Origin of the sequence: Klebsiella sp. w6 (assembly GCF_033100215.1) — a bacterium.
In the GTDB taxonomy this organism is placed as follows: Bacteria; Pseudomonadota; Gammaproteobacteria; order Enterobacterales; family Enterobacteriaceae; genus Klebsiella; species Klebsiella variicola.
This window is the reverse complement of record NZ_CP136907.1, coordinates 3,130,038-3,245,380: the sequence shown is the minus strand read 5'-3', so window position 1 is coordinate 3,245,380 and position 115,343 is coordinate 3,130,038. Positions and strand designations below refer to the sequence as shown.

Below are 115,343 nucleotides of genomic sequence, written 5' to 3'. Positions count from 1 at the left end.
TCCATCATCCTTCAGCGGTATTCTGTCATCAGGGAGGAGAACACCATCCAGTGTCACGCAATATTCTGCATCGCCGCGTGAAACACTAATCTGATAATGGCTTTCACCATATTGATATGCCATAGAAAAAGACGACCACTCATCCGGTAACCGGGCATGAACACTAAACTCAGTGCCGGAACGTTTTATCCCCAGTAATTCCTCGGTAAGTAAACGCCAGGCCCAGCCTGCGGAACCGGTATACCAGCTCCACCCTGCACGTCCGGTATGGGGAGCGACGCTGTAGACATCAGCACTCATGACATAAGGCTCAGCTTTATAAATCCCGACAGAGTCCGCATTCAGGGTATGATTTATAGGGTTGAGCATTGACCAGAGTTGCCAGGCTCGTCCGGCATTCCCCATTCTGGCAAAGGCCATCACTGCCCAGATGGCGCCATGCGTATACTGCCCTCCGTTTTCCCGCACGCCTGGCAGGTACCCCTGTATGTAGCCCGGATTTGGACCGTGTCCGTCGAAAGGAGGCGTTAACAGTTTGATCAGCCCTCCTTCGTTATCCACAAGGTGCTTATCCAGCGCCTGCATGGCCTTTGCGCACCGTCCCGGGCTCGCGGCGCCGGACAATACAGACCAGCTCTGCGCAATCGCATCAATCCGGCAGTCCTGTGAGGTTTTCGATCCCAGGGGAGTACCATCGTCAAAATACCCGCGCCGGTACCATTCCCCATCCCAGGCGTGGGCTTCGAGATTACTTTGCAGGCGCAGAGCCTGTGAACGGCACATCGCGGCGACGCTTTCATCCAGCCTGCGCTCCGCCAGCGCTGCAAACCGCTGCAAAATGTCGTACAGGAAGAAGCCCAGCCAGACGCTTTCACCTTTGCCTTCGATACCCACCCGGTTCATCCCGTCATTCCAGTCACCAGCACCCATCAGCGGCAGGCCATGCTCCCCGAAGCGAAGTCCATAGTGAATAGCTTTGACGCAGTGTAACCAGAGTGTCTCTTCGGTGCCGCTGATGACCGGCGTGTCATAGACAGACTCTTCACCAGGCTGAAGCGAGCGTCCCTCCAGATAAGGAATGCGTATTTCCAGTGCATCCATATCCCCCGTCGTTTCAACATAGTGGCAAACAGCAAGCGGCAGCCAAAGATAGTCATCGGAACAGCGGGTACGCACACCGTTGCCGTGTGGCGGGTGCCACCAGTGCTGCACATCCCCCTCGATAAACTGCCGTGATGCACAGAGTATTATCTGTTCACGCATCCGGTCCGGAGCAGCGTGGCTCAGAGCCAGCGTATCCTGCAGCTGATCGCGAAAACCAAATGCACCGCCAGACTGATAGTAGCCACTCCGGGCCATAAGACGGCAGGCGACCGTCTGATACAACAGCCAGCCATTAACCAGTAAATTTACGGACGTGTCGGGGGTGTTAACTACGATTTTATCGAGAACATTGTGCCAGTGATTATGAATCCGGTTCAGCTCCTGGCGGACCGTATCCTCGTTCATGTAGCGGGCCAGCATCTCCTGAGCACAAACATCATTCTCCTCTGCGCCGAGGATAAAAATAAACGTCCTCTGGTCCCCGTCAATTAATGTAACCGCCGATTGCACCGCTCCGCAGGGATCCAGACCGGCCCCCGTCTTACCAGAAAGCTTTTGCAGTTTCATGGCCGAAGGGGCGTGAAGGGAACCATTACGGCCAATAAACTCCCGGCGGTCCCCTGTCAGAGAACAGTCATTACCGCTGACGGCAAAAAATGCAGTTCGGCCGCCACCATTATCACCATAAAAGTTATTCGCAAGCACCCCGCAGCCGCCGGGCGTTCTGGCCACATGTGTCACAATGTGAGGGGCTGAGCGCGTTCGTGTTTCTCCGAGCGTCCACTCTACATAGCCTGTGACGGAAAGTTGACGTGTCCGTCCCGAAGAGTTGCTGAGCGTCAGGAGCACCAGTTTAACCGGATCTTCTTCAGCAACCAGGACCGTCAACTCGCTGTCTATACCACTCTCACGATGGGCAAAAACGCTGTAGCCAAAACCATGGCGGGTCAGGTAATCACCGTGTCCGCGAACAGGTAAAGCCGTCGGCGACCAGCACTCCCCGCTCTCTTCATCGCGCAGGTAAAATGCCTCGCCGCTGCGATCGCTCACCGGATCGTTCTCCCACGGCGTCAACCGGTATTCATGGGCATTCTCATACCAGGTATAGGCCTGCCCTGCCTCTGAGATCACACTGCCAAAACGAGAATTTGCCAGTATGTTCGACCAGGGAGCCGGTGTAATCGCATTTTCCCGAAGGACGATCTGATATTCCCGCCCATCCAGAGAAAATCCACCGTACCCATTGAAATGGCATAACTGACTGGTATCAGGGCTCCAGTCCGTATGTTGATTACGCTCGCGCACAGCACGCGGAATGAATGCCCTTGCCGGCGATTTCAGGGTATGAATACGCTGGTTAAGCTGCTCATTAATACCCCCTGCGCGGTCATCAAGATAAAGACAGGCCACGCTCATCAAAAGCAACTTATCCTCAGCGGAGAGATGCTCACCGTTCCGGACAAAAAGCCCGCCCTTTTTATCCAGCAGACTGGCTTCAGACCCGGCATAAATTAACTCCATAATCTGATTTTGTAATCCCTGCTGGTAGCCGCCGGGGCTGTTATTCAGGATAACCAAATCAACATCCAGCCCTTTCTGTCTCCAGTAACGGTGTGCCTGAATCAGTGTGGTCACTGAGGTGATACTTTCCTCGCTGGTTATACTCAGCAGCACTATCGGCAGATCCCCTGAAATTGCCCAGCCCCACAGTCCGGACTGGCCACGCCGGTTGCGGCCGATCGCCTGGCCTTCGGCGCGCAGCTCCTGGACAGGGTAAAGCACAGCGCTGGCGAGACTATTGAACAACGTGGCATCATCTTCACTGGCGTTCATCTGGCGCAATACCACCAGACTGTGAGACCAGGCCAGTTCAAAGACGCGATCGGCGATAGGGTAATCGCGATATTTCTCCAGCAACGCCAGGCTCTGCTGACGGGTCTCGCTGATGCCATAAATGATATCAATCGTAACCGGCTGCCCCGGCTGCAGAATAATGGCGTTGCGAATTGCCAGTATCGGATCCAGCACCGAGCCCGACGTGTTGCCTAGCATCCCTCCCGTCTCTATTGCCTGTGCATTCGCAGGGTTTCTGCCACGTCCAATAAACCTTGCCCTGTCCGTTTCAAACGACACGTTATGTCGGTTATCGCCGTGCACCACCATCATGTGAAACAGGCAAGGGCCCGGTTCATCCGGTGAGCGCGGGCGCCGGTGGCAAAGAATAGCGTCACGCTCAGGAGCCAGCTCAGTCTGAATAAACAAATTGCTGAATGCCGGGTGTGCCAGATCGCTGGCATCAGGTGCCAGTACCACTTCAGCATAGGTTGTCAGCTCCAGAGAGCGAGGCTTGCGACCACGATGAATCAGTGTGAGCCGTCGCAATTCAACATCATCCTCCGGAGAGATCACCACCTGAGTTTTGACGCTGAGTCCCCCTAAGCTGCGTCTGAATTCTGCCCCCGCATCGGTGAACAACACTTCCTCGTCTTGTCCGCTGGTGTAGCCTGTTGGTTGCCAGGTATTGCTCCACACATCTCCCGTCTGGGTATCGCGGATGTAGCAGAATGCTCCCCAGTTATCACGGGTGGTATCACTGCGCCAGCGCGTTAGTGCAATATCATTCCAGCGACTGTAACCGCCGCCGCCCGCGGTCAACATCAGATGATAATGGCCGTTGGACAGGAGTTGAATATCCGGGGCGGGGGTATCCACGCTATAGAAAATACGGGGTTCATAGCGAACGGGTTTGACCATGCCCTCATGAGATTCAAAATGACGGCGCGGACTGTACAGATCGACCGCATCCGGCACGCGCTCCTGTAACAGCAGACTCGCTGACCGGAATACCGTGCTGGACATAAAGCGTTCAGTCATGGGGGCGTCAAGCAGCACATGAGCCAGCGCCTGAAATGCCATACCCTGGTGATGCGCCATCCAGGACTGTACCACCGCATAGAGCTGACCGGTTGCAAGACGTGAGGGGGTATAGTCCAGCGCTTCATAAAAACCGTATTCTCCGCGTGCACCATTTTTTTGCAGCCTGAACAGGTTCTCACAGGCTCTCTGTGGGGAAACCATCAGCGCCAGCAGCGTGGCGTAAGGAGCAACAACCATGTCATCGGCAAGTCCCCTGCGCAGACCGAGCCCCGGTACGCCAAATGCCTGATACTGATAATTATGCTGAACATCAAAAGCATGATAGCCAGACTCTGAAACACCCCATGGTACCCCGCGTTCTTTCCCCCAGTGAATCTGGCGCATAACCGCCGACTGACTCATTTCATCGAGCAGGCTGCCGGGCCAGGTGGGCATCACCAGATTCGGCATCAGATATTCAAACATGGATCCGCTCCATGACATCAGGGCCGTTTCATTATCAATCGTGGTAAACAATCGACCCAGCGCGTACCAGCTTTTAAGAGGCAGCTGATTAGTCGCAATGGCAAGAAAACTGGTCAGGCGGATTTCAGACGGCAGGAGATCGTAGTGGCTCTTGTCAGGCATATTGGTGTCACAGTTATAACCGACGCTGAGCAGACTGGTTGCTTCACTGTACAGAAAGGCGAAATCCATCCGGGCATGCTCATCCAGCCGCTGTTCCAGCTCGGTGATAATATTGAGTCGCATTCGGGCCTGCTCCGCCACTGACGCCGGAGGCGTTCCTGTACCGGTTAATGTCGGACGGGCAAGCTCGCTCAGCGTCGGCAGCGTCTGTTCATTCCAGGATGCAGGCAACCAGCCAAGCAACAGAGACCACTCATGGCAAAGCTGAACCAGTTGATGCTCCAGATGTCCAGCCCAGCGTATCTGAAGAGGAGATCCCTGATGGCATGCGCTGGTCAGATGGTTGCACTGGGTGCGCATGCTTTTCAGTTCGCTGAAAAGCGCCTGCGGAGAGAGCGACATCGCATTCAGGCAATGCTTGCGCAGCAGTCTCAGGCTGTCAGGTGGGTTCTTACCCCACTGTTTTTCCAGAATATCCAGCGTATCGTTCAGTCCTGTCAGTATCTGTTGGCTGCTTAAAACAGGCTGATGACGCATGGCGGACAGGCCTGCACGCAGGGTCAATAAATGCCCAGCCATATTGCCGCTGTCGACGCTGGAGATATAACGTGGACTGAGGGGGACCAGCGTACGGGTGTCATACCAGTTGAAGAGATGGCCCCGGTAGTGCTCCATTTTATCCATCGTGTCGAGCGTGAGCGACACGCGCCGGAGCACCTCTCCGCCAGGCAGGTAGCCAAAGTCCCATGCCGTCAGGTTAGCCATAAGTGAAAGACCAATATTGGTAGGAGAAGTTCGGTGTGCCACCGTCGGTTGTGGTATTTCCTGATAATTATCAGGCGGAAGCCAGTTCTCTTTTGCTGTGGCAAATGTTTCAAAAAAAGCCCAGATTTCACGGCTTGTCTGGCGTAACAGCTGTTTTTGTTCCTGATTAGGCGAAAAAACCTTACGCACGGGCTGGCGACTCAGCCAGCTCATCAGCAGCGGTGCCACACACCATACCAAACCGATCGGTAACGCAATCCCCAGCAGCTGTGGGGCAAATTGTCCGGTCAGTATTGTCAGCGCCACGCCACCGGCAACGTTCAGCCACATCGCCTGATAAAAACGTGCAACAGTGGGTCTGGCCTGACTGCTGTCCTGGCTGTGGCTGACCCACTCGCTGAGGTGACGCCTGCTTATCCCCAGTCGCCATAGCGTCACGGCGATCGCTTTCAGCGAATATCCGGCTTCGTGCGGCAGTATCGCAAAATTAAGGCTGATACCTGACAGACGCTTTAGCGCGCCCGCCCCCACCAGTAACAGATGCGACTTCACGCGGCGACGCAGAGGTTTATGCAGAAGGTCGTGGCTAATGCAGAGGAGGGCTGGCAACAGCCATATCAGCAACAGTATGCCCAGCCAGTAAACCGGATTGGGTACCCAAAGCAGAGTGAAGAACAGCAATACCAGTAAGGAGGGGGCTACCAGGCTGCGACGCAGATTGTCGAGTAATTTCCAGTAAGAAAGCGCGGTCAGTGGATTCCGGGTACGGGTTCCATCGGTTTTTCTGACGTGTGGTTTCAGCCAGTTAAGCAGTTGCCAGTCACCCCGGATCCAGCGTGAACGGCGTGCAACGTCGGACAGATAATTATTAGGGTACTGTTCGTAGAGTAACACCTCACTCAGCAGACCCGAGCGCGCATAGCACCCTTCGAGAAGATCATGGCTGAGAACCAGATTTTCCGGGCAGGTATTGGCAGTGGCCTGCATAAAAATGTCAACATCGTAAATCCCTTTGCCCACAAACGATCCTTCCCCAAAGAGATCCTGATAGATATCCGAAGACATCATAGAATAGGGGTTATTACCCGGTATGCTGCTGCGCAGGGCGGCGTAACGCCCCTGACCGTTACGTGGTATCTCCTCCGCAAGACCGGGTTGTAAAATACCAAATCCTTTGACCACCCTCTGGCGTACCGGATCATACTCTGGCGTATTCAACGGATGGGCCATCGCCGCGACCAGTTTGTGAGCCGTATCGCGCGGCAACACCGTATCACTGTCCAGGGTAATGACGTATTTAATGTGATCCGGTAAAAGGTGGGCCGGCATGTCTGCAACGCTGACGAATTGCGTTCCCGGATGGCGCAACCAGCTGTTCAGCAACGCCAGTTTTCCCCGCTTGCGTTCGTAGCCCATCCACATTCCTTCCGAGGGGTTCCATTCAGGCTGACGATGTAACAGATAAAAACGTGGTCGACCGGAGGGGTAGCGCCGATTCAGCGCCTGCGTATCAGCGATAGCCTGTCTGAGCAGCGCGTGACTTTCCGGCGAGGGTTCATTTTCAGAATCTGCAAAATCAGTGAGCAGCGCGAACCTGAGATTTTCGTTTTCATTCCCCAACCAGCAAACTTCAAGACTGGTGAGGAGCTGGCTGAAACTTTCGTGGCTGGTCAACATGCAGGGAATGACTAACATAGTGGCACTGTCAGCGGGAATACCGGCTGAAAAATCCATCCCCGGCAAGGGGCGAGGAACGCGAAAACGGGTGGTTGCGTCACTGAGTAAATCACTCATTAACTGAGTTAAAGCGATAACCAGAGGTAATATCACCGCGATTAACAACCAACCTGCGCCCTGCATGGCAGTTTCGTGCAATATTGCCGCGGTCGCTGCGGTTGTCAACAACGCCAGGCTGCCAAGCCATGACAGCAGGGTTATTCTGTTGAAACTGTGCCGCAAGCGTATGAGTCTTGAGGTGTCTGCCAGAAGATGTATATCCAGTGCCTGTCGACCTTCGCCGGCGAGATAATAACCAATATGATGTTCCGGTGTATTGGGGGCTTTTTCCTCTGAAAGCGCCAGCACCCTGTCAGCAACCTCAGGCTCGCTGAGCCCACTGTCTCTGGCCAGGACCTCAACTACGTGCCGGTAATGATCCCGGGTATTGAAGTGCATCCGGGGATAGATACCGGCAGGATCATTGCTTAATGCCTGTTCGACGACGCTTATCGTTTCGGCGAAATCAGCCCAGTCCGTTTCACCCAGTAATCGCAGACCTGCGATGCTGTTACTGACAGACAGCTGGCTGGCGGCAAGCTGTTGATTGAAGTTATTTATGAGAATGTCAGTGGTGACGCCCTGTTCCCGAAGGCACTGATCAACCCAGGTAAGAGGTAACGACAGCGCGTTGCCGTGCCCCTGCAGACGCCGCACCAGTTCTGCGACAAACGCGCTGGATAACGGAGGACGGGAGCGCGCCAAATCGGCAACCACCATAATTAAATCACCAGGCGCACTCTCTGCACATTCGAAAATCCTGGTTATCCACGTATCTGCCAGGTTTCTGTCCTGTTGCGCTTTTATCACTTCCATACTGATACGACGAAGATTTTCAATCAGCGCCAGGCGCAGCATTCCCGGTAATGCCCAGATTTCACCTAGTGTCAGCGGCGTCACCTGTTGATAGGCAGCGAGATAGCTGGTCAGACTGGTGGCATCCCAGCGGCCATCACCGTGAGCAATGGCCTCTGATGCGATATGATAAATTCTTGGGCAATTCAGCGGCGACATCAGCGACGGGAGACCTTTACCAAAACTTTTCGGCAAGTGCTGGCGGACGGTACGGATTTGTTCCTCAATCAGATAATAATTGTCCAGCAACCACTCCCCGGCGGGCATGATACTGGTCTTTTTACCTGCATTAAGCTCATAGCAGTTTTGGGTGATAACGGCCTCATTGTCGCCAAGCCGTTTCAGAAGATAATAGGGATGTTTATCCGGTGATACTTTATGGGTCCGCGCCAGCTTCTGACCATAGCGTTCCATCTGGGCAGTCGAAAAGAGTTCTGACCGCGGAGTGCTTTCGCTTGCAGGATCGTTCGCCGAAAACGTTACGTTTTCGGCAGCATTCACCGGAATACGGGAGCGGTTAAACCACGCTCTGGGGTTCATTTTCATAGCATTGCTCTGATGCGACATTAGCGCGCAGGAGCAGTTGCGAAATCAGTTCAGAAACGTTCTCTCAGGATGGGCGTAAGGCATCAGGGATTTAACAGCTGCTGGGATTTAACTTAAGTATAGACGATGGTTCTGTCCACGGTGGATCAGTTGATACTAGCGCCGTGAGATAAACAGGGCTTTACACCGAGGGCAAAGCATGGCCTGATTGCGCCGGATTTTTGCCATCGGTTGAACTGATTTGAAACCACAAACAGTGCAGACAACAGTGGCAGTAGATGCACCGCTGAAGAATTTCATTGCGTAATTGATAATAGACATAACCATTAACCTTTCAATGAATGAACTTCACCGTATCACATATGGTTAAGTTTTAATCTGTTTATTTTGAGGCCCTGAAATTCAGGAGAGGTAAATGTTCGCAGCCACAGGCCCTCTGGGACCATTGATCCGACAGAATTCTATGCGGCTTCCTGGGATGAGTAATTCTGATTCGCGGGAGTTAACGGCTGAAATGTGAAGCAGAACGTCTTTTCGTCCATCAGATGGGATGATGAGGCCTTTACCACTGAGAATGTCAAAGCTTTTGACAATGCCTGTCATTTTATGGGACAAGTCAATTCCTTATTGAAAACACGTAAAGACTATACATTCAAAATAGTATATTGCCACATTTAATTTTCCTGCAGGACTTCTGGATGGCTAAAAAATAATTTGCTTATATCGATTCCCTGTGCCTTAATGAATCCTGTTAGTTCAATGTACAAACGAACGTTAAACATTTTCTGGTCAGTCCTCATTACCAGGCGCTATCGCTGATATCCCCTCTTTTTGAGTCATACCTTTAATACTATACGTTTACTATTAATACTATCATGTATAACGGGAGTCAGTATGTCTACAAGAATTAAAGGTTTGGTAAAATGGTTTAACGAAGATAAAGGTTTTGGTTTCATTTCACCTCTTGACGGAAGCAAGGATGTCTTCGTCCATTTCTCCGCGCTCCATGGTGAGAATTTCAATACCTTATTTGAAGGGCAGAAAGTTGAGTTCGCCATGCAGAGTGGTGAAAAAGGGCCTGCTGCTACAAACGTAATACTTTGCGATAAATGAAGATTTGTGGGCCTGCGACAACGATGAAGGATTATTCCTGAGTAGACAGGTCCATAAATTAAATCAGAGAAAGTCGGTTATTTTTAATATCAGGTCAACATGTTTTTCGCAATTATGAGTGTGCTGACCGATGTGATGAAGTGCAGGACTGCTGCATGAAAGCATGAAAGCATGAAAGCATGAAAGCATGAAAGCATGAAAGCATGAAAGCATGAAAGCATGAAAGCATGAAAGCAGAAGTCAACTGATTGTTAAATAATAAAATATGTAAGAGTCGAGGCTGCCTTCGAAATCATCACGTCCCTGATTGTATTTTAATGGCATCGTCATTTAACATCACTGATAGAAGAGAGTGACGGGAAAGACTAACAGAATTATGGTGGCATATGATAAAAGTACTCGTTTTCTTTAATACCGAATCCTGTAAAGTCATGACCGTTCCGGAGGGGACATCCTCAATCAGACAGGAATACCCAAACGGTGAAGAAACACATCTACAGATTATGTCTGCAGGCTTTCCTTCATTAACCGGTGATCATGATGTTATTTACGTAGCCTCTGACAGACAGTTAATGTCACAGGAAATTCTCGATGCGTCCCGGAAATATTTATAGCATTTTCGTTATGTTCTCTGCTTCAAATTTAATTGCGTATTTACCCTATTTATCAGAAGCGAACAAAAAATGAGTTAAAATCTTTGTGGCTTGCTAATAGCAGGCCTTTTTTTACATTTTCATTTTTAATAATCGTTCTCATATAAGGAAGTCACTCTTTGTGCACTGACAAAATGCAGATATCTTTCTAACCTGATGACTTTGCTGCTGGAATGTTCATCATGCACGACTGAAGCCGCGAGTCATGGGGGGATACCTAAATATTTACCGGGAGGAACCCGGCATCATATTGATACATCCAGACAATGCAGCAAGGGCTTTTTCACCGGATATTCCATTTTCTGACCCAGTAAGTTATTATCGAAAAATTATTATTTATTTCCGCTTTTGGCATTAGGCGCACGTCTGGCTATGTGCATTTGATTGCCTCAATCAATTATTCCCCTGATTTTTCACATTTTTTTACGGCGCGCGTCACTGCATGCCAGATAAATTTGTCTGCGGGCACGGTGCCATCCGCATCTAACTCCTCTGACTCTTTCCCTCCAATGTCCTGCCTCATCCATTATCTTGCTGCTTCTGGCGACAGTACCAGAGGCTGGTGGTCGTGGATATCTATTAGACCTTTTTCTGTTGCTGCGGTGACGATCAGAAAGCCTTCTGTTTCGTCTCCACGTTCAAATGGTGTGCTTCCGATTGCCGCCATGAATATCGGCTGGCCATCGGCGCGATGGATAAAGTAGAGTGGGTTGCTTCTTGTCACCTTCTTTCTTCCATTCGAAGCCCCCATCAGCAAAGCAGATCGCCCGGCCATGTTGCCATAGCGGCTTAAACATCCTGCCGGTGACCACAGTTTCAACACGCGCGTTAATCAGTGGAGCCTTATCCCACCACCCGGGCGCATAACCCCAGAAGACAGGATCGATATGCAATTGTTCGCCGCGTTCGCTCAGAAGCAAAACTTTGGTACCGGGCGCGACGTTATATCGACTAATCGGCGCCGGGTCATATGCAATGTCACGATCGGCATCATCTGCAAGGTAGGACAGATAATCTTCACAGGTCATTGACTGAGAAAAGCGTCAGCACATATCAACCTCCAGTGGTCAGACTGGAAGTATAGAAGGTGTGGAGGAAACGTAGGAAGGGAACTCCGACAGCCATCTAACTGATGACTGTCGGAGATGACGTCAAAAACAATGTGTACAAAATTGTGTATTAAAATCAGGGAAATCGCACAATTGAAAAAATTTAACTCATTGTTTTTAATTGATAAAATTATTTAGTTTGTAGCTGCTATCGTAGGGCATACCATTCCTTATGTTTCAGCGGGTTAGCCATGGCACCGAGGATATCGGAAATCACGTTGACGATAATGACCAGTGCGCCAATCACCATGACGCCGGCGGAAATCGCCGCATAGTCCTGCTGGCGGATCGCGTTGATCAGCCAGCGTCCCAGTCCGGGCCAGCTGAACACCATCTCGGTGATCATCGCCAGGGTGAGCATGGTGGAAAACTGCAGGCCGAGGCGCGGGATCACCGGCGGCAGGGCGTTGTGCAGTACATGGCGCAGTAAAATTTTGCGTCGCGACACGCCGCGGGTGGCAGCCGCTTTGACATAGTTGGTGTCATACACCTCGCTGGTGCTGATGCGCATCAGGCGGATCACCTCGGTGGTGGGCGCCACCGCCAGGGTCAGCACCGGCAGCACCATATGCCGTGCGGCGCTGACGATCATCTCATGGCGCCATGGCGAGTCCGAGATCCAGGCGTCAATCAGCGCAAAACCGGTGACGGTTTTCACCTCATACAGCAGATCGAAGCGGCCAGAGACCGGAAACCAGCCAAGAGTCAGCGAGAAGAAGAGGGTCAGGAGCAGCGCCAGCCAGAACACCGGGATCGAGAAACCAACCAGCGCGACGGCGCTGATCAGGGTATCAGGCCATTTGTTGCGCATTACGCCGGCGATCATGCCCACCGGAATGCCAATCAGCAGGGCAAAGCCGAAGGCGAGGATGCACAGCTCCATGGTCGCCGGGAACACCTCGCGCAGCTGCTCAGAAATCAACTGGCCGTTAATGCTGGAGACGCCAAAATCCCAGTGCAGCACCCCTTGAAACCAGAACAGCCACGCATTCCACAGGGAGGCGCCCTGTAGCGGCGCATGAGGGGTGAAATAACTCAGGCTGAAGCCGATAAAGGTCAGAAAAAAGAGGGTGACCAGCAGCAACAGCAGACGACGCAGGGTAAAAATAATCATGGTTTTTTCACCTCTTCGGTTTTCTCCCGCGATACGCCAGCGAACGAAGCGTTACCGAAGGGGCTCAGCACGAGGCCTTTCATATCATAGCGATAGGCCTGCAAACGCAGCGAGGAGGCCAGCGGCAGGACCGGCAGTTCGCGGGCGAGGATCCGCTGTGCCTCTTTGTAAGCGTCCATCCGCGAGGAGAGCTGTTGCGAAAGCAGCGCTTTTTGCAGCACGTCATCAAATTCCCGGTTACACCAGTGGGCAAAGTTGGTTTGTGAGGCGATCGCCGCGCAGCTCAGCAGCGGCCGGAAAAAACTGTCCGGATCGTTACTGTCCGTCGCCCAGCCGGAGAGCGTCAGGTCATGGTTCATGTCCATCAGCCGCGCCTCCTGGAAGCGCCCCTCCACCGGCATGATGATCACCTTGACGCCAATCTGCGCCATATCCGCCTGGATCAGCTCCGCCGTTTTCAGCGGGCTGGGGTTCCATGCCTGAGAGCTGGTGGGCACCCACAGCTTGAGGGTCAGATTTTCCAGCCCCAGGGCCTTCAGGCGGGCGCGGGCTTCCTGGGGATTGTACTCAGTAATTTTAGCGTCGTTATCGTAGGCCCACGAGGCGCGCGGTAGCATGGATGCCGCCGTCTCTGCGGTGCCGTAGTAGATGGACTGCATCAGGCGCTGGTTGTTAATAGCCAGCGCCAGCGCATGCCGCACCTCAGGGTTGTCCAGCGGCGGCTTGGCGGTGTTGAAGGCCAGCCAGGCAATGTTCATTCCCGGGCGCAGCGTCAGGCGCAGGCGCGGATCGTCGCGCAGGATCGTCAGCTGGCTGGCGGCGGGCCAGGCCAGCACGTCGCATTCCCCGGTGAGCAGTTTCGACAGTCGGCCGGTACCACCGGAGCCGAGGTCCACCACCACCTGCGGCATCAACGGTTTGCCGCGCCAGTAGTCGGGGTGACGCTGCAGACGGATATATTGCCCGGAGCGGTACTCGGACAACTGGAACGGACCGGTACCGACCGGCTGGCGATCCAGCTGCTCCTGGCGGTCGTCTTGCGTTAAGCGGGCGGCATATTCGGCAGAGGTAATTGACGCATAGTGAGTGGCCAGATGCCAGAGGAACGAGGCGTCCGGCCGCTTGAGGCGAAACTCCACGGTCTGATTATCCAGCTTACGCACACTCTCCACGCTGTCAGCAAACTGCAGACTGTCGAAGTAAGGGAAGCTGCTGCCGTTGACGTTGTGCCACGGATGGTCGCGGTTAAAAATACGACCAAAGGTAAAAATCACATCATCCGCGTTGAAGTCCCGCGTCGGGGTAAACCATGCCGTGCGTTGAAACGGGACATGGCGGCGCAGGTGGAAGCGGTAGGTGGCGCCGTTATCAAGGACTTCCCAGCTCTCCGCCAGCTCGGGGACCAGCCGGTAGGTATAGGGATCGACGTCAAGCAGACGATCGTAGATCTGAGCGGCCAGCGTATCGACAATCAGGCCGCTGCTGACTTTCTGCGGATTAAAGGTATTCACCTGGCCGCTGACGCAATAGACGAAACCGCTGTCGCGGATATCGGCGCGGTCAGGGAGCACAGGGGCGGCAAAGGCCTGCCCACACAGCAGGGAAACGGCTGCCAGGAGAGATGACAATTTCAGGCGCATATTTTCTGTTTGATTATAGAGTTGAACTCTATCTTATTAAGATTTATAGACATTCACCACCGCCTTCAACAAGCCTGAGGGATAATGCGGTTACCGGGAGCGTATAGTATTCAGTCAATTGATTAAAATAGTAGCGGAACCGAGTCTGTATATTGAAACATGGTAACTTTTTATCGCCGATATCGCCAGTCAGGTCTGTTTGGCCGCGGTTTGCCAGACGATGAAACAGACGCTGACGCCGGGGAGATATATTCAGTATAGAGGGGAGAAAGCAGAGGGACTGACGGGCAGAGGGCGAGCCCGTCAGAAAATTAAACAGAGGGTTTCGCTCGCTTATCGTGACAACGTCACTTTTTGGTAATCCATATTCCGCAGGTCCTCCAGCAGCCCGGGGCCAACCGGCTGCCACTGCAATCGCTCACGGGTCCATGCTGAGCTGGCGCGCAGGTCAAGGGCGGTAAACGGCGCAAACCAGCCGAACCAGGCGTCGACCTGCGACTCATCCAGGTGGGTCAGCGGCAGGTTTAATCCCTGAGCAATTACCGTAGCAATATCGCGTAACGCGATCCCCTCTTCGTCCACCGCATGGTAGCGCTCGCCGGCCGCGCCCTGCAGCAGGGCGCTAACGTACAGTCGCGCGACGTCATTGACATGGGCGGCGGACCAGCGGTTGCTTCCCTCGCCGCGCAGGGCCACCGCCCCGTTGGCGACCGCGCGTTCGATATAGCTGGTCAGTAGCCCCTGGCGCACGGTGTCATGTACCTGCGGCAGGCGAACCACCCGAACATCCACTCCCGCCTCCAGCAGTTGCTGACCGGCGAGCTCAGAGGCGGTGCGCGGGCTGGGGTGCCCTGAGTTGAAGAACGACTCCCGGGCCGGGACGCCGCTCCCGTCGTCGCCCATCAATGTGCCGGAGGTGATGACCAGCGGCCGCGCGCTGCCTTGCAACGCCCGACCCATGGTCAGGATCGCCTGGCGGTCTTTCTCGCAGTTGGCGGCAAAGCGGCTGAAGTCGTGGTCGAAGGCGGTATGGATCACCGCGTCAGCGCCCTCGACGCCAGCCAGTAGCGAGTCCGGGGCGTCCAGCGTGCCGCGGTGCACCTCGACGCCTGCCGCTTTCAGGGTCTGCGCTGCGGTGTCGCTGCGCGCGAGGCCGATAACCTGATGGCCCGACGCCTGCAGGGCCGGAAGAATACGTGAGCCGATAAATCCGCTCGCGCCGGTAAGAAATATACGCATCATGGATCTCCTGAACGGGTTTCAGGCGTATCCTACCTGCGATGTCATACTATAAAAGTAGAGACATTATCGGGGTATAAATTCTAACAGGCAGAACCCACAGGCAGATGATGAACACTTCTGACAACCATGCTTTAGGCGATTTTCTCCGCGCCCGGCGCCAGCGCCTCGATCCGGCGACGTTTGGCTTCCCGGCGGGACGCCGGCGCACGCCGGGTCTGCGCCGCGAAGAGGTCGCGCAGCTCGCCAGTATCAGCCCGACCTGGTATACCTGGCTTGAACAGGGGCGCGGCGGGGCGCCCTCCCGCGAGGTGCTGGAGCGGATCGCCTGCGGTCTGCGGCTGACCACCCCGGAGCGCGAGCATCTGTTTATTCTCGCCTTTGGCCATCCGCCGCAGACGCGTCTGACGGTGACAGATGATATGACGCCGCGGCTGCAGCGGGTGCTTGACGCTTTTACTATTCCGGCGATTATCCGCACCGCCAGCTGGGACGTCATCGCCTGGAACGCGGCGGCGGCCAGGGTGCTGACCGACTACAGCCAGCTACCGCTGGCGGAGCGCAACGTACTGCGTCGCCTGTTTACCCGACCTGAAGCCCGCTGCACGCTGGAGGACTGGCAGACGGTGGGGCAGCTTATCGTCAACGCTTTTCGCGCCGACGTCACCCGGATGGGGGCGACGACGGAAACTGACCAGTTGATCGCTGAACTCACGCAGCAGAGCGTTGAGTTCGCCCGTTTCTGGCAAAGCCATGACGTCGCCGGCCACGGAGAAGGCTATAAGCGCATTCACCATCCGCAGATGGGCCCGCTCGATCTGGAGTTCACCTCTTTTGCCGTGGAAGGCCGCCCCGATCTGTCGCTGCTGGTTTTCAACCCGGCGACGACGGAGAGCCAGCGCAAAATTCACGGATTGCTTGCGGGGGCGGGATCCTCGCCGGGAGCGCGCTGAGGCGTAAATTCGTACAGCGCCAAAGCGTTGCTTTCCAGCGAGTCGACCCGCAGCCAGTGTCCGTCAAGCCGGGTATCTTCCACACTGAGCGCCGGACGAGCCCGATGCATCAACCACTGGTAATCCTCAGCGTCGGGGCCGCTGCGGCTGCGAAAGGCGTCGACCAGCGGGAATAACGCGCCATGATGCTGATCGAACAGGTGCTGTTTGACGCGCCAGCCGCCCTCCAGGCCCTGCAGCCGCACGCTGTAGGGCTGGCTGAAACGCTGGATAAAGGCCGCTTCGCTGGAGAGCCAGGGATTGTAGACCACCGTATTGCGCAGCAGCAGCTGGTAGTGCCCCTGGTGGTGAAGCAACAGCAGGTTTTTATCCTGAAACAGGATCTCGCCGCGTAGCCGTCGCCAGAGCCACAGTACCCAGTAAACCGGGCGAGGCAGCCCGTGCAGATAGTGCAGCGCCAGGCTGGAGGTATCGAGCTTCCCGTTAGCGCGGGCTTCGCCCTGGAGGCCTGAATTTAACCAGAAGCCCGCCAGCCAGACCTGGTCCGCCACCCCCAGCAGATTATCCATCAACAGCGCGCCGCGAAAAAAGCGGCCGTTGGTATCCCGCGTATCGCCGGTCAGGGTATTCCAGGAGAGCAGCCACAGCGGCAGGTTAAGCTGTCGCTGGCGCAGGGCGCTGTGGATCTGCCGCAGCTTGTGCAGCGGATAATGTTCGCTGGAGGCCAGGCGGCTGCTGTCTGCCTGCGCCAGATCCAGTTGTTCGTTGGCATCTGCCTGGCAGGCGAGAAAATCCGCCTCCGCCAGCAGCGGTGAGTGAAACAACGGATCGTTACCGGGATCGCTGGGAGCAAAGCGGTGCCAGATCCCCAGCTGCGGCTGCGGCAGCAGGCGGTGAAGAACCTCGCGCTGCTGGCGCCAGGCCGCCTGGCGGGTCGCTTCGCTGGCCTGCGGCGACCAGTGCCAGACAAAGCGCCAGCTGTTGAGCGTGGCCGGCGGAAAATGGTTGGCGGCGAGCAGCAGAAACCGCTGCAGCAGGTCGCTGCGGGTGGTGACGCCGGTGTGGAGGATCACGTTCCAGCCCATCGCCGCCAGCCAGCTAAAAATCTGCTGCAGGTTATACCAGCAGGCGTAGCCGGCCATCTGCGGATCGTCCCAGCCGGTGCCGAACAGCCGGCTGCTGAGAAAGGGATCGTTGATATCGATGGCATACACCGGCAGGGCGCGGTGCAGCTGCTCCAGTTCCCGGCGCACATCCTCCCGTAGCAGGTCGTCCAGCTCGCGCACGGTCACCACCATCCGGGTATGGCGCAGCACAGCGGCGCGCGCCGGGCGATCGTGCAGGTTGATCTCCTGGGTCTGCGGCGGATTGATCGGCAGCGGGGGACTTTCCCGGTCGCGTGGTTCCGGTTCATTGAGGCGAGCATAGAGCCGGTCGACAGCGACCGGCTGCCAGCGGTCGGCCTGCGGCGGACGCGGTCGGGCAAGCTCCCGGGGATGCTGTTCACGATACTGGCGCGGCGTCACGCCGTGCTGGCGCTTAAACAGATCGCTCATCATACGGGTACTGGCGAACCCCTGTTCGCGGGCGATTTGCTGGGCGGGTTTGCGGGTGGTCAACAACTGATCGGCGGCGTGGCGCAGGCGCAGCGCGGTAAGGTACTGAACAAAACTCACCCCGACTTCTTTGTGAAATAAGCGTGACAGCCAGGCCTCGGAGACAAATTCCGCTGCCGCCACCTCCTGCAACGAGAGGCGGCGCTGATAGTTGGCGTCGATCCGCGCCACCACGCTGGCTATTCGCCGGCTCCAGTTCTCCGCCCCGCGGCGCGGCGTGGAGGCGATGGGCTGGCTGAAGCGCGTGGCCAGCAGGAGCGCTATCTCACTCAGCCAGCGGTTGGCCTCCAGTCGGTAATGGCCGGGATGCTTGACCAGGCCGCTCACCAGCAGCTGGCGCATCAGGCGGCGCAGGCCGTCCTCCGCATCCCGGGGGCGCGGCGTTATCTGATAGTCGACAGCAAAAAAAGCGCTGTCAAGGCGGGTCAGCCAGCTGGCGGAAAGGGTCAGGATCATCACTGCGTTGGTACCGGCGCTGCGCAGACTCCAGCGACGGTTGCGGTTAACGATCGCCAGCTCGTCGGCGGCGAGCGGCTGCGGCACACCTTCCGCCTCCGTCAGATTTACGCTCCCCTCCAGCACCCATAGCAGCGTCAGCAGATCGCCTTCTGTCTGGTTCAACTGACGTACATCGCGCACGGTGACGCTAAAGTCGCCTGAATGCTGCTCCACGTGACACTCCTCCGCAGACAAAAAACAACCCGTCATTTTTTGTCATAACTGATATGTATGAAAAACAGTCATTGATTTCTCGTCAATATAAAACAAAAAAGCGCACCTGAAAGCTGTTTCACCCGCATAAACTCGAAAGTGTCGTGCAAACACAACACAGGAATAACAAAAATGACACATCCGTTGCTTGAAGCCTTGCAGGTCAACGAGGCGCAATTTATTGCCCTGCGTCGCCAGTTCCACCAGCAGCCGGAGATCGGCTTTGAAGAACATCAAACCAGCAATGAGGTCGCTCGACTGCTTGGCGAGTGGGGATACGAGGTTCACCGCGGCCTGGCGGGCACCGGAGTGGTGGGCACGCTGCGCGTCGGCCACGGAAAAAAACGCCTCGGCCTGCGGGCGGATATGGATGCCCTGCCGATGCAGGAGCGGAGCGGGAAGCCGTGGGCAAGCCAGGTTGACGGGCGTTTCCACGGCTGCGGCCATGACGGGCACACCACCACGCTGCTCTACGCGGCTGAATATCTGGCGCGCACCCGCCAGTTTACCGGGACGCTGCAGCTGATTTTCCAGCCCGCGGAAGAGCTGTTGTTCGGCGGGCGAGTGATGGTCGAGGACGGTCTGTTTGACCAGTTCCCCTGCGATGCAATCTTCGGCTTGCACAATATGCCGGGTCAGCCGCTGGGCAAGATCGGCCTGCGCGACGGGGCGATGATGGCCTCCTCCGATACGCTGCATATTGAGGTGAAAGGCGTTGGCGGCCACGGCGCGGTGCCGGAGCATACCGTGGATGCCACGCTGGTCGCCTGCCATATCACCCTCGCGCTGCAGTCGATCGTCTCGCGCAATATCACCCCGTTCGAACCGGCGGTGGTGACCGTCGGCAGCATCCAGGCCGGACATGCGCCCAATATCATTAACGATCACGTGCTGATGAAGCTCACGGTGCGCACCCTCAATGAGCAGGTGCGCGAGACCGTGCTGCAGCGGATCCATGATATCGCCGTGGCTCAGGCGGAAAGCTTCAACGCCACGGCCACGCTGACGCACGTCAACGGCAGCCCGGTATTGCGTAACGATCCGGCGGCCAACGCGATGGTGCGGGAGGTGGCGACATCGCTGTTTGGCGCAGAGCAGGTGGGCGAGGTGAAGCCGTTTATGGGCAGTGAAGATTTTGCCTTCATGCTGGAACAGCACCCGCATGGCAGCTATTTCACCATCGGCGCTGGCGATGAGCCGGATCGCTGCATGGTCCATAACCCGGGCTATGACTTCAACGACGCACTGTTGCTGACCGGGGCGGCGCTGTGGTGCGGTCTGGCGGAACACTATTTGCGTTAATCACCGGAAACAGGAGGGCCATGCGATGAGCACTGTCACCGTGAGCGACACCCCCTTTGTCGGCAGCGATCGCCTGCTGGTGGGGATTGTGCTAAGCGTTTTAACCTTCTGGCTGTTTGCCCAGTCGGTGATTAACGTGGTGCCGGCGATGAAAAGCAGTCTTGATATCTCCCTTGAAACCTTAACCCTGGCCGTCAGTCTCAGCGCGCTGTTCAGCGGCTGTTTCGTGGTCGCCAGCGGCGGCCTGGCGGACAAGTTTGGCCGGATGCGGATGACCACCCTCGGACTGGGGCTGAGTATCGTCGGCAGCGCCATGCTGGTGGTCGCTCAGGGGCCGGGGCTGTTCCTGGCCGGCCGGGTGCTGCAGGGGCTGTCGGCGGCGTGCATTATGCCGGCGACGCTGGCGCTGATTAAGACCTGGTATGAGGGGCGTGCGCGGCAGCGGGCGGTCAGCTTCTGGGTCATCGGCTCGTGGGGCGGCAGCGGTCTCTGTTCCTTCGTTGGCGGAGCCATTGCCACCGGGCTCGGCTGGCGCTGGATCTTCGTCTTCTCCATTGCCGTCGCCCTGCTGGCGCTGTTTTTGCTGCGCGGCACGCCGGAGAGCCGCAGCGCCAGCGCCAGCCAGCATAAGCTGGACGTCGGCGGTCTGCTGAGCCTGATTGCCGCGCTGGTGCTGGTGAATTTGTTTATCAGCAAGGGCCATGGCTGGGGATGGAGCAGTCCGCTGTCGTTGACCATGCTGGTCGGGGCGCTGGCGGCGGGGGCGGTATTTATCCGCAACGGCATGCGCAAAGGCGAGGCGGCGCTGATTGATTTTGCGCTGTTTCGTAACCGGGCCTACGGCGCGGCAGTGCTGTCGAACTTTCTGCTCAATGGGGCGATTGGCACCATGATGATCGCCAGCATCTGGCTGCAGCAGGGGCACCACCTGACGCCGCTGGAGAGCGGGATGATGACCCTCGGCTATCTGGTGACCGTCCTGGCGATGATCCGGGTGGGCGAGAAGCTGCTGCAGCGCTATGGCGCCCGGATGCCGATGATGGCCGGGCCGGTGCTGACCGCCATTGCCATCGGCCTGATATCCTGCACTTTTCTCGATAAGGCGCTGTATATCGGGGTGGTGTTCGCCAGCAACGTGCTGTTTGGCCTCGGGCTGGGCTGCTACGCCACACCCTCAACGGATACGGCGGTGGCCAACGCGCCGGAGAACAAAATCGGCGTCGCCTCGGGGATCTACAAGATGGGCAGCTCGCTGGGCGGGGCGATGGGTATTGCCGTGACGGCGTCACTTTTCGCGCTGTTTTTGCCGCTGGGCATGGCCCATGCCGCCCAGTATGCCCTGTGGTTTAACGCCGTCTTATGCCTGGGGGCGATGGCGGTGAGCGCGCTGCTGCTGCCGCGCGCCTCTCACAGCTGATGTTTTTTCAGTAGCGCGCGGAGCTGGTGATAGGTTAACCCCAGCAGCTCCGCCGCCTGCTTCTGATGATACTTCGCCTGCTGCAGACTCCGCTGCAGCAGGCGTTTTTCCTGCTGGAGCTGAAAATCGCGCAGATCCAGCGGCAGAGCGGGCAGCTCGTCCCCGGACGCGGCCTCCGGCACGGAGGCCGCGGTCTGACGGAAAGGGTTGAGGATAATGGCGTCCAGCTCGTGCTCGCTGTCGCCGTGGCGATAGACCGAGCGCTCGACGACATTCTTCAGTTCACGAATATTCCCCGGCCAGCGGTAGCCGAGCAGCGTTGCGGTGGCACGTTCGCTGAAGCCGGGAAACAGCGGCAAACCGAGCTCGCGGCACATCTGAATGGCAAACTGGTTGGCGAGCAGCATGATGTCGCTCTGCCGTTCACGTAGCGGCGGAAGCTGCACCACGTCGAAGGCCAGACGGTCGAGCAGGTCGGCGCGAAAATGGCCTTCCTCCACCATCCGCGGCAGGTCAGCGTTGGTGGCGCACACCAGCCGGACGTTGACCTGCAGCGGCTGGCTGCCGCCCACGCGCTCCAGCTCGCCATATTCAATCACTCTTAACAGCTTCTCCTGCACCAGCATCGGCGCCGTCGCCAGCTCATCAAGAAATAACGTCCCGCCGTCGGCGCGCTCGAAGCGCCCGGGATGGCGCTTGCTGGCCCCGGTGAAGGCCCCGGCTTCGTGGCCGAATAGTTCCGAATCGAGCAAATTGTCGTTCAGCGCCGCGCAGTTCAGCGAGATAAACGGCCCCTGCCAGCGGCTGGAGAGGTAGTGGAGACGGTTAGCGATAAGCTCTTTCCCGGTGCCGCGCTCGCCGATGACCAGCACCGGCTTATCCAGCGGAGCCAGCCGGGAAACCTGTTCCAGCACCTCGAGAAAGCTGTTGGCCTCGCCCAGCAGATTATCCTTGTACTGCGCCATGATGAATTTCGCCATTAAGTAGTGTGATTAACCAGGTGACTGTAGCAATGCCCTGCACAATTCGCAACCACCCTGTTTAAAATCAATAAGATAAAAAGTTGGCACGCCATTTGTATTAGCTAAGCCACAGGTGAATGCCTGAAACCAGAACTATGAGGATTGAAATTATGGGTATTTTTTCTCGTTTTGCCGACATCGTGAACGCCAACATCAACTCCCTGCTGGAGAAAGCGGAGGACCCGCAAAAGCTGGTGCGTCTGATGATCCAGGAGATGGAAGACACGCTGGTGGAAGTGCGTTCCACGTCGGCCCGCGCGCTGGCGGAAAAGAAACAGCTGACCCGTCGTATTGAGCAGGCGGTCGCCCAGCAGGCGGAATGGCAGGAAAAAGCCGAGCTGGCGCTGCGTAAAGAGAAAGAGGATCTGGCCCGGGCGGCGCTGATCGAAAAGCAGAAGCTGACCGACCTTATCGCTCAACTTGATCATGAAGTGCAGCTGGTGGATGAAACGCTGGCGCGCATGAAGAAAGAGATTGGCGAGCTGGAGAACAAACTCAGCGAAACCCGCGCTCGTCAGCAGGCGCTGGCGCTGCGCCATCAGGCGGCGAGTTCGTCCCGCGATGTGCGTCGCCAGCTGGACAGCGGTAAACTGGATGAGGCGATGGCCCGCTTTGAATCCTTTGAGCGTCGCATCGATCAGATGGAAGCGGAAGCGGAGAGCCACCGCTTTGGCAAGCAGCAGACGCTGGATCAGCAGTTTGCCGAACTGAAAGCGGACGATGAAATCAGCGAGCAGCTGGCGGCGTTGAAAGCCAAAATGAATCAGTCCAACCAGTAAGTATGATTGCGCGGCGCGGCGTTGCGCCGCGGCTCACCCCCTGTAAGGAGTACACATGAGCATGCTTTTTCTCGCCATTCCGCTGACGCTGTTTGTGCTGTTTGTTCTGCCGGTCTGGCTGTGGCTGCACTACAACAATCGCGGCGCCAACGGCAGTCTGACGCAAAATGAGCAGCAACGGCTGCTGCAGTTGACCGATGACGCGAAGCGGATGCGCGAACGTATTCAGGCGCTGGAAGCGATCCTGGATGCTGAACATCCGAACTGGAGAGACAAATAATGGCCGGACTGGATCTGAATAAAAAACTGTGGCGTATCCCGCAGCGCGGGATGGTGAAGGGCGTTTGCGCGGGCATTGCTCAGCATCTTGATGTCCCGGTGAAGCTGGTGCGTCTGATTACCGTGCTGGCGATGATATTCGGCCTCTTTTTCTTTGTCCTGGTGGCCTACATCATTTTGACTTTTGCTCTGGATCCGATGCCGGACAGTGAACTGTACGGTCACAAGGCGCCGAGCAATGGCGATCTGCTGGCCGCCGTGGATGCCGAACTGGCCTCCGGTGAACAGCGCCTGCGTGAAATGGAGCGGTATGTGACCTCCGACACCTTTACGCTGCGCAGCCGCTTTCGCCAGCTGTAAATCCTGTTTTTAACGAGTGAGGCAACGCATGAATAGCAAATGGCAACGCGCCGGGCAGCAGGTGAAGCCCGGTCTGAAAATCGTCGGTAAGCTGGCGCTGCTGACCGCGCTGCGTTACGGCCCGGCGGGCGTTGCCGGCTGGGCGGTTAAATCGGTCGCGCGTCGGCCGCTGAAAATGCTGCTGGCGGTGGCGCTGGAGCCGCTGCTCAGCCGGCTGGCCAACCGCGTCACGCGCGGGATGAAATAATGCCGCCGTGGGGAAGGCGCAAAAGGATTAACGTTGTCCTGCTTATCCCCGGCAGATAGCTTATGATGACGAGACATACCTTCAGGGCATAACGGACTGGCGATGAAGCGACTGAAAACTGAATTGAATGCGCTGGTCAACCGCGGGGTTGACCGGCATTTACGTCTGGCGGTGACCGGCCTGAGCCGGAGCGGTAAAACGGCGTTTATCACCGCGCTGGTCAATCAACTATTGAATATCCACACGGGCGCCCGCCTGCCCCTGCTGAGCGCCGCACGCGAAGAGCGGCTGCTCGGCGTCAAGCGCGTGCCGCAGCGGGACTTTGGCATTCCCCGATTCACCTACGACGAAGGGCTGGCCCAGCTGTACGGCCAGCCCCCCATGTGGCCAACCCCGACGCGCGGGGTGAGCGAGATCCGTCTCGCGCTGCGCTACCGTTCGAATGACTCCCTGCTGCGCCATTTTAAAGATACCTCCACGCTGTATCTGGAGATCGTCGACTATCCGGGCGAGTGGCTGCTCGACCTGCCGATGCTGGCACAGGATTATCTGAGCTGGTCACGACAGATGACCGGGCTCCTGCAGGGACAGCGTGCGGAGTGGTCGGCCCGCTGGCGGCAGCTGTGCGCCGGGCTGGATCCGCTGGCCCCTGCCGACGAGGCCCGTCTGGCAGACATCGCCGCCGCCTGGACGGACTATCTGCACGCCTGTAAGCGCGAAGGGTTGCACTTTATCCAGCCCGGGCGCTTTGTCCTGCCCGGTGAAATGGCGGGTGCGCCGGCGCTGCAGTTTTTCCCGTGGCCCGACGTCGACGCCATCGGCGAAGCCAAGCTGGCGCAGGCCGATAAACACAGCAACGCCGGCATGCTGCGCGAACGCTACAAATACTATTGCGAAAGGGTGGTGAAGGGGTTCTACAAAGAGCACTTCCTGCGCTTCGACCGGCAGATTGTGCTGGTGGACTGTCTGCAGCCGCTCAACAGCGGGCCGCAGGCTTTTAACGATATGCGTCTGGCATTGACCCAGCTGATGCAAAGTTTCCATTACGGGCAGCGCACCTTGTTCCGCCGGTTGTTTTCGCCGGTTATCGACAAGCTGCTGTTTGCCGCCACCAAAGCTGACCACGTCACGGTCGATCAGCACAGCAATATGGTGTCGCTCCTGCAGCAACTGATTCAGGACGCGTGGCAGAACGCCGCCTTTGAGGGGATCAGTATGGATTGCCTGGGGCTGGCGTCCATTCAGGCGACCCAGAGCGGGCTGATTGAGGTGAATGGCGAGAAAATTCCCGCCCTGCGCGGCGATCGGCTGAGCGACGGCCAGCCGTTGACCATCTATCCCGGCGAGGTGCCGGCGCGTCTGCCGGGCCAGGCCTTCTGGCAGCAGCAGGGATTTCAGTTTGAAAACTTTCGTCCGCAGGTCATGGATGTCGATCGGCCTTTACCGCACATTCGCCTCGACGCGGCGCTGGAATTTTTGATTGGAGATAAACTGCGATGAGCGAACCGTTAAAACCGCGGATTGATTTTGATGGTCCGCTGCAAGCGGAAAAAATTCCGCCGCTGAAAAGCGCCCGCGCCTTCGACACCCTGGAGGCCGACAACTTCGCGCCAGCGCGGCTGGTGACCGGCGAAGAGGAAGAGGGGGCGGCGGAAGCGGTGGTGGAGTCGGTCCTGCGACCCAAACGCAGCCTGTGGCGGCGGATGGTCAGCGCCGGACTGGCGATCTTCGGCGTCAGCGTCGTGGCGCAAGGCGTGCAGTGGACGGCTAACGCCTGGCAGACCCAGGACTGGATTGCGCTGGGCGGCTGCGTCGCCGGGGCGCTGATCGTCGGGGCCGGCGTCGGATCGGTGGCCACCGAGTGGCGCCGTCTGTGGCGACTGCGCCAGCGCGCCCACGAACGCGATGAAGCGCGCGATATGCTGCACAGTCACGCGGTCGGCAAAGCGAAAGCCTTTTGTGAGAAGCTGGCGCAGCAGGCCGGGCTGGATCAATCGCATCCGGCGCTGCAGCGCTGGTATGCCGCGATCCACGAAACGCAAAGCGATCGCGAAGTGGTGAGCCTTTATGCGCAGCTGGTGCAGCCGGTGCTCGATGCCCAGGCGCGGCGGGAAATCAGCCGTTCGGCGGCGGAGTCGACGCTGATGATTGCCGTCAGCCCGCTGGCGCTGGTGGATATGGCGTTTATCGCCTGGCGTAACCTGCGGCTGATCAACCGAATTGCCACGTTGTACGGCATTGAGCTCGGGTATTACAGTCGTCTGCGACTGTTTCGCCTGGTGTTGCTGAATATCGCTTTCGCTGGCGCCAGCGAACTGGTGCGCGAGGTGGGGATGGACTGGATGTCGCAGGATCTGGCGGCCCGGCTGTCGGCGCGCGCCGCACAGGGCATCGGTGCCGGACTGCTGACCGCCCGCCTCGGGATCAAGGCGATGGAGCTGTGCCGCCCGCTACCGTGGATTGCCGATGATAAACCGCGGCTCGGCGATTTTCGTCGCGAGCTGATTGGGCAGCTGAAAGAGACCCTGCAGAAAAGCAAAACCAGTCCGGAGAAGTAACCTCCGCTCAGAGACATTGCCGGGCGGCGGCTTCGCCTTGCCCGGCCTACCGGGCAGGTTGGATCCCGGCTCGCCCAGGCGTTCATTTAACCACTGACCGCCTGACTTTACGGCACAACGCCCATTTTTCCGCCATGCTGTCAATAATTGTTGACAGTTAGCTTCCCGAAAACTCATTCCTGTCCTATTATTCTCCCGTCATTGGCACTTTTAGGGTGAACACTCCCATGCGTCTTGAAGTCTTTTGTGAAGACCGTCTCGGTCTGACTCGTGAATTGCTCGATTTGCTGGTGCTGCGCGGCATTGATCTACGTGGTATCGATATTGACCCTATAGGCCGAATTTACCTCAATTTTGCCGAACTGGAGTTCGCCACGTTCAGCAGCCTGATGGCAGAGATCCGCCGTATCGCCGGCGTGACAGACGTGCGCACCGTGCCGTGGATGCCGTCTGAGCGTGAACACCTGGCGCTCAGCGCGCTGCTGGTGGCGATGCCGGAGCCGGTGCTGTCGCTGGACACCAAAGGCAGGGTGGAACTGGCCAACCCCGCCAGCTGCCTGCTGTTTGGCCAAAGCCAGGCGAAGCTGCGCAACCATCCGGTGGCCCAGTTGATCGCCGATTTTAACGTTCAGCGCTGGCTGGAGAGCAGCCCGCAGGAGACGCATGCGGAGCATGTGGTGGTGAATGGACAGAACTATCTGCTGGAAGTGACCCCGGTCTATCTGGAAGGGGAGCATAACGAACGGGTGCTGACCGGCGCCGTAGCGATGCTGCGCTCAACCGTGCGCATGGGACGCCAGCTGCAGACCATGACCAGCCAGGACACCAGCGCCTTCAGCCAGATCCTCGCGGTGGGGCCGAAAATGCGCCACGTGGTGGAGCAAGCGCGCAAGCTGGCGATGCTCAGCGCGCCGCTGCTGATTGTCGGCGACACAGGTACCGGCAAAGATCTGCTGGCCCATGCCTGCCATCTGGCCAGCCCGCGGGCGGGCAAACCTTATCTGGCGCTCAACTGCGGCTCCATTCCCGAGGACGCGGTCGAGAGCGAGCTGTTTGGCGACGCGCTGCAGGGTAAGAAGGGCTTCTTCGAGCAGGCCAACGGCGGCTCGGTGCTGCTGGATGAAATTGGCGAGATGTCGCCGCGAATGCAGACTAAGCTGCTGCGCTTCCTCAACGACGGCACCTTCCGCCGCGTTGGCGAGGATCATGAAGTGCACGTCGATGTGCGGGTGATCTGCGCGACGCAGAAAAACCTGGTCGAACTGGTGCAGAAAGGGCTGTTCCGCGAAGATCTCTACTATCGCCTCAACGTCCTGACGCTCTATCTGCCGCCGCTGCGCGACTGCCCGCAGGACATTATGCCGCTGACGGAGCTGTTCGTGGCCCGCTTTGCTGATGAGCAGGGCGTCCCGCGGCCGAAGCTCTCCGCCGATCTCAGTACGGTGCTCACCCGCTACAGCTGGCCCGGCAACGTTCGCCAGTTGAAGAATGCCGTCTATCGCGCACTGACCCAGCTGGAGGGATTTGAGCTGCGCCCACAGGACATTCTGCTGCCGGACCATGACGTCGCGTCGCTGCCGGTGGGCGAGGAGGCGATGGAAGGGTCGCTGGACGACATCACCCGACGCTTTGAGCGCTCGGTGCTGACCCAGCTCTATCGCAGCTATCCCAGCACCCGTAAGCTGGCGAAGCGGCTGGGGGTGTCGCATACCGCCATCGCCAATAAGCTGCGTGAATATGGTCTGAGTCAGAAAAAGGGCGACGAATAATCCCGCCAGGCCGGCGACCCTCGTTGCCGGCATCCTGGCCTGCAAAGCGGGCCAAACCTGTATATACTGGTTTTTTAATCCTTTTTCCGGGGTGGTGCATCTTGGCGTCGCGTCGCGCGATCGGGCAATGGCTGACATTGCTGCTGCTCTCTGTTCTCTTTTCCTCGCTGCTGTTACGCCTTCATTTGCCGGCAGCGCTACTGCTGGGGCCGCTGATCGCCGGTCTCATTTTGAGCCTGCGCGGAGTGAAGCTGAGCATTCCTCGTCCCTGTTATCTGGCGGCGCAGGCCATTGTCGGCTGCATGATTGCCCGGGCGATCAACCCCTCTGTTTTTGGTGTGCTGTTCAACAACTGGGCGCTGGTACTGGCGATCCTGTTGACCACCCTGGCGATTAGCGGGCTCACCGGCTGGCTACTGGTTCGCTATAGCGCGCTGCCGGGCGCCACCGGCGCCTGGGGAAGCTCTCCCGGCGGCGCGTCGGCAATGGTGGTGATGGCCCAGGAGTACGGCGCCGATGTGCGGCTGGTGGCGCTGATGCAGTATCTGCGGGTGCTGTTTGTCGTCGGCGCGGCGGCGCTGGTGGTGCGTTATGCGTTGGGCAATGAAGCGCAGGAAATGACTCAGGATATTGTCTGGTTTCCATCGTTGACCCTGAATTTCCCTTTCACGCTGCTGCTGACGGCGCTAGCCTGTTGGCTGGGCATGCGGCTGCGCATCCCCTCCGGGGCCATGCTGTTGCCGATGCTGCTCGGCGCGCTGGTCCAGGGCAGCGGCTGGGTGATGCTGGAGCTGCCGGAGTGGCTGCTGGCGATAGCCTATGCGGTGCTGGGCTGGACGGTGGGGCTGCAGTTTAATAAAGCCATTTTTCTGCTGGCGCTGAAGACGCTGCCGCAGATTATCGCCTCTATTCTTGGGCTGATCCTGATGTGCGCCCTGATGGCCCTTGCCCTGACCCACATTCTGCAGATGGACTTTATGACCGCCTATCTGGCCACCAGCCCTGGCGGCCTGGACACGGTGGCGATTATCGCCGCCGGCACCCGGGCGGATATGTCGTTCATTATGGCGCTACAGACGTTGCGGCTGTTTACCATTTTACTGACCGGCCCGGCGATGGCGCGGGCTATCTCCCGCTATGCGCCACGGCAATAAAAAAGCCCCCGCAGAGCGGGGGCTGAGTACATAGATTGTCCGCGGGCGTGATGCGCCCGGGCACTCTGTTATCAGGCTTTCAGGGCGGCCAGCGCGGCGTCGTAGTCCGGCTCTTCGGTGATTTCATTCACCAGCTGGCTGTAGACGACCTGATCATTTTCATCGATAACGACCACGGCGCGAGCGGCCAGGCCAGCCAGCGGACCGGCGGCGATGGCGACACCGTAGTCAGCGAGGAACGACGCGCCGCGCAGCGTGGAAAGGGTCACCACGTTGCTCAGGCCTTCCGCGCCGCAGAAGCGGGACTGGGCGAACGGCAGGTCAGCGGAAATGCACAGCACCACAGTGTTGTCCAGTTCAGCGGCCAGCTGGTTGAATTTACGCACTGATGCGGCACACACGCCGGTATCAATGCTCGGGAAAATATTCAGTACTTTACGTTTGCCGGCGTACTGGCTCAGCGCGACGTCAGAGAGATCTTTGGCGACCAGCGTAAACGGCTGCGCTTTAGCGCCTGCCTGCGGAATGGTGCCCTGAACAGAAACGGGGTTGCCCTGGAAATGCACGGTTTGTGACATGGTTATCTTCCTGTTTACATATAGTTAACGTCACGAGTAGTGTATGACATCCGCCAGCTACACGGCAAACCCTATTTAACATTGACCAGAGAGGACAAGGGAATGCGCAACGTGCGAGTGTATGAGGAAGCCTGGCCGCTACATACCCCTTTTGTGATCGCCCGCGGCAGCCGCAGCGAGGCAAAAGTGGTGGTGGTGGAACTGGAGGAGGACGGTGTGAAAGGGGTGGGCGAATGCACGCCTTATCCCCGCTATGGCGAGAGCATCGCTTCGGTCATGGCCCAGGTGATGGCGATCGGCGAGCAGCTGGAAGCGGGCCTCACCCGCGAACAGCTGCAGCGGCTGCTGCCGGCAGGCGCCGCGCGCAATGCCGTTGACTGCGCGCTGTGGGATCTGCAGGCGCGGCGCGAAGGCAAAACCTTGTCCCAGTTGCTGGGCGTGGCGTTGCCCAACCGGGTGATCACCGCCCAAACGGTGGTCATTGGTACGGCGGATCAGATGGCGGCCAGCGCCGCGGCGCTGTGGCAGAAAGGTGCCCAGCTGTTGAAAGTGAAGCTTGACGACCGGCTGATCAGCGAGCGGTTAATCGCTATCCGTCAGGCGGCGCCGGAGGCTACGCTGATTGTCGACGCCAATGAATCCTGGCACAGCGAGGGGCTGGCGGCGCGCTGTCAGCTGCTGGCGGACCTCGGCGTGGCGATGCTCGAGCAGCCGCTCCCGGCTGACGCCGATGCGGCGCTGGAAAACTTCGTTCATCCGTTACCGATTTGCGCCGACGAGAGCTGCCATACCCGGGAGAGCCTGCCGCGGCTGCGCGGGCGCTATGAGATGGTCAATATCAAACTGGATAAAACGGGCGGTCTGACCGAAGCGCTGGCTCTGGCCGGGGAGGCGGAACGGCAGGGGTATGCGCGGATGCTGGGCTGTATGCTCTGCACCTCGCGCGGGATCGCCGCCGCACTCCCGCTGGCGCCGCTGGCGCGCTTCGCTGACCTCGACGGTCCGACATGGCTGGCGGTGGACGTTGAGCCGGCGCTGCGGTTCAGCACCGGCGTGCTTCATCTTTAAGCCTGCCAGCGCAGCAGATCGGTCATCGCCGGCAGGTAACGCTCCGTTGCCTCGTCGGCGGAGACCGGTGGGAACTCGGCGGTGATGCAGGGGAGCCCGATATCCGCGCACCAGCTGCCAAAGGAGCCCGGCGTGTCGTAGCCCACGCTGCCCACCAGCGGCAGGGAGAAGGCGTTGGCCAGCCAGTGCCCCAGCGGGCTGTGGCCCGGGTCTTCGATACAGGCCAGCGGATCGTGAAAGGAGACCACCCACGCCGGATGGATCTGGTGGATCAACTGACACAGGGCCTGGGTCTCCCGCTCCGAACCCGGCTGCTCGCCGGTCAACAGCACCACGTCGCGTTCCTCTGCCGCGCTGTTCCAGCGATAAACCGTTTCCCCTTGTTTCCAGTTAGCGGCCGGAAAGTTACGGTTGAGGTCAACGCCGCGGGCGTTGGCACGCAGCCCGAGCTGACAGCCGTCAGGGTTGACCGTTAGCACCACGTGGTGACGGCGCAGCTCGGGTTTCAGGGTGCGCAGGGCGCAGGAGAGGGTCACAATCGACGAATTTTCATCACCGTGGGTGCCGGCAATAATCAGGCCGCTACGGCTGTCGGCCTGCGGCGCAGGAAACCACAGCAGCGGCGCGCCTAGTTCCGAGCTGCCGTACTGCCGGGTTCCCGGCGGAAAGTCGCCGCGCTGCGGACGAGGACGTGAAATAGACATAGGGCTTCCTGTGTGTCGTTATTATTCAGTGTTGGCGAAAAGCGTGTCGGGATCAAACCCATTCCCTGAGGCGTGAAATCCGACGACACATCAATTTTCTATCATATGTCGTTTGCAATTTCAGGTGATGAAACAAATAATTATCGCTCTGTTGGCGGTATTTTTTTCATTTTAAAGGGGATCTTATGAAGTATCCTGTCGCTTTGACATGCGGCGCGCTGTGGTTAGCCAGCGTATCTTCTTTAGCCTGGGCGGCGGACGTACCGCCGGGCACGGTACTGGCGGAAAAACAGCTGTTAGTACGCCATATCAAAGATGAACCCGCCTCGTTAGATCCCGCCAAAGCGGTGGGCCTGCCGGAAATCCAGGTGATCCGCGATCTGTTTGAAGGTTTAGTCAATCAGGATGCGAAAGGCAACCTGGTTCCAGGCGTGGCGACCCGCTGGCAGAGCAACGATAACCGCGTCTGGACCTTTACCCTGCGCGATGACGCGCGCTGGTCCGACGGCACGCCGGTTACCGCCGAGGATTTCGTCTATAGCTGGCAGCGTCTGGTGGATCCGAAAACCACTTCGCCGTTCGCCTGGTTCGCGGCGCTGGCGGGGATCGCCAACGCGCAGAACATTATCGACGGCAAAGCCGCGCCGGAGACCCTGGGGGTTACCGCCGTCGACGCCCACACTCTGCGGGTGCAGCTGGATAAACCACTGCCGTGGTTCAGCAACCTGACCGCCAGCTTTGCCTTCTACCCGGTACAGAAGGCGAATGTCGACAGCGGCGCGAACTGGACGCGGCCCGGCAGCCTGGTGGGCAACGGCGCCTATGTTCTGAAAGATCGCGTGGTCAATGAAAAGCTGGTGGTGGTGCCGAACACGCACTACTGGGATAACGCCAAAACGGTGATCCAGCAGGTCACCTTTGTGCCGATCAACCAGGAGTCCGCCGCCACCAAGCGCTATCTCGCTGGCGATATCGATATCACCGAATCTTTCCCGAAAAATATGTATCAGAAACTGCTGAAGGATATTCCGGGGCAGGTATATACCCCGCCGCAGCTGGGTACCTACTATTACGCTTTCAATACCCAAAAGGGGCCGACGGCGGACGAGCGGGTGCGACTGGCGCTGAGCATGACCATCGATCGCCGGGTGATGGCGGAGAAAGTACTGGGAACCGGGGAAAAACCGGCCTGGCGTTTCACGCCGGACGTGACGGCGGGCTTCACCCCCCAGCCGTCGCAGTTTGAGAGTATGAGTCAGGCCGAACTTAATGCCCAGGCGAAAGCCCTGCTGGCTGCCGCCGGCTATGGCCCGAATCGTCCGCTGAAGCTGACGCTGCTGTATAACACCTCTGAGAATCACCAGAAGATTGCCATCGCGGTGGCGTCGATGTGGAAGAAAAACCTCGGCGTGGAGGTGAAGCTGCAGAACCAGGAGTGGAAAACCTATATCGACAGCCGTAACACCGGCAATTTCGACGTGATCCGCGCTTCGTGGGTAGGGGACTACAACGAGCCGTCCACCTTCCTGTCGCTGCTGACCTCCACCCACAGCGGCAATATCTCGCGCTTTAACGATCCGGCGTACGACAAAATCCTCGCCCAGGCGGCGGTGGAGAATTCGGCCAAAGCGCGTAACGACGATTACAACGCGGCGGAGAAGATCATTATGGTCAAAGCGCCGATTGCGCCGATCTACCAGTACACTAACGGCCGGCTGATTAAGCCGTGGCTGAAAGGCTACCCGATCACCAACCCGGAAGATGTGGCCTACAGCCGTACCATGTATATCGTGAAGCACTAACCGGTCGTGGTTGCCTGATAATGTCAGGCAACCCTTGCTACGCCGGTAGCGAAAAGCCCATCAGATCTGCCGAAGAGGAGTAATACCGAGCCGTTTCCTCCTCCATCACGCTCGTAAGCAGTTCGTTAACCTTTATCTTATGTCCGGGCAAATTTCGCCGCGCTTTGGCAATAATTTCCCCATCGCTAAGCGGCCGCTCGGCGCTGCCCAGGGGTTTGTAGCGTTCCTGCACTGCATATTCGCCACGTGAGTTTGTGACCACAACGCGCGCGCCAGGCTGGCGTGCCGGACCGTTCATCCGTTGTGTAAATTCAGGTGTGACAGTGGCCGTGACTTTATCCGCCAGCGCCAGCAAGGCTGGGTTTTGCATATTGTCTTCAGTATACCAGTCGGCACCCGGCGCCAGGCCAGCGGCGATCGCTGCCAGCGTCCACGGCAGGCTGAACTGCGCGTCGGTCACCGTTTGCGGCCGATAATCCATCATATCATTGACCAGGCGGGGGAAGCTTTGTACCTCAATGGTGCGGAGATCCGCAACGGACCAGCCGGTCTGCTGCATGATGCCCTCCATGCATTCCAGCGCGCAGGCCAGCCAGCGGCAGGCGGGATATCGCTTAAAGCTACCGTAGCCAGCGTACCAGTGCCTGCCGAGCTCATCGGTCAACCTGTCTGGCGCGAACTGGTCGGAGCCAATCATCCGCCAGAAACCCTGTTCGCCATCGAGTACATCAAGGCTGCCGCTGAGGCCTTGCTGCGCCATTATCACCGCCTGCACGGCGGCTTGCGCGGCGGGCGCCACGGCATCTTTGAGCGACAGCAGCGGCCGTTGTCGCCAGTTATACTGGTGCAGACTGGGGAGCGGTGTTAACGCGGCGGCCAGGCCCACCGCGTGATGTAATTGCTCAGGGTTTAACCCCAACAACCGACCGGCCACCACGGCTGCGCCGATGGATTGATGCTGCGCCACGCCGTAGACCTGGCTGAAGCGTTCTGCCGAAGGCTGGATGGCGTGGATGAGCCGGTTATTCACCTCGAAACCGGCCGCCAGGGTGGTAATCAGCACGTCCTGAGCTACCGGCTCAGGATTGAGGTCAAGCGCAACCATCGCGGCGGCAACCAGTGTGGCCCCCGGATGGCCGAGCCCTTTGCCGTCGATCTCCACACCGTCATCGTGATCCAGGCCGTTTATCATGGCGGCGTTCGCGAACGCGGCCGCCAATGGGCTGAAACCGGACTCACCGAAGACGCTACAGTGACCGTTTCCGCCAAATAGCCGGGAGGCGCGTATCATCGGTTCGCTGACCCGGTGGCCACTGGCCGCCCAACCGCAGGCGAGGGCATCCAGTAAATGCAGTCGAATTTTGCGCCGAACGGGAGCCGGGATAGCTGGCGCAGATAAGGTACTGGCAAAATTGACCAGCTGGCGTGTTGCGGAAATAGTCATGGTTACTCAACGTTTGAAGTAGCGGCTGCGGATCCGGCGCTCGGCATAGCTTGCCAGCAGTGACAGCGGAAGAATGGTGGCGACGAAAAACAGCGCCACAAAAGTCAGTGTCTCCAGAGGGCGGAAGGTGGCGGTACTCAGCCGTTGCCCTTGATAGAGGATCTCACCCGTTGCGATATAACTTGCCAGCACGGAATTCTTAACCGACATCACGCACTGGCTGACAAACGCCGGTAAAATTCGCAAAAAGGCTACCGGCGCGGTAATGCGAACTAATACTTTCAGCGGTGACATCCCCACCGACAGGCCCGCTTCGACCAGACCATGATCGACCGATTGCATACCAGAACGAAATATTTCAGCGAAAAATACGCTGCCATATAACGAGATGGCGAGGACACAGGTCAGATACGAGGAGAGGGTCAGGCCGAACAAAATGGGCAGACAGTAGTAGGCCCAGACAATCAGCACCAGAGGGGGGATTGAACGCACAATCTCAATCAACCCCTGGGTGGGTAAGCGGATGACCGCCCTGGACGCGCCGCGCAACGGGGCCAGCAGCGCTCCGCCAAGAATGCTTAACGTGACTGAGGCCAGCACAATTTTAAAGGTGGTCAATATCCCTTCCAGCAAAACCGCGTGATATTGCCACAGTATTGAGAAATCCCAGTGATAAGACATTAGCGCAGCTCCTCTGCCGTTACGCCGGACAGCGTCATAAAGCGTCGGATAGGGGCATCGGGCGGCCGTGACCAGATCTCCTGAGGGGATGCTTCTTCCACCAGTTTGCCATTATCCATCAACAGCAGCCGACTACATACCTGCAGGGCAAAACGCATTTCATGGGTAACCACCAGCATGGTGGTGCCGCTGGCCGCCAGTTCGGAAATAACGGACAACACCTCCCCGACAGATTCCGGATCGAGTGCGGAAGTCGGTTCGTCAAACAGGATCACTTGCGGCGCCATGGCCAGGGCGCGGGCGATAGATACCCGCTGCTGCTGACCGCCTGAAAGTTGAACCGGGAAGTCTCCGGCTTTTTCTTGCAGGCCCATACGCGTGAGCAGCGCCATGGCTTTTTCGATGGCTTTTTTACGCGGCAAGCCCAGGACCTGTACCGGACCTTCAATAATATTCTGCAATACACTGCGGTGTGGCCACAGATTAAAGTGCTGGAATACCATTGTCATTGAGGCACGCTGGCGCGCTAATGTGCGCTGTGTGACCTGTTTTCTCTGCGCGCCGTGAAAGCCTATTTCTTCCTCACCCAGCCAAATATGCCCACTATCCGGGACTTCAAGCATGTTCAGGCAACGCAGCAGGGTGGATTTACCCGCGCCGCTGCGGCCAATGATGCCAATCACCTCCGAGGGACGAACCGCGAAGGAAACATCATCTATAATTTTATTACCTGAAAATGATTTGCTAAGCGCTTCAATTTTCAGTAACGGTAATAATGATTGTGGGTTCATCAGAGTTATTTCGCTGGGTGAGTATATTTCTGCCATATTTTTTTCAGCGTGCCGTCTTTATCCAGCTGTTCGAGCCGTCCATTCAGCCACGCCTGTAATTCCGGTCGTTCTTTACGCAGGCCCATATTGGTTGCCTGTTCTTTGACCGGCTGTGGAATAATCATCGTGCCCTGATGACGCTTTTGAATATATTGCGCCATCTGGATATCGTTAGTGACGATGGCATCCGCGCGGCCGCTCTCCATCTGGAGCTGCATGTTGTCGCTATCGGGAACGATAATCCACTGGGCTTTGTCCAGTTGAGGCTGCAGCAGCGTGACGGCTGCCGAGCCATCAATCGCGCTGAGCCTGGTCTGCGAAGTGTTGATGGTGTCCCAGCGCTGATATTTCTGCGTCTCTTTTTCCAGAGTCAGGACGCCCATCTGGTGCGAGCCCATAGGGCGGGTAAAGTCGACGGCTTTGGCCCTTTCTGGCGTATTATTAAAACCACCTAAAATATCGAAGCGGTTGGACTGTAAACCCGCGACGGCGGTGCCCCATTGCGTATCAACGTATTCAATCTTGATATCGGTGTTTTTAAATATCGCCTGCACAACATCCGGAACCAGCCCGGTCCACTGGTTGGTCAGCAGATCTTTCTGATACCACGGCGGTGCGTTGACCGCACCGACGCGGATCACATGGTCTGGCAGAATCGTATTGATTTCTTCCCCGGCCTGAGCAGGAGACTGGGCTAAGAACATCCCCGGTATAAGCAACAATATCGACATGAAGCGTGACGTGAAAAATTTCATTTTATGCCCTCTGGTGAATATAATTATGGATTCTATAACCCTGAGTGCATATTTTTTAAATGCATAATCAGCATATCGTTATCAGGAAAATGGCAATGACACCCAAGCAACTCGAGGTCTTTATCAGTATCGTTCAGCTAGGTTCAGTGACAGCGGCAGCGGCGCAGCTGGCCATGTCGCAGCCTTCGGTGAGTAAAAGCCTGGCGCTTATCGAGCAGCAGATGGGGTTCAGCCTGTTTGAGCGCTATCAAGGGAAGATGCAGCCAACCGCGGAAGCCAGAGCGCTGTATAAAGAGGCGCTGCGCGTGCATCAGGACCGGCTTCGTTTTGAGCGTTTTGTTGATCACATCCGCCAGTATCGCGTTGGTCAGTTGCGGGTCTGTGCCACGCCTGCGCTGGCGCTGAATATATTGCCGCTGGCGGTGGCGCGTTTTCGGCAGAGCTTTCCGGATTATGGTGTGGTGGCGGATATGTGTCTCAACAATGAAATTGAGACGGCGGTTGAAGAAGGGCGTTACGATCTCGGTTTTCTGGTGAAACCCGGCTACGAACCAGAGGAGAACCCGTTGGCCATCTGCCGGGGTGAAATGGTGTGTGTGCTGCCCGGGCAGCATCCGCTGGCGCAGCAGACGGAAATCCATTGGCAGGATATCCCGACACGCGACCTGGTGTATATCACGACCGACGCGCGGCTGGTTGCCATGATTGCCGAAGAGGTGCCGGCGTTCCGCCAGCGCCAGGTGGCGGCGGTAGAAACCAACCGCTACAGCATGGCGATTAATCTTGTCAGACACGGCAACAACAGTATGACTATTGTTGACAGTTTTTCTCTACAGGGCGTCGACACCAGCGGTCTGGCGGTGCGGCCGTTCCGTCATGCGTTGCCGGTGTCTGTCGTCGCGGTGACGGATGGACACAGCACCCTGTCGCAGCCGGGCGAAGTGTTTGCGAAAGTGATGACGGAATTAATGGCTGAAACGTGAGATCAGCGTGAGGCTCTGTGGCTGGCCGCTCATGCAGGTTCATCACTATTCTGCAACGCGAACTTTCACCCCAGTCACGGTGCGCTAACCCACCGGGAGTGGTGTCTGTGGTTTACCGCCAGGCCGCCTTCCAGTACTTTTGTTGAATAGTAGAGGGAAGGGAGCGGATCGATGCATCTGGATTTTCGCCAGTTACGCAATTTTGTAGCGCTAGTGGAGTACGGCAGTTTTAATCGTGCGGCGGAGGCGGTTTGCCTGTCGCAATCGGCGTTTAGCCGCAGCATTCAGGCGCTGGAGCAGAGTGTCGGTCATCCTTTATTCGACCGCCAGAGCAAGCTACCGACGCTCACGCTGCACGGGCAAAAGCTGCTGCCTTATGCGCGCCGTTTTCAGGAACTCAATATTGAGCTTAGTAGCCAGCTGCGTGAGGCGGACGATGCGCAAAATGGCGAGGTCGCTTTTGGCTGCGGCCCGGCTCCCGGCGCGAGGCTGATTCCGACGGCCATCGGAGAGTTTCATCGTCTTTTGCCGCAGGCGAGGGTGCGTTTTCACATTGATAACTGGCTTGCTCTGCATCAGGCGCTTACCTCCCAGCACTATCCTTTTGTGGTCGCCGATAGCTGGCAGGCCGAGCTTGACCCGCAGTTACGCGTGCAGCCGCTTAGCCCACAACGCTGTTTCTTTGTCTGCCATGCCGAACATCCGCTGGCAAAACAGGGGACGATCTCGATTCAGGAGATGTTGCGCTACCCTTTTGCCGCCCCCTATTTGCCGCCGGGGGTACGCAAGGTACTGGCGACCCTCAGCCAGCAACAGGACTTTACGCCCGCGATCCAGTGCGACCATATTTACGCGCTGCTTTCCACTCTGGCGCAAACCCACGCGATAAGCTTCGCCAGCGAGGACGGCTTCGCGTTGTGCCAGCACAGCCATCGGCTGGTGAAACTGGAACTTAGCGATCTGCCAGATGAGTGGCGGCTAATGCAGACCCGGTTTGCCATTATCTCCCCGGTTCACGCGATTCAGCCGCCGCTGGTTGAGAGGCTGATTGAGATTATCCTCCATACCGACCGTCAGCATCAGCTTCAGCTGCTGGCGCAGGAGGAGGGGGATTAACCGGCGTTTTTCGCCTCACCTTTGGCATCGTACGGTGGCCAGCGGTTTTCCAGTTGCTGCGTTTTCAGCGCCTGCTCGACAAACTGGCCGTCCACCCACTGCTTAACGTCAAAAGCGCTGCGGATCAGACGACCCGATTTAGCCTGCTCGACGCTACTGCTGAAGCTGTCGGTCAGGAACGGGTCAATACGCGGTGAGGTGGTAAAGTTCAGATCCTGTGGCTGCAGCGCTTCCAGAAATAACGCCTTGGGGATCTGGCTTTGCTGCGCCATCTCGGCAGACCAGGCGTCTCGATTAGCCGGATCGCTGATTTCAGCGGCATTCTTCACCAGCACATTAACGATCTGCTGAGTCGCCTGCGGCCAGGTCTCGATAAACGTCTGCGTGCCGAGGAACCCCGCCTGAGTGGTGTTCTGGCGGCCTGAATCGCCGCTTTTAACCACCACATCAATTTTGTCGCCGCGTAGCGCCAGCAGGGAGACGCCTCCCCATACCGCATCGACGCGACCGGCCGCCAGCGCCGCTTTACCCGCGTTCCAGTCAAGGTTGATGACCTGCAAACTGCGCTCATTGAGGCCGGCGGTTTGCAGCGCCCGGTCAAAGGCCAGCTGGTCCGCCGTACCGCGATAGACCGCCACCCGTTTGCCTTTCAGGTCGGCCAGCGTTTTAATACCCGAGGCTTTGGTTACCGCGAGCCAGGATTCCGAGCCGCGGCTGCCCAGAAGCAGGCGTGTCGGCAGACCATTGGCCTTACCGATAATCGCCGCCAGATCGCCGAGGTAAACAAAATCAAGCTGTCGGTTGGCTAACGCTTCATTCACCGCCGGGCCTGCCCCCTTGAAAAACTGCCACTGCACTTCCACACCCTGCGGTTTAAATACCTCTTCCAGCTGATGGCGGATAAACGCCATGCCGACCGGCCCCTCAATAAAAGGTTGACTGCCGGCGCTCTGATCCGGCACGCCGATGCGAATGGTTCGTAGCGTCTCGGCCTGGGCGTTTGCCGCCAGACCGATGACCGCGACCAATGCCAGCAAGGTGCGGCTAAAAAATGCTTTCATCATAACGTATTGCTCCCTTGAGTTTTTTTCTCACCCTAAAGAGCCGGCGGGCCGTGTGTTAAATGCTTTTATTCGCCAAGCATGGGTGAAAAAAAGCTAAATCAGACGCCGCGTACCCGCCAGGCTGAAATGCATTCGATGCATCGGGATTATTCACCTTACGCAATAGCGGGGCAGCGTGAGTCACGTTTTCATAGCGGCATCACTTTCCGATGAGTGGACCGATATGTCGCAGATGATCTTTAGAACCGATGCCCCTGGCAGGCCGGGTTTCCGGCTTAACGGCTGGCCGTGGCTGCTGCCAGCGCTACTGTTGTTGCTGTGGTACATCGCCGCCCGCGAGGGATGGATGCCCGCGCAAATTTTGCCCGCCCCGTCGGTGGTTGCCGATACCGCATTGTCGCTGCTGAGCGGCGATCTGCTGGCGCAGTGGGGATTTAGTCTCCAGCATCTGGCGCTTGGCCTGCTGCTGGGCGCCATCGCCGGCACGCTGCTCGGGGCGCTGTTTGGCCTGGTGCCAGCGGCCGCGCAGCGGGTGGAACCGCTGTTCTACGCGCTGGCGCAAATTCCGACGCTCGGTTGGATCCCGCTATTGATGGTGCTGTTCGGGATTGATAACGGCCTCAAGCTGGCGGTTATCGTGAAAACCACTGTGGTGCCGATGACCATCAACACTCAGCAGGCGGTAGCCAGCGTGCCGCAGACCCTGAGCGAAGCCAGCAGGGTGATGAACTTCTCCCGCTGGCAGCGGCTGCGCTGGCTGGTGATCCCGGCAAGCCTGCCGGGCTGGTTTACCGGTCTGCGTCTGGCGCTTTCGCAGGCCTGGGTATCGCTTATCGTTGTCGAGCTGTTGGCTTCTTCCGAAGGTATTGGCTACCTGATGGTCTGGGGCCGCCAGCTTTTTCAGCTGGATATCGTCTTTGTCACCATCGCGGTGGTTGGCCTGAGCGGCATGCTGATGGAGTGGGCGGCGAATCGGGCCTGTTCCCGACTGGTGTTCTGGCCGCAGCCAGCCGCCGGACGCCTGGCGTGGAAACCGCAGGCCAGCTGGCGGGCGTTACCGCTGCCGATAGTCCTGCTGGCGCTGTGGCAGCTGGCCAGCCAGTGGGGCTGGATTGATAGCGGATTATTTTCTTCGCCGCTGGCGGTGGCGGCACGTTTTGTTCAGGGGATCCTGAGCGGAGAGCTGAGCGCCGCGATGCTGGCCAGTCTGGGGAGAGCGGTTGTCGGCGGCGCGCTGGGGATTGCCGGCGGTTTGCTCTGCGGGCTGCTGCTGGCGCTGCGTCCACGCGCCGGACAAATTTTTACCCCCACGCTTAACGTGCTGCGCCATATTGCTCTGTTTGCCTGGCTGCCGCTGCTGACGGCATGGGTGGGTAACGATAACGGCGGCAAAATCGTCTTTATCGCGCTGGCGTCGTTCTTTCCTATGTTCTTCAGCACTCTGCAGGCGGTGCTTCAGCGAAACCCGCAACTCGATGAAGTCGCCAGGGTGCTGCGGCTGGGCGAATTCGCGCGCCTGCGCCGGGTCATTCTTCCCGGTGCCGCGCCGGGGATCTTCGCCGGTCTGCGGCTGGCGCTGATTTATGCCTGGCTTGGCAATATCGGCGCGGAATATTTCATGTCCTCCGGCGTCGGGATCGGCAGCCTGATGATCAATGCCCAGCAGCTGCTGGATATGCCCACTATTCTCTGCGGCATGGTGCTGGTCGGTATCACCGGCGCGGCGCTGGATAAAGCCGGACGTTTACTGGAAATGCGCGCCACCCGCTGGCGTCAACAGGAGCAGTTATGACCTCTTCAACTCTGGTCTCTTTTCGCCATGTGCGTAAATCCTGGCAACAGGTGACGGCGCTACAGAATTTCAACCTGGATATCGCCGCCGGTGAACTGGTCGCGCTGGTGGGCAGCAGCGGCTGCGGTAAATCGACGCTGCTACGGATGCTGGTGGGCCTTGAGTCTGCCACCCAGGGGGATATTTGTATTAACGGCGAGCCGGTCACCGGCGTGGGCAAAGAGCGCGGCATTGTGTTTCAGGAGCCGCGCCTGTTCCCGTGGCTTAACGTGCTCGACAACGTGATGCTCGGCCTGGCAGATGAAAAGCTCACCCGGGCGGCGAAGCGCCAGCGGGCACTGGAGATGCTGGCGCGCGTGCAGCTCAGCGAGTTCGCCAGCGCGCTGCCCGCGCAGCTTTCCGGCGGCATGGCCCAGCGGGTGGCTATTGCCCGCGGTCTGGTGGCCCGCCCGCAGATCCTGATGCTCGATGAGCCTTTCGGCGCGCTGGATGCCCTGACGCGTCACACCCTGCAGCAGGAACTTTTACAGATCCACCAAAGCGCGGGAACCACCACGTTACTGGTGACGCACGATGTGGAAGAGGCCGTCGCCCTGGCCGATCGCGTCGTCGTGCTCTCCCCGCGTCCGGGGCGGATACGAGAAATCGTGAACCTGGCGCTGCCTCATCCGCGCCAGCGTGATGATGACTCATTTACCGCCGCCTGCCGCCACATTCGCAACCTGATTACTTCTGTCTGATTTTATTATTTAAGGAGCAACATATGGGACATCCTTCCGTTTACCCGACCAGCGCCACACTTTATGATCCGCAGCGCGCCTGGAGCGGCTATACCCTTTTCCAGGCCACCGAACACGGCGCGGTACTGGTGGATATGAATGGTCACGTGGTGCGGGAATGGCCTGAACTGCATGGGTTTCCCAACAAAATTCTGCCCGGCGGCGCCATCCTTGGCCACAGCGGCGAGCGCGACCCGCGCTATGGCATGCAGGATATGCTCGATCTGATCCAGGTGGACTGGGAGGGCAACGTGACCTGGAAATTCGACCACTACGAACAGGTCAGCGACCCTGGCAATGAAACGCGTTGGATGGCGCGCGCTCATCACGACTATCAGCGAGCGGGTAACCCCGTCGGCTACTACGCGCCGGGGCTGGAGCCGCAGGTCGATGGCGGCAATACCCTGATCCTCGCCCACACCAATCTGGTGAATGAAGCGATCTCCGACAAGCTGCTGCTGGACGACACCATTATTGAAGTCGACTGGCAGGGCAATGTGGTCTGGGAGTGGCGCTGCAGCGACCATTTTCATGAGCTGGGCTTCGACGATGCGGCGCGCACCGCGCTGTACAATAACCCGAATATGCGCGCCAGCGGCGGCGGAATGGGCGACTGGATGCATATCAACTCGATGTCGGCGCTGGGGCCGAATAAATGGTATGACGCCGGCGATGCGCGCTTCCATCCCGACAACATTATCTGGGACGCCCGCGAATCCAATATTATCGCCATTATCGATAAGCAGAGCGGCAAAATTGTCTGGCAGCTCGGCCCGGACTACAGCAAACCGGAGCTGAAGCACATCGGCTGGATCATCGGCCAGCATCATGCGCATATGATCCCGCAGGGGCTGCCGGGGGCGGGCAATATCCTGATTTTCGACAACGGCGGTTGGGCCGGATACGGTGCGCCTAACCCGGCATCGGCGGATGGGGTGAAAAACGCCTGGCGCGATTATTCTCGGATCCTTGAGATCAACCCGCTGACCCTCGATATTGAGTGGCGCTACTCGCCTTATGAAGCGGACCTGCCGCAACCGACTGATTCATACCGCTTCTACAGTCCGTATATCAGCAATATGCAGCGCCTGGAAAATGGCAATACGTTGATTAACGAAGGTTCGAACGGCCGCATTTTTGAAGTGACCCGCGATCACGACATTGTCTGGGAATACATTTCGCCGTTCTGGGGTAAGACGCTGAATAATAATATGGTTTACCGCGCCTACCGCATTCCTTACGCGTGGATCCCGCAGCTTGCGCAACCGCAGGAGACGCCGATTGCGGCAGTTGATGTCCGCACTCTGCGTCAGCCGGGCGCGGCGGCGGCGGGCCCGGCGCAGAGCGTGGTGCGCGTGGCGGGCGTACAGCCGTACAGTAAAAGCGCCGATGCGCTGTGCGTCGCAACCGATAACGATACTCTGCGCCGCAGTCCGAAGCTGTTCCGCGTTGCGGAAAGCGCATTCCGGCCGATAAGCGCGGCGAGTGAACTGGAGGGTGAACGACCCGTGCTGCTGTTCGTTGGCGCGGAGCGCTGTGTGCACTGCCGTAAACTCTGGCAGCTACTGGCCCATGAAAAACTCAGCCAGCGGATTGCTCAGTTTGAAACGCGCTATCTGGATGCCGACCTGCATCAGGAACTGGCCAGCGACCTCGGCGTACGCGGCCTGCCGACGCTGCTGTTGATAACATCGGGGCAGCCGATATCGCGCGCACCGACGCAATACTCAGTGGCAAGTCTGCTCAACTGGTTGAACAGTGTCAGTTTGTGATGCTGCCCGGGTAAGAGGATAACTGTGGCGCTGCGGCTTGCAGCGCCAGTTTCTCCCTCTCTCCCTCTCTGGCTACAGCAGAAAGCGCACTTTTCTGGCAGTATGGCCGACTGATACCAGGTCCAACCCTCTGAAAGCGAAGCATCAGAAGATCTCATCTGCTGGGTTTTTGTCATGATGCTCAACGTATTCGGCAATCATGCCATCCGGATGCCGAACCAGCATGTTCCAGCCGGTGGGCACGGCCTTCACCGGATTGATAATCGTTGCTCCGGTGGAAGGCAGATGTTTCTCCCAGGCGGTAATGTCGTTGACCAGGAAAGTGGCCTCGGTGGCGCGAAAAGGCGCCAGGCTTTGCTCGGTTCCGCCGATTAAAAGCACTGAACCCACCTGCGCCAGTTTGAGATCGTATTCGGGATAGTCGAAACGCAACCTTGCCTTCTGCGCGATAAGGTTTTCATAAAACGAAACGGTCTCTTCAAAGCGGGTAATCAGCACGCATCGACGGACCAGGATATTGAGGACTTTCATTACGCCTCCTTCGCCATTGACTGAGAGTTAGCGTAGCAGCCCTGAGGTGGAAAGGAATGCTTAAGCGTTTTGGAGGTATTTCAACAACAGGCGTGGGTAGGCGAAGAAAAAGGGTTTGCGTAGCAGGGAAATATGCGTTTTTTAACTCGTTACGAAGCGGTGCTGTATTATAACTTTATGATCACATAGGTAAGTCGCAAAATTGATACTGATATCAGATCATTTCCGCCTCGCCTAACAATTTGCATGGTTCGGAATTAAGCGAAAGCTCTGAGTTCAGACCCCTCCACCAACCGCTACCGGTGGTCTGCTGCCTGCAGGCAACCTCAGCTACATTCGCAATGTATCAATGACCGCTCTCAGCGCGGGCGACACATTGCGGTGCGGGTAATAGAGAAATGAACCTTCCAGACGCTGGCTATAACGCTGGAGCACCCGGATAAGTGTGCCCTGGGCTAGATCGTCGGTAATCAGCTCTTCCGGGACATAGGCCAGCCCCAGACCGAGCCTCGCCGCTTTGGCCTCCATATAGCTATCGGCGAAAGCCCACTGTCCCTGAGGCGGGTGGGTGATTTTTTTGCCATCCACATTAAGTTCCCAGGCGTAAAGGCTGCCGTCGCCGAACTGATAAGCGATGCAGGGGTGGGCGACTAAATCGGCGGGCGTTTGTGGAAAGCCGTAGCGGCGAAAATGTTCCGGGGTACCGACAACAGCCATCTCCATATCGGGCGAAATGCGTACCGCAATCATACCACTCCCGACTTCCGGGCCCAGACGCACGCCCGCATCGAATCGCTCCGCAATAATATCGACAAACCGGCTTTCGCTGATCAGTTCCAGTCTGATATCGGGATAGCGGTGTTTAAATACTGCCAGCTTCGGCAGCAGGACTTTATCAATGGCATGCTGGCTGGCATTGATGCGTACCGTACCGGAGGGCGTTTGACGATAGTGGGCCAGCGTGGCGAGTCCCATATCTAAGGCGTCGAAACCGGATTCGACATTGTGATAGAGCTGCTCACCCGCCTGAGTGAGCGACAACCGGCGGGTGGTGCGCACCAGAAGCTGAACGCCCAGCCGCTCTTCGAGTTCGCGAACCGCACGGCTTACCCCGGACTGCGCCAGGCCAAGTCGTTGCGCTGCGGCGGTAAAACTGCCTTCCCGCACCACCTGCATAAACAGATAAAGGTCATTATAGTTTTCCCGTTTCGCCATTCTCCTGCCTCGTCATCCACATGCCATTTAGAACAATATGGTATTAATTTTAGCATTTTTTACCTACTAATCAGAACCATTACTGCTGGCTACACTAAGCGCACGACAATAAAGCAAAGCTGCATTGTCTACTGGAGACTTGCATTGATCACGTTTATTTAGGGGAATTTTGATGACGGTTTTCACCAAAAAACTGACAGCCGCGATACCCGCCATGCTGCTTTGCGCCTCATTAACTGGAGTGACAACGATGAGCTATGCTGAGACAATTAACCCGAATGCGCCTGTTTCACTGATTGAAAAATGGGATAAAACGTTTGCTGAGAGTGTGAAAGTGGATCACCGTAAGGTGACCTTCCAGAACCGCTACGGGATAACCTTAGTTGGCGATCTCTACCTGCCGAAGGATCGCGGTGAACGCAAACTGGCAGCTATTGCCGTGAGCGGTCCCTTCGGCGCGGTAAAAGAGCAGTCCAGCGGCCTGTATGCCCAGACGCTGGCCGAACAGGGGTTTGTCACCCTGGCGTTTGACCCATCCTATACGGGCGAAAGCGGTGGCTACCCACGCAACGTGGCCTCACCGGATATCAATACCGAGGATTTCAGTGCCGCGGTGGACTTTCTGGGCCTGCAAAAAGAGGTGGATCGCAACCGTATCGGTTTGCTCGGCATTTGCGGCTGGGGCGGTATGGCCCTAAACGACGCGGCGATGGACACCCGCGTCAAAGCGGTGGCGACCAGCGTCATGTATGACATGAGCCGCGCGATGGGGCATGGGGTAGGCGATGGCAAAGACCGCTACACGACAGCCGACCGCCGAGCGGTACTGCAGTACTTGAACGCGCAGCGCTGGAAGGATGCGGCAAACGGCACTTCCGCCCCCGGTGGGCATGACATATATGTTGATGATAAAGGCAACGTCAGCGCTGCCGATCGTATTTTGCCGGAAACCTTGCCCGCCAACCCCAATCCGGTCCTGAAAGAGTTCTTCGATTATTACCGTATGCCGCGAGGTTTCCATGCGCGTTCGGTTAATTCAACCGGGGCTTGGAATGCGACGATGCCGCTGTCGTTTATGAATATGCCGCTGCTGAGTTACGCCAGCGAAGTGACTATTCCGACGCTTATTGTGACCGGCGAACAAGCCCATTCACGCTATTTTGCCGAAGATGCCTTTAAGGCGATCGGCAGTAAAGAGAAAGCGCTGGTGATTGTCCCTGGCGCAAACCACGTCGATCTCTATGACAACGTCGCGGGCAAAATTCCCTTTGCTACATTCACTCAATTTTTCAAAACCAACCTGCAATAGCTCTCCTGTGCCGGAGACATCCCCAAAGCCGCCTGCAGGCGGCTTTGTTTTGTCGGAGATAAATAATGTCTGGATTACATAACACCCGCGCATACTGGAGCGGCGTCCTGGCGATGACGCTCTGCGTATTTGTGCTCATTGCCTCAGAGTTTATGCCGGTCAGTCTGTTGACACCCATCGCGGGTGATTTACACATTACCGAGGGATTAGCAGGCCAGGGGATCGCGCTTTCTGGCGCACTGGCGGTATTGACCAGCCTGACGATTTCCCGTCTTACCGGGTCGCTGGACCGTAAATGGCTGTTGCTGGGGCTCACGGCGTTGATGGCGGCCTCAGGATTGATGATTGCCCTGGCGTCCAGTTTCCCGGTTTATATGCTGGGCAGAGCGCTCATCGGGATCGTCATCGGCGGCTTCTGGTCGATGTCGGCGGCAACGGCCATTCGGCTGGTGCCGCAACGCCAGGTCCCCCGCGCACTGGCCATCTTTAACGGCGGTAACGCGCTGGCCACCGTTGTGGCAGCGCCGCTGGGCAGCTACCTGGGGGCCACCGTCGGCTGGCGCGGTGCCTTTTTATGTCTTGTTCCGCTGGCGATGGTAGCCTTCATCTGGCAATGCGTTAGCCTGCCGTCGATGAAAAGCCAGCGCGCACCACAGCGGCAGGGAACCGTGCTGCGTCTGCTCCGCCGCTCGACGGTATCCCTTGGATTGCTGGCCTGCGGGCTGTTCTTTATGGGGCAGTTTACCTTATTTACCTATGTGCGACCGTTTCTGGAGACGGTGACCCGGGTCAGTTCTTCTGGTCTGCCCCTGATATTACTGGCGATTGGCGTCGCTGGTTTTGTCGGCACGCTGCTCATTTCGACCGTTCTGCACGCCCGGTTTTATCTGACGCTGGTGGCTATCCCTTTGATTATGGCTGCGATTGTCGGAGCGCTTTTGCTGGCCGGGCACCATACCGGTGCTGTCACCGTACTGTTAAGCCTGTGGGGCCTGCTGGCGACGGCGGCGCCCACCGGCTGGTGGACATGGATTGCGCGGACGCTGCCCGAAGATGCGGAGGCGGGCGGTGGTCTTATGGTTGCTGTGATCCAGCTATCGATTGCCCTCGGGTCAACGGCAGGCGGCCTGGTGTTTGATAGTCTGGGATGGCACAGCACGTTTGCACTGAGCGGTCTGTTATTGCTGGGCGCGGCAGGGGGGACTTTTCTGCTCTCTGTCAAAATCAGATCATCTCAGCGCACTGCGATTAATGAATTGAATGCATAAGTCAAATCAGGAATGACAGGCTAATCGTGACCGCGTTCTTGTCTTACCATGATGTTTTAACAAGAGGGGAGCTTTACCGTGGAATATTCTGTATTAAGTAACAACCTTAAAATGCCGATGCTGGGTTTTGGCGTTTTTAAGGTGACCGATAAAGCAGAGTGTAAGCAGTCAGTGCTGAACGCCATTCGTACCGGCTACCGCCTTATCGATACCGCTGCCGTCTACGATAATGAAGATGCGGTGGGTGAAGCCGTTCGCGAAGCCATCGCCGAAGGTCTGTGTACCCGTGAGGCGCTGTTTATAACCTCCAAACTGTGGGTCCAGGACATGGCCAACACCGGGATGGCGAAAGCCGGGATTGCCGCGTCCTTAAAAAAATCCGGGCTGGAATATTTCGATCTCTATCTGTTGCATCAGGCGATGGGCGATTATTTCAGCTCCTGGCGTGCGCTGGAAGACGCGTATGAAGCCGGGAAGCTGAAAGCGATTGGCGTCTCCAATTTCTACCCCCATGTGTTAGCTAACTTCTGCGAAACCGTCAGAATTAAGCCGATGGTGAACCAGGTTGAACTGCATCCTTATTTCGCGCAGCCTGCGGCGCTGGAAACCATGAAGCATTATCACGTTAAGCCTGAAGCCTGGGCGCCGTTAGGCGGCGGAAGACATCACCCGTATGAAGATGAAATGCTGCAGGGGATTGCCGATGCCCATCAAAAAACCATTGCGCAGGTCATCCTGCGCTGGAACGTGCAGCGTGGTGTCACGGTGATCCCTAAATCCACCCGCCAGGAGCGTATTGAAGAGAACTTTGCCATCTGGGATTTCTCGCTCACCACGAGCGAAATGGCGCAAATCGGCGCCCTGGATTTAGGCTATGTCGGCGAAGCGGTAAAACACTTTAATCCTGAATTCGTTCGTGGCTGTCTGGGGGTGAAAATCCACGACTGAGAGGAGCTTAGCGTGAAGCCGCCTGCGCTCTGCGCCGCAGCCACAAGTGGCAGCCTGTGATCGCCTCAGCCAGCGCGTCGCGCAGAGCGTCAGACACGGTTTGGTCGGGCGACGTCGCCTGGCTCTCCAGCTGCTGGAGCACCCCGGCAAGGCGTTGAAAGCCGAGGGTGACCGCCTCGCCGCGCAGCTTGTGGGCGGTACGGCGCAGCGTCTCCCGGTCATTGGCGTCAATGGCGTGGGTAAGGGCCGCCGTTGCGGCGTCAAGCCCTTCAGCGAAGAATCCCAGCAACTCCTCGACCAGCTCAGGATCGTCTGCGCACTGTTTTAGCAGGTGGGCCTCGTCCGGCAGGCCTTTCTCTTCCTCCAAATCGCTATCTTCCGCTGCGCCGACGCGGGCGATGGCTTCCCGTAGCGCCTCAAGACTCACTGGTTTGGCGATATAGCCGTCGAAGCCCATCGCCAGACAGCGCTCTCTATCGCCCTGCATGGCATGGGCGGTCATGGCCATCGCGGGCTGATGTTGCCTGCCCAGCGCCGGCGTCTCTTCGCGCAGCAGACGGATGGCGGTTTCACCGTCCATCTCCGGCATTTGCAGGTCGATCAGCAGGAGATCCCAGCAGGCTGCGCGCCAGCGCTCCAGCGCCTCCCGGCCGTTGCTCACCACCTCGCAGCGGTGACCCAACTGCTCCAGCAGCCGTCTGGCGACCTTTTGATTAACCAGGTTGTCCTCAGCCAGCAGGATATGCAGCCCGGTCTGGTCCCTGACCGGTTCCGCAACGGGGGCTGGCGCTGTCGCCACCACCGGCGTGGGAAGGAGAATACCGGCGATAACCTGATGCAGTTCGCGCTGCGCCACCGGTTTATGCAGATAGTGGGCGATACCGATGCGCTTAAGCATATTGGCGTCAAAATGGCGGCTCATGGAGCTGAGCATAATGATCTGGCTCTGCCGGGCCTCGGGCAGGGCGGAGAGCTCCAGCGCCAGGGATACGCCGTCCATATCCGGCATCTGCGCGTCGAGCAGGATCAGCGGCCAGGGCGGCCCTTCGGCGGCCCGGCGTAGCGCCTCGCCGGCGTTGTCCACGCAGCTTGGCATCAGCCCCATCTGGCGAAGCATGGTGTCGAGCAGGCGCAGGTTGGTGCTGTTGTCGTCAACCACCAGCACCCGCTGGTTGTTGAAGCGGCTCAGCGGAGCGCTACCGGAGGCCGCGGCGTGCAGGCCTTCCAGCGGCAGGGTGAAGGCAAATTCGCTGCCCGCCCCGGGCTGGCTCTCCACCATCAGCTCGCCGCCCATCAGGCTGACCAGGCGGGCCGAAATGGTTAACCCCAGCCCGGTGCCGCCGTAGCGGCGGGTGGTAGAGCTATCGGCCTGGCTGAAGGCTTCGAAGATCGCCTTTTGCTTCTCCGGGGCGATGCCGATCCCGGTATCGCGAATGCGAAAGCGCCAGTGGCTTTCGTCGTCGGCCGGCGTAATCGCCAGCAGAACCTCCCCCTGATGTGTGAACTTCAGCGCATTACCCAACAGGTTAGTCAGGATTTGCCGCAGCCGGGGGCCATCGACGATCAGCACCTCCGGTACCGCAGGTGAGATGTCCACCAGCAGCTCAATGCCCTTTTCGCTGGCGGCAGGCATATGCGGGCGGATCAGCGACTGGATAAAGGGGCGGATCTCCAGCGGCTCTTCGTCCACCTGCATCTTGCCCGACTCAATGCGTGAGAAATCAAGAATGTCGTTAATAATGTGCAGCAGCGACTGGGCTGAGCTCATCACCAGCGAAAGGTACTCCCGCTGCTCCGCGGTCAGCGGCGTATCGAGGCAGAGCTGCGTCATGCCGAGAATGCCGTTCATCGGGGTGCGGATTTCGTGGCTCATATTGGCGAGGAAGGCGCTTTTCGCTTCGTTCGCCTCGCGGGCCTCCTTCGCCGCCTCAATGGCCAGCAGCTCTGCGGCTTTGCGCCGGGTAATATCCTGCAACGTCCCGATCACCCGCTCTGCCTGCTGCTGCATATTGAGGGTGACGATCTGCCCGGAGAGCAGCATCCAGCGCCAGCCCTGCGTTGGGTGCTGGACACGAAGTTCACATTCAAAAACCGGCATATGCTCGTTTTGCGAGGCGATCATCGCCTGTTGCAGGGTAGTGCGATCGTCCTCGTGGACCAGATTGAGCATAAAACGCAGCGGATAGCGCCACTGTGCCCGCGACTGACCGACCATCGCCAGCAGGGTGTCATTCACCTGCAGGTTGTCGTGGGAGACCTGCCAGTCCCAGATACCGATCTGGATCGACTCCGCAGTGAATAAAAAATCGTCGTGAAGCTGGTGACGTGCGCGTCGGGCCTCGTCAAGCTCAGTGATGTCGGTATGCAGACTGACAATTCCACCATCCGCCAGCCGCTGATGCTGAACGTAAATCCGGCGGTTGCCCGACTGGCGGACCTCGCAATGGTTCGCCTGGCGGCAGTTGCGGATAATCGTCTCGCGTAGCGTCTGTTGCCGACCAGGGTCGATGTTATACCCGGCATCAATGAACTTCTCCGCCAGGCTCTCCAGGGGAGCGCCGACGGCGAGCCAGGGCGCGATCGTTGGATAAAACAGCGCCACCTTATCATTCCAGGCCTGCAGTCGTTCGCGATCATCGTAGATCATCACCGCTGAGGGCAGGACGTTGAGGTCGACACGGTTAGCGGCGCGCATGATCAGTGACCTGCGGTCTGATAGTGGAGCTCCGCCTGGCGGCGCAGATACTCAAGACCAGGGGCGATCGCCATTGCCCATGCAGTGAGGATCTCTTCATCGCACAGTGGATCGCTGGCGCGGACGGTTTTGAGCATGGCTTCTCGCCACAGGGCAAAAAACCGCGGTGGCAGACGCAGGCCTTCCTCGCTCTGCGCTCGCGCCAGCCGTTCCAGAAAATCGGGTACAAAGAGGTCGCCGTTGACCGCCAGCATGGCGAAAAAGCTCTTGAAGATCATCTGCTGGCCTTCCTCGCCCGGGCGTCGTGAGAAGTGCTGCTCCGTCTCGGGCGACATATGGATAAAGGTGCTGTAGAAGGCCTGAAAAAAGCGCTTTTTATCGTGCTCCGGTACGACGCGATTCAGGCTGGCTTCAAAAAGATCGCGATAAAACTTCATGGTGCGTTCCTCATGACCCGTTCGCCCGGCAGCGGCCGGGCGGGTTAGGATCCGCAGGCGACACGCGCTGGCCATGCATGAGTTTTCCCCTTACAGGATTTCCTCGTTGCCATTCTGCGGAAAAGCGGGCCGCCGCTCACCCGTCTTTATCCAGCATCAGCCACACGATACTTTTGCTGACCAGCCATTTATCGCCGGTTTGTCGCTAAAGTCGATTGGCGTTGCCGTCAGGTTGGAGTATAGCCTGGTTGACAACCCCATTGCTGATGAGCAAGCCAACCCGCTACTGACTAAACTGATAGCGTACAGCGGCAAGTTTCGTGAAGGAATGATCAGCCTTATCTGGTTCCTGCCGATTTAGGAGGCGCGATGTCGGCACAGCACGTCCTGATTGTTGAAGATTCGCTGGTTTATCGTCGGTTGCTAAGCCGGATGTTGACGCAGTGGGGCTATATCGTCAGTGAGGCGGAAAACGGCGTCGCCGCGCTGGCGATCCTCGAAAACCAGCCCGTCAGCCTGGTGATTAGCGACTGGGAAATGCCGGAGATGAATGGCCTGACGCTGTGCCGGGAAGTTCGCCGTCGCCAGTTTGGTCACTACGTTTATCTGATATTGCTTACCGCTCGCGAAGATCCTGGCGATTTAACGCAAGGGTTTGCGGCAGGGGCCGATGATTTTCTCAGCAAACCGGTGGAGCAGAGCGAACTGCGGGCGCGGCTGCACGCCGGGGCGCGGATCCTCTCCCTTGAAGCCGACCTCGCCGCGCGCAATAAGCGGCTAAGTGAAGCGCTGCGGCAGATTGAACAGGATCTGGAGCTGGCGGCGCGCATCCAGCAGTCGGTTCTTCCCGCCCATCAGTTGCGCTATCAGGGTTTTTTCTCCGACTGGATTTTCCTGCCGTCGGCCTGGGTATCGGGGGATATTTTTAATGTTTTCCCGCTGGGGGAGCATCTCGGATTTTACTGCGTGGATGTCTCCGGGCACGGCGTGGGGGCGGCGATGATGTCGCTTGCCGTCGCCCGCCAGTTTCTGCATGGCAGGGCGGTTGAGCGTTTTCTTTTCTCTGCTGATAACCAGCCGGCATCACCTGCCGAGGTAGTGCAGATCCTGAATGGTCGTTTTTGTAGCGACGAGGCAGAGATTGTCAGCTATTTCACCCTGATCTATGGCGTCATCGACCTCACAACCGGTGAGGGGAAACTGTGTCAGGCCGGGCATCCCACGCCGTTTATCGTCACCGTGGATGGAGGTGTGCGCTCGGTCGGCAGCGGTGGGGCGCCGGTGGGGTTGATAAACCATCTCTCATGGGCAGATGTCAGTTTCTCGCTGGCGCCGGGAGAGCGGCTTTGCCTGTTCAGCGACGGTATCACCGAATGTGAAAACCGGAGCGGTGAACAGTTTGGCGAAGCGCGTTTACAAGCGTGGCTGCAGGACAGCGTGACGCAGCCGCTGCCCGCGCTGCTGCCGCGGTTTGCCCGGTACTTGATCCACTGGCGCAATGGCGACGCGCAGGAGACCCAGGCGATGGCCGATGATGTTTCACTTTTGATTATTGAACGTACAGGGGACAGTGATGAAAATTGAAACCGAACGGCAGGCCACGGTCACGATCCTGACGCCGGCGGTGCGTCGGCTGGATGCTTCCGTCGCGGTGGCCTTTAAAGCGGCAGTCGCCCAGGAGATAGGCGAATCTCGCACCGATTTGATTGTTGATTTCAGCAAAATTGCACAGCCAAATGAGTGACGTGCCCGTGAATAGCAAAATGATGTTTCCTGCCGAACTCACCTCGCTTTCACCGCTGGCGGAGTGGCTTGCCCAGCAAATGGCGCCGCTGCCTGTTGCGGACGAGTGGCGCTTCGCGCTCGATCTCGCCGCCTGTGAAACGGCAACGAATATTATTCGCTATGCGCTGCATGAGGATCGGGAAAGTCGTTTTGGTGTGGAATTTAGGGTCGCGGACCGACGGGTGACGCTGCGCTTTACCGACGCGGGGGAAACCTTTCCCGCCGAGCGCCTGGCGCTGGCGCGTGGTGATGAGCATTTCGATGTCGATCCGTTAGCGGAAAGCGGTAGAGGCTTGCGGCTTATTCTGCGTGCGGTGGACTTTTTTGACGTTGAAATGAATGCAGGGAAAAATATTACCACCCTGATAAAAGCGTTGCCTGATCCCGCTGTTAATTATTCAACCGACAAAAACGGCGGTTGAGAAAAAGACGTCATCCGCCTGGCGGATAACAGGCATGCTTTACCCGCGCATACTTATTGTTGTGCCTGCGCAGTAGACTGCGCGCCCAGATGACGAGGGCGGATAGCATCAAATGTCATCATCGCTGATTTGCAGAAAATGCATTTCGCACCAAAGGGATTTTTTTCCGTCACATCAAACTGGGACGTTCTGTACTGGGAGCCATGGCAGCATGGGCATCTAAAATGGATATGTTCAATCATAATGTAAACCTTGTATGGGTAATGTTCTGTTGAAAAGACAAAGGTCGTTTTCAGGAAAATTAACGCGGCTATTTTTTGTTAGTGGTAAGCCGGGTTTTGGGTCAGATGGCGGCTTATTTCGTGAGCCGATAGGGGATCTGACAGGGCCTGTTTACAGAAAAAGCAAAATACTAACGGGACTGCTCAAAGGAAGGTGGTATCAGGGATAACGCCTGGAGATGAGAACGCGTACTTAGATAATAACTTTTCGTCTGGTAAATCGACTTAACGATTAACGCACGAGCCGCAAATAATAGCAAATATTATTTTAGCCTTCCGGATGCCTGCTGCGCCAGGGGAGGCTTCATTAGCGCCGTCACCCAGTCGATAAATACCTGTACCCGGGCAGAGAGCTGCCGATTACTGGGATAGAGCAGGGAGAGCGGGAGCGGCGCAGGGCGAAAATCGGCCAGCACTTCCGTTAACGCGCCCGACGCCAGATCGGCCTCAAGGCGGGGCAAGGGGGCCTGATACAGGCCAAAGCCAAGCCTTGCCGCTTCGGCGCCAACGTCGGCATCGGAGGTCAGCAGCCGACAGGGCAAACTGACCTCGCTCTGACGGCCATCCTGGGTAAAGCTCAGCGGCAAGGTACGTTGCGTGCGCGATGAAACAAACCCGATCATCACGTGGCCCGTCAGACCTTCAATCGTATGCGGGGTACCGTACCGGGCGAGGTAGGCCGGACTGGCGCAGGTGATCTCCTGCAGCCTGGCGAGCGGCCGGCAAATCATCTCGCTGTCGGGGAGATGGCCGCCACGAATGACGCAATCCACCCCTTCGCGAACCAGATCGACGTCGCGCTCGCTTTCGCCGATCTGCAGCGTCATGGCAGGATAGCGGGCGAGAAACTGTGGCAGCGCGGGCAGCAGCAGGGTCCGCGCCAGATTGCCCGCCACGTCCACGCGGATAATACCGGCAATGCTCCCCCCGGCGCTGCGGTTGGCCTCCTCAAGGGCCGCCAGAATAGCCACGCAGCGCTGATAATACAGCGAGCCCTCCGCCGTCGGTCGTACGTGCCGGGTGGTGCGCTGCAGCAGCCGTGCCCCGAGACTGGCCTCCAGCGCCTTAATGGCCGCGGTCGCCACCGGCCGGGAAAAACCCAGATCCGCGGCGGCGGCGCTGAACGAACCTCGTTCGACGATGCGCACGAACAGGGTCAGGGTATCCAGTTTATCCATGACATTGTTCCAGCTGGCAAAACAATCCTGTCGGGCAATGCGATCTTATCGTCGGCATGCAGAAGCCTATAATCGCTCATGTTTTCAGCAGAGAGAAAAGGGGGAAACATGAACAATAGCGCAAAAATTGCCCTGGTGACAGGCGGCAGCCGCGGCCTGGGGCGCGCGACCGTTGAAGCGCTGGCTCAGCGCGGCGTGAATGTGGTATTGACCTATAACGCGCATTTTGCCGAGGCGAACGAGGTGGTCGCACGGGTTGAAGCTCAGGGTTCGCGGGTGATTGCGTTGCCCTTCAGCGCCGGCGAAACCGATACCTTTGACGGATTTGTCAGCGCCTTTCAGGAGGCGCTGGCGGAGCTGGGGGCCGATCGGTTTCATTACCTGGTCAATAATGCCGGCAATGCCAGCGGCATGGGTTTTCTTAACGCCACGGAAGCGGAATTCGATGCGCTGTATCGTATCCACGTGAAGGGCGTTTTTTTCCTCAGCCAAAAACTATTGCCGCTGCTGGCCGATGGCGGACGGATAGTGAATGTCTCGTCCGGGCTAACCCGTATCGTGATGGCGAACCGGGCGCCCTATGCGATCATGAAGTCCGCGGTGGAAACCCTGACCCGCTATATGGCGTTTGAGCTGGGCAGTCGCGGAATTACGGTGAACTGCGTGGCGCCCGGCGCCATCGCCACCGATTTCAGCGGCGGGGTGGTGCGGGATAACCCGCAGGTCGCTCAGGCGGTGGCGAACATGACGGCGCTGGGTCGACCGGGGGTGCCAGAGGATATCGGGCCGATGATCGCCTCGCTGTTATCCGATGATCATCGCTGGGTGAATGCCCAGCGCATTGAGGTTTCCGGGGGAATGCGCATCTGAAGCGAGGGGACTATCCGGCCAACGTTTTGCTGAGTTGAGTCAGGTTAAGCTGCTGCGGGAACGGCTGATCAAACAGCGCCGTGCCGGTGGGAAGGAGAGCACCAGCGCGGCGATGGCCAATTCCCTTCGCCAGAGAAAACGCTTTCTCTACAGGCCGTTATTCCGCCAGCAGGGCGGCGAATTTCGCCAGCCACTGCGGGTGGGCCGGCCAGGCGGGGGCGGTGACCAGATTGCCGTCAACATGCGCCTGGTCGATACCAATATCCGCATAGTGCCCACCGCTCAGGCGCACTTCCGGGGCACAGGCGGGATAAGCGCTGCAAGTGCGGCCCTGCAGAATACCAGCGGCGGCCAGCAGCTGTGGGCCATGGCAGACGGCGGCGATAGGTTTACGCGCGGCGTCGAATGCCTGTACCAGTTTAATAACCTCCTCGTTCAGGCGCAGATACTCCGGCGCCCGGCCACCGGGGATCACTAGCGCGTCATAGTCCTCGGCCTTCACCGCGGCAAAATTGGCGTTCAGGGTGAAGCGGTGCCCCGGCTTTTCGCTATAAGTCTGGGCGCCGTCAAAGTCATGGATCGCGGTCATGACATAGTCGCCAGCGGCTTTATCCGGGCAGACGGCATCGACCTGGTGGCCAATCATCTGCAGTGCCTGAAAAGGGACCATCGTTTCGTAATCTTCGGCATAATCGCCGACCAGCATCAGGATCTTCTTGCTCATCATTTTTACTCGTTGTGGGAGAAAGGTGTCTTAGATATAGCCTGGCGATCCGCAGAATGCGACCCCCTCAGGATGCCGAAGACGGTAGCGTGTGCATCTTGCTATCGGGGTCATGTTTTTTCTGGTAACGACAACTTTTGCCGACATCGCCGTGTGGTCAGTCACCCGGGGAAATAGCCTTTTTCAGCTACTGACGGCTGTCTGTGGTGGAAAATATCGCGGGTTCCGCAGGCCTGTGTGCCAGGGCTGATGACGGTTCAGCGTGAACGAAAACAGGAGAAGTGGCTTAAATGCGTGCTTGATCTGCTAACGATAATATCAATTATCTCATGACAATATTATTCACGGGAATTGTCGCTATCATATTCATTTAATCTATTTTTTTATCGCCTTGATGATATGTGATGTGAACATTCATGTGTTCAATGTTAATTGAAGGTGTTGGCTTTGAACTTTATATTTGGCTGTAAATCATTCATTGTCGTTACTAATAAAATAATTTTGTTTGCCTTGTGAATGCATTAAAGAAATATTCTTGTTAAGTTGATCGATAATCTGTTTTTGCTCTATTATCATCCGGTTTTTATCGTCAACTCTTCAATAATTATTCCTTAAGGAAAGGAACTGCTATGGCTGATACGTTCCAGAATGAAGTCCCCAGGGCGCGCATTAATCTCAAATTATCTCTTCATACCGGCGGCGCGCAGAAGAAGGTCGAACTGCCGCTGAAGCTGCTTACCATTGGCGATTTTAGTCATGGTAAGGAAAACCGGCCTTTATCGGAAAGAGAAAAAATCAACGTCAATAAAAATAACTTTAACAGCGTACTTTCGGAATTTAGCCCGGAAGTTAACCTCTCGGTGCCGAATACGCTGGCCGGTAATGGTGAAGAGGAGAATGTCAGACTGCGTTTTACCGACATCAAAGATTTTGAACCGGAGCAGGTTGCCCGGCAAATACCGCAACTCCGCGCCATGCTGGCGATGCGTAATTTATTACGCGATCTCAAATCCAATCTGCTTGATAACGCCACTTTCAGAAAAGAGCTTGAGGCAATCCTGAAAGATCCGGCGCTGTCCCAGGAATTACGCGACGAAATGAGTGCGCTTGCCCCGAAATAATGGCGGGGCAAGTCTGTTAATGGATTAACCGGGAAAATGCTAATGTCTGTTACCACAGAAAACGCCCCTGTTCAGGGGCAAACCACGCTGCAGGAAAATAGGGCGGGCGAGGGCGTTTACGCCTCGCTGTTTGAAAAAATTAATCTCGCTCCGGCGTCTCACCTCGGGGATATCAACGACTTTCTGGACGATGCCGCGCTCTCCGAGGCGCCGGCGGCGGAGCGTCTCACCGCGGCGATGCAGGTGTTTATGGAGCGCATTCGTCAGTCCGGTCAGCGGGTGGAAAAGCTCGACAAAACGCTGATTGACCACCATATCGCCGAACTGGATTTCCAGATAAGCCGTCAGCTGGACGCGGTGATGCACCATCAGGAGTTTCAGCAGGTCGAATCCCTGTGGCGCGGCCTCAAACAGCTGGTGGACAACACCGACTATCGGCAGAACGTCAAAACGGAGATACTGGACGTCGCCAAAGACGATCTGCGCCAGGACTTTGAGGACGCGCCGGAACTTATCCAGAGCGGACTCTACTGGCACACCTATACCGCGGAGTATGACACCCCCGGCGGCGAGCCGATCGGCTCGGTGATCTCGGCCTATGAGTTCGACGCCAGCCCGCAGGATGTGGCGCTGCTGCGCAATATCTCCCGCGTCTCTGCGGCCGCCCATATGCCGTTTATCGGCGCCGTCGGCCCGGCCTTCTTCCTGAAAGAGACCATGGAAGAGGTGGCTGCTATTAAGGATATCGGCAACTACTTCGATCGCGCGGAATATATCCGCTGGAAATCATTTCGTGAAACCGACGATGCCCGCTACATCGGCCTGGTGATGCCGCGCGTGCTGGGTCGTCTGCCGTACGGTCCCGACACCGTGCCGGTGCGCAGCTTCAACTATGTCGAGCAGGTGAAAGGTCCGGACCACGAAAAGTATCTGTGGACCAGCGCGGCGTTCTCCTTCGCTTCCAATATGGTGAAGAGCTTTGTCAATAACGGCTGGTGCGTGCAAATTCGCGGTCCGCAGGCCGGCGGCGCGGTGAAAGATCTGCCCATCCATCTGTACGATCTGGGCACCGGCAACCAGGTGAAAATTCCTTCCGAGGTGATGATCCCGGAAACGCGGGAGTTTGAGTTCGCCAGCCTGGGCTTTATCCCGCTGTCGTACTACAAAAATCGCGATTACGCCTGCTTCTTCTCGGCCAACTCCGCGCAGAAACCGGCGCTGTACGATACCGCTGACGCCACCGCCAACAGCCGCATCAACGCGCGTCTGCCTTATATCTTCCTGCTGTCGCGCATCGCGCACTACCTGAAGATGATCCAGCGCGAGAATATCGGCACCACCAAGGACCGGCGGCTGCTGGAGCTGGAGCTGAACACCTGGGTGCGGAGCCTGGTGACTGAAATGACCGACCCCGGCGACGAGCTGCAGGCCTCCCATCCGCTGCGCGATGCCAGCGTGGTGGTGGAAGATATTGAGGATAACCCGGGCTTCTTCCGCGTGAAGCTGTACGCGGTGCCGCACTTCCAGGTCGAGGGGATGGACGTCAATCTGTCGCTGGTTAGCCAGATGCCAAAGGCGAAGGCGTAGGTTCGGACGATGATGAAAACGGAACGTCCGTTGTGGGGCCGGGGCATTATGGTGTCGCCCCAGCATTTTCAACAGCAGGCTGCGTATGCAGCCTGGACTGCGGAAGTGATTGCCCGGATGGGGCTTAACCACCCCTGGGGAGTGATGGAGGCGACCTTCGAACCAGAGATGCTCAAACTGGGCCGCCTGCAGGCTCACAGGCTGCAGGTCCGGTTCCAGGATGGCACGATGATTGATACGGACAATGCCGATGCGCTGCCGTCCGCGCTGTCACTGGACGGCGCGTCCGGCGAGGCGGTGATCGTGCTGGCGCTGCCCCTGATGCAGGCGAATGGCGGCAACTGTCTGAAGCCGGAGGAGGTGGCCGAAAGGCCGGTGCGCTTCCGGCAGCGCTGGCGTGATGTCCGCAACCAGTTCGGGGATGATACCCGGCAGATTGCCGTCATGCAGCCGGAGCTGACCCTCCGTTTCGCCCATCAGGACAACAGCGATTACCTGACCTGTCCGCTTGTTCGCCTGCAGCGGGACTCGCAGGGGGCCTGGCTTATCGACGAGACGTTTCTCCCGCCGCTGCTGCAGATCCAGGGCAGCCGCTGGCTGGCGACGCAGCTTGAACAGCTGCTTACTCAGCTTCGGGCTCGTCTGACGCGCCTGATGGCCATGCGTCGCGAGAGCAATGAACGGATGGCTGATTTTGCCGTGGCCGATGTCTCTCTGTTCTGGTTGCTGAACGCGCTGAACAGCGCCGAGCCGGTGCTGGGGTACTTTCTGCGTGACCAACAGAGCCCGCCGGAACGCCTCTATCCGGAGCTGGCGCGCCTGGCTGGTAGCCTGCTGACCTTTTCGCTCACCCATCAGGCGAATGCCGTCCCGATTTATCAGCATGACCAGCTGAACGCGGTTTTTCCGCCGCTGTTTGATTTACTGAGCGACCTGCTGGAGGCGAGCCTGCCGTCGCGGGTGGTGGCGATTGCGCTGGAGCATGATGCCCGGCTGCACTTCTGGCAGGCGCGTCTGCACGATGCCCGGCTGCGGGAAGGGGCTGATTACTATCTGTCGGTTCGTTCGTCGGTACCGGTCGCCCGGCTGCAGGAGCAGTTTCCGCGACAGTGCAAAGTGGGCAGTCCGGATCAAGTCAAAGCCATCGTCAACTCCTCGCGGACAGGGGTGCCCCTCACTCCATTGCGTCATGTGCCGGCGGCGATCCCGCTGCGTCTGGAAAATCAGTATTTCAGCCTCGATGTGTCCCACCCTCTGGCGACGGAAATGCTGCAGAGCGGCACCTGTATGTTTTACGTCCCGGGGATGCTCGGTGAGCCTGAACTTGAACTTTTTGCGGTACTACGAACGTGAATGAGCCTAAACGCGGCAACGCCGCGTCCATTGATATTGATGCGCTGCTGCAGAACACCTGGCTACAGGTTATCAGCCTGCGCCACGGCCCGCAGTTCCGCGATGAGGAAGGATACACGCTATGGCAGCGCTGTATTGCTGATGTCGAGCGCGTGCAACATGAGCTGAAGGCGAGCGGGCTTGATGACGCCAGCTGTCAGCATATTCTCACCGCCCAGTGCGCGCTGCTCGATGAAGCCGTGAAAGGGCGCGACGTGGAGGATGAGGCCTGCCTGCAGTGGTATGACATTCCGCTGCAGGGGCACTTCCTCGGCACCATGGATGCCGGCGACACCCTGTGCGAGCGGATGCGCGAGGTCCTGCGTGAACCGGCGCCCGACCTGGCCGTGGTCACCTGTTTTCAGCGGGTGATGCTGCTGGGTTTTGTTGGCAGCTTTCGCTCCCTCAACGATCCCGAGCGCCTGAAGCTGATCAACGCGCTCAGTGAGCATGTCCCACCTTTTCAGTGCCCGTCAACCGCTCCCGTACTGGTAGAGAGTCGGGCCGGACTGGGGATAAGCGGCTGGCTGGCCTCATGGCCGGTACGTATTGGCCTGACCGTGATGGTGGTACTCGTCCTGTGGTGGGGGCTGAACCACTGGCTCGATCACCTGCTGCTGACCCTGTTACCGGGGACGGTGAAATGAGCCCCGCGCAGCAGCGTGGGCTGGCGCTGTGGGCCAGCCTGCTGAGTGCGCTGGTGTGCCTGCTATTTTTGCCGGTTCCCCGCTGGGGGGCGTGGCTCATTCTGCTGGTCACGCTGGCCCTGATCATCGGGATCTGGCGCATCGCCAGTCGTCGTACCGGGCGTAACGTCGCGTCAATCCTGGACCCTCTCCCGGAGGGCGCTTATCGCCAGCCGGTGGTCCTCGTTTGCGGCGATCTGCCGTTTGTCTGGCCGCAAGCGTCACCGGTGCGGGTCGTCAAACAGGGCTGCTGGATCCGCGTGGAAAAGACGGACGAACTGCAGCAGGTCGCGCGCCAGGTATTGAGCCAGCGGCCGGAATGGGGGCCTCAGCTGTCGGTGCTGCTCTGCGTCTGCCCGCAGCGGCACGCACAAAGCGATGCGCTGACCAGCGCTCTGCTGGCCCTGCGCTGGCAACTCAGCCAGCTGCGCCAGCAGACGGGGTATGCCGTACCGCTGGCGCTGCAGGGGCAGGTGGGCAGCGCGATGAGTCGCGACCTGTTGTGGCAGGCGGCGATGCCGGGCGAAGCGGTGAAAGTCTGGCAGCCCTCCTGCGCCCCCTGTTCCGTACCGGCCTGGGTAAGCGCCGGCGGGGCGGCCGCGCTGGAGCAGCAGGTGCTGATGAACAGCCTGATGGGCTGGTTTGAACAGCACGTCCATGCCGTGTTGACGGAAGAAAATACCGACCTGCCGCCTCTGACCCCAGCGGCCGTGCTGTGGGGGCTCGGGCCCTCGCTGCCTGGAAGTCTGGCGTCGTCGGCCTGGACGACGTGGTTATCCCGACATAGTGGCCTGTCGCGGGTAGCTGGCTGGCAGCCAGGCGAGAGTGACACCGAAGATGCTTCAGCGTTGCCGGAATTCATCCTGCCGCAGTTACCGGCGGGACGGGGACTCACGCCACGAGGCAGGGCCTGGCGCGCGGCGCTCGCGATTTTCACCCTCGCGGCTGTCGCCGCGCTGCTCAGCAGTGGCTGGAACAATCGACAACTGCTGCAGCGCGTGGGCGTCGATATTGCCCGTTATGAGCGGATTGCAATGGATGATTATCGGCCAAAAGCCAGCGCTGTCAGGGTGCTGCGTGAAGATGCCGCGCTGCTCGATAGCTGGGCGCGTAACGGCGTCCCGCTGCGCCTGAGTCTGGGCTTGTATCGCGGGGAGCAGATTCGCCTGCCGTTGCTGGAGGCGATTCGCGGTTACGTGCCGCCTCCGCCACCCAGGCCGGTGCAGCGCGTCGCGCCGGACGTCATCCGCCTTGACAGCATGTCGCTATTCGATACCGGGAAATGGGTACTGAAGCCTGGTTCGACAAAGCGGCTGGTCAACTCGCTGATGGACATTAAGGCCAGGCACGGGTGGCTGATCGTGGTGGCGGGCCACACCGACAGCGTCGGTGAGGAAAAAGCCAACCAGCTATTGTCGCTGAAACGTGCGGAATCGGTCCGCGACTGGATGCGCGATACCGGCGACGTGCCGGACAGCTGCTTTGCCGTTCAGGGCTATGGCGAAAGCCGACCAATTGCAACAAACGATACGCCGGAGGGCCGTGCGCTGAACCGTCGTGTCGAAATCAGTCTGGTGCCGCAGGTAGACGCCTGCCGGTTACCGGACCAACCCTCTGCGTCATCCCAGGATGATGGCGCTTCACTACACAATGGAGAGTAATTCCATGGCAATTCCTGTTTATCTTTGGCTGAAAGACGATGGCGGCGCGGACATTAAAGGGTCTGTCGACGTTCAGGATCGTGAAGGCAGTATCGAAGTGGTGGCCCAAGAGCACAACCTGTACATCCCGACCGATAACAACACCGGCAAACTGACCGGCACGCGTATCCATACGCCGTTCCTGTTCACCAAGGAGATCGACTCCTCCAGCCCCTACCTGTACAAGGCAGTGACCACCGGCCAGACCCTGAAATCCGCTGAGTTCAAGTGGTACAGAATCAACGATGCCGGCCAGGAAGTGGAGTATTTCAATACCAAACTTGAGAACGTCAAGGTGGTGAAAGTGAATCCCCTGATGCACGACATCAAAGACCCCGCCTACGAGAAGCACAACCATCTGGAACAGATTGAGCTGCGCTACGAGAAGATCACCTGGACCTATAAAGACGGCAACATCATTCACTCCGATAGCTGGAACGAACGCGCCACCGCGTAATTGCCCGTCATATTTCGCGCCGCTGGCGCGCAGGCGACGTTCGCTCACTCCGGCCGCATCGTTATCGCTGCGACCGGGGTTTATTGCGGACTATCGCCTGATGCGGGCAGCGTTTCTCTGCCCGCCGTTTTTTGCTGAGTGCCTGAGATGCGGGTTCTCAGCAAAGAAAAACACAATCTGTCTGCCTGACCTTGTGCGCTTTGGGTTTCCTGTTCGGGAACAGCGACGGGCGGTAGCGTGTCCGGAACCAATAAGAGAGGATCTCATGGAAAATCCAGCCAGCCTGTTACGCCGTCTTAATCCCTGCTGTGCCCGCGCGATGGAGGGGGCGGCCTCCCTTTGTCAGACCCGGGCGCATGCCGAGATCCTGCCCGAGCACTGGCTGCTTAAGCTGCTGGAACAGGGGGAAGGCGATCTGACGGTGCTGGCGCGGCGCTATGAATGGGATATGGATGCGCTGTGGCAGGATCTGCTGAGCTGGCTGGATAAACAGCCGCGCTCGGTACGTCATCGTCCCCAGCTCTCTGATCCTATCCAGATGCTGATGCAGGAGGCCTGGCTGATTGCCTCGCTCAGCGGCGAAGCGCAGATCCGCAGTGTTCACCTGCTGATGGCGCTGGTTGAAAAACAGAATCTGATCCAGTGCGATGGCCTGTGGCCGCTGTTAACGCTGGGCCAGCGTCAGCTGGAACGCCTGCGCCCCTTGCTTGATGCCCAGTCCGACGAACGTCCGCCAGCGCAGCAGGAAGCGGCCCTGGCGCAGCCCCATGGCGGGGACGTGGAATTTGTGGGGCGTCCTGCGAGCGGTGAACTGAATGCGGATGGGCTCAACCCGGCGCTGCAGAACGCGCTGGACAAATTCACTCTCGACGTCACCGCCAAAGCCAGAGATGGCCAGATTGACCCGGTGTTCGGACGCGACACGGAAATCCGCCAGATGGTGGATATTCTCTCCCGTCGGCGTAAAAACAACCCGATCCTCGTCGGTGAGCCGGGCGTGGGCAAGACCGCTCTGGTGGAAGGCCTGGCGCTGCGCATTGCCGAAGGCAACGTCCCCGACGCGCTGAAGCCGGTGTCGGTGCGCACCCTCGACCTCGGTCTGCTGCAGGCCGGCGCCGGGGTCAAAGGCGAGTTCGAGCAGCGGCTGAAAAATATCATTGAGGCGGTACAGCAGTCGCCTTCGCCGGTGCTGCTGTTTATCGACGAGGCGCACACGATCATCGGCGCGGGTAATCAGGCGGGCGGCGCGGATGCCGCCAACCTGCTGAAGCCGGCGCTGGCCCGGGGCGAGCTGCGGACCATCGCCGCCACCACCTGGAGTGAATACAAGCAGTACTTCGAGCGCGACGCCGCGCTGGAGCGCCGCTTTCAGATGGTCAAGGTGGATGAGCCGGACGACGACACCGCCTGCCTGATGCTGCGTGGCCTGAAGTCCCGCTATGCCGACCACCACGGCGTGCATATCACGGATGATGCGGTGCGCGCCGCCGTGACGCTGTCACGACGCTATCTCACCGGCCGCCAGCTGCCGGACAAGGCAGTGGATTTACTCGACACCGCTTCCGCCCGCCTGCGTATGAGTCTCGATACCGTGCCTGAGCCGCTGACCCGCATGAAGGCGCAGCTCACCGCGCTGGCGATGGAGAAGCAGGCGCTGCTGGAAGATATTGCGCTGGGCAACAGCGCCCACGGCGAACGGCTGGCGGCCATTGAGCAGGAGGAGATCCGCCTTATTCTGGCGCTGGATACCCTTGAAACTCAGTATGGTCAGGAGCTGCAGCTGACGGAGGCGCTGCTGGCCTGTCGCCGCGATATCTCCCGCCAGGCGGAAATTAGCGATCTACAAAACGCACTTATTGCCGTCCAGCTGGGCAATCCGCTGCTCGGGCTGGACGTCGACGTCCGCACCGTGGCGACGGTGATTGCCGACTGGACCGGCGTGCCGCTCTCCTTGCTAATGAAAGATGAGCAGACGGAGCTGCTGAGTCTGGAAGAGAGTCTCGGCAAACGGGTGGTTGGCCAGGAGGCGGCCCTGAGCGCTATTGCCCGGCGCCTGCGCGCCGCGAAAACCGGCCTGACGCCGGAGAACGGTCCGCAGGGGGTGTTCCTGCTGGTCGGGCCGAGCGGCACCGGCAAAACGGAAACGGCGCTCGCCCTGGCCGATGCGCTGTTCGGCGGCGAGAAAGCGCTGATCACCATCAATCTCTCCGAGTACCAGGAGCCGCACACCGTCAGCCAGCTGAAGGGTTCTCCGCCCGGCTACGTCGGCTACGGCCAGGGCGGGATCCTGACCGAGGCGGTGCGCAAACGCCCCTACAGCGTGGTGCTGCTCGATGAGGTGGAGAAGGCTCATCGCGATGTGATGAACCTGTTCTACCAGGTCTTCGACCGGGGGGTAATGCGCGACGGCGAGGGGCGTGAAATCGACTTTCGCAACACCGTGATCCTGATGACCGCCAACCTCGGAAGCGACCTCCTGATGCAGTTGCTGGATGAACAGCCGGAGGCCAGCGAATCAGACCTGCACGAGCTGCTGCGCCCGGTACTGCGCGGCCACTTCCAGCCGGCGCTGCTGGCCCGCTTCCAGACGGTGATTTACCGTCCGCTGCCGGCGGGAGCGCTGCGCGCCATTGTCGGCATGAAGCTCGGGCAGGTGAGTCAGCGTCTGGCTTGCCATTACGGAATCACCACCACCCTCAGCGAGAGCCTGTTCGACGCGCTGACCGAGGCCTGCATGCTGCCGGATACCGGCGCCCGCAACGTCGACAGTCTGCTCAATCAGCAGATCCTGCCGGCGCTGAGCCAGCAGCTATTGAGCCATATGGCGGCGGGGCAGAAACCGCGCCAGGTGACGCTGGGGTATCACGAAGAGGAAGGCATCGTGATGGCGTTTGACGAGGGGGCGATCGCCGATGAGTAGCGTGAAATCGTTGTTGTTCAGCCACAACCACCACCTGCTTTCGGTGAAGGGATGTGAAGCCGGGCTTGATGTGCTGGCGTTTGAGGGCGATGAAGCCCTGAGCCAGCCGTTCCGCTACCGTATCGAATTCACCAGCGCAGACCATGCCATCAGCAAAGAGATGATGCTGATGAAGGCAGCCTCCCTGACGCTGCAGGCGCCGGTGGCTCAGGGCTTCGGCATCAATGTTCAGCAACCCGTGCGGGTGATCCAGGGCGTGGTGACGGGGTTTGAACGGCTCAGTACCTCCAGGGATGAAACGCACTACGCGCTGACGCTTCAGCCGCGCCTGGCGCTGCTTAACCGCTCGCACCAGAACGCCATTTACCAGGACCAGTCCGTTCCGCAGATTGTGGAAAAAATCCTCCGCGAGCGCCACGGCCTGCGCGGTCAGGATTTTCTGTTCTCACTGACAAAAACGTATCCGCGCCGCGAGCAGGTGATGCAGTACGGCGAGGATGACCTGCGCTTTATCACCCGTCTGCTGGGTGAGGTGGGGATCTGGTTTCGCTTTTCCGCCGACACGCGGCTGCACATCGACGTCGCTGAGTTCTGCGACAGTCAGCAGGGCTATGAGAAGGGGCTGACGCTGCCTTCGGTCCCGCCGTCCGGGCAGCAGTCGGCCGGGGTGGACGCGGTGTGGGAGATGGCATGCCGCCACCGTGTCGTGGAGCAGCAGGTCAGTACCCGCGACTACAACTACCGCGAGGCGACGGCGGACATGAGCGCGCAGGTGGATGTCACCCGCGGGGAGACCACCACCTTCGGTGAGGCTTACCACTGGGGAGATAACTACCTGACGGCGGGGAATGCCCATGACCGGCATCCGGCGCCGGAGTCCGGGGCGTTTTACGCCCGCCTTCGCCATGAGCGTTATCTGAACGGCCAGACCCGGATGCAGGCCACCACCAGCTGCCCGACGCTCTGCCCGGGGCAGGTGCTGAAGGTCACCGGCGGAGAGGAGGTGGCCGGGGAGTTTGCTGATGGCGTGCTCGTCACGGCGATGCACAGCCACGCCCGGCGCGATGCGGACTTTGCGGTGGAGTTTGCCGGCATACCGGACAGCCCGGACGTCGGCTACCGGCCTGAGCCCGGCGCGCGTCCGGTGATGGCCGGGACGCTGCCGGCCCGCGTGACCAGCACCCGGGAAAACGACACCTACGGGCATATCGATAAACACGGGCGCTACCGGGTGAATATGCTGTTTGACCGGGCGCGCTGGGAAACCGGGTTCGAGAGTCTGTGGGTCCGTCAGTCGCGACCGTATGCCGGAGACACTTACGGCCTGCACCTGCCGCTGCTGGCGGGGACGGAGGTAGCGATTGGCTTTGAGGATGGTAACCCTGACCGGCCGTATATCGCGGGCGTGCTGCACGACTCGGCGCACGGCGACCACGTCACCATCCGCAATGACAAACGCAACGTTCTGCGCACCCCGGCCAACAACAAAATCCGCCTCGACGATGAGCGCGGGAAAGAACATATCAAGGTCAGCACGGAGTACGGCGGTAAAAGCCAGCTCAATCTCGGGCATCTGGTGGATGCTGAAAAGCAGCCGCGCGGCGAAGGCTTTGAGCTGAGAACCGACAGTTGGGGCGCTATCCGGGCACAGAAGGGTATTTTTATCAGCGCGGACGGGCAGGCGCAGGCTCAGGGGCAGGTGCTGGCGATGGAGCCGGCGGTCAGCAATCTGGCCGAAGCCCGGGAGCAGATGATGTCCATCTCCGGTGACGCGCAGAAGGCGACCGCGAACCCGGCCGATCTCCAGGCGCAAATTACCCTGCTGGAGCAGCAGCTGACGGACCTCAAAAAATCGGTACTGCTGGTCAGCGCGCCGGAGGGGATAGCGCTGACCAGCGGGGAGCATCTGCAGGTCTCAGCCGGGCATAACCTGATTGCCACGGCCGGAAAGAATGCGGATGTCAGCGTGGTGAAAAACCTGTTCATCGGGGTGGGCAGTGCGCTGAGCGTGTTTGTGCGAAAGCTTGGGATCAGGCTGATAGCGAATCAGGGACCGGTACAGATGCAGGCGCAGAATGACCTGATGGCGCTGCTTGCCCGGAAGGAAATCAGCATTGTCAGCACGGAGGATGAAATCAAAATCATCGCGAAGAAGAAGCTGACCCTGAATGGTGGAGGGAGTTATATCAGACTTGATGCAAATGCGATTGAATCTGCTACTGCAGGCGAATATCGCACGAAAGCAGGATATTACGGGCGTCAGGAAAGCGCTTCTGAAAAAGTCAAAATGCCTGTATTTCCTGTAATGGAGCCTGGAGAGCACAGTTTACGTTTTGCTTTTCCAGGTGCGGATAGTGTCAGCCAGAGTATGAACTGGCTGATAAATCAGCCGTACAGTATTTCTGATAGCGCTGGAAAAATTCTGTCTACCGGAACAGTAGACACTTCAGGTCGTTTCCCCAAAATAGTACTTCCTGAAAGCGATACATTAAATTTAATCATTGGCCGAGAAACTTGGAGTAAAGAGGAGCTTTCTGTCTCATCAACTGAAGACGACAGTATGGAGGATTTTGAGGATGAAGCACCTGATGCCGATCTTCATTTAAGTGAAATGGGTTTTGAAGATGATAGAACATCAGCATTGACTGAATCAATGATTTCAACTTTATTAAGTTTAACAAAGGATAGTTGATAGTGTTAAGTATGCTTATGAAACTTATGTTGAGTCTGGTTATCTTATTTTATAGCTTCGGTGTATATGCTGCATGCCTGAAAGAGGGGGATAAGATTGTACTCACAGGAGTAATGAAAGAAGAAATATTTTACGGCCCCCCAAATTGGGGGGAAGATAGGGCGCATGACGAAAAATTACTCTACTGGATCCTGCATATAAATAGTCCTCTAAAGTGCGTGGTTGCTGCTAATACTGAGCAAAAAGGTTGGAACAGCAATATTCAGCTCATTGTTAGTGGTGATGATTATAAAACTAAACGCAATCTACTTAATCACCATGTCACTGTAGATGGAAAAATTATGCTTGCTGTCACAGGCTATCATATGACTTCCGTCTTATTAAACGACACCAGCTTTCAGCCAACAGAATAAAATAAAAAGGATGATGTATGAGATTTATAAAAGCGACATACCATCTTGAAACCAAGACGGTTGAGTACGAAGCTGGTGATGGGACTCGTTTGCTAAAAACTGCAGGGACATTAAACTGGAGATTTAACAACCCCGGAAATATTATGGCATTGCCTGATGCAAGTAAGCAAAAAGGGCGAATAGGTGCCGGCACTGTATATAATCCGAAAGAAAATACATTTGCGATTTTTTCCAGTATTGAAGCTGGGGAGCGTGAGAAATGTGCATTATTGAGGCGAAAATACCGAAATGACACCATATCTGAGATGATGTCGCAGTATGCTCCTGAAACCGCAGGTAATGATCCCGTAGCTTATGCTAACTTTATAAGTTCAGAGAGTGGCGTTGCAAAAGATAAAAAAATATCTGACTTGAATGATAAAGAATTCAGCAAAGTTGTGGATGCGATCAGTAAAAAAGAAGGTGGCCTGAAGGCTGGTACTGAAAAATGGGTATATGTGACAAACTTGACGGTTTCAGACGGCTCTCGCCCAATTGCTAATGTGCCATTTAAGGTAACACTAGGAAGTACTAGCTACGAGTGGAAAACAGACGTTTACGGCAAGCTAAAGACAATTATTCATACCAAACAAGGAATGGTTATTGTCGTCAAATATACTAATTCTGCTGGAAAAGAGGATGTTGTTTATTCAGCTGTTGCTGGGGATGAAACGAAGAATATACTGCTCACGCGAAACTTTTCTCAATTCTCTGCAAAAACACTTGCCGAGACTCCCAAAGTGCCACGTGAGAAGAGCGCTCTGAAACCGATAGATTATATAGTCATGCCAGGAGATTCTCTATCAAAAATAGCCGAACGTTATAAGACAAGCACTGATGAAATTGCCAAAAACAATAATATAAAAGATGTGAGTAAGATCTTCCCTGGTCAACACTTGACGATTTATGGTGCCAAAACTAATAGCCCCTTAATCTATATCGTTGTACCTGGTGACACGCTGGCGAAGATCGCAGCACAATATGGCGTAACTGTTGATGAACTCGCTCGTTGGAACAATATCGTAGATCTAAACAAAATCTATCCAGGTCAGTCGATATTGATTTCAAATGATGCAAACTGCTCAAAAGGTAGCAGCCCTGTCTTAGTCTCTGACAAACAGGCACCCAAACCTCAGCCCCCAGTTAGTAGAACTTCACCCAATGTGCAATCGGTCAATTTAGATAAAAAAACACTGGAATCAGTAGGCTCTAAAAAATCGGATAAACCGATAGCCTTGCTTCCCCATGATCAGAGAGAGGCACCATGGATGGCGATTGCAATCCGCGAGGTTACGGAATGGCATGGAACAGGAGAGAAGAAAATCACTGATAATTATCATAATCTTACGGGTTCTAAAGGGTCATTGGGTAGTACGGCATGGTGTGCTTCGTTTGCAAATTATTGCTTGAAAGAAACAGGGTATGACTACTCCAGGAGTTTTACAAAGTCTTCTCAATTTCCAGTTTATGATAAAACTAAGTTTATCGAGATAAAAAATCCTGTATATGGTGCATTGATGGTCTTTCGTACTTATGTCGAATCAAGTGATGAATTTACAGGCAATGGACATGTAACATTTGTGTATGGAAAAACGAGTAACGGTGATATTGCTGGCTTAGGCGGAAATCAAGGAGGTAAAGCATATGGTGGAGGTACTATTAAGTTATCGATGTATAGTACCACGAAACCAACATCTAGATTCAGCATGACTGTTAGAAAAAAAAAGGAAATTCCTGTGTATCAAAAATTTTATAAATATTATATACCTGTCGCGTATAAAGAATATTATTCAAAAAATTCAGCGGAATTACCTATAGTTGATGTTGACGATGTAAACAATAATTTATTCGGGTTTGATAGCAAAACTAAATCTGTGAAAGATGAAGGTGGCGGTCGATGAAAAATTTTATAGGTATAAGTATGCTACTGTTGTTGTCATTGAGAGTGATGGCAGGTGATCCCGGAGGAATATCCTTACTTGTAAAGGCATTGCCTTCTGCAAGTGATTATAAATATGTCCTTGATGGCTTTTTTAGAAATTATTACGGTGTGGACAATCCTCACACTCCTTCGTGCGATCAAAATGATTATACTCCTTATATTGATAACGTATATTTGAATACGCTCCCAAAAGGTATTGATGACAATATATTAATAAAATCCATAACAGACTTATCATCCAGAACTCAGATTGCCAAAATATTATCATCTTACTCTGATGATCAAGTTTCTGGATTTGATGGAGTTCTTTTTTATGCAGTGAAAGATAATAAATTATTTATTTATACGTTCGATTCAAAAGCCCCTGGGCATATCTTTACGAATGAGTTGAATGTTGATGGAATTATTAGCTATAAGCTTTTAGGAAGGTCCATTTGCCAATCTATAAGATCAAAGATACTCCCTTCCAGTCCTTAATGATATTGGGGTCAGTTGTTTTGTTTAGATACATTTCATTAATCATAAGTATGTTGTGTTTTTCAAGCGCCATTGCTGGGGAAATGTCATGTAAGCATCCCGGTAAAGCGGACCATTCACATTTAGAGATCTTCCTGCATACTGATTATGTTCCTGGAGGAGATCGCCATGCGCAAAGCCCGATTCACCGAACACCAGATCATCGCCGTTCTGAAGTCCGTCGAAGCCGGACGCACCGTCAAAGATGTGTGCCGCGAAGCCGGGGATTTCTGAGGCCTCGTACTACAACTGGAAAGCGAAGTTCGGCGGTATGGAAGCCTCTGATATCAAAAAGATGAAGGACCTCGAAGATGAAAACCGCCGGTTGAAACAGATGTTTGCGGACCTGAGCCTCGAGTGCCGCGCATTGAAAGACGTTATTGAAAAAAAGCTTTAAAACCAGCGATAAAGCGTGAGCTGGTCAGCTATCTGACCGCGCAGTTTGCCATGAGCTTACGTCAGGCATGCAGTATATTGTCGTTGAGCAGGACGGTATTTCGTTATCAGCCTGATACGCAACGTGATGAGCCAGTCATTATGGCGCTGACCGTGGCGGCTGAACGCTATCCGCGATACGGATTTGAAAAGCTTTTTCAGGTGCTGCGCAGGCAGGGCAAAAGCTGGAACCATAAGCGCGTTCACCGGATTTACTGCCTGCTGAAACTGAATTTTCGCCGTAAGGGAAAACAGCGCCTGCCAGTGCGCAATCCGGTTCCGCTGGTGACGCCAGAGGCGATGAACCAGAGCAGGTCCATCGATTTTATGCACGATGCGCTGGTGTGCGACAGACGCTTCCGGACCTTCAACGTGGTGGATGATTTTAACCGCGAAGCACTGGCGCTCGAAATTGACCTGAATATCCCGGCGCAGCGGGTCGTGAGAGTGCTGGACAGGATCGTGGCAAACCGCGGATATCCGCTAAAGATGCGGATGGATAACGGTCCGGAACTGGTCTCGCTGACGCTGGCACAATGGGCAGAAGAGCATGGTGTGATGCTGGATTTTATCAGGCCCGGCAAGCCAACGCAGAATGCCTTTATCGAACGGTTCAACCGGACATACAGAACAGAAATACTGGATTTTTATCTGTTCAGAACACTGAATGAAGCACGGGAAATTACAGAGCGCTGGCTGGCTGAATATAACGGCGAGCGCCCCCACGAATCCCTGAATAACCTGACGCCGGAAGAATACCGGCTGATGGCTGAAACCCCGGAAATCTCAAAAAGTGCGTGGAACTAAAACGGGTGCGCTTACACCAGGAGATTCTCTATCAAAAATTGCCAAACGTTATAAGACAAGCACTGATGAAATTGCCAAAAACAATAATATAAAAGATGTGAGTAAGATCTTCCCTGGTCAACACTTGACGATTTATGGTGCCAAAACTAATAGCCCCTTAATCTATATCGTTGTACCTGGTGACACGCTGGCGAAGATCGCAGAAAAAAATGGTGCGAATGTTGACGATATTGCGCGTCAGAATAATATATCAGACCCTAATAAAATATATCCGGGGCAATCAATTTCTATAAGAAAAAATGGTAACAATACTGCGGTCGAGTCCGATAACTCAGCAATTAATCCTCCAACCTCAAAAACAGTGAGTAAAAAACAACTGCAAAACAAAGAAGTAAATTCCAATAAAAAAACGCTGGAATCAGTCGGAGGAAAAAATTCCGGTAATCCGATTGCGTTACTTCCTCATGATCAGCGAGAGGCTCCGTGGATGGCGGTTGCATTCGAGGAGGGAGATACTCGATGGAAATGGGGGCGTGTAAAGGAAGGCGATGGCGGAATAAACTACCATAAGAAGACAGGCATTAATATGTCATCCATGGTTGGTGACTCTAATCCGTGGTGTGCTTCTTTTGTAAATTATTGCCTTAAAGAATCTGGGTATTCAACATCTGGTAGCGCCAGTTCTCAATCTTTCTCGAAAAATAAAAGTTTTATAAAAGTGTCTCAACCTATATACGGCGCAATAGTCGTTTTGCGGAAAAAAGGATCTTGGAAAGGGCACGTTGCTTTTATATACTGTCTTTTTGAGGATGGAGAAATAGGTGTGCTTGGCGGAAATCAGGGAGATAGTGTAACAATAAACCCGTTATATCAAGTTTATATCAATGGACGGTTACATTATGAGTTGATAGGGTTCTATGTACCTAATTCATATTATTCTTATGCACAAAAAATAATAAATTCGGGCTCGAGAGAAGCAGCGATTTCTAATATTGCAGAGTTGCGTGAAAGCCTTGGAGCCAATCTACTCTCGAAAGAGGATGGAAGAACAAGGTGATAAAAAAAATTTAATACTGGAGGTGATGTGAAGTATTATTATGTTTTAGCATTGTTACTTGGTTACAGCTCATGTGTACTGGCAGAAGAGTGTATGGATAACTCAAATATAGATTCTCTAAGAGAGGTTTTCAAAAAAAATAATAAGAAGTTGTTGATTGAAATGTCTTCAAAAGAAATGAGGCGTTATGTTGAAAGTGATTTACTTATCAAAAATAAATACAGTACACATTGTCAATGTATCTGAGGTTTACTATGGCTGGGGAGTGGACAAAAAATCAAAGTATCCTGTTAACACATCGGCAGTTTTCCCAAATGAAAAAGTGTGTGTATGGAATGTATCTTTTGCACTACCAGAGTCTATTAGAAAAAAATGTGATGATGATGGTGCTTATGGGTATTTTATTGAATTTAAGAAAGTTAATGGGAAAACAGTTCTATATAACTTTACCTCTTTGTTTGATTCTCTTCCCGACGGAACTTTAGCTTGCAAAGTTGCCAATAAATTTATGCTGCAAAAATAGCTTGTGAGTATTGATGTAAGCATCTCGCCCTAAATTAAGGGTGTTGTTGATTAATCATTATTCAGCGCTCTTGCTGCTTTTTAGGTTGTGTTGCATATTATTTTGTAGCCAATAAACTCTATTTTTACTAAAAATCCAATCTTTTCTACAAAGTGGGAAGGTAATTCTGGTAAGCATTTACTGGTGATGAAAAAGGAAATCAACCAGAATAATACTGCAGAGTATTTATCTGTAAAACAGGTGACAAAGGGTAAGGATGATTGCATTTCAAATGATTATATTATTGACTGTGAAATGGATATTAATCTGAATGGGGGGTAAAAGAATCAGTTGAAATAAACAGTAGCTTTACCAATGACGAAGGCACTGTTTTATTTGCTTATAAATTGGATGTATTGGTGGGATAGACCCAGTTACTGTCAACTATTTCGCGTATAAAATGGATTGAAATATGCCCTACGAGGGGAAGAGAATATCATAGTTGAAAACGGTAGGTGTGGTGGAGAAAACCCTCCGATTCCTGATTATAATTAAAAAAGACAAGTCTCTGTTAAATTACATGCTGAAAAAAATGGAAGGCCACTTCAACGACAAAAGTAAACTAGCACGTTGATTTCTGTTTTTTACCAAAAAGGATGGTCGTATGTTTAAGTGTGAGTTTGCTAATGAAAGAAATATAATGTGGTGAGTTTTTGTTTCGCCTGCATATCAAGCTAATTTAGCCATCCTGTAATATGAGGAAATTAATGCCATATACACTTAAACATTTGCCAGAACGCTACCCCAGACCTAAGCCTCTGAAATTTTCTCGTTGGCTTGTTGCTCTGGTTGTCATGCTTTCAGTCAGTATTATCATAATGCGTATATTTGGGCGTTATGTTGAAAATCTGTACTTCTGGAGATTAGCTTTAGGTTTTCCTGTTGCTTTGTGGAGTGTCTTGCTTTCTTCTCGTCTGCTTGTTTGGTCTTTACAGGATAGCAAAGCAAACGCTTTTGACAAACAGCGAGAACAGTGGATTCTTCGAGAAACCCGTAAGGCACGGCGTGCATTACAAGTGCTGAGTGCAACATTTATTACCGGCCACTCATCAGTTGCTCAGAAAGATACCGCTATTGCTATGCAAAACAACGACAGCATTATTGTTTCACAGGACGGCCGGGATGGTAATGAAAGCGCCAGAATGAGCCAAATTTCTTCCAGCCCGCAGGATTCTATGGAATTCGTGATAATGAATATTTTTTCGCAGATGATTGCAGACATTCCTTTTACACAAATCCCTGATAAATGCCCACTAGTAGTAGTTTTTGATGTAACAACATCGCTGCCTTTGGAGAACATTCGCCATTACTGGGATGAGGCATGGCAAAAGAACAATATCACTTTTCCTGTTGAACACGTTGAAGGGCGTGGTCTTAGTGTAATTGACCGCTGGTTAAATGAACGTATTAAAGATAAAGCAATGTTATTGATCGTTGGCCTCCAGATTGATCCGGTTGTTACAAACAATACTGCTGAAGCGGCTGTTGCTCTACTTCTTGGCAACCGCCTAACGCAAGAGGCGCTTGACCCCCTCGCATTACTACACCGGCCAGATGCTGCTCCCTCAGGTGAACTTAGCGAAGGGATGAGGATGGCCGCCTGGAACGTCCCGCTAAAAGAAAGTATGGTGAAAAATTTATGGCTCGCTGGAATGACAGGTGAGCAACGTGCAGAAGCGATTGGATGTCAGAATGCACATCCTGCGCAGTGCGTAAAAGATGAGGCTGTCATTTCACTCGATATATCCATGGGGAATGCTGGAGCCGCTGCACCCTGGCTGGCTATTGCTGCCGCCACTGAAATCGCCCGACAAACACAATCCCCGCAGATGATTATCTGCGGGGATACCACTCAGAAAGTGCTATGGAGCACGCTTATTACCCCGATAGCTTCAAGACAGGAGATGGATCTGTGAAGTTACTTTTAGCACCGAAAACTACGGAAGGTCGCTATCTTTCAGTCGTATTCATTCTCTTTTTACTCTTGGCTGCAATGACATTTATCGTCTGGAAACATCCTGACATGGCCGGACTTGAGGGCGATAGTCAGCAGCAGAATTACTGGCTTATTGGTGGGTGCTGCATTACCGGATGTATCTTTATCATGTTAGTTATGCTCCTGTGGACAGCTCGCAGTGCCGGTAAAAAGGAGTTTGAGGCGCTCCTGGATGTCACTCGTGGTGATGACAATAAGAGAAAAGATGAGAGTGAAAACATCTCTGTTTCTCCAGCAGTGGTGATGTGTGCCAGGATTCGTGACCATCTGCGAACCCGAATTGGAATTCACTGGCGGCGCAAAGTCCGCCTGCTTTTAGTCACCGGCGACGAGGCGGCAATCGAACAACTGGTGCCTGGTCTGCGCCAGCAGCGCTGGCTGGAGGGCCAGCGTACCGTTCTGATTTACGGCGGCAGTCTGCTCTCCGAACCCGACAGTCAGCAATACGCCGCGCTGCGCAAGCTGCGCCGTGGCCGTCCTCTGGACGGGATTGTGCGGGTGATGCCGTCGTCTCTCACCCTGACGCCGCTGATAAGCGAGAGCGACCTGCACGGGCTGGAAAAAATCAGCGAACTGCTGGGCTATGCCGCCCCGGTCTGGTTATGGAAACTGTGCGACAGTGAGTGGCCGCAGGCTGACCGCGCGGTGCAGGCGGTAGGGGTTAGCTTCCCGTTGCGCGCCACTGAGGACGATGTCGCCCGTCAGCTTGCGCAAATGCTGCCCACGCTGCGGGAGCAGGGGATGCACCAGATCGCGGAGGAGACCCGCCACGACTTCCTGCTGCGTCTGGGGCAGCAGCTTATCGACGGGGAGATCGCACAATGGCGCCGGCAGCTGGCGCCGTGGCTGACCGCCTCGCGGCAGCGGCTTGCGCTGCGAGGCCTGATGTTTAGCCTGCCAGAACCTCGCGCCGTGGATCCGTATCAGGAAGCTGATACCTCGCCTGCGAGCCAGCCTCATCTCCTGACGCTGCCCGCGACCTGGCAGGGGATCGTCGATGACTGCCGCCGTTTACGCGGGCATCACGTGGGAATGGCGTGGGAGCGGGGCCTGGCGTGCGGTCTGCTGGCGATCCTCGGCCTGTGGGCGGCGGGACTGCTGCTCTCCTTTGCCCTCAATTACAGTCAGATTGCTTCGGTAGCGGGAAAAGCCCGCGACCTGGTGGCCCACCCCTCCGTTTCTGACTATCAACTGACGGCCCTCCATGCCCTGCGCAATGAGGCCGGCCGTCTCGTGCACGATGGGCAGAAGGGGGCGCCCTGGTATCGGCGCTTTGGTCTGGACCATCATCAGCAACTATTAAACGCCGTCCTACCCTGGTACGGTGTGGCAAATCATCGCCTGATACGTGACCCGGCCAATGCCGCGTTGCAGCAGGCGCTCAACGCGCTGGTCAACTCCGCCCCCAATAGCGACCAACGAGCCAAGCTGGCGAAACCGGGCTATGACCAGCTGAAAGCCTGGCTGATGATGGCTCGTCCGGATAAAGCCGATGGCGCATTTTTTGCGCAGACCATGAAAACGGTCCAGCCGACGCGAATGGGGATCTCGACCGGTCTGTGGCAAAGTCTGGCGCCGGATTTGTGGGCCTTTTATCTCTCCCTGCTGCCCGAGCGGCCAGAGTGGAAGATCATCCCGGATGCGCAACGGGTGAGTCAGAGCCGTCAGGTTCTGTTGCAGCAGCTAGGTCGCCGCAATGCCGAAAGCACCTTATATGAGAACATGCTCAAATCCGTGCGTCGTAATTTTGCCGATGTATCGCTGGAAGACATGACCAGTGGCACCGATGCGCGCCGCCTGTTTACCACCGATGAAGTGGTCCCGGGGATGTTTACCCGCCAGGCATGGGAAGGCGGCATTCAGCAGGCCATTGATAAGGCAGCCAGCTCGCGCCGGGAGGAAATCGACTGGGTGCTGAGCGATTCGCGCAAAACGATGTCGACAGACCTGTCGCCGGAGGCGCTGAAAGCGCGTCTGACCCGACGCTACTTCACCGATTTCGCCGGCAGCTGGCTGAATTTTCTCAACAGTCTGCGACTTAATCCGGCGACCAATATCGCCGATGTTACCGACCAGCTCACGCTGATTAGCGATGTCCGCCAGTCGCCGCTGATTGCCCTGATGAATACCCTTGCCTGGCAGGGGCAGGCGGGGCAACAAAGGGAGGGGCTGTCGGACAGCCTTATTAAATCGGCCAAAGATCTGGTGGGCGGGAAAGACAAGCCGGTCATCGACCAGTCGGCAGCCGGCCCGCAGGGGCCTCTGGATGACACGTTCGGCCCACTGCTCCAGCTGATGGGGAAAAACACGGGCAGCAACGTCATGTCGGCCGATAGCACCCTGAGCCTGCAAACCTATCTGACCCGTATCACCCGCGTGCGCCTGCGCCTGCAGCAGGTTGCGAATGCTTCCGATCCGCAGGTGATGATGCAGACCCTGGCGCAGACCGTCTTCCAGGGGAAAAGCGTCGACCTGACCGACACGCAACAGTACGGTAGCCTGATTTCGGCAAGCCTTGGCGAAGAGTGGAGTGGCTTCGGTAATACTCTGTTTGTGCAGCCGCTGACTCAGGCCTGGGAAACCGTGCTTCTGCCGTCGGCGGCCAGTCTGAATGATAAATGGCGCCGCTCGGTGGTCGCCAACTGGCACACCGCCTTTGACGGACGCTTTCCGTTTGCCGCCAGCAAAAGCGACGCCTCCCTGCCGATGCTGGCTGAGTTTGTGCGCAAAGACAGCGGGCGAATCGAACGTTTTCTCACGACGGAGCTGAACGGTGTCCTGCATAAAGAAGGTAGTCAGTGGGTGCCGGATAAGGTCAACAGTCACGGCCTGGTCTTTAATCCGGCCTTTCTGCGCGCGATCGACCAGCTAAGCCAGCTGTCCGACATTCTTTTCACCGACGGCAGCCAGGGGATCAGCTTTGAGTTACAGGCCAGGCCTGCCCCGGAGGTTGTCGAGACACAGCTGACGATAGACGGCCAAAAGCTGCGCTATTTCAATCAGATGGCCGACTGGCAGACTTTCCGCTGGCCGGGGGAGACGTATAAACCCGGCACTCTGCTGACCTGGACCACCGTCAATGCGGGCACGCGTCTGTTCGGTGACTACAGCGGTACCTGGGGCTTTATTCGCTGGCTGGAGCAGGGTAAACGCCATCCGCTGGATCGCAGCCAGTGGATGATGAGCTTCTCCGCTCCGGATGGCCGCACCCTGCAGTGGGTATTGCGCTCCCAGCTTGGGAGTGGCCCGCTGGCGCTTCTGGCGCTGCGCGGATTGACCCTGCCGGATCAGATTTTCACTGTCGATGCGGCTGAGAGCGCACAGGCCCTGACGACGGGGGTAGGGAATAGTGACATGGATGAGATGGAATAATGAGCATTTTACAAAATTTGGTTGCCGCCAGTCAGTTGGATGAAAGCGTACTGCGCCAGCAGGCCCGGTCACGTCAGGCGCAGTGGCAGTCCTGGCTTTCGCCAATCAGTGATAGCCAGCCCACCGGGAGCGATCCGGGCTATGACGATGATTTTCAGCGTATCCGCGAGGAGGTCAATAAGATCTCCGGTGTCGATACCGTACTGATTTGCCAGTTGGCTGGACAGTTACTGGCAACAACAAAAGATATCCGGATTGTTACCTATTACTGCTGGGCCCGTTTGCACCAGGACGGGGAAGCTGGCTTGGCCGATGGGCTGGAGCTGCTGGCAGGCTTGCTGCAACGATATGGTATGCAGCTTTATCCGCAGCGCGACCGTAGCCGCAAAGCAGCCATCGAGTGGCTGGCGGGTACTCGTATCTTAGACAGTCTTTCACTTTTTCCAGAAGTTGTGCGGGAGGACGCAAGGCGTACCGTCGGCGCGCTGCTTCTCATTGATGATTGTCTGACGACAGAACCAGAAACATCACGGCCAGATCTGCAAGCACTCTGGGGTGCACTGGAGTCTCGTTTGATAAAGGGCGGGGGAGTCGATGCGGTGGTGCCGCAGAACGTCGGAAACCGGGGGCTGGCTCAAACCGCTTCACGCATGGCTGAATACGAAGCGCCGGTTCTCAGTAACATCACCTCCGGTCAGGATCTGCTGGCCCAGGCGCGAACCCTGACAGCATATCTGCGTGTTCAACCCGATGGCTGGCTTGCCGCACATCGGCTAATGAAAAGCCTTCGTCATGACACCTTGACAATCATCCCTGCGCCTGATGCTGAAGGAAAAACACGTATCGAGCCTCCCAGAGCAGATCAGCGTGCCATGCTCAAGCGGCTGTACCTGCAACAGAGCTGGTCGGAGATACTGGAACAGGCGGACAGTACCTTCTCACGTGGCGCTAACCACCTCTGGCTTGACCTGCAATGGTATATCCATCAGGCGCTGGTGAGGTCGGGTCAGGATGTGCTGGCCGATATTATAATTGCCGATCTGAAAGGATTGCTGCGCCGTCTCACCGGGCTTGAAACATTAGCTTTTAACGACGGCACACCCTTTGCCGATGAGGTCACGCTGAACTGGATAAATCAGAGTGTACTCGACGATATGTCCGTCTGGCAGGATGAGCCAGTATCGGCTGCCAGCGGCGCTGATAACGACATTCTGGCCCTTGAACCTGAAGCGCTCGAGAAGGCTGACACTGACGGTCTCGATGCTGCACTCCACTGGATTCAGACGCGCCCGGGCACTGAATCCACTAAAGAAAAATGGCTGTTGCGCCTGCTGATGGCCCGCGTGGCCGAACAAAAGGGGAAGAATGACCTCGCGCTCTATCTTCTGCGAGAACTCGACGATGCGGCGGGATCAATCACCCTCACGCAGTGGATCCCAGCCCTGTTGTTCGAGATTAAATCGCGACGGCTCAGGCTACTGCGCATGAAAGCCACGCGCAGCGAGAGTGAAAAGTTACGGTTGCAACCGGAGATGGATCAATTGCTGGCAGGTCTGATTGCGCTCGATCCAGCCAGTAGCGCGGTGCTTTGCGGCTAACAGAACGGAAACTGACACTAAGGAGAACATATGGCAGCAAAAGGTTTTTATCTGGTACAGGGAGACAGAACGACCTGCGGCGGAAGAATCACTACAGGCGCAGAAGATCACACTCTGTTTGATAAACCTGTTGCCCGGGAGCAGGACAGCGTCACTTGCGGAAAGCACGCAGGGCTATACAAGATTGCCGGTGGCATCGACAACGATACCATTCATGGCCGGCGAATGGCCGGAACCCTCGACAGCGGTAGTACTTGCCCCTGTAAGGCGAAGTTTATTCCATCAATGATGAATGATACTTATGAGAAAGGAGGTGAATGCATAACTACTTTATTTTCACTCAATGGGCTTATGGCATCTTTACAGGAACCCTATAAGAATCTTCATCCAGAAAATAAGACTGAACGACAGTGTACTCACACAGATGGGGCGATTAAAGTTGCAGAATATATACTAAGTGAAATAAAGGCGAATGTCAGAAGCGATACGGCAGAAACAATACGATATTTAATCGACGAAGATTTTATAATAAAAAGACTTACTGAATGGAATAAACTTCCCTTTTATGCAAGGCTGGGGCCGCCCCCTAAAGCAGATTTACTTGCTGCAATGACTATTTGGTATCAGACCGTGAAAACAGGTTCAATCTGGGATCATAAACCGAAGATCCGCGATCTTTTTTCATCCGTTGCAGTAGCACGACCACTTCCCAGGAAAGGAAAATCATCAAAGTCTTATTATCATAAGTTTAAACAGCATGATTATTTTTATGATGTTTGGTCAAACATACATTATGGTTATGTTGGACGTAGTGTCGGTTTTTCTGAAGCAATTCTCTTGAAAGGGTCCACTTGGGAACAAAACATGACGCCAGGTGCCATGGGGGATGATACCATGGATGACATTACTAGCATGAAAATAGGGTTTAATCTATTTTATGAACATGGGGAATTTGCTGAGACGTTGACGGCAGATAATATTCTTTGCGTTTTAGAAACAACACCTGGCGCGCAACTTCCTCACTCAAGAGAAAATCATTGGTGCTGGAATACAGATAATCCAGAAAAAAGTGACGAATCATTTTGAAAAAAACAAAAACGTTAACGGGTATTGCATTATTTATAGCGGTGTTAGTCCTTGTCGCTCATTTTATTCCGATAAGGCCAGTCGTTGTTATTATAAATAACACTAACGAAACTATATTCGTATATGCAGGTGAGAGTATATATAATGTCGAACCTGAGCCTGACGAAGTCGCGCGTATAGTACGATCAAAGCCTGAAATTATAGCACCTGGAAAAAGAGTTAAGATTAAAGCTTCGTTTACATCTCTGATTAGGAAAGATGCAGCGCTCGACATTGGTTGGAGGGTTGGTGGTCAATACGAATATAACGCTGCAGGTAGCGGTGGTCAAAATTTTATTCTTTCTTCAAAAGAGGGCGTGTGCTACGCATCGATTTATATAAAAGATGATTTTTTTAAGAGCGCGATTAAAAATGGTTCAAGCAATAAATGTTTTAAAAAAATAAAGGCATTTAATTATAAGTATTAATTCAGGTGTTATAAAGGTTATTTTTTTTAGTTGCCAGTTTCAAAATCTGATGATTGAAAGGAAATCAATATTAATTTATGGACGATTTAACCCTGCGTTATTACGACGCTGAAATGCGCTACCTGCTGGAAGCGGGTGAAGAGTTTGCCCGTGCTCATCCTGAGCAGGCGGCAATGCTCAATCTCGACAAAGCGGGCGCCCGCGACCCCTTTGTCGAGCGCCTGTTTGAAGGTTTTGCCTTCCTGATGGGGCGCATGCGCGAGAAACTCGATGACGATCTGCCTGAGCTGACCGAAAGCGTGGTCAGTCTGCTGTGGCCACATTATTTACGTACCATTCCCTCGATGTCGGTCGTGGAGTTCACCCCCGACTGGCAGGAAATGAAAGAGCCGATGACGATGGCTAAAGGCTTTGAAGTGCTTTCCCGGCCGATCGGTGAAAAGGGCACGCGCTGCCGGTACACCACCACCAAAGCGATCGCTCTGCAGCCGTTATCTCTTGAGCACGCCCGGCTGGCCACCGATACGGATGGCCGGTCGGTGATCACGCTGCGCTTTACCTGCAGCCAGCTGACGGACTGGAGCCGGGTCGATCTCAGTCATATCCCGCTCTACTGCAACGCCGATGCGCCGCTGGCCTGCGCCATGCACGAGGCCTTTACCCTCAATGTGGCCCGGATGTGGCTGCGCATGTCCGATGAGGTGGACAGAAGGCCGCTGGACGGGTATTTCAGCGCGCTGGGATTTGGCGAGGAGGACAGCCTCTGGCCTGAAGATGGCCGCAGTTTTCGCGGTTACCAGCTGCTGCTGGAGTATTTTACCTTCCGCGAAAAGTTCATGTTCATCGATCTGCGCGGGCTGGAGACGGTGGCTTTTCCGGCCGGACTGGCGTGGTTTGAAATCGACGTCGTGCTGGCGGAACGCTGGGAACATGACTTCCGCTTCAGCGAAAAGCAGTTGCGCCTGCACTGCGTGCCAGTGATCAACCTGTTTCCGCTGGAGTCCGATCCGCTGACCATCAATTCCCTGCAGACCGAATACCCGCTGCGCCCGATGCGCGTGCAGGACGGCCACACCGAAATTTACACCGTCGATTCCGTGATCTCCTCGCACCAGCAGGTTTACGCGCCGTTCTCAAGTTTTCGCCACAAAGGCGGCATGATGCGTCATGACGCGGCGGACTATTACTATCATACCCGGGTGCGCCGTGGCCCCTCCGGGCTGTACAACACCTGGCTTATCGTCGGCGGAGAAGCCTTCGACAATCATACCGTACCGGAAGACGAAAGCCTGTCGCTGACCCTCACCGGAACCAACGGCCAGCTGCCGCGTCGCGCGCTGCAGAGCACCGTGCTCGATACGGTGATGAAAACCACTTCCGCCAGCGTCGCGGTGCGTAACCTCTGCGCACCAACGCTGCCGTGCTATCCCCCGGCCCAGGACCGCTTTCACTGGCGGGTGCTGAGCCATCTGGGCAGCAGTTTTCTTTCCCTGATGGACAACGCTGAAGTCCTGCGCGGCACCCTGGCGCTGTATGAATGGACCGACAGCGAGATGAATCGTCGGCGTCTGGAAGCCATCCTCGACGTGAATCACCGCGCAACAGAGCGCTTTGCGCAGGGCCATCTGGTGCGCGGCGTGCAGATTGAAGTCACCCTCGACAGTCACGGCTTTGCCGGACGAGGCGACATATGCCTGTTTGGCGAGATGCTTAGCCGCTTCTTCGCGCTCTACACCGACATCTATTTGTTCAACCGCCTGATTATCATTCTGCAACCAACCGGAGAACGACTGGAATGGGAAGAGAAGCACAGCCGACGCATTCCCGGCTGAACCCGCGGCTGGAGGCCGACCTGCCGCGGATCAATTTTTACCGCTTCTGCCAGCTTCTGGAAAAACGGCGTCCCGGCCAACAGCTGATGGGGGCGACCAGCCATCCGGCTGACGATCCGGTGCGTTTTTACCCGCATCCGGGGATGGGATTCCCGGCCAGCGAACTCAGAGCCGTGGAATACGATGAGGCTGATGACTGCGGGCCGCCGGTCATTCGCACCACCTTTATGGGGTTGTACGGTGTCGATTCGCCGCTCCCGACGGCATATCTCGATGATATCGCCCAGCGCAGGGAAGGGCATGAAGCGCTGCAGGGCTTACTGGATATCTTCAGCCACCGGATCATGACGCAGTTTTACCGCATCTGGCGGAAATACTCCTGGCCCGCCACCTTTGAGCCTGGCGGCACCGATCGTCTCTCGCAGTCGCTGCTGGGCCTGGCGGGGTTGGGCATCCCCGGCACGACGCAGCATATCGCTTCGCCGGCGTCGCGCTTTCTGGCGCTAACTGGCGTGCTGCGGCAGCCTGGCAAAACCCAGCAGGGGATCCAGGCGCTGGTCACCCTGCTGGCCCCGGAGACCACCGTCAGGGTGAGCCCGTACAGCCTGCGTCCGGTGGCGATCAGTCAGCCGCTGGGGTTTTACGGCGATGACGACTTCTTACTGGACGGCAATATGCCGCTGGGTGACGAAGCGATGGATGCCAGCAGCCAGCTCCTCGTCGCCCTTACCACCGACAATCCCGCGGAGGCGCAGGGCTGGAAGCCTGACGGCCCGCTGTTTCGGGACTTTCTCATCCTGCTGCGGGTATACCTCGGCTGGCGATTCCGGGCCAACATCATCCTGACCGCGCCGACCCGACTGCTGGCTGTCCCGCCGCTGGGGGACGAGCCGTTCTGGCTCGGTATGAACGGCGTGCTGGGTGTGGGGGAGGGCGAGTGTCAGGACGATATTCCTCAGACCTTTACCACCGAGCTGGGTACCTATACGGGCCTGCAGCCTGCCACCTTTCTACAAGGAAACCGACGTGTTACGTACAAGTTTGACTAAAACCGCCTGCCTGCTGCCCCTGCTTGCGCTTTGTCTGAGCGGGTGCGGGCTCACCCAGCGTGTCTCGGAGGGGACCAAAAATGCCTTCAACGCCGTTTTTTATAAGCAAATTAATACGCTGCATCTGGACTTTACCGCGCGTGAAGCGCTCAACACCGATGCCAGAGAGAATCACTCGCTCTCTGAACCGGTGGTGGTGCGCATCTATCAGCTTAAAGATCGCCAGACCTTTGACCGGCTGGTTTACCAGCAGCTGCTGGAGGAGGGGGATATTCTGCTCGCCGCCGATCTCCTCGCCAGTCGCGATGTGGTGATCAGTCCCGGAGGGGATGCCAGTCTGAATATGCCGCTGGAAGCGGAGGCGACGTTCGTGGCGGTTGTCGGCCTGTTCCGCCATCCGGACACAGACAGGAATACCTGGAAGCAGGTGCTGGGGCGTGAGGAATTGGATCCGGACAAGCCGCGCATTTTCACCGCCGAACGCAACCAGCTACGGCTCAGGTCTGAAGCGGCGAAGTAATGTCGAAAACAAACATTTGCGGCGGGGCCATCGCGCCAGTTCGCCCTCAATCTTCGTAACCAGCGAACGGGCGATAACCATCTTCACCACAGTACAGGGAGATAACGTGACAGCGAGGGAACGTTTTTTTAAGAAACTGCAGCAACAGCAAAATCCGCCGCGGATATCGCCAGGTTTCGCCAGCAAATGGCGGCGCTGGCTCAGCAGGTAAGTCAGTGGTTTGATGGAACCGGTATCGAGGTGGTGATTTCGACCCGCCACCTCCACGACCTGAGCACTCTTGGCTACAGCCTCAACAGCGGCATCTGCCGCTACGATATCCCGGCCATTCGTCTGCAAAACGGCGAGCGCAGCGTCAATATCGTGCCGCAGCAGCTGTTGGATGGCGTGGAAAAGGGGATCGTGACGCTGAGTCTCGAGACACCCGGCGGTACGGGCTACCGGGAGGTGTTTTATCTTAGCCTGGCCCCGGAGGATGGCTGGATGATCCGCAAGGCGCACCAGTCCCCGCAAGCGCGGCTTATGCTTACCGAAGAACGCTTTTTTATGGCGGTCGACAGCCTGGCCTGACAATCCCTGACAGGCGATGACGTTCCCGCGGCGGCGGTGCAAAGCGCGCATCGCCGCCCGGGGATATCAGGCGCCAAACGCGCCGTCGATGGTGTGCATGGCGCCCGTGACAAATGACGCCTCCGGACCGGCCAGCCACGCCACCATTCCCGCCACCTCTTCCGGGCGGCCATGGCGCTTAATGGCCATAAAGCTGTGCATCAGCTCTTTCATCGGACCGTTCTCCGGGTTGGCGTCGGTATCAACAGGGCCGGGCTGGACGACGTTGACCGTGATGCCGCGCGAGCCAAAATCACGCGCCAGGCCACGCGCCAGCCCCTGCAGGGCCGATTTGCTGACCGCATAGGCCGCCATTCCCGGCACCGGCATGCGATCGCCATTGACCGAACCGATGACAATAATGCGCCCGCCTTCCGGCATGCGGCGCGCCGCTTCCACGGAGGCATGGTAGGGGGCATGAATATTGATGCGGAACAGGCGATCGATGGCATCGCTGTCCTGCTCGAGGGCATCGCCGAAAATGGCGATCCCGGCATTGACCACTAACACGTCCAGCGGGCCGCTGTCGCGGACCAGGCTTATTACCGCATCACGATCGGCGCTATCCGCCTGCACCGCCGTGCTGCCGGTCTCCGCCGCCAGCCGCTCGGCCGCTTCCGGCGAACCGGAATAGCTAAACACCACCGATGCGCCATCGGCGACAAAACGCCTGACAATCGCCGCGCCAATTCCCCGACTCCCGCCTAAAACCAGCACTGATTTGTTGTGAAATGCTGTCATATCCCGTACCTCATGATATTGTAGTGACGATTACAATATGCTGCGGCAAAACAGGCTGTCAAGGATTAATATAGTGACCACTACAAAATCAGGGCGTACTCCGGGACGTCCTCGCCAGTTTGATGCGGAACAGGCCATTGAAACGGCGCAACGCCTCTTTCACGCGCGAGGCTATGACGCGGTGAGCGTGGCCGATCTGACCCAGGCTTTCGGTATCAATCCCCCGAGTTTTTATGCCGCTTTCGGCAGCAAGCTCGGGCTGTATACCCGCGTCCTGCAGCGCTACAGCCAGACCGGGGCCATTCCCATCGACGCCCTGCTGCGAGACGACCAGCCGGTGGCGGCGTCGCTCATCGCCGTGCTGCAGGAGGCGGCTCGCCGCTATGTGGCCGATCCGGCCGCCGCCGGCTGTCTGGTGCTGGAGGGGGTACATTGCCAGGATGCCGACGCCCGAGGGGCGGCTGGCGAATGGCATGCTGCGGCGAGGGCCAAAATCCAGCAGTATATCGCCCGCCATCGCCCGCAGGACGCGCTGCGGGTGACTGACTATATGGATACGCTGATGCTTGGCCTGTCGGCGAAAGCGCGGGAGGGGGATAGCCTGCCGCGTCTTCTGGAGACCGTGCGGCTGGCAGGCCTGGCGCTGGAGCACATCCTGCCAGCCTGAGTCGTCAGATGGTTTGTCCGCCCGACACCTCGATCCGCTGGGCGGTCACCCAGCGGTTATCGTCGCGCAGCAGGCTGGCGATCATTGGCCCAATATCCTCAGGAACGCCCACCCGTCCCAGCGCCGTCATGGCGGCAAACTGCGCGTTAACCCCCGCGTCGTCCCGCACCAGCCCGCCGCCAAAATCGGTGGCGATAGCCCCGGGGGCGATGGTATTGACGGTGATGCCGCGCCCGCCCAGCTCGCGGGCCATGTACACGCTCAGCATCTCCACGGCCGCTTTGGCCGCAGCGTAGGCGGAGAAGCCAGGATAGGAGACGCGGGTCAGCCCGGAGGAGAAGTTAACGATCCGTCCGCCGTCTGCCAGCAGCGGCAGCAGGGTTTGTACGAGGAAAAATACCCCTTTAACGTGGACGTTAAACAGCCCGTCGAACTGCGCTTCGCGCGTTTCGGCCAGCGGGGCGAATTCGCCGTGCCCTGCGTTATTGATCAGGTGGTCGAAAGTGGCCCGCCCCCAGACGCTGGCCAGCGCGCTGCCGAGGCTGTCGGCGAAAGCCGGGAAGCTGGCGGTTTGCGCCATATCCAGCGGCAGGGCGATGGCCTTGCGCCCCAGGGCGCGGATGTCGGCGACCACCTCTTCCGCCTGTTCGAGATTGCCGCGGCAGGTGACGATGACATCCCCACCCTGGCGGGCGATATCCAGTGCAGTCTGACGGCCAAGGCCGCGGTTGGCGCCGGTAATAAGTGCAATCTTAGTCATGTTCGGTCCTCTCTGGTATGTTGAGGCTCTACAATAGGGGCCGCGCGTCAGGCCGGGTTGCCCAATCCTTGTTATTTTTTGCCCATTTCTCTCCGTTCACCCCCTTTTCCCGGGAAATAGCGCATACTCAGGCTTTAAAACTTGCCTGAAAGGAACTTATGTGCGACGCCCTGTTCGATCTCTGCCGCCGGTTTGCTGATGCTCATGTCGATAGCAGCGGGGTGGCGGTTACCCCGGTTCCCGGCATCACCCTGGTGCGGGCCCTGCATCCTGGCGATCTACAGGCGGCTATCGCCAGGCCGCTGGTGGCCATGCTGCTCCAGGGGCGTAAGAGCGTGACCACCGGCCTGGCGAGCTTTGACTATGGCCCGGGGGAGGCGATGGTGATTGCCGCGGATGTCCCCACCACCAGCCAGATCACCGAGGCCAGTCAGCGTTTTCCCTATTACGCGCTGGTGCTGGAGCTGGACCTGGCTATCCTGCGCGAGCTGCAGGAGGCCGGGCCGTCAGGGCCGGATGAGGCGCCCCGCGTCGGTATCGAACCGATGAATGCCGATGTGACGGATGCCGCTTACCGGCTGGCAAGACTGTTTGATCAACCGGGGGCGCTGGCGGTGCTGGGGGAAGGTCTACGGCGGGAGCTGCATTACTGGCTGTTGCAGAGTGTCCACGGGCCGGCCATTCGGGCGCTGGGCGCCGTAGACAGCCATTCAGCGCGGATCCGCCGGGCGGTGGCGATGCTGCGCCGGGATTTTATGCAGCCAGTCAGCGTCGACGCGCTGGCCGACGCCGCTGGGATGAGCGTCTCTGTCTTTCACCGTCATTTCCGCGCCATGACCACGCTGTCGCCGCTGCAGTTTCAGAAGCAGTTACGCCTGATCCACGCCCGCCGCCTGATGTTGGCGGAAGGGATGAGTATTGCGCAGGCTGCCGGGGAGGTGGGCTATATCAGCGTGTCGCAGTTCACCCGGGAATACGCTCGCCTGTATGGCGCGCCGCCGGGCCGCGATCGTCGACGGGAAAAAATGAGCGCCTGACCTGGCGCGCGGGCTGGCGGCAGCTCATCCCTGAGCCTGGCGCCGGTGGTTTAGTCCACGAGGGTCGCTGTGATATGCACTTTATTGCCCATTCGCGCTTCAGTAATGCGATAGGCGGTCGCGCCCTCGCGGGCGGCCTGCTGGCGGATTTTGCTCTCCGCATGGTCCAGGGTATCGCCGGTGGCGGTGATGGTTCTGGCATTTGCCGCCAGGGGCAGCAGACAACTCAATACGATCAGTGGAATTAACTTGTTCATCGTCATTCTGTCCTGTGAGAGAAAATCAGCGCGCAGTCTGCAGCCAGCCGGCAATGTCCTGGGTCGGCAGCTGGTGGCGGGCATTCCAGGTGTCGCCCATCGGCCACCACACGCCATCCCCCCGGGCGAAGGCGGCGCGATAGCGCAGCATGGCGTCATCCGGGTCTGTCCGCAGCTGCTCCAGCAGGGCGGGCAGGGTGTGGACGGCTTTGCTGAACGTCTGCTGCGTTACGCGCTCCACGGTATCCGCCAGCTGCCGGTAAGTGGTCGTTTCGCCGGCAACAAACACCACCTCGTTGACGATCCGCGGCTGATGCAGATAAATCGCCGTGGTCAGGCGGCCAATATCCGCCGGTGAGGTGACGGTCACCTGGGTATCCCAGCTGCCAAGGGCGTGAAGGGTTCGGTTGGATAAATTCACTACATCGAAGTCTGGTTCGAAGAGAAAGCTGGTAAACATCCCGGTGGAGACAATGACCCACTCCGTGGCCCGCTGCGCGCGCAGCAGGATCCGGACATCGTACTGCTCGTCCCAGACCGGCTGACCGCTGCCTTTGCCGACCACATCGTAATTGACGCCAAACTGCCAGGGAAAATAGCGGGGTACCCCGGCCGCCAGCACCGCGCGGGTAATTTTCAGCTGTGTCCCCGGACCGGCGACAAATCCCATGCAGTTAATCACGGTGGTGAATCCGCGAAACTGATCGGCCAGCGTCTCCATGGCGCTACCGGCGATGTCGACGGCGAGGAAGGTGGCTCCGGCGTCGGCCAGCGCCTGATGGTTTGCCGACCGCAGCTGGCCGGCTTCATCCCTGGCCGCCGGCGAGACGATAACCGAGACCGTGCCCTGACGCTGGATAACCGCAGGCACCAGCGCATCGAGAACGGCGGCGCCCAGTTGTCCCGCTCCCAGCACCAATACCTTTTCCTCATGATTAAGATTATCAGTTTTCATTTTGACTCCTTGCTCAGTTAAGCCTTGTACTGACTGGCTACAGGCTCAGTGTAGGGGGGCGGGCATCATTCGATAAGAACAGGATTTCGGGTTAGACTGTTCGTGATAATGGGATAATAATTGCCGGGGGAGAACGAAATGGACAGACTGGATGCCATGCAGTTGTATGTTGCGGTTGTGGATGCCCACAGCTTCGCCCGTGCGGCGGAGGTGCTCGGGCAGCCGCGCTCCACGGTGTCGCGGGTAGTGAAGGAGCTGGAAGCCTGGTTTGGGGCGCAGCTTCTTCAGCGCACCACCCGCAAGCTCAGCGTGACGGCGGAGGGTCGCCGGTACTACGAGGCGTGTAAAAGGCTGCTGGCCGAGATAGCGGCGATGGAAGCCTCCTTTCCCGGGCGCTCGGCTCAGCCCGCCGGGCGATTCAAAGTGGGGATGCCGCAATCCCTTGCCCGCCACTGCATTCTGCCGAGGATCGGCGAGTTTTTGCAGCAGTATCCCGACCTGGAGCTGATCCTCTGCTCAAGCGACAACGTGGAAGATATTATTCAGGAGGGATTCGACTGCGTGATCCGTACCGGGCGGATCGAAGATTCCACCACCCTGGTGGCGCGTCCTCTGGCTCGCTACCGCTGGATGGTCCTCGCCTCGCCGGCCTGGCTCGCGGCCCACGGCCGGCCGCAGAGCATCGACGATCTGCACCACCACCGGGCGGTGGGCTACCTGAACCACCGTACCGGGCGGACCATCGACTGGCTTTTCTCCCTCGATGACGGCGACTGCGCGATCCGCATGCGGGAGACGCTGGTGGTCGACGATACCGATGCCTACATTCAGGCCGGCATTCAGGGGCTGGGCCTGATCCGCGTCGCCAGCTATCTGGCGGAACCTTATCTGCAGAGCGGGGCGCTGGTCGCCTGTCTGGAGCAGGCCGCTTCTGATCTTCCCTTGTCGCTGGTCTATCCGCAAAACCGCTATCTGCCGCCGGCGGTGCGCGCATTTTATGACTGGAGCAGGCGCATTCTGCAACCCCCGCTCAGCGAGGCCTGATGCCGGGGCATCGGCCCGGTTATTGGCCGCGCATGGCCTGTTTTAACTTCGTCACCAGCCAGTTCAGCGCCGGATCCTGCACCCGCCGTTTGTGCCGCAAAATGCACAGCGTAAATTCCGGGTACGTAACCGGCGGGGCGTCTGCACGCAACGCGTGCTGCGCCTGCCAGCGCTGCGCCAGCCCCTGCGGGACGGTGGCGAACAGCGGCAGGGTGGTCAGCAGCAGGGGAAAGGTGGAGAAATTCTGCGTGGCAAAGCGCACGCGCCGCGCGAGTCCCTGGCTGGCGAGCTGGCGGTCTATTTCCCCGTGGCCGGTTTCACGATAGGCCACCATCACATGTTCCCAGGCGACAAAGTCGCTCACCGACAGCGGCCCGCGACAGGGGATCTGCTGCGGCGACCACAGAGTGGTGACTCCCATGGTCATCACTGGCTCGCTGACCACCTCCCCGCGGCTCTGTTTGTTGACAGACACCGCGACATCAATGCGCTCCTCCTCCAGCAGCTGGCGAACCTGGAAGGGGTCGGCGGCTATCGACTGCAGTGAGACCCCGGGCGCCTCCTGCATCATCCCGGGTAACAGCTGGGGCATCAGCCAGTGTTCGCTCCAGTCGCTGAGGCCGATGCGAAAAAGCTGCTGTGCGCGCGCCGGGACGAACTCCCCGGCGCCAAACATCGCCGAATGCAGGTTTTCCATCAGCGGCTGCAGGTCGGTCATCAGCGCTTGCGCCCGCGGCGTCGGCAGCATGCCTCTGGCGCTGCGCACGAACAGCGGGTCGTCAAACATCTCGCGCAGCCGCTTCAGCGCCCCGCTGATAGCCGGCTGGCCAAGGTGCAACACCTCTGCGGTGCGGGTGACGCTCGCTTCGCGGTATAGCACCATCAAGACCGTCAACAGATTCAGATCGATACGACTAAAATCATTTTCAATGATTTTCTTCATTATGATAATCAATTTGAATGTGGGTTATCCCGGCAGCATAGTGAATCTCACCCCGATAAATCAACCAGCGCAATGCGCGCGGAGGGTGTGATGCAAACTTACCAGACAGGCGATAGCCTGATTTTCAAAGTGCCGGAGCGCGAGATTACCCTGCAGCCGGCGGCGCTCTATCCACAGGCGTTCCCGGTAGCGGAGGCGGAGGCCGTTATTCAGCCGATTGCGCTGTCAATCCACAGCTGGGTGGTGCCGACTCCCCACGATCTGATTGTTATCGATACCGCCACCGGCAATGGTCGGGAGCGCGGCGGCAATCCACTCTATCATCAACTTAACACGCCGTATCTGGAGAATCTCCGCGCCGCGGGAGTGAACCCGGAGGACGTGACCCTGGTGCTACTGACCCACCTGCATACCGACCATGTCGGATGGAATACCGTCTGGCAGGACGATCGCTGGGTGCCGCTGTTCCCCAACGCCCGCTACCTGTGCTCGGCAAAAGAGCTGACGCGGGTGAAAAACAGCGAACGCTACCGGGCGCTGTGGCTCGACAGCCTGCTGCCGGTGATCGAGGCCGGCCTGCTGGAAACCGTCGATGTGGCGGCCCGGCCGCGGGTCGGCGGGCGGATCGCCTTTGTGCCCACCCCCGGCCACAGTCCGGACCATGCCGCGCTGATCCTCGCCGCCGGAGATGATTACGCCTGTTTCTCCGGCGATCTCCTTCATTCCCCGCTCCAGTTTGCCCATCCGCAGTGGAATTCAGCGTTCTGCGGCGATCCCCGGCAGGCGGAAGCCTCCCGACGGAAGATGATGGCGTGGGGGGCAAGCCATCATGCTCAATGGTTCACCGGGCATTTTGCCGGGTCTTCCTGCGGCTGGCTGGAGGAGGATAAGCAAGGTGACTATCGCTGGCGAGAGGCCGGGCAACAAGTTGCAGATAAGGGGAAACAGTGATGAATAATGCGCAAAGCGTGTTGGTTTTTGGCGCGACCGGTCAGCAGGGCGGCTCGGTGGCGCGGGCGCTGCTGCACCGCGGCTGGCGGGTTCGGGCGCTGGTCAGGGATCCTTTCTCCGCCGGGGCCGCTGCGCTGGCGGCGCGGGGAGCCGAGCTGGTGGTGGGTACCTTTGAAGACCGGGCGGCAATGCGGTCGGCAATGGCCGGGGTCGACGGCGTCTTCAGCGTCCAGCCCAGTTCGCCGGGAGGGACGGTGACCGATGAGCAGGAGGTACGCTACGGGATAACCATCGCCGATCTCGCCGTCGAGTGCGGGGTGAAGCATCTGGTGTACAGCTCCGGCAGCGCGGCGGGGGAGACGCCCACCGGCGTAGCGCATTATGACACCAAAGCGGAAATTGAACGGCATATCCGCCGCCTGCCGCTGGCGGCGACCATCGTGCGTCCCGCCACCTTTATGGAGCTGCTGGTGATGCCCGGTTTTGGCCTTGATGAAGGTCATTTTCACTTTTTTATGCTGCCGGAGGGGAGGATGCAGGTGCTGGCGGTGGAGGATATCGGCCATCTTGTCGCGGCGGTTTTTGCCGCGCCAGCGCGTTTTGCCGGCAAGACGTTTGAGATCGCCAGCGACAGCGTGACCGGCCGTCAGCTGGAGGGGTTATTCTCCGCGGCGGCGGGACGGCCGATCCCCTATTCGCGATTTTCCGATGAGGTGCTGGCTGCCAGTCCTTTTCTGCACAAGCTGACCGGGCTGGTGGACGACGGGCGGCTGGCCGGGCACGCCGACCTCAACGCCCTGCGCCAGCTGCACCCGCAGCTGCACACCTTCGCCGGCTGGCTGGCAGGCCCCGGCCGTCCCGCCTTCGAGCGGGCGCTGACCAGCGGGGCCCGCTGGGCGTTTGATCGTTAAAGGCTGGCGTTCCGGTCACCCGCCAGGCGTGCTGTCTCGTCGGTGACCAGCCGCCGCTAGGCGGCAGTCAGGATCGCGTCGGCCAGCACCGCTAAAATCCGCTCTGCGCGCGGGGCATGGGACGGTTGCTCCCGCAGCCAGGCAAGCGCGGCAATCAGATCGAACAGTTCGTCTCCGCTGAGATCTGGCCGTGCCTGCCCGGCCTGCTGCGCGCGGGTCAGCAGCGACGTACCGGCGGCGCGCAGGGCAACGCAGGCGCTGTGCAGGGCGGACTCAGGATCGTCGATGGCGCTCATCAGCGGGGCGATGATCCCGCGATGCTGATGGGTAAACGCCACGCTCTCGGCCAGCCACTCCAGCAGCGCCGCGGCAGGATCGGCGACGAGCAGAAGCGACTCAGCCCGGGCGGTTAGCGCCGCAAAGCGGCTGCGGAGCAGGGCTTCCAGCAGGCTGTCGCGGTTGGGAAAGTGGCGGTAGAGGGTTCCCATTCCGACGCCCGCCCGGCGGGCGATATCGCGCAGCGAGGCCTCGGCGCCTTGCTCCACAAACACTTCCCGGGCCACGTCGATCAACAGATCATAATTTTTTCTGGCATCAGCTCTCATTGGCGTTCCTTGACAATCGGAGCACTGCTCCATATATTCGGAACAGTGCTCCGTTAAATATAACGCATTTCCATATGAGGAGAAAGCGATGTCGACGCAGATGATGAAGGCTGTTCAACAGCACGCCTTTGGCGGGCCGGAAGTCCTGAGCTATGAGGATGCGCCACTGCCGGTGTTGCAGGCTGGCGAGGTGCTGGTGCAGGTGCACGCGGTGGGCGTGAACCCACCGGACAGCTATCTGCGCGATGGCTATCAACAGCTGCCCCCGGAATGGCGGCCCGAGGTCCGCTTTCCCTTGATCCTCGGGACCGATCTCTCCGGGGTGGTGGTGGCGCGGGCGGATGACGTCCGGGAGGTGGCGGTCGGCGACGACGTGTACGCCATGGCGCGATTTCCTGAAGGGGCGGCAGGGGGCAGCCGCGCTTACGCCGAGTACGTTAGCGTACCGGTCAGCGACCTGGCCCGCAAACCCCTAACCCTGAGCCATCAGCAGGCCGCCGCGGTGCCGATGTCGCTCCTCACCGCCTGGCAGTTCATGATCGATCCCGGGCATGAGGTGGCGAATCCGCTGCAGCCGGGGCCGCATCGGCCGGTGCCGCTGGCGGGTAAACGCGTCCTGGTCAACGGTGCGGCGGGCGGCGTTGGTCATTTCGCCGTACAGCTGGCGAAGTGGCAGGGCGCCGAGGTGATTGCCGTCGCCGCGGGCCGCCATGAAGCCTTTTTACGTCAGCTCGGCGCCGATGCCGTTATCGACTATACGACCACTGCGGTTGAGGAGGCGGTGCGTGACCTGGATCTGGTCATTGATGCGCCGGGCGGGCCGGCCAGCGGCCGTTTTCTGCGTACCCTGCGGCCCGGCGGCGCGCTGTACCCGGTCTTTCCGCTCGGTTTTGCCGGGGCGGAAGAGGCGCGACAGCGCGGAGTGACGGTCTCCACTACCCAGGTACGCTCCAGCGGCGCGCAGCTCGCCCGGCTTGCCGACCTGCTGGACGCCGGGGTCATCCGGGTGGCGATTGACAGCGTTTTCCCCCTTGCGCAGGCGCAGATGGCGCACGAGCGAGCGGTGCAAGGTCGTCTGCAGGGCAAAATTGTGCTGTCGGTGATGGACTCCTCAGCGGAGTAACCCCCGGCGGCCTGGGTTACGTGTTTTCACTTCCCCCGGCGGCGGACTAAAACAGCGCCAGCAGGGCGAGACGGTCCAGCGCGTTGCTCAGCGCGTCGTCGCCTGCCGTGAGGCTGATGCGAATAAACCCTTCACCCCCTTCGCCAAAACCAGTGCCCGGTGCCACCAGAATATGCGCTTCCTGCAGCAGCAGGCGGGCAAACTCCTGCGAACGGTAGCCGGGCGGCACGCCGAGCCAGAGGAAGAAAGTGCCTTGTGCGGCACGCGCCGGCCAGCGCAGCGCAGCCAGTCGACGCAGAACCCACTCCCGACGTTGATGATAGACCGCCGTCAGCTGCGCAATCCGTTCGGCCGGCAGGTTGAGCGCGGCGATCGCCGCATCCTGAATCGCGCCAAACACCGTGCTGTAGCTATGGGTGTGCAGCTTTTTAAACGCCCGGATAATCGAGGCGTTGCCGACCGCGAAGCCGAAGCGCCAGCCGGCCATATTAAAGGTCTTGGAAAAGGTATAGGTTTCCACTCCCCACGCTTTCGCGTCGGGCTGGGAGAAGAGGCTCAGCGGCGCATCGCTGGCCGCGCTGCCGATGGCCGCATAGGCAAAATCATGGAGGATCGGCACCTGGTGACGACGGGCAAATTGCAGAGCGCTGGCGAACAGCGCCGGCGTGGCGAGGGCGCCGGTTGGATTATGCGGGTAGTTAAGCACCACCAGCCCGGCCTTGTCAGCGACCTCCCGGGGGAGGTCGTTAAAATCCGGCAGGAAATGGTTCTCCGCCCTGAGCGGCAGGCCATAAAACGCGGCCTGGGACTGCAGCGCCGCCGAGCGGTAAATTGGATAGCAGGGATCGGTGGAGATCAGATATTGACCGGGGCTGAGCAGCGCCCGCGGGATGCCGCCAATGCCGATATGCGAACCCTGAAACACGGCGACTTCGCTGTGCGGATCGAGTTCCACATCATACTGCCGGCGATAGAACTGGGCGATCGCCTCGCGGACCTGCGGTTTGCCCCAGAACGACGGGTAGCCATGGTTTTCACGACGATGAATGGCGCTCTGCAGCGAGTCAATCACTTCCGGCGGAGTGGGTTGATCCGGACTGCCGCTGGAAAGATCGATCAGCGGCAGCGCTTCGGTGTTGACCTCCGCGGCCAGTTTTTCCAGCAAGCTGAACAGATTCTCTTCCAGCGCGTCCACCAGCGGCGAAGCAGTAAAATCAGGCATAACATTCCCGGTTTAAGTCACGAATAATTAGCCATCTTTAAGGGATTTATTGCGCCTGGCTAAATAACAAAAAACGCAAAGGATTCTTGTTTTTAGGATATGTCGATATAGCAAAAGTTAATGAGGAATTAGCAAAAGGAAATCCGGCGTTCTGGCTTACAACCCACAGTCGGCTGTGATTTAATCGCTCAATATCGCCAACCTTCCAGGAAAATACCTTATGAACAAGTCAGTTGCGCTCGGGATGACTCTCGCCCTGTTGTCGGCCACCTCTTTTTATGCCGCCGCCGATGATCATCTTATTCGCGTCGGCTTTAACCCCGGGCCGTACAAAGAACAATTTGAGAAAGGCGTTGCGCCCTATTTATTGAGTAAAGGATATAAAATCGAATATAAGGATTTCAGCGACGGTATTCAGGTGAATGATGCAGTAGCCCGCGGGGATATCGAAGCGAATATTATGCAGCATCCGGTATATCTGAAAGCAATTAATGAGCGGCTGGGGATCGATAACGTGGGCATTGTGCAGGTCCCCACGCCGCCGATGGGGCTGTACGGCGGTAAACTGACCACCCTGGGCACTCCGGCGGCAGGGACCGTCGTGTCGGTACCGAACCAGCCGTCGAACGAATATCGCGCGGTGCTGGTGTTACAGAGTCTGGGCTGGGTGAAGGTCAAACCGGACAGCGACCCCGCCACTTTTTCGCAGCGCAATATCGTTGACAATCCGTACAAAATTGTCCTTAAAGAGATGGATAATGCCCAGCAGGTTCGCGCTCTGCCGGATGTCGACTATGGCCTGATTCAGGGCAATTTCGCCGTCTCCAGCGGTATGTCTCTGACTTCGGCATTAAAGCTGGAGGCAGCCACCAGCCATTTTATTAATGTTGTGACCGTCGCCGGTAAAAATCAGAAGGCGCAGTTTGCCAAAGATATTATCGATGGCTACCACTCTGCCGATTTCAAAAAATATATTCTCAGCCATCCACAGTATGATGGTTACCTGCTTCCTGATTATTTAAAATGAATAACGCGATGATAGAGTTTCGCCACGTCAGTAAAAGCTTTTTCAGGAAAGGACATCCGGTTCTGGCCTTGCAGGATATTAATCTCAGCATTGAACGAGGCGATATTTTCGGCATTATTGGCTACAGCGGGGCAGGAAAAAGCACCTTATTACGGCTGATTAATCGTCTGGAAACGCCTGGCGAGGGCGAGGTGCTGTTAAACGGCGAGCCGCTACAGGCCTGCAGCGGCCAGCGCCTGCAGGCCATCAAAAAAGATATCGGCATGATCTTTCAGAATTTTAATCTGCTGAATTCGAAAACCGTTTTCCATAACATCGCCATCCCGCTGATTTTACAAGGCCGCGACAAGGCCTTTATCCAGGCGCGGGTGGCGGAACTGCTGGCGTTCGTCGATCTGAGCGACAAAATCCACTGCTACCCTAATGAGCTGTCGGGTGGACAAAAGCAGCGGGTCGGTATTGCCCGGGCGCTCGCCACCAACCCGTCGGTGCTGCTGTGCGATGAAGCCACCTCGGCGCTCGATCCTCACACCACGGTGCAGATCTTACTGCTCTTGCAGGAGATTAATCGCCGCTATGGCATCACCATCGTACTGATCACCCATGAGATGTCGGTGATCCAGAAAATCTGTCACAAGGTGGCGGTGATGCAGGCGGGCCGTATCGTTGAGCAGGGGACGGTTTTCGACCTCTTTGCCCAGCCGCAGCATCCGGTAACGGCCAGTTTCGTGCAGTCGGTGGTGCACGATCGTCTGCCGCAGCGGGTGGCGTCGCTCCTGCAGCGCGATAACGGCGCCCGGGCTATACGCCTCGAATTTATCGGCGCGACGGCGCAGCAGCCGATCATTAACCACCTGATCCGCGAGTATGCTGTCGAGGTGAATATCCTGTTTGCCAGCATGTCTGAAGTTCAGGGCCGGATTCTGGGATGTATGATTGTGCAACTCCTCGGCGAGCCTGACGAAACCGACCGCGCCATCACCCATCTGGCCGATGCAGGAGTGAAAATCACCCATGTTTGATCTTATTGATACCGCCATTACCGGCGATCAGTTTCTGCTGGCGCTGCATGACACGCTGATTATGGTCGCCGTCTCGCTGGGCTTTGGCGCGCTGATCGGCGTACCGTTAGGGATTGTGCTGGTGGTTTGCCGTCCCGGCGGCATCGTGGCCAACCCGGTGGTGCATCAGGCGTTGAATCCGCTGATTAACGTGCTGCGTTCGCTGCCGTTTATCATTTTGCTGATTGTGATCCTGCCCTTTACCCGACTGCTGGTGGGCACCACTATCGGCACCGCGGGGGCCATCGTGCCGCTGATCGTTTTTGTCGCCCCGTACATTGCCCGGCTGGTGGAGAGCTCACTGCTGGAGGTGGATGAGGGGATCCTCGAAGCCGCGGATGCGATGGGCGCGACCCCCCTGCAGACGGTCTGGCATTTTATGCTGCCGGAGGCGGCAGCGTCGCTGATTCTGGCCCTTACCACGGCGACCATCGGCCTGCTTGGTGCGACCGCCATGGCAGGAACGGTGGGCGGCGGCGGAATTGGCGACCTGGCGATCACCTATGGCTATCAGCGCTTCGACGCCTTTGCCACCCTCACCACCGCCCTGGTGCTGATTGTGATTGTCCAGCTCATTCAGACGCTGGGCACCCGCCTGGCTCGCCGACTGCGTCGCGAATAACCGTCGTCCCGCCCCGGGGTAACCGCGGTTCGCGGGACAGCGGCTTAGCGCGTGGAGACCGCGGCAAAGGCATGGGCGACTCGCGCAATATTCCCGTGGTTGAGCCCGGCCACGCAGACCCGACCGCTGGCGATCAGGTAAATGCCGTACTCTTCACGCAGGATGTCCACCTGCCGGGTGCTAAAGCCGGTATAACTGAACATGCCGCGCTGGGTCAGCAGATAGGAAAAATCACCCTCCGGCTGGGCGGCCTGCAGGGCCGTCACCAGCGCGACGCGCATGGCGCTGATGCGGGTGCGCATGGCTTCCACTTCTTCCTGCCACAAGGCGTTCAGCGCGGGAGCGTTGAGCACCTGCGATACCACCTGGGCGCCAAACCCCGGCGGGCTGGAGTAGTTGCGCCGCACGGTGGCTTTCAGCTGGCCCAGCACGCGCCCGGCGATATCGGCATTGTCGCAGACCACTGACAGGCCGCCAACGCGCTCGCCATACAGCGAAAATATCTTGGAAAACGAGTTGCTGACCAGCGCCGTCAGCCCGGCGCTGGCGATGGCGCGAATGGCATAGGCATCCTCGTCCAGTCCGCGGCCGAAGCCCTGGTAGGCGATATCAAGGAATGGGATCAGCTCCCTGCCGATCAGCACCTCAATCACGCGATCCCACTGCTCGCGGGTGAGATCGGCCCCCGTCGGGTTATGGCAGCAAGGGTGAAGCAGCACAATGCTGCGCGGCGGCAGTTGCTGGAGGGAGGCGAGCATAGCGGGGAAATTCACCCCGCGGGTGGCGCTGTCGAACCAGGGATAGGTATGTACCTCAAAGCCGGCGCCGGCAAAGATGGCAACGTGGTTCTCCCAGGTTGGATCGCTGACCCAGACCGCGGAGTCGGGGAAGTAGCGCTTGAGGAAATCAGCGCCCACCTTCAGCGCGCCGGAGCCCCCCAGCGTCTGGATGGTGGCGATGCGTCCGGCACGCAACGCCGGATGATTGTCGCCAAACAGCAGGGTCTGGACCGCACGGCGATAGGGCGCCAGCCCCTCCATCGGCAGATAAAGGCTGGCCTTTTGCTGCTGACTCTGCAGCCGGTCAGCGGCCTGACGGACCGCCTCCAGCTGGGGAATAATGGCCTGCTCGTTATAGTACAGCCCGATGCTGAGGTTAACTTTGTCTGCCCGGGGATCCTGTTGAAAGGCTTCCATCAGCGACAGGATAGGATCGCCCGCATAGGCGTCAACGTTCTGAAACACAGTGGTTACTCCTGAAATGACCGTCAAAGGTGAAGCCATTACACCGCGTAGCGTCCGGGACGGTGGTTCATGGCGATAATCGAATTCAAAATCACGGCGCCGAGGATAGAGACCAGCAGCATCGGCAGGCTTACTACCCACAGCGAGGCGGTGACGATGCAGGCGTCAACCACCATCTGGAATTTACCGGCGCGGATGCCGCTTTTGTCCTGCAGATAGAGGGCCAGAATATTAACGCCGCCGAGGCTCGCTTTATGGCGAAACAGCACCACAAAGCCAATGCCGACCATGATGTTGCCGAAGAGAGTGGCGTAATAGGGGTTCAGGCGATCGACATGGATAAAGTAACCGTGCAGGTCAGAGAACAGGGACACCAGTCCGACCGCGCAGAAGGTTTTCAGCGTGAAGGCGGCGCCCATCCGCCGGACGGAGAGCCAATAGAAAGGCAGGTTAATGACGAAGAAGACCACGCCAAACGGCAGGTGGGTGGCATAGTGGATCAGAAAGGCCATACCTGCCGTTCCGCCGGTCAGGGCGCCGGCCTGGCGAAATAAAATAATGCCAAAGGAGATCATCAGCGTGCCGAACAGCAGCGCCAGGGTATCCTCCAGCCAGGTGTGGGTCAGTTTTTCGGGGGAAAGGATATTATCCATAAATAAGCACTATCTTTTCGTTAACAAGGATAAGTCCTTGTTTGCAAAAATCGCACCAGAGGAGGGGGCCGGGCGATCGTTTGCGGAAAAAACAGGCGCTATTCAGCCTAACGTATTGTTATGCCAAAAAGAGAAAATTGCACGACTCATGCGATTTTCTGCATTACATTGCGCAAACCGTGCAAATTATCACGCTGTGATGCATTGACTAACCCTGCGTTTGCACCAGCGCAGGGCATCATGCCCTGATTCAGCGCAGCGGATCCGGGCCCGGCATCAGCTGGCCATTCTCTTTAAGGCGGTTGAGTATCACCGCGGTTTTCAGGTGGGCGACCCCTTTGTTTTGCGCCAGAATATGGCTGATCAAATGGCTCAGACCGGGCAGGTCCGGGACCGTCACCCGCAGCAGATAATCGGCGTCGCCGGTGGTTTTCCAGGCGTCCAGGATGGCGTCCACTTCACTGAGCATCTGGTGAAAGCTCTCCACGCATTGTGGGGTGTGATTCAGCAAGCGCACTTCTATCAGGCCCAGCATTTCCTGCCCGGCAGCATCCGGCGCCAGCCGCGCATGATAGCCGAGGATAAGCTGCGCCTGTTCAAGGGCGATGCGGCGCCGTGAACACTGGGAGGCGGACAGGCCGATGAGATCGCTCAGTTCCTGATTGGTCAAACGGCCATTGGCCTGCAGCAGGGTGAGAATTTTCAAATCATAGTCGTCGATGTTGTACATGGTGGCCACTAGTGGAACGTCAGAGTGGTTAACAGCCTAACAGCTTTTTGCCCGCCGTGAAGTCTGACGACAGGGCGGCGACGCCGGCGCACCAAAACGGGTCAGCTTTATGCATGAGGAGGCTATTTTTCTCATGATATGTGCGATTTCAGGCGGTTTATTGCGCGTTATGTTTGGCCTGGCGGCGCATGACTCACGCCCCAGAGCAGACGGATAAATAATATTTTAATAAAATTCAATATATTGCTCTTGCTCTTATGGCGGGATGCTGCGCCCTGGCCTGAAAGTTGCTATCGCCGAAGGTGACTTTTTTACAGACAGGGGCAGGTCAGAGATGACAACGCAGCAAGAGCATCAGTTAAAACGTGGGTTAAAAAACCGCCACATCCAGTTGATCGCCCTCGGGGGCGCGGTCGGCACCGGACTGTTTTTAGGTATCGCGCAGACGATCCGTATGGCAGGCCCCTCGGTCCTGCTGGGCTACGCCATCGCCGGAGCGATCGCCTTCTTCATCATGCGACAACTTGGCGAGATGGTGGTAGAGGAGCCGGTGGCGGGGTCGTTCAGCCATTTCGCCAACCGCTACTGGGGGCCTTTCGCCGGGTTTATGTCCGGCTGGAATTACTGGGTGTTGTATGTGCTGGTGAGCATGGCGGAGCTGACGGCGGTGGGGATCTATATTCAGTACTGGTGGCCGGAAGTACCCGCCTGGCTGTCGGCGGCGATCTTCTTCGTGGCGATCAACGCCATCAACCTGACGAATGTCAAAGTGTATGGCGAGCTGGAGTTTTGGTTCTCGATTGTCAAAGTGGCCGCCATCATCAGCATGATCGCCTTTGGCAGCTATCTGTTATTTAGCGGCCACGGCGGCCCGGCGGCGACGGTGGCCAACCTGTGGCAGGACGGGGGATTTTTCCCTAACGGTATCAAGGGCTTAGTAATGGCGATGGCGGTAATCATGTTCTCCTTCGGCGGCCTTGAGCTGGTGGGGATCACCGCGGCGGAAGCCGACGAACCGCATAAAACCATTCCCAAAGCCACCAACCAGGTGATCTACCGTATTCTGCTGTTTTATGTGGGTTCGCTGGCGGTCCTGCTGTCACTCTATCCCTGGCGTAACGTCGTGGAGGGGGGTAGCCCCTTTGTGCTGATCTTTCATGCCATTGACAGCAATATTGTGGCCAACGCTCTCAATCTGGTGGTGCTCACCGCCGCGCTGTCGGTCTACAACAGCTGTGTGTACTGCAACAGCCGGATGCTGTTCGGCCTGGCTCAGCAGGGCAATGCTCCGCGGGCGCTGCTGCGGGTTAACCGCCGGGGGATCCCGTTGACCGCGCTGGCGGTATCTGCCGTCGCCACGGCGCTTTGCGTGGTGATTAACTATGTGATGCCTGGTAAAGCGTTTGGCCTGCTGATGGCGCTGGTGGTGGCGGCCCTGGTGATTAACTGGGCGATGATCTGCATCACCCATCTCAAGTTTCGTCGCGCTATGCAGCGGGCCGGGAAGGTAACGGCCTTCCAAAGCCTCGGCTATCCCCTGACTAACTGGCTGTGCCTGCTGTTTCTCGCCGGGATCCTCGTGGTGATGTATCTGACTCCCGACATCCGCATCTCCGTCTGCCTGATCCCGGTATGGCTGCTGATCCTCGCCGCAGGCTATCTGCTGCGGAAGAAAAGCGCCCCGGCGCTGGTGGCGATGAAAGAAGGTTAATCGCCAACACCCTGCCGGGCGGCAGGGTGATATTCTCATCGTGAAAATAACGTCAATACTTCTAGTGGATTTTATAATTCCTATAAATGATAACCGGACATGTTAATCTGGGAATAGATGACATGAACATGCTTTTTATTGATCTTGCGTGGCGCTTTGGTAATATCCCGACGGCATTCAGGTTTATTTTATAATGCCACCGAATGGAATAGTAAAATACATAATGGAGTATGGGATGAAGCATGTTCATAAACTGGTCTGGATAGGCCTGTTCGTCAATATTATTATCTGTTTTGTCGCGCGAAATTTATTACTCGATGAAGGACAGCTGAACTTTCATCATCGGGCGGACAGCATGTGGTCCTGGCTGGTGCTCGCTCTGTTTATCGCCGTGGTGGTTCAGGCCGTCAGTATTATGTTGTCGGGCCGCTATCCTTATCTGGCCATCGTGCTGGCGTTTATTGGCGGTATCGTGATGGTGCCCGCCAGCATGATCTTTCTGGTTGGCTGTATGTTCAGCTTTCAAACGCGGATTAACGCCGGTTTTACCCCGTGGCGGTCAACAACCGGGACGATGGGCCGCGACGATAATCACCAGCTATTAACCTTTAATGCATCCGGTTTTTATCCGCAGGGGGCGCTGGCGCTCATCGCCGGCATTATTATCTTAATGATTGGCATGGGTATTGGCGGGGTATTCATTGCCGCCGGCATTGTTGCGCTGTGCAATGGCTATCGTCTGCAGAATCGGGTGGTGATTGGCGTGAGCGGCGAGTCGATGATATTTACACCGGGGCTCTATGCCGATACCTACGTTATTCCGTTAGGTGACGTTGTGCTGGCTGAGCGCGGGAATAATGATGCGAAAGTTCGGCTACGGATCCGTTCCAGCGGCAGAAGCTTCACGTTGCGTAAAAAACTGCTCGCCGGTGATGACGTCAATGATGCCTTCGCCGCCATTCTGGCCAAACTGTCCACGGTTTAAGGCCGACGGGGAAGGGAAGCCGCCAGGAGAGAAACACCTGGCGGCGAAAGCGTGGGTTAGCATGCGCGTTCATCGCGCCAGCCTGCACCCACGCCCTACAGCACCAGGTTGCATGTTAATCCACGTTGGTAAAATAATCGCGCGCAGCGGTCTCGACGCGTTTCGCATCCAGCCCGGTCTTCTCAGTGATCTGTTCGATAAACGGTTTAAATTTTTCGTCCATCACGTTACCCCCGTCCCAGTGGGCGACGTAAAATTTGCACTGATAGCGATAAAAATGGAGAGTGGTATCTCCTAACGTGTAGTACATGAGCTTCTCCTGTCCATTAATACGGTCGCGGCGTCCACAGCGTCAGCAACCCTTTTCTCATCACGATCGAACTGCTCTCTATCCTCCTCCCAATTGGCTGAAATTTCCAGCGGTGCTTTGCGCTATAAAGCAGGATAAAGGAGGGTTAGATTGCGGACGAGTAGTGATTTTTTCTGAAATGGATCGGAGGAACCGGTTACCTGCGGGATGCGCAGATAACCGGAGAGCAGGCAGGATTAGCGCAGCGCGTTGCGCTCGTCGTCGGTCAGGTCCAGGGTCTGCACCATGCCGCTTTCTGCAGCGCGCACCGCCGCTTCCAGAACGGCCATTACCGCCAGCGCTTCAACCGGCGGCACCGGATTGGCGATCTGACCCTTCAGCGCGTCGCGGATCTGCATATAGTACTGGCGCTGATCGCCCTGCGGAGTGGCCTGAGAGTGGGTCTGCAGCGAGGCGTCATAGACAACCAGCGCATCGTTATCCTCGCCCCAGCCGGCGCTTCCCGGCGCCACGCCCGCCAGCAACTGGCTCTCCTGCTGGTCGGCCCGCGGTTTGACAACGCTGCCTTTATCGCCGTGCACGGTGAAGCGCGAGGAGCCGCCCGCGACCAGCATGCTGCAGTGCAGGATCGCTTTATGCGCCGGGTAGTTTAATACCACATGCGCCCAGTCGTTGATCTCCGCGCCGTCGCGCAGGGTGGCGATATTGCCTTGTACCGACTGCGGCAAACCAAACAGCTGCAGCGCCTGGTCGATCAGGTGGGGCCCCAGATCGAACCATAAACCACTGCCCGGGACGTTCTGCTCACGCCAGCGGACGCGAACTTCCGGACGGAAGCGGTCAAAATGCGACTCGAAGTGTTTCACCGTGCCAATGGCGCCCTGCTCAATGACCTGACGGATCCCCAGGTAGTCGCTGTCCCAGCGGCGGTTATGGAAGACCGAGAGCAGGCGCTGTTTCTCCTCAGCCAGGGCGATCAGCTCCCGGGCTTCCTGCATATCGAGGGTAAAAGGTTTGTCCACCACCACATGCTTGCCGGCGTTCAGCGCCAGGCGGGCCAGCGGCGCGTGGGTGGCGTTGGGGGAGGCGATGACCACCAGATCGACATCCGGATGCTGAACCGCTGCCTCCGGGGAAGCGATGACCGTGACATCCGGCAGGTCGCGTTTGACTTTCTCTTCATCGCGCGAGGCGACGAACGCCAGATTCAGACCCGGCACTGAACGGATAAGCGGCGCGTGGAAGGTCTTACCGACGAAGCCATAGCCAATCAGGGCGATATTTATTGTGTTGTTACTCATCAGGTTCTCCACGCGGTTAAGCGTCAGCAATGTGTACAGAGAGGGCGGGGTCATCCCCCAGCTCAGCCCAGGGACGATCAAGAAAAAGATGGTGAATATCGCTGAGCCCGGCCACCAGCCACGGCTCGCAATGGTTGACTTTGGTATGGTCTGCCACCAGCCAGTGCTCTGCGCTGGCGGCCAGCATGGCGCGCTTCACGTCAGCATCGGCCTCCTGGCTGGCGCTCAGCCCCAGGCCGGCATGAAGCGCGCAGGCGCCGAGAATGGCGATGTCGGCCCGGTAGCGGGCGACCAGCGACAGCGTAGCGCTGCCGGCGAACAGCCGCTGTTCACTGTCCCACTGGCCGCCAAGCAGGATCAGCTGGATATCGGTACGGTCGCTAAACAGCTGGGCGATATCCAGCGAAGGCGTGATCACGGTCATCGGCCCTTTAAGCTGAGCGGCGACCGCCAGCACCGTACTTCCGGCGTCGAGAAACAGCGTCGAGCCGAGGGGGATGCGCGCGGCGACCTGCTGACCCAGGCGCTGCTTGGTCTGGGGGAGCAGGGCGTTTCGACCCTGGCGCGTCATCGCCGGGACGTTAAGAGCGATGGCGCCGCCGTGGCTTTTCTGCAGGACACCCTGTTTTTCCAGTTCGCTCAGATCCCGGCGAATGGTATCGGCGGAGACCTGGAGCCCTTCGACCAGTTCGCTGATGCTTAGCTGGCCGTTTTCACTCAGCCTGTCGAGGATGTGTTTTTGTCTGGCGAGCTTATGCATGGCAAGCGACTCCGCAAATTAACGCAATAAACAGCATAATACAGCAATGAGTGACAAAATAAACCGCAAAAAAACGCAGTGAGATCGGCAAAACGGGAAGAACTTGATTTCACTACGCTTTAACGTTAAATGAGGAGTGCAGCGCGACCCGGGGCGAAAGCGCTTTTTAATGAAGCTATTAGCCCTACTTACCGGGCAATAAAAAGCGAAAAAGCGCGCTTTCGCGTACCTTATAGAGAGTGCGCGCAATGTGACAGGTATGGATTAACGGAGGTTGAGTGGACGCGATTAAAGGCTCGGAGTTGCAAATACCGGACGCGATCTTCGCGTGGGTGCTCGACGGGCAGGGGGGCGTGAAGCCGCTCACCGATAACGATATTATCGACAAAGACAAGCCCTGCTGGCTGCATCTGAATTATACCCACAGCGACAGCGCCGACTGGCTGGCGGCCACCCCGTTGCTGCCCAACAACGTGCGTGACGCCCTGGCGGGGGAGAGCACCCGGCCACGGGTGACGCGGATCGGCGACGGGGCGCTGATCACCCTGCGCTGCATTAACGGCAGTACCGATGAGCGTCCCGACCAGCTGGTGGCGATGCGTCTGTATATGGACGAGCGGCTGATCGTCTCCACCCGTCAGCGCAAGGTGCTGGCGCTGGACGATGTGCTGGGTGACCTGAAGGAGGGCAATGGCCCGACGGACGGCGGCAGCTGGCTGGTGGAAGTCTGCGATGCGCTGACCGATCATGCCAGCGAGTTTATCGAACAGCTGCACGACCGCATTATCGACCTGGAAGATGACCTGCTTGACCAACAGGTGCCACCGCGCGGTTTTCTCGCGCTGCTGCGTAAGCAACTGATTGTGATGCGCCGCTATATGGCGCCGCAGCGCGACGTTTACGCCCGACTGGCCAGCGAGCGGCTGCTGTGGATGAGTGACGATCAGCGGCGGCGGATGCAGGATATCGCTGAGCGGCTGGGGCGCGGTCTGGATGAGATCGACAGCTGTATCGCCCGGACGGCGATCATGAGCGACGAGATCGCCCAGATTATGCAGGAGTCGCTGGCGCGGCGGACCTACACGATGTCGTTGATGGCGATGGTGTTTCTGCCCAGCACCTTTTTAACCGGCCTGTTCGGCGTCAACCTTGGCGGGATCCCGGGAAACAGCTGGCATCTGGGGTTTAGCCTCTTCTGCCTGATGTTAGTTGTTGTCATCGGTGGTGTTGCGTGGTGGTTACATCGCAGTAAATGGTTGTAAAGAATCGCCTTTTAGCGGCCGCATTGCCGGGAAAACCCGGCAATGTTTGAGCGAAATCAATAAACCACCTACCCATTCAGGGCAATATCTCTCTCGCAGGTGAATGCAACGTCAAGCGATGGGCGTTGCGCTCCATATTGTCTTACTTCCTTTTTTGAATTACTGCATAGCACAATTGATTCGTACGACGCCGACTTTGTTGAGTCGGCTTTTTTTTTGCGCTCTCCGGACCAGCTTCTACGCTTACTAAGACACCCGACGGTCTTCAGGCCGTTAAGCCTGCGGGTACGCCCGTATTACTCTCCGGGAGGCCTCTATGCATTACGCTTCAGGGCTGACAGCCCAGTCTATCCCCATCTCACCCGAGCCGAACGATCCGGCTCCTTTACCCGACCCACGACCGCGTCCGCAGCCGCAGCCCGATCCGCCGCCTGACGAAGAGCCGATTAAATTGTCGCATCAGGCGCGGAGATCTGCGAGGATACGCGCCTGCAGATTGTCCGTCCTTTAATACGAGAATACATTGTGACCGCTTTTTCTACCCTGACTGTTTTACCTGCCGCCCAATTAGCCAACCTTAATGAGCTGGGTTATCTGTCGATGACCCCGGTTCAGGCCGCCGCCCTGCCGGCGATCCTTGCGGGGAAAGATGTGCGCGTGCAGGCAAAAACCGGCAGCGGAAAAACGGCCGCATTCGGGCTGGGTCTGCTGCAGCATATCGATCCGGCGCGCTTTGAAACCCAGTCGCTGGTCCTGTGTCCGACCCGCGAGCTGGCCGATCAGGTTGCCGGTGAGCTGCGTCGCCTGGCGCGCTGCCTGCCGAACATCAAGATTCTGATGCTCTGCGGCGGGCAGCCCTTTGGCGCCCAGCGAGATTCACTCCAGCACGCCCCGCATATCATCGTCGCCACCCCGGGCCGTCTGCTCGATCATCTGCAGAAGGGGACGGTCTCCCTTGACGCGTTGCAGACCCTGGTGATGGATGAAGCGGACCGCATGCTCGATATGGGCTTCAGCGACGCCATCGACGAGGTGATCCGCTTCGCGCCGGCTGACCGGCAGACCCTGCTGTTTTCCGCCACCTGGCCGGCGGCAATCGCGGCGATCAGTGGCCGGGTGCAGCGCAATCCGCAGACAATTGAGATCGACACTGTCGATGCGCTCCCGGCGATTGAGCAGCAGTTCTTTGAAGTTTCCCGCCACGGTAAGATTGCCCTGCTGCAACGCCTGCTCAGCCAGCATCAGCCCGCATCCTGTGTGGTGTTCTGCAACACCAAACGCGATTGCCAGGCGGTCTGCGATGCGCTCAACGCCGCCGGGCAGAGCGCCTTGTCGCTGCATGGTGATCTCGAGCAGCGCGACCGCGATCAGACGCTGGTGCGCTTCGCCAACGGCAGCGTCCGGGTTCTGGTGGCGACCGACGTCGCCGCCCGCGGCCTCGACATCAAATCCCTCGCGCTGGTGGTGAACTTCGAGCTGGCCTGGGATCCGGAGGTGCATGTTCACCGCATCGGCCGTACCGCCCGCGCCGGCGAACAAGGGCTGGCCATCAGCTTCTGTGCGCCGGAAGAGGCGCAGCGCGCCACGATCCTGGCCGACATGCTGCAGCTCTCCCTGAACTGGCTGCCGGCGCCGACGGGCAACACCATCGCACCGCTGACGGCGGAGATGGCCACGCTGTGTATTGACGGCGGTAAAAAGGCGAAAATGCGCCCGGGAGATGTGCTGGGAGCCCTGACCGGGGATATGGGTTTTGACGGTGCCGATATCGGCAAAATTACCGTCCATCCGGCTCATGTCTATGTGGCGATCCGCCAGAATATGGCGCAGAAGGCGTATAAGCAGTTACAAAATGGCAAGATTAAGGGCAAAGCCTGCCGCGTTCGACTGCTGAAGTAAGGGCAGGTTAGTGCGTCTCAGGCGGCTGCCTGAGACGCGTGATGGTTACTTCACTTCCACCACGTTCAGACGCAGTTCATCGAGACGGGCGTCTTCTTCTTCCGGCTGCCAGCCGGCAGGCTGCAGGGGAATCTCTTCCCGGTCAAACGCCAGATCGCCACCGTCCACCACCTCGGAGCCGTGGGTGATACCTTTAAAGTCAAACAGATTGACATCGCTCAGATGTGAAGGCACCACGTTCTGCATCGCGCTGAACATGGTTTCAATGCGCCCAGGATAACGCTTATCCCAGTCGCGGAGCATATCGGCGATCACCTGACGCTGCAGATTTGGCTGCGAACCGCACAGGTTGCACGGAATAATCGGGAAGCCTTTGGCCTGGGAGAAGCGCTCGATGTCCTTTTCGCGGCAGTACGCCAGCGGGCGGATGACGATGTGTTTGCCGTCGTCGCTCATTAGCTTCGGCGGCATCCCTTTCATTTTGCCGCCGTAGAACATATTCAGGAACAGCGTCTGCAGGATGTCATCGCGATGATGGCCGAGGGCGATCTTGGTCGCCCCGAGCTCGGTGGCGGTACGGTAGAGGATACCGCGACGCAGGCGAGAGCACAGCGAGCAGGTGGTTTTCCCTTCCGGGATCTTCTCTTTGACGATGCCGTAGGTATTCTCTTCGACAATCTTGTATTCCACGCCCAGCTGCTCAAGATACGCCGGCAGAATATGCTCCGGGAACCCAGGCTGTTTCTGATCGAGGTTCACCGCCACCAGCGAGAAGGAGATGGGCGCGCTTTTCTGCAGATTACGCAGGATCTCCAGCATGGTATAGCTGTCCTTGCCGCCAGAAAGACAAACCATAATGCGGTCGCCCTCTTCAATCATATTGAAGTCGGCAATCGCCTCACCGACGTTGCGGCGCAGACGTTTCTGCAGCTTATCGATGTTGTATTTCTCTTTCTTTGTAAGTTCTTGATTTTCTTGCATTATTAACATTCTCAAAATCTAAAAGGGGCATATAGGGGGCAAAACGTGTTAAAGCCCAAGCCGGGAATTCAACATAGAAACCTGGTCGCCGTTCATTTCTTCTATCCATG

Annotated in this window: 100 protein-coding genes and 4 pseudogenes (2 of these 104 cut by a window edge); 66 read left to right on the top strand and 38 right to left on the bottom strand. The window is 57.4% G+C overall.

All coding sequences use genetic code 11. The features are described 5' to 3' along the window. The 3 genes from R0140_RS16030 to cspF form a co-directional block, all read right to left on the bottom strand. Nucleotides 1-8,550: the 5' portion of a GH36-type glycosyl hydrolase domain-containing protein gene (locus R0140_RS16030; RefSeq protein WP_317703853.1), read on the bottom strand. The gene continues 33 nt to the left of window position 1, outside the view; 8,550 of the gene's 8,583 nt are visible here — the first part of the coding sequence; its start codon is at nucleotides 8,548-8,550; its stop codon lies beyond the left edge, outside the window. 156 nt (nucleotides 8,551-8,706) lie between these two features. Next, on the bottom strand, nucleotides 8,707-8,850 hold the full coding sequence (locus tag R0140_RS16025; protein ID WP_232647432.1) for a YnfU family zinc-binding protein: 144 nt from the start codon (nucleotides 8,848-8,850) through the stop codon (nucleotides 8,707-8,709). Nucleotides 8,851-8,952: 102 nt separating this feature from the next. Then, a complete protein-coding gene (gene cspF / locus R0140_RS16020; RefSeq protein WP_071787615.1) occupies nucleotides 8,953-9,165 on the bottom strand; it encodes a cold shock-like protein CspF in 213 nt (70 codons plus the stop codon). Between the two features lie 279 nt (nucleotides 9,166-9,444). Here cspF and R0140_RS16015 point away from each other — a divergent pair, with 279 nt between their 5' ends. Then, the gene (locus R0140_RS16015) at nucleotides 9,445-9,663 is read left to right on the top strand and encodes a cold shock domain-containing protein (RefSeq protein ID WP_023279058.1); all 219 of its coding nucleotides are present in this window, start codon (nucleotides 9,445-9,447) and stop codon (nucleotides 9,661-9,663) included. A gap of 386 nt (nucleotides 9,664-10,049) precedes the next feature. Beyond that, nucleotides 10,050-10,277 carry a hypothetical protein gene (locus R0140_RS16010; protein ID WP_071787616.1) on the top strand — a complete coding sequence of 76 codons (228 nt, stop codon included), beginning with the start codon at nucleotides 10,050-10,052 and terminating at the stop codon, nucleotides 10,275-10,277. Between the two features lie 432 nt (nucleotides 10,278-10,709). Here the strand turns inward: R0140_RS16010 and R0140_RS16005 are convergent. The 4 genes and pseudogenes from R0140_RS16005 to R0140_RS15990 all read right to left on the bottom strand — a co-directional run bounded on the left by R0140_RS16005 (nucleotide 10,710) and on the right by R0140_RS15990 (nucleotide 15,421). Beyond that, nucleotides 10,710-11,344: pseudogene (locus R0140_RS16005) on the bottom strand (SOS response-associated peptidase family protein). 229 nt (nucleotides 11,345-11,573) lie between these two features. After that, entirely contained in the window at nucleotides 11,574-12,539 is a 966-nt protein-coding gene (sapB, locus tag R0140_RS16000) for a putrescine export ABC transporter permease SapB (protein ID WP_008805241.1), read from the bottom strand. After that, a complete protein-coding gene (gene sapA / locus R0140_RS15995) occupies nucleotides 12,536-14,179 on the bottom strand; it encodes an ABC transporter substrate-binding protein SapA (protein ID WP_008805240.1) in 1,644 nt (547 codons plus the stop codon). Before sapA ends, sapB begins: the two co-directional genes overlap by 4 nt. A gap of 333 nt (nucleotides 14,180-14,512) precedes the next feature. Beyond that, complete coding sequence (locus R0140_RS15990) at nucleotides 14,513-15,421, bottom strand: SDR family oxidoreductase (RefSeq protein WP_162499979.1); 909 nt, start codon at nucleotides 15,419-15,421, stop codon at nucleotides 14,513-14,515. A gap of 107 nt (nucleotides 15,422-15,528) precedes the next feature. On the opposite strand from R0140_RS15990, the gene R0140_RS15985 reads away from it, so the two are divergent. Continuing rightward, nucleotides 15,529-16,371 (top strand): helix-turn-helix transcriptional regulator, encoded by an 843-nt coding sequence (locus tag R0140_RS15985; protein WP_008805238.1) that lies wholly within the window; start codon nucleotides 15,529-15,531, stop codon nucleotides 16,369-16,371. On the opposite strand, the gene R0140_RS15980 is transcribed toward R0140_RS15985, so the two are convergent. Next, nucleotides 16,326-18,659 (bottom strand): helix-turn-helix domain-containing protein, encoded by a 2,334-nt coding sequence (locus tag R0140_RS15980; RefSeq protein ID WP_110185169.1) that lies wholly within the window; start codon nucleotides 18,657-18,659, stop codon nucleotides 16,326-16,328. The two genes, R0140_RS15985 and R0140_RS15980, sit on opposite strands and share 46 nt — an antisense overlap. A 171-nt stretch (nucleotides 18,660-18,830) precedes the next feature. Between R0140_RS15980 and R0140_RS15975 the strand changes: the two genes are divergently transcribed. Further along, nucleotides 18,831-20,000, top strand: coding sequence for a M20 aminoacylase family protein (locus tag R0140_RS15975; protein ID WP_032739680.1), 1,170 nt, complete (start codon nucleotides 18,831-18,833; stop codon nucleotides 19,998-20,000). A 25-nt stretch (nucleotides 20,001-20,025) separates the two neighbouring features. Next, entirely contained in the window at nucleotides 20,026-21,417 is a 1,392-nt protein-coding gene (locus tag R0140_RS15970) for an MFS transporter (RefSeq protein WP_032739681.1), read from the top strand. On the opposite strand, the gene pspF is transcribed toward R0140_RS15970, so the two are convergent. Then, the gene (gene pspF / locus R0140_RS15965) at nucleotides 21,408-22,397 is read right to left on the bottom strand and encodes a phage shock protein operon transcriptional activator (RefSeq protein ID WP_008805234.1); all 990 of its coding nucleotides are present in this window, start codon (nucleotides 22,395-22,397) and stop codon (nucleotides 21,408-21,410) included. The two genes, R0140_RS15970 and pspF, sit on opposite strands and share 10 nt — an antisense overlap. A 152-nt stretch (nucleotides 22,398-22,549) precedes the next feature. On the opposite strand from pspF, the gene pspA reads away from it, so the two are divergent. From pspA to R0140_RS15925, 8 genes are all read left to right on the top strand, one after another. Next, nucleotides 22,550-23,218: a phage shock protein PspA gene (gene pspA, locus R0140_RS15960; protein WP_004203910.1), complete on the top strand. Its 669-nt coding sequence runs from the start codon at nucleotides 22,550-22,552 to the stop codon at nucleotides 23,216-23,218. A 55-nt stretch (nucleotides 23,219-23,273) separates the two neighbouring features. Next, the gene (pspB, locus tag R0140_RS15955) at nucleotides 23,274-23,498 is read left to right on the top strand and encodes an envelope stress response membrane protein PspB (protein WP_002901911.1); all 225 of its coding nucleotides are present in this window, start codon (nucleotides 23,274-23,276) and stop codon (nucleotides 23,496-23,498) included. Then, complete coding sequence (gene pspC / locus R0140_RS15950) at nucleotides 23,498-23,857, top strand: envelope stress response membrane protein PspC (protein ID WP_004203911.1); 360 nt, start codon at nucleotides 23,498-23,500, stop codon at nucleotides 23,855-23,857. The genes pspB and pspC overlap by 1 nt, the downstream gene beginning before the upstream one ends. Before the next feature lie 28 nt (nucleotides 23,858-23,885). After that, nucleotides 23,886-24,104 carry a phage shock protein PspD gene (pspD, locus tag R0140_RS15945; RefSeq protein ID WP_002901915.1) on the top strand — a complete coding sequence of 73 codons (219 nt, stop codon included), beginning with the start codon at nucleotides 23,886-23,888 and terminating at the stop codon, nucleotides 24,102-24,104. Nucleotides 24,105-24,206: 102 nt separating this feature from the next. After that, complete coding sequence (locus tag R0140_RS15940; RefSeq protein WP_008805233.1) at nucleotides 24,207-25,604, top strand: YcjX family GTP-binding protein; 1,398 nt, start codon at nucleotides 24,207-24,209, stop codon at nucleotides 25,602-25,604. Further along, on the top strand, nucleotides 25,601-26,662 hold the full coding sequence (locus R0140_RS15935) for a YcjF family protein (RefSeq protein ID WP_008805232.1): 1,062 nt from the start codon (nucleotides 25,601-25,603) through the stop codon (nucleotides 26,660-26,662). The genes R0140_RS15940 and R0140_RS15935 overlap by 4 nt, the downstream gene beginning before the upstream one ends. Before the next feature lie 227 nt (nucleotides 26,663-26,889). Further along, complete coding sequence (tyrR, locus tag R0140_RS15930; RefSeq protein ID WP_012542019.1) at nucleotides 26,890-28,431, top strand: transcriptional regulator TyrR; 1,542 nt, start codon at nucleotides 26,890-26,892, stop codon at nucleotides 28,429-28,431. Nucleotides 28,432-28,532: 101 nt separating this feature from the next. Beyond that, on the top strand, nucleotides 28,533-29,585 hold the full coding sequence (locus R0140_RS15925) for an AbrB family transcriptional regulator (RefSeq protein WP_049157977.1): 1,053 nt from the start codon (nucleotides 28,533-28,535) through the stop codon (nucleotides 29,583-29,585). A 71-nt stretch (nucleotides 29,586-29,656) separates the two neighbouring features. Here the strand turns inward: R0140_RS15925 and tpx are convergent, their stop codons facing one another. Further along, nucleotides 29,657-30,163 (bottom strand): thiol peroxidase, encoded by a 507-nt coding sequence (gene tpx, locus R0140_RS15920; RefSeq protein WP_008805229.1) that lies wholly within the window; start codon nucleotides 30,161-30,163, stop codon nucleotides 29,657-29,659. A 102-nt stretch (nucleotides 30,164-30,265) separates the two neighbouring features. Between tpx and ycjG the strand changes: the two genes are divergently transcribed. Beyond that, the gene (ycjG, locus tag R0140_RS15915) at nucleotides 30,266-31,231 is read left to right on the top strand and encodes an L-Ala-D/L-Glu epimerase (RefSeq protein ID WP_016160847.1); all 966 of its coding nucleotides are present in this window, start codon (nucleotides 30,266-30,268) and stop codon (nucleotides 31,229-31,231) included. Here the strand turns inward: ycjG and mpaA are convergent. Then, a complete protein-coding gene (gene mpaA, locus R0140_RS15910; protein WP_032739682.1) occupies nucleotides 31,228-31,935 on the bottom strand; it encodes a murein tripeptide amidase MpaA in 708 nt (235 codons plus the stop codon). The genes ycjG and mpaA overlap by 4 nt on opposite strands. A gap of 72 nt (nucleotides 31,936-32,007) precedes the next feature. Here mpaA and R0140_RS15905 point away from each other — a divergent pair, with 72 nt between their 5' ends. Together R0140_RS15905 and R0140_RS15900 are read left to right on the top strand one after the other, a co-directional pair. Beyond that, nucleotides 32,008-32,124, top strand: coding sequence for a hypothetical protein (locus tag R0140_RS15905; RefSeq protein ID WP_012542015.1), 117 nt, complete (start codon nucleotides 32,008-32,010; stop codon nucleotides 32,122-32,124). Continuing rightward, the gene (locus tag R0140_RS15900) at nucleotides 32,121-33,737 is read left to right on the top strand and encodes a peptide ABC transporter substrate-binding protein (RefSeq protein WP_022066380.1); all 1,617 of its coding nucleotides are present in this window, start codon (nucleotides 32,121-32,123) and stop codon (nucleotides 33,735-33,737) included. The genes R0140_RS15905 and R0140_RS15900 overlap by 4 nt, the downstream gene beginning before the upstream one ends. Before the next feature lie 37 nt (nucleotides 33,738-33,774). Here the strand turns inward: R0140_RS15900 and R0140_RS15895 are convergent, their stop codons facing one another. From R0140_RS15895 to R0140_RS15880, 4 genes are read right to left on the bottom strand one after another with little or no spacing between them, the layout of a single operon-like run. Further along, nucleotides 33,775-35,181: an MmgE/PrpD family protein gene (locus R0140_RS15895; protein WP_032739684.1), complete on the bottom strand. Its 1,407-nt coding sequence runs from the start codon at nucleotides 35,179-35,181 to the stop codon at nucleotides 33,775-33,777. Nucleotides 35,182-35,187: 6 nt separating this feature from the next. Beyond that, the gene (locus R0140_RS15890; RefSeq protein ID WP_012542012.1) at nucleotides 35,188-35,862 is read right to left on the bottom strand and encodes an amino acid ABC transporter permease; all 675 of its coding nucleotides are present in this window, start codon (nucleotides 35,860-35,862) and stop codon (nucleotides 35,188-35,190) included. Next, on the bottom strand, nucleotides 35,862-36,653 hold the full coding sequence (locus tag R0140_RS15885; protein WP_008805223.1) for an amino acid ABC transporter ATP-binding protein: 792 nt from the start codon (nucleotides 36,651-36,653) through the stop codon (nucleotides 35,862-35,864). The genes R0140_RS15890 and R0140_RS15885 overlap by 1 nt, the downstream gene beginning before the upstream one ends. 5 nt (nucleotides 36,654-36,658) lie before the next feature. Then, nucleotides 36,659-37,447 carry a substrate-binding periplasmic protein gene (locus tag R0140_RS15880; RefSeq protein WP_016160850.1) on the bottom strand — a complete coding sequence of 263 codons (789 nt, stop codon included), beginning with the start codon at nucleotides 37,445-37,447 and terminating at the stop codon, nucleotides 36,659-36,661. Between the two features lie 95 nt (nucleotides 37,448-37,542). Between R0140_RS15880 and R0140_RS15875 the strand changes: the two genes are divergently transcribed. Further along, nucleotides 37,543-38,430 carry a LysR family transcriptional regulator gene (locus R0140_RS15875; protein ID WP_008805221.1) on the top strand — a complete coding sequence of 296 codons (888 nt, stop codon included), beginning with the start codon at nucleotides 37,543-37,545 and terminating at the stop codon, nucleotides 38,428-38,430. Between the two features lie 171 nt (nucleotides 38,431-38,601). Then, entirely contained in the window at nucleotides 38,602-39,546 is a 945-nt protein-coding gene (locus tag R0140_RS15870; protein ID WP_049009845.1) for a LysR family transcriptional regulator, read from the top strand. On the opposite strand, the gene R0140_RS15865 is transcribed toward R0140_RS15870, so the two are convergent. Next, on the bottom strand, nucleotides 39,543-40,610 hold the full coding sequence (locus tag R0140_RS15865; protein ID WP_012542008.1) for an ABC transporter substrate-binding protein: 1,068 nt from the start codon (nucleotides 40,608-40,610) through the stop codon (nucleotides 39,543-39,545). The genes R0140_RS15870 and R0140_RS15865 overlap by 4 nt on opposite strands. Nucleotides 40,611-40,833: 223 nt before the next feature. Between R0140_RS15865 and R0140_RS15860 the strand changes: the two genes are divergently transcribed. From R0140_RS15860 to R0140_RS15850, 3 genes are read left to right on the top strand one after another with little or no spacing between them, the layout of a single operon-like run. Further along, the gene (locus R0140_RS15860; RefSeq protein ID WP_032735374.1) at nucleotides 40,834-42,402 is read left to right on the top strand and encodes an ABC transporter permease; all 1,569 of its coding nucleotides are present in this window, start codon (nucleotides 40,834-40,836) and stop codon (nucleotides 42,400-42,402) included. Next, a complete protein-coding gene (locus tag R0140_RS15855; RefSeq protein WP_012968425.1) occupies nucleotides 42,399-43,142 on the top strand; it encodes an ABC transporter ATP-binding protein in 744 nt (247 codons plus the stop codon). Before R0140_RS15860 ends, R0140_RS15855 begins: the two co-directional genes overlap by 4 nt. A gap of 23 nt (nucleotides 43,143-43,165) precedes the next feature. Beyond that, complete coding sequence (locus R0140_RS15850) at nucleotides 43,166-44,953, top strand: aryl-sulfate sulfotransferase (RefSeq protein ID WP_046878799.1); 1,788 nt, start codon at nucleotides 43,166-43,168, stop codon at nucleotides 44,951-44,953. Nucleotides 44,954-45,097: 144 nt separating this feature from the next. Here the strand turns inward: R0140_RS15850 and R0140_RS15845 are convergent, their stop codons facing one another. Continuing rightward, nucleotides 45,098-45,484, bottom strand: coding sequence for a VOC family protein (locus R0140_RS15845; protein ID WP_012968423.1), 387 nt, complete (start codon nucleotides 45,482-45,484; stop codon nucleotides 45,098-45,100). 330 nt (nucleotides 45,485-45,814) lie between these two features. Beyond that, nucleotides 45,815-46,699: a LysR family transcriptional regulator gene (locus tag R0140_RS15840; protein ID WP_008805214.1), complete on the bottom strand. Its 885-nt coding sequence runs from the start codon at nucleotides 46,697-46,699 to the stop codon at nucleotides 45,815-45,817. A 172-nt stretch (nucleotides 46,700-46,871) separates the two neighbouring features. Here R0140_RS15840 and R0140_RS15835 point away from each other — a divergent pair, with 172 nt between their 5' ends. The 3 genes from R0140_RS15835 to R0140_RS15825 all read left to right on the top strand — a co-directional run bounded on the left by R0140_RS15835 (nucleotide 46,872) and on the right by R0140_RS15825 (nucleotide 50,224). Continuing rightward, on the top strand, nucleotides 46,872-48,008 hold the full coding sequence (locus tag R0140_RS15835) for an alpha/beta hydrolase (RefSeq protein WP_032739698.1): 1,137 nt from the start codon (nucleotides 46,872-46,874) through the stop codon (nucleotides 48,006-48,008). 65 nt (nucleotides 48,009-48,073) lie between these two features. Continuing rightward, nucleotides 48,074-49,276 (top strand): MFS transporter, encoded by a 1,203-nt coding sequence (locus R0140_RS15830; protein WP_032754168.1) that lies wholly within the window; start codon nucleotides 48,074-48,076, stop codon nucleotides 49,274-49,276. Between the two features lie 78 nt (nucleotides 49,277-49,354). Continuing rightward, a complete protein-coding gene (locus R0140_RS15825) occupies nucleotides 49,355-50,224 on the top strand; it encodes an aldo/keto reductase (protein WP_317703852.1) in 870 nt (289 codons plus the stop codon). A 7-nt stretch (nucleotides 50,225-50,231) separates the two neighbouring features. Here the strand turns inward: R0140_RS15825 and R0140_RS15820 are convergent, their stop codons facing one another. Further along, complete coding sequence (locus tag R0140_RS15820; protein WP_032739706.1) at nucleotides 50,232-52,919, bottom strand: hybrid sensor histidine kinase/response regulator; 2,688 nt, start codon at nucleotides 52,917-52,919, stop codon at nucleotides 50,232-50,234. A 2-nt stretch (nucleotides 52,920-52,921) separates the two neighbouring features. Beyond that, complete coding sequence (locus tag R0140_RS15815; protein WP_012968418.1) at nucleotides 52,922-53,356, bottom strand: globin family protein; 435 nt, start codon at nucleotides 53,354-53,356, stop codon at nucleotides 52,922-52,924. Between the two features lie 106 nt (nucleotides 53,357-53,462). On the opposite strand from R0140_RS15815, the gene R0140_RS15810 reads away from it, so the two are divergent. The 4 genes and pseudogenes from R0140_RS15810 (at nucleotide 53,463) to R0140_RS15795 (ending at nucleotide 55,563) form a co-directional block, all read left to right on the top strand. Further along, the gene (locus tag R0140_RS15810) at nucleotides 53,463-53,717 is read left to right on the top strand and encodes a hypothetical protein (protein WP_022064661.1); all 255 of its coding nucleotides are present in this window, start codon (nucleotides 53,463-53,465) and stop codon (nucleotides 53,715-53,717) included. An 8-nt stretch (nucleotides 53,718-53,725) separates the two neighbouring features. Continuing rightward, a complete protein-coding gene (locus R0140_RS15805; protein ID WP_032739708.1) occupies nucleotides 53,726-54,940 on the top strand; it encodes a PP2C family protein-serine/threonine phosphatase in 1,215 nt (404 codons plus the stop codon). Beyond that, nucleotides 54,930-55,082: pseudogene (locus R0140_RS15800) on the top strand (anti-sigma factor antagonist); the annotation flags it as partial. The gene R0140_RS15805 and the pseudogene R0140_RS15800, both read left to right, overlap by 11 nt. Nucleotides 55,083-55,092: 10 nt before the next feature. Continuing rightward, nucleotides 55,093-55,563 carry an ATP-binding protein gene (locus tag R0140_RS15795; RefSeq protein ID WP_032739713.1) on the top strand — a complete coding sequence of 157 codons (471 nt, stop codon included), beginning with the start codon at nucleotides 55,093-55,095 and terminating at the stop codon, nucleotides 55,561-55,563. 53 nt (nucleotides 55,564-55,616) lie between these two features. On the opposite strand, the gene R0140_RS15790 is transcribed toward R0140_RS15795, so the two are convergent. After that, complete coding sequence (locus R0140_RS15790) at nucleotides 55,617-55,805, bottom strand: cold shock small protein YmcF (protein ID WP_008805199.1); 189 nt, start codon at nucleotides 55,803-55,805, stop codon at nucleotides 55,617-55,619. A 302-nt stretch (nucleotides 55,806-56,107) separates the two neighbouring features. After that, nucleotides 56,108-57,022, bottom strand: coding sequence for a LysR family transcriptional regulator (locus R0140_RS15785; RefSeq protein ID WP_022064665.1), 915 nt, complete (start codon nucleotides 57,020-57,022; stop codon nucleotides 56,108-56,110). A 108-nt stretch (nucleotides 57,023-57,130) separates the two neighbouring features. Here R0140_RS15785 and R0140_RS15780 point away from each other — a divergent pair, with 108 nt between their 5' ends. Continuing rightward, a complete protein-coding gene (locus R0140_RS15780; RefSeq protein WP_110185177.1) occupies nucleotides 57,131-57,892 on the top strand; it encodes an SDR family NAD(P)-dependent oxidoreductase in 762 nt (253 codons plus the stop codon). A gap of 157 nt (nucleotides 57,893-58,049) precedes the next feature. On the opposite strand, the gene R0140_RS15775 is transcribed toward R0140_RS15780, so the two are convergent. Beyond that, nucleotides 58,050-58,616, bottom strand: coding sequence for a DJ-1/PfpI family protein (locus tag R0140_RS15775; RefSeq protein WP_008805196.1), 567 nt, complete (start codon nucleotides 58,614-58,616; stop codon nucleotides 58,050-58,052). Between the two features lie 629 nt (nucleotides 58,617-59,245). Here R0140_RS15775 and tssB point away from each other — a divergent pair. The 23 genes and pseudogenes from tssB to R0140_RS15660 all read left to right on the top strand — a co-directional run bounded on the left by tssB (nucleotide 59,246) and on the right by R0140_RS15660 (nucleotide 89,432). Next, a complete protein-coding gene (gene tssB / locus R0140_RS15770) occupies nucleotides 59,246-59,737 on the top strand; it encodes a type VI secretion system contractile sheath small subunit (RefSeq protein ID WP_004176434.1) in 492 nt (163 codons plus the stop codon). 42 nt (nucleotides 59,738-59,779) lie between these two features. Then, nucleotides 59,780-61,324 (top strand): type VI secretion system contractile sheath large subunit, encoded by a 1,545-nt coding sequence (gene tssC, locus R0140_RS15765; RefSeq protein WP_008805195.1) that lies wholly within the window; start codon nucleotides 59,780-59,782, stop codon nucleotides 61,322-61,324. A 9-nt stretch (nucleotides 61,325-61,333) separates the two neighbouring features. Next, complete coding sequence (gene tssK / locus R0140_RS15760; RefSeq protein ID WP_163613307.1) at nucleotides 61,334-62,677, top strand: type VI secretion system baseplate subunit TssK; 1,344 nt, start codon at nucleotides 61,334-61,336, stop codon at nucleotides 62,675-62,677. After that, on the top strand, nucleotides 62,674-63,363 hold the full coding sequence (gene tssL, locus R0140_RS15755; RefSeq protein ID WP_046621187.1) for a type VI secretion system protein TssL, short form: 690 nt from the start codon (nucleotides 62,674-62,676) through the stop codon (nucleotides 63,361-63,363). Before tssK ends, tssL begins: the two co-directional genes overlap by 4 nt. Then, on the top strand, nucleotides 63,360-65,063 hold the full coding sequence (locus R0140_RS15750) for an OmpA family protein (RefSeq protein WP_046621190.1): 1,704 nt from the start codon (nucleotides 63,360-63,362) through the stop codon (nucleotides 65,061-65,063). The genes tssL and R0140_RS15750 overlap by 4 nt, the downstream gene beginning before the upstream one ends. Before the next feature lie 4 nt (nucleotides 65,064-65,067). After that, complete coding sequence (gene hcp, locus R0140_RS15745; protein ID WP_023340018.1) at nucleotides 65,068-65,559, top strand: type VI secretion system effector Hcp; 492 nt, start codon at nucleotides 65,068-65,070, stop codon at nucleotides 65,557-65,559. A gap of 265 nt (nucleotides 65,560-65,824) precedes the next feature. Continuing rightward, nucleotides 65,825-68,479: a type VI secretion system ATPase TssH gene (gene tssH, locus R0140_RS15740; RefSeq protein ID WP_049152612.1), complete on the top strand. Its 2,655-nt coding sequence runs from the start codon at nucleotides 65,825-65,827 to the stop codon at nucleotides 68,477-68,479. A gap of 1 nt (nucleotide 68,480) precedes the next feature. After that, nucleotides 68,481-71,171 carry a type VI secretion system Vgr family protein gene (locus R0140_RS15735; RefSeq protein WP_162994862.1) on the top strand — a complete coding sequence of 897 codons (2,691 nt, stop codon included), beginning with the start codon at nucleotides 68,481-68,483 and terminating at the stop codon, nucleotides 71,169-71,171. Nucleotides 71,172-71,182: 11 nt separating this feature from the next. Beyond that, complete coding sequence (locus R0140_RS15730) at nucleotides 71,183-71,584, top strand: DUF4431 domain-containing protein (RefSeq protein WP_224238484.1); 402 nt, start codon at nucleotides 71,183-71,185, stop codon at nucleotides 71,582-71,584. 17 nt (nucleotides 71,585-71,601) lie between these two features. Continuing rightward, nucleotides 71,602-73,524 carry a LysM peptidoglycan-binding domain-containing protein gene (locus tag R0140_RS15725; RefSeq protein ID WP_064160862.1) on the top strand — a complete coding sequence of 641 codons (1,923 nt, stop codon included), beginning with the start codon at nucleotides 71,602-71,604 and terminating at the stop codon, nucleotides 73,522-73,524. Further along, on the top strand, nucleotides 73,521-74,042 hold the full coding sequence (locus R0140_RS15720) for a hypothetical protein (RefSeq protein ID WP_023157869.1): 522 nt from the start codon (nucleotides 73,521-73,523) through the stop codon (nucleotides 74,040-74,042). Before R0140_RS15725 ends, R0140_RS15720 begins: the two co-directional genes overlap by 4 nt. 168 nt (nucleotides 74,043-74,210) lie before the next feature. Next, nucleotides 74,211-75,323 (top strand): annotated as a pseudogene (locus R0140_RS15715) (IS3 family transposase). Next, nucleotides 75,310-76,380, top strand: coding sequence for a TIGR02594 family protein (locus R0140_RS15710; protein WP_023157866.1), 1,071 nt, complete (start codon nucleotides 75,310-75,312; stop codon nucleotides 76,378-76,380). The pseudogene R0140_RS15715 and the gene R0140_RS15710 overlap by 14 nt, the downstream one beginning before the upstream one ends. A 187-nt stretch (nucleotides 76,381-76,567) precedes the next feature. Further along, the gene (locus R0140_RS15705) at nucleotides 76,568-76,903 is read left to right on the top strand and encodes a maltose transporter permease (protein ID WP_317703851.1); all 336 of its coding nucleotides are present in this window, start codon (nucleotides 76,568-76,570) and stop codon (nucleotides 76,901-76,903) included. A gap of 746 nt (nucleotides 76,904-77,649) precedes the next feature. Beyond that, entirely contained in the window at nucleotides 77,650-78,858 is a 1,209-nt protein-coding gene (locus R0140_RS15700; protein ID WP_049152832.1) for a hypothetical protein, read from the top strand. After that, the gene (locus tag R0140_RS15695) at nucleotides 78,855-82,310 is read left to right on the top strand and encodes an ImcF-related family protein (RefSeq protein WP_077258941.1); all 3,456 of its coding nucleotides are present in this window, start codon (nucleotides 78,855-78,857) and stop codon (nucleotides 82,308-82,310) included. Before R0140_RS15700 ends, R0140_RS15695 begins: the two co-directional genes overlap by 4 nt. Beyond that, nucleotides 82,310-83,908 (top strand): type VI secretion system protein TssA, encoded by a 1,599-nt coding sequence (gene tssA, locus R0140_RS15690; RefSeq protein ID WP_015874732.1) that lies wholly within the window; start codon nucleotides 82,310-82,312, stop codon nucleotides 83,906-83,908. The genes R0140_RS15695 and tssA overlap by 1 nt, the downstream gene beginning before the upstream one ends. A gap of 30 nt (nucleotides 83,909-83,938) precedes the next feature. Next, nucleotides 83,939-84,994: a polymorphic toxin type 44 domain-containing protein gene (locus R0140_RS15685; RefSeq protein ID WP_049152830.1), complete on the top strand. Its 1,056-nt coding sequence runs from the start codon at nucleotides 83,939-83,941 to the stop codon at nucleotides 84,992-84,994. Next, the gene (locus R0140_RS15680; protein ID WP_032739739.1) at nucleotides 84,991-85,461 is read left to right on the top strand and encodes a hypothetical protein; all 471 of its coding nucleotides are present in this window, start codon (nucleotides 84,991-84,993) and stop codon (nucleotides 85,459-85,461) included. The genes R0140_RS15685 and R0140_RS15680 overlap by 4 nt, the downstream gene beginning before the upstream one ends. Nucleotides 85,462-85,538: 77 nt before the next feature. Then, nucleotides 85,539-87,293 carry a type VI secretion system baseplate subunit TssF gene (tssF, locus tag R0140_RS15675; protein ID WP_032739741.1) on the top strand — a complete coding sequence of 585 codons (1,755 nt, stop codon included), beginning with the start codon at nucleotides 85,539-85,541 and terminating at the stop codon, nucleotides 87,291-87,293. After that, nucleotides 87,257-88,342, top strand: coding sequence for a type VI secretion system baseplate subunit TssG (gene tssG, locus R0140_RS15670; RefSeq protein WP_032739743.1), 1,086 nt, complete (start codon nucleotides 87,257-87,259; stop codon nucleotides 88,340-88,342). Before tssF ends, tssG begins: the two co-directional genes overlap by 37 nt. Beyond that, entirely contained in the window at nucleotides 88,320-88,862 is a 543-nt protein-coding gene (gene tssJ / locus R0140_RS15665) for a type VI secretion system lipoprotein TssJ (RefSeq protein WP_032739994.1), read from the top strand. The genes tssG and tssJ overlap by 23 nt, the downstream gene beginning before the upstream one ends. A gap of 186 nt (nucleotides 88,863-89,048) precedes the next feature. Further along, nucleotides 89,049-89,432, top strand: a complete 384-nt coding sequence (locus tag R0140_RS15660) for a hypothetical protein (protein WP_317703850.1) — start codon at nucleotides 89,049-89,051, stop codon at nucleotides 89,430-89,432. A 66-nt stretch (nucleotides 89,433-89,498) separates the two neighbouring features. On the opposite strand, the gene bdcA is transcribed toward R0140_RS15660, so the two are convergent. Continuing rightward, entirely contained in the window at nucleotides 89,499-90,212 is a 714-nt protein-coding gene (gene bdcA / locus R0140_RS15655) for an SDR family oxidoreductase (protein ID WP_046882208.1), read from the bottom strand. 73 nt (nucleotides 90,213-90,285) lie between these two features. On the opposite strand from bdcA, the gene R0140_RS15650 reads away from it, so the two are divergent. Further along, nucleotides 90,286-90,879 (top strand): TetR/AcrR family transcriptional regulator, encoded by a 594-nt coding sequence (locus tag R0140_RS15650; protein WP_008805172.1) that lies wholly within the window; start codon nucleotides 90,286-90,288, stop codon nucleotides 90,877-90,879. Nucleotides 90,880-90,883: 4 nt separating this feature from the next. Here the strand turns inward: R0140_RS15650 and R0140_RS15645 are convergent, their stop codons facing one another. Continuing rightward, nucleotides 90,884-91,639 carry an SDR family NAD(P)-dependent oxidoreductase gene (locus tag R0140_RS15645; protein WP_022066352.1) on the bottom strand — a complete coding sequence of 252 codons (756 nt, stop codon included), beginning with the start codon at nucleotides 91,637-91,639 and terminating at the stop codon, nucleotides 90,884-90,886. A gap of 158 nt (nucleotides 91,640-91,797) precedes the next feature. Between R0140_RS15645 and R0140_RS15640 the strand changes: the two genes are divergently transcribed. Beyond that, on the top strand, nucleotides 91,798-92,676 hold the full coding sequence (locus R0140_RS15640) for an AraC family transcriptional regulator (protein WP_032739749.1): 879 nt from the start codon (nucleotides 91,798-91,800) through the stop codon (nucleotides 92,674-92,676). Nucleotides 92,677-92,726: 50 nt separating this feature from the next. Here the strand turns inward: R0140_RS15640 and R0140_RS15635 are convergent, their stop codons facing one another. Both R0140_RS15635 and R0140_RS15630 read right to left on the bottom strand, forming a co-directional pair. Beyond that, nucleotides 92,727-92,933, bottom strand: a complete 207-nt coding sequence (locus R0140_RS15635) for a YdgH/BhsA/McbA family protein (protein WP_016160878.1) — start codon at nucleotides 92,931-92,933, stop codon at nucleotides 92,727-92,729. Between the two features lie 25 nt (nucleotides 92,934-92,958). Further along, nucleotides 92,959-93,888 (bottom strand): aromatic alcohol reductase, encoded by a 930-nt coding sequence (locus R0140_RS15630; RefSeq protein ID WP_032739750.1) that lies wholly within the window; start codon nucleotides 93,886-93,888, stop codon nucleotides 92,959-92,961. Between the two features lie 138 nt (nucleotides 93,889-94,026). On the opposite strand from R0140_RS15630, the gene R0140_RS15625 reads away from it, so the two are divergent. Then, entirely contained in the window at nucleotides 94,027-94,932 is a 906-nt protein-coding gene (locus tag R0140_RS15625) for a LysR family transcriptional regulator (RefSeq protein WP_317703849.1), read from the top strand. Nucleotides 94,933-94,951: 19 nt separating this feature from the next. Here the strand turns inward: R0140_RS15625 and R0140_RS15620 are convergent, their stop codons facing one another. Beyond that, the gene (locus tag R0140_RS15620; protein ID WP_023297491.1) at nucleotides 94,952-95,875 is read right to left on the bottom strand and encodes a LysR family transcriptional regulator; all 924 of its coding nucleotides are present in this window, start codon (nucleotides 95,873-95,875) and stop codon (nucleotides 94,952-94,954) included. Nucleotides 95,876-95,962: 87 nt separating this feature from the next. Between R0140_RS15620 and R0140_RS15615 the strand changes: the two are divergent. Together R0140_RS15615 and R0140_RS15610 are read left to right on the top strand one after the other, a co-directional pair. Then, nucleotides 95,963-96,833 (top strand): annotated as a pseudogene (locus R0140_RS15615) (MBL fold metallo-hydrolase). Next, entirely contained in the window at nucleotides 96,826-97,737 is a 912-nt protein-coding gene (locus tag R0140_RS15610) for an NmrA/HSCARG family protein (RefSeq protein WP_032735410.1), read from the top strand. The pseudogene R0140_RS15615 and the gene R0140_RS15610 overlap by 8 nt, the downstream one beginning before the upstream one ends. Before the next feature lie 56 nt (nucleotides 97,738-97,793). Here the strand turns inward: R0140_RS15610 and R0140_RS15605 are convergent, their stop codons facing one another. Further along, on the bottom strand, nucleotides 97,794-98,342 hold the full coding sequence (locus tag R0140_RS15605) for a TetR/AcrR family transcriptional regulator (protein WP_023297494.1): 549 nt from the start codon (nucleotides 98,340-98,342) through the stop codon (nucleotides 97,794-97,796). An 88-nt stretch (nucleotides 98,343-98,430) separates the two neighbouring features. Between R0140_RS15605 and R0140_RS15600 the strand changes: the two genes are divergently transcribed. Continuing rightward, complete coding sequence (locus R0140_RS15600; RefSeq protein WP_032735411.1) at nucleotides 98,431-99,465, top strand: NADP-dependent oxidoreductase; 1,035 nt, start codon at nucleotides 98,431-98,433, stop codon at nucleotides 99,463-99,465. Between the two features lie 46 nt (nucleotides 99,466-99,511). Here the strand turns inward: R0140_RS15600 and R0140_RS15595 are convergent, their stop codons facing one another. Then, the gene (locus R0140_RS15595; RefSeq protein WP_032735412.1) at nucleotides 99,512-100,687 is read right to left on the bottom strand and encodes an aminotransferase class I/II-fold pyridoxal phosphate-dependent enzyme; all 1,176 of its coding nucleotides are present in this window, start codon (nucleotides 100,685-100,687) and stop codon (nucleotides 99,512-99,514) included. Between the two features lie 220 nt (nucleotides 100,688-100,907). Between R0140_RS15595 and R0140_RS15590 the strand changes: the two genes are divergently transcribed. From R0140_RS15590 to R0140_RS15580, 3 genes are read left to right on the top strand one after another with little or no spacing between them, the layout of a single operon-like run. Beyond that, entirely contained in the window at nucleotides 100,908-101,714 is an 807-nt protein-coding gene (locus R0140_RS15590; RefSeq protein ID WP_008805161.1) for a MetQ/NlpA family ABC transporter substrate-binding protein, read from the top strand. An 8-nt stretch (nucleotides 101,715-101,722) separates the two neighbouring features. Next, nucleotides 101,723-102,736 (top strand): methionine ABC transporter ATP-binding protein, encoded by a 1,014-nt coding sequence (locus tag R0140_RS15585; protein ID WP_155007203.1) that lies wholly within the window; start codon nucleotides 101,723-101,725, stop codon nucleotides 102,734-102,736. Further along, nucleotides 102,729-103,397 carry a methionine ABC transporter permease gene (locus tag R0140_RS15580; RefSeq protein WP_004892563.1) on the top strand — a complete coding sequence of 223 codons (669 nt, stop codon included), beginning with the start codon at nucleotides 102,729-102,731 and terminating at the stop codon, nucleotides 103,395-103,397. Before R0140_RS15585 ends, R0140_RS15580 begins: the two co-directional genes overlap by 8 nt. A gap of 44 nt (nucleotides 103,398-103,441) precedes the next feature. Here R0140_RS15580 and R0140_RS15575 read toward each other — a convergent pair whose 3' ends face one another. From R0140_RS15575 to R0140_RS15565, 3 genes are all read right to left on the bottom strand, one after another. Beyond that, nucleotides 103,442-104,641, bottom strand: a complete 1,200-nt coding sequence (locus R0140_RS15575) for an amino acid aminotransferase (protein WP_032754191.1) — start codon at nucleotides 104,639-104,641, stop codon at nucleotides 103,442-103,444. 38 nt (nucleotides 104,642-104,679) lie between these two features. Beyond that, nucleotides 104,680-105,294: a YitT family protein gene (locus R0140_RS15570; protein ID WP_002902402.1), complete on the bottom strand. Its 615-nt coding sequence runs from the start codon at nucleotides 105,292-105,294 to the stop codon at nucleotides 104,680-104,682. 250 nt (nucleotides 105,295-105,544) lie between these two features. Beyond that, a complete protein-coding gene (locus R0140_RS15565) occupies nucleotides 105,545-106,024 on the bottom strand; it encodes an Lrp/AsnC family transcriptional regulator (protein ID WP_008805158.1) in 480 nt (159 codons plus the stop codon). A 334-nt stretch (nucleotides 106,025-106,358) separates the two neighbouring features. On the opposite strand from R0140_RS15565, the gene R0140_RS15560 reads away from it, so the two are divergent. Beyond that, on the top strand, nucleotides 106,359-107,735 hold the full coding sequence (locus R0140_RS15560) for an amino acid permease (protein WP_063106125.1): 1,377 nt from the start codon (nucleotides 106,359-106,361) through the stop codon (nucleotides 107,733-107,735). Between the two features lie 235 nt (nucleotides 107,736-107,970). Next, nucleotides 107,971-108,720 (top strand): hypothetical protein, encoded by a 750-nt coding sequence (locus R0140_RS15555; protein WP_032754194.1) that lies wholly within the window; start codon nucleotides 107,971-107,973, stop codon nucleotides 108,718-108,720. A gap of 115 nt (nucleotides 108,721-108,835) precedes the next feature. Here R0140_RS15555 and R0140_RS15550 read toward each other — a convergent pair whose 3' ends face one another. The 3 genes from R0140_RS15550 to R0140_RS15540 form a co-directional block, all read right to left on the bottom strand. Continuing rightward, nucleotides 108,836-109,030: a hypothetical protein gene (locus R0140_RS15550; protein WP_008805155.1), complete on the bottom strand. Its 195-nt coding sequence runs from the start codon at nucleotides 109,028-109,030 to the stop codon at nucleotides 108,836-108,838. A gap of 236 nt (nucleotides 109,031-109,266) precedes the next feature. Then, complete coding sequence (locus R0140_RS15545; protein ID WP_046878927.1) at nucleotides 109,267-110,385, bottom strand: oxidoreductase; 1,119 nt, start codon at nucleotides 110,383-110,385, stop codon at nucleotides 109,267-109,269. After that, nucleotides 110,348-111,091, bottom strand: a complete 744-nt coding sequence (locus tag R0140_RS15540) for a DeoR/GlpR family DNA-binding transcription regulator (RefSeq protein WP_012541956.1) — start codon at nucleotides 111,089-111,091, stop codon at nucleotides 110,348-110,350. Before R0140_RS15540 ends, R0140_RS15545 begins: the two co-directional genes overlap by 38 nt. A gap of 278 nt (nucleotides 111,092-111,369) precedes the next feature. Here R0140_RS15540 and zntB point away from each other — a divergent pair, with 278 nt between their 5' ends. The 3 genes from zntB (at nucleotide 111,370) to dbpA (ending at nucleotide 114,252) form a co-directional block, all read left to right on the top strand. Then, nucleotides 111,370-112,353: a zinc transporter ZntB gene (gene zntB / locus R0140_RS15535; RefSeq protein ID WP_032735417.1), complete on the top strand. Its 984-nt coding sequence runs from the start codon at nucleotides 111,370-111,372 to the stop codon at nucleotides 112,351-112,353. Between the two features lie 334 nt (nucleotides 112,354-112,687). Continuing rightward, nucleotides 112,688-112,864 (top strand): proline-rich small protein YnaL, encoded by a 177-nt coding sequence (locus R0140_RS15530; protein WP_369707647.1) that lies wholly within the window; start codon nucleotides 112,688-112,690, stop codon nucleotides 112,862-112,864. Nucleotides 112,865-112,878: 14 nt separating this feature from the next. Further along, nucleotides 112,879-114,252: an ATP-dependent RNA helicase DbpA gene (dbpA, locus tag R0140_RS15525; RefSeq protein WP_008805151.1), complete on the top strand. Its 1,374-nt coding sequence runs from the start codon at nucleotides 112,879-112,881 to the stop codon at nucleotides 114,250-114,252. 45 nt (nucleotides 114,253-114,297) lie between these two features. Here dbpA and ttcA read toward each other — a convergent pair whose 3' ends face one another. Together ttcA and R0140_RS15515 are read right to left on the bottom strand one after the other, a co-directional pair. Next, the gene (gene ttcA, locus R0140_RS15520) at nucleotides 114,298-115,233 is read right to left on the bottom strand and encodes a tRNA 2-thiocytidine(32) synthetase TtcA (protein WP_004203988.1); all 936 of its coding nucleotides are present in this window, start codon (nucleotides 115,231-115,233) and stop codon (nucleotides 114,298-114,300) included. 48 nt (nucleotides 115,234-115,281) lie between these two features. Then, a protein-coding gene (locus R0140_RS15515; RefSeq protein WP_064142432.1) for a tyrosine-type recombinase/integrase crosses the window boundary here: on the bottom strand, nucleotides 115,282-115,343 show its 3' portion. It continues 1,177 nt past the right edge of the window; only the last 62 of its 1,239 coding nucleotides appear in the window; its start codon lies off the right edge, out of view — the gene reads right to left on this strand; its stop codon occupies nucleotides 115,282-115,284.

What these genes read in the sequence shown, in the direction of transcription:
- R0140_RS15660 (WP_317703850.1), top strand. Translation starts at nt 89,049, where the DNA reads ATGGCGGCGCTGGCTCAGCAGGTAAGTCAGTGGTTTGATGGAACCGGT.
- R0140_RS15860 (WP_032735374.1), top strand. Translation starts at nt 40,834, where the DNA reads ATGTCGCAGATGATCTTTAGAACCGATGCCCCTGGCAGGCCGGGTTTC.
- tssB (WP_004176434.1), top strand. Translation starts at nt 59,246, where the DNA reads ATGGCTGATACGTTCCAGAATGAAGTCCCCAGGGCGCGCATTAATCTC.
- R0140_RS15815 (WP_012968418.1), bottom strand. Translation starts at nt 53,356, where the DNA reads ATGAAGTTTTATCGCGATCTTTTTGAAGCCAGCCTGAATCGCGTCGTA.
- tyrR (WP_012542019.1), top strand. Translation starts at nt 26,890, where the DNA reads ATGCGTCTTGAAGTCTTTTGTGAAGACCGTCTCGGTCTGACTCGTGAA.
- R0140_RS15625 (WP_317703849.1), top strand. Translation starts at nt 94,027, where the DNA reads ATGGACAGACTGGATGCCATGCAGTTGTATGTTGCGGTTGTGGATGCC.
- tpx (WP_008805229.1), bottom strand. Translation starts at nt 30,163, where the DNA reads ATGTCACAAACCGTGCATTTCCAGGGCAACCCCGTTTCTGTTCAGGGC.
- R0140_RS15595 (WP_032735412.1), bottom strand. Translation starts at nt 100,687, where the DNA reads ATGCCTGATTTTACTGCTTCGCCGCTGGTGGACGCGCTGGAAGAGAAT.
- R0140_RS15635 (WP_016160878.1), bottom strand. Translation starts at nt 92,933, where the DNA reads ATGAACAAGTTAATTCCACTGATCGTATTGAGTTGTCTGCTGCCCCTG.
- R0140_RS15750 (WP_046621190.1), top strand. Translation starts at nt 63,360, where the DNA reads ATGAGCCCCGCGCAGCAGCGTGGGCTGGCGCTGTGGGCCAGCCTGCTG.
- R0140_RS15855 (WP_012968425.1), top strand. Translation starts at nt 42,399, where the DNA reads ATGACCTCTTCAACTCTGGTCTCTTTTCGCCATGTGCGTAAATCCTGG.
- R0140_RS15720 (WP_023157869.1), top strand. Translation starts at nt 73,521, where the DNA reads ATGAAAAATTTTATAGGTATAAGTATGCTACTGTTGTTGTCATTGAGA.
- R0140_RS15600 (WP_032735411.1), top strand. Translation starts at nt 98,431, where the DNA reads ATGTCGACGCAGATGATGAAGGCTGTTCAACAGCACGCCTTTGGCGGG.
- tssF (WP_032739741.1), top strand. Translation starts at nt 85,539, where the DNA reads ATGGACGATTTAACCCTGCGTTATTACGACGCTGAAATGCGCTACCTG.
- pspA (WP_004203910.1), top strand. Translation starts at nt 22,550, where the DNA reads ATGGGTATTTTTTCTCGTTTTGCCGACATCGTGAACGCCAACATCAAC.
- R0140_RS16025 (WP_232647432.1), bottom strand. Translation starts at nt 8,850, where the DNA reads ATGAAATTCTTCAGCGGTGCATCTACTGCCACTGTTGTCTGCACTGTT.
- R0140_RS15900 (WP_022066380.1), top strand. Translation starts at nt 32,121, where the DNA reads ATGAAGTATCCTGTCGCTTTGACATGCGGCGCGCTGTGGTTAGCCAGC.
- R0140_RS15870 (WP_049009845.1), top strand. Translation starts at nt 38,602, where the DNA reads ATGCATCTGGATTTTCGCCAGTTACGCAATTTTGTAGCGCTAGTGGAG.
- R0140_RS15620 (WP_023297491.1), bottom strand. Translation starts at nt 95,875, where the DNA reads ATGAAGAAAATCATTGAAAATGATTTTAGTCGTATCGATCTGAATCTG.
- pspB (WP_002901911.1), top strand. Translation starts at nt 23,274, where the DNA reads ATGAGCATGCTTTTTCTCGCCATTCCGCTGACGCTGTTTGTGCTGTTT.
- R0140_RS15585 (WP_155007203.1), top strand. Translation starts at nt 101,723, where the DNA reads ATGATAGAGTTTCGCCACGTCAGTAAAAGCTTTTTCAGGAAAGGACAT.
- R0140_RS15555 (WP_032754194.1), top strand. Translation starts at nt 107,971, where the DNA reads ATGAAGCATGTTCATAAACTGGTCTGGATAGGCCTGTTCGTCAATATT.
- R0140_RS15705 (WP_317703851.1), top strand. Translation starts at nt 76,568, where the DNA reads ATGTTGAAAGTGATTTACTTATCAAAAATAAATACAGTACACATTGTC.
- R0140_RS16015 (WP_023279058.1), top strand. Translation starts at nt 9,445, where the DNA reads ATGTCTACAAGAATTAAAGGTTTGGTAAAATGGTTTAACGAAGATAAA.
- R0140_RS15805 (WP_032739708.1), top strand. Translation starts at nt 53,726, where the DNA reads ATGTCGGCACAGCACGTCCTGATTGTTGAAGATTCGCTGGTTTATCGT.
- R0140_RS15850 (WP_046878799.1), top strand. Translation starts at nt 43,166, where the DNA reads ATGGGACATCCTTCCGTTTACCCGACCAGCGCCACACTTTATGATCCG.
- hcp (WP_023340018.1), top strand. Translation starts at nt 65,068, where the DNA reads ATGGCAATTCCTGTTTATCTTTGGCTGAAAGACGATGGCGGCGCGGAC.
- R0140_RS15725 (WP_064160862.1), top strand. Translation starts at nt 71,602, where the DNA reads ATGAGATTTATAAAAGCGACATACCATCTTGAAACCAAGACGGTTGAG.
- R0140_RS15780 (WP_110185177.1), top strand. Translation starts at nt 57,131, where the DNA reads ATGAACAATAGCGCAAAAATTGCCCTGGTGACAGGCGGCAGCCGCGGC.
- R0140_RS15605 (WP_023297494.1), bottom strand. Translation starts at nt 98,342, where the DNA reads ATGAGAGCTGATGCCAGAAAAAATTATGATCTGTTGATCGACGTGGCC.
- tssC (WP_008805195.1), top strand. Translation starts at nt 59,780, where the DNA reads ATGTCTGTTACCACAGAAAACGCCCCTGTTCAGGGGCAAACCACGCTG.
- R0140_RS15820 (WP_032739706.1), bottom strand. Translation starts at nt 52,919, where the DNA reads ATGCGCGCCGCTAACCGTGTCGACCTCAACGTCCTGCCCTCAGCGGTG.
- R0140_RS15550 (WP_008805155.1), bottom strand. Translation starts at nt 109,030, where the DNA reads ATGTACTACACGTTAGGAGATACCACTCTCCATTTTTATCGCTATCAG.
- R0140_RS15640 (WP_032739749.1), top strand. Translation starts at nt 91,798, where the DNA reads ATGTGCGACGCCCTGTTCGATCTCTGCCGCCGGTTTGCTGATGCTCAT.
- ttcA (WP_004203988.1), bottom strand. Translation starts at nt 115,233, where the DNA reads ATGCAAGAAAATCAAGAACTTACAAAGAAAGAGAAATACAACATCGAT.
- R0140_RS15940 (WP_008805233.1), top strand. Translation starts at nt 24,207, where the DNA reads ATGAAGCGACTGAAAACTGAATTGAATGCGCTGGTCAACCGCGGGGTT.
- R0140_RS15545 (WP_046878927.1), bottom strand. Translation starts at nt 110,385, where the DNA reads ATGACCCCGCCCTCTCTGTACACATTGCTGACGCTTAACCGCGTGGAG.
- tssG (WP_032739743.1), top strand. Translation starts at nt 87,257, where the DNA reads ATGGGAAGAGAAGCACAGCCGACGCATTCCCGGCTGAACCCGCGGCTG.
- pspC (WP_004203911.1), top strand. Translation starts at nt 23,498, where the DNA reads ATGGCCGGACTGGATCTGAATAAAAAACTGTGGCGTATCCCGCAGCGC.
- R0140_RS15540 (WP_012541956.1), bottom strand. Translation starts at nt 111,091, where the DNA reads ATGCATAAGCTCGCCAGACAAAAACACATCCTCGACAGGCTGAGTGAA.
- R0140_RS15645 (WP_022066352.1), bottom strand. Translation starts at nt 91,639, where the DNA reads ATGACTAAGATTGCACTTATTACCGGCGCCAACCGCGGCCTTGGCCGT.
- R0140_RS15685 (WP_049152830.1), top strand. Translation starts at nt 83,939, where the DNA reads ATGGCAGCAAAAGGTTTTTATCTGGTACAGGGAGACAGAACGACCTGC.
- R0140_RS15700 (WP_049152832.1), top strand. Translation starts at nt 77,650, where the DNA reads ATGCCATATACACTTAAACATTTGCCAGAACGCTACCCCAGACCTAAG.
- R0140_RS15560 (WP_063106125.1), top strand. Translation starts at nt 106,359, where the DNA reads ATGACAACGCAGCAAGAGCATCAGTTAAAACGTGGGTTAAAAAACCGC.
- R0140_RS15880 (WP_016160850.1), bottom strand. Translation starts at nt 37,447, where the DNA reads ATGAAATTTTTCACGTCACGCTTCATGTCGATATTGTTGCTTATACCG.
- R0140_RS15795 (WP_032739713.1), top strand. Translation starts at nt 55,093, where the DNA reads ATGAGTGACGTGCCCGTGAATAGCAAAATGATGTTTCCTGCCGAACTC.
- R0140_RS15895 (WP_032739684.1), bottom strand. Translation starts at nt 35,181, where the DNA reads ATGACTATTTCCGCAACACGCCAGCTGGTCAATTTTGCCAGTACCTTA.
- R0140_RS15830 (WP_032754168.1), top strand. Translation starts at nt 48,074, where the DNA reads ATGTCTGGATTACATAACACCCGCGCATACTGGAGCGGCGTCCTGGCG.
- R0140_RS15875 (WP_008805221.1), top strand. Translation starts at nt 37,543, where the DNA reads ATGACACCCAAGCAACTCGAGGTCTTTATCAGTATCGTTCAGCTAGGT.
- R0140_RS15630 (WP_032739750.1), bottom strand. Translation starts at nt 93,888, where the DNA reads ATGAAAACTGATAATCTTAATCATGAGGAAAAGGTATTGGTGCTGGGA.
- R0140_RS15570 (WP_002902402.1), bottom strand. Translation starts at nt 105,294, where the DNA reads ATGGATAATATCCTTTCCCCCGAAAAACTGACCCACACCTGGCTGGAG.
- tssA (WP_015874732.1), top strand. Translation starts at nt 82,310, where the DNA reads ATGAGCATTTTACAAAATTTGGTTGCCGCCAGTCAGTTGGATGAAAGC.
- R0140_RS15835 (WP_032739698.1), top strand. Translation starts at nt 46,872, where the DNA reads ATGACGGTTTTCACCAAAAAACTGACAGCCGCGATACCCGCCATGCTG.
- mpaA (WP_032739682.1), bottom strand. Translation starts at nt 31,935, where the DNA reads ATGTCTATTTCACGTCCTCGTCCGCAGCGCGGCGACTTTCCGCCGGGA.
- R0140_RS16010 (WP_071787616.1), top strand. Translation starts at nt 10,050, where the DNA reads ATGATAAAAGTACTCGTTTTCTTTAATACCGAATCCTGTAAAGTCATG.
- sapA (WP_008805240.1), bottom strand. Translation starts at nt 14,179, where the DNA reads ATGCGCCTGAAATTGTCATCTCTCCTGGCAGCCGTTTCCCTGCTGTGT.
- R0140_RS15845 (WP_012968423.1), bottom strand. Translation starts at nt 45,484, where the DNA reads ATGAAAGTCCTCAATATCCTGGTCCGTCGATGCGTGCTGATTACCCGC.
- R0140_RS15785 (WP_022064665.1), bottom strand. Translation starts at nt 57,022, where the DNA reads ATGGATAAACTGGATACCCTGACCCTGTTCGTGCGCATCGTCGAACGA.
- R0140_RS15890 (WP_012542012.1), bottom strand. Translation starts at nt 35,862, where the DNA reads ATGTCTTATCACTGGGATTTCTCAATACTGTGGCAATATCACGCGGTT.
- bdcA (WP_046882208.1), bottom strand. Translation starts at nt 90,212, where the DNA reads ATGACAGCATTTCACAACAAATCAGTGCTGGTTTTAGGCGGGAGTCGG.
- R0140_RS15990 (WP_162499979.1), bottom strand. Translation starts at nt 15,421, where the DNA reads ATGATGCGTATATTTCTTACCGGCGCGAGCGGATTTATCGGCTCACGT.
- R0140_RS15580 (WP_004892563.1), top strand. Translation starts at nt 102,729, where the DNA reads ATGTTTGATCTTATTGATACCGCCATTACCGGCGATCAGTTTCTGCTG.
- R0140_RS15885 (WP_008805223.1), bottom strand. Translation starts at nt 36,653, where the DNA reads ATGAACCCACAATCATTATTACCGTTACTGAAAATTGAAGCGCTTAGC.
- R0140_RS15970 (WP_032739681.1), top strand. Translation starts at nt 20,026, where the DNA reads ATGAGCACTGTCACCGTGAGCGACACCCCCTTTGTCGGCAGCGATCGC.
- pspD (WP_002901915.1), top strand. Translation starts at nt 23,886, where the DNA reads ATGAATAGCAAATGGCAACGCGCCGGGCAGCAGGTGAAGCCCGGTCTG.
- R0140_RS15730 (WP_224238484.1), top strand. Translation starts at nt 71,183, where the DNA reads ATGCTTATGAAACTTATGTTGAGTCTGGTTATCTTATTTTATAGCTTC.
- pspF (WP_008805234.1), bottom strand. Translation starts at nt 22,397, where the DNA reads ATGGCGAAATTCATCATGGCGCAGTACAAGGATAATCTGCTGGGCGAG.
- ycjG (WP_016160847.1), top strand. Translation starts at nt 30,266, where the DNA reads ATGCGCAACGTGCGAGTGTATGAGGAAGCCTGGCCGCTACATACCCCT.
- tssH (WP_049152612.1), top strand. Translation starts at nt 65,825, where the DNA reads ATGGAAAATCCAGCCAGCCTGTTACGCCGTCTTAATCCCTGCTGTGCC.
- R0140_RS15985 (WP_008805238.1), top strand. Translation starts at nt 15,529, where the DNA reads ATGAACACTTCTGACAACCATGCTTTAGGCGATTTTCTCCGCGCCCGG.
- R0140_RS15775 (WP_008805196.1), bottom strand. Translation starts at nt 58,616, where the DNA reads ATGAGCAAGAAGATCCTGATGCTGGTCGGCGATTATGCCGAAGATTAC.
- R0140_RS15790 (WP_008805199.1), bottom strand. Translation starts at nt 55,805, where the DNA reads ATGATTGAACATATCCATTTTAGATGCCCATGCTGCCATGGCTCCCAG.
- R0140_RS15975 (WP_032739680.1), top strand. Translation starts at nt 18,831, where the DNA reads ATGACACATCCGTTGCTTGAAGCCTTGCAGGTCAACGAGGCGCAATTT.
- tssK (WP_163613307.1), top strand. Translation starts at nt 61,334, where the DNA reads ATGATGAAAACGGAACGTCCGTTGTGGGGCCGGGGCATTATGGTGTCG.
- R0140_RS15565 (WP_008805158.1), bottom strand. Translation starts at nt 106,024, where the DNA reads ATGTACAACATCGACGACTATGATTTGAAAATTCTCACCCTGCTGCAG.
- R0140_RS15865 (WP_012542008.1), bottom strand. Translation starts at nt 40,610, where the DNA reads ATGATGAAAGCATTTTTTAGCCGCACCTTGCTGGCATTGGTCGCGGTC.
- R0140_RS15610 (WP_032735410.1), top strand. Translation starts at nt 96,826, where the DNA reads ATGAATAATGCGCAAAGCGTGTTGGTTTTTGGCGCGACCGGTCAGCAG.
- R0140_RS15590 (WP_008805161.1), top strand. Translation starts at nt 100,908, where the DNA reads ATGAACAAGTCAGTTGCGCTCGGGATGACTCTCGCCCTGTTGTCGGCC.
- sapB (WP_008805241.1), bottom strand. Translation starts at nt 12,539, where the DNA reads ATGATTATTTTTACCCTGCGTCGTCTGCTGTTGCTGCTGGTCACCCTC.
- R0140_RS15840 (WP_008805214.1), bottom strand. Translation starts at nt 46,699, where the DNA reads ATGGCGAAACGGGAAAACTATAATGACCTTTATCTGTTTATGCAGGTG.
- R0140_RS15935 (WP_008805232.1), top strand. Translation starts at nt 25,601, where the DNA reads ATGAGCGAACCGTTAAAACCGCGGATTGATTTTGATGGTCCGCTGCAA.